Raw genomic sequence first — 115,343 nt, 5'->3', positions numbered from 1 at the left:
CAGCAGCTTGCCGTGACAATGTTTAAAAGCCTCCGTCATACCCAAGCTTGATGCCAATCTATCACAAGACATTTTTTTCCAGTCATTAAAATCGCCCGCCAAAATCAGTGGCTGGTTAGGGGCAATCTCATCTCGGACATAGTTAGAAATCGCTTCATATTGCTTGATACGATCGCGCTCAAATAGGTTTAAATGGGCGCATAGAACCACCACTGGCACCTCCCAACCCACTGGCTGCACTTCACAGTGCAAAACTCCGCGCTGCTCAAGCTTATTGACCGTAATATTAACGTTGTGCTTGGGATCAAGTGGAAATCGGCTCAACACCGCATTGCCATGATGGCCGTTATCGTACTCTGAATTTTTGCCATAACTGTTTTCTAGTTGCAGATATTCACCAAACCATTCGTGCTGAGACTGGTCAGGGTACTCGTTATATTGAATATTACGCTTAAGGTTTTGCCCTTGTACTTCTTGTAGGCAGAGTATGTCCGAACCAATAATATCAAGTGCTTGGGCGATACCCTGAACTTTGACCTGGCGATTCATAGGCGACATGCCTTTATGAATGTTATAACTTGTGAGTACAAAAGAGGTGGTATTAGTCATAATGGTAGTAGTCATAAACTCAGTATTTATAGAGTAGGTATTGGGTATTGAATATGGTCAGCTCAAAATAAAAAATAATCGTTTGAAATAGAATCGAGGCGCTAGAAAACCATAAATATAAAAAGAGCATTGGCTCATACTGAACCAATGCTCTCATACTATACCTATGTGCTATCAATGACCAATGGCTAATTCGTTACTGAGCCTATGTCATCTATTAATAGCGGGTGACAAGAGCAATCGGTTGATCTGCATTCATAATATCTTGTGGCATAAAGACCGCTTTACCGCCATTATGAATGACATGCTCAATGATTTCACCAATAGCATCATCAGTGATACCTTCTGCACTTGAGTCGTCCGCAAGACTTAGCGTTTGCGCTTTTTCATCAATTTTGGCTGGTTGAATATAGCCACGGCGGACATACAAGGTATCGCCTATACCCTGAAAAGCACTGCGATAGACTTCTTGCAAATCAGTCTGTAGTTTGTTTGCCCCGCGCGCTTTATCAATCTCGCCCAGTGCCGCTTGGTGTAAGGAGGTACGATAACCTTCTACTGCTTCTTGTACACTGTTGATAACATGCTGTGCCCCACCCTCATCTAGATTGGTGGCGTTCGATACCGTAGCGATGATATTATCCGGACGGTCACAAACATCTTTATAGTAGCCAATATTTTTGCTATCACCAACTACGACTAGCGGCATTTTATGCTCGCCCCACAGCTCTTGAACACTCTTATCTACTTGGTTAAAGAACTCTTTTAACGCACTACTCTCATTATTCGCTGAGCGATCTGATCCACCATCGCTTGTCGTATGAAGTCCATTATTGTCGATAGGAAATGGAATGTTTTCCATATTATTTTGGGCAGTATCGTCTAGATCGAACTCTCGTATCACGCGATCATTAGAGGCTTCAATTAAACGTGCCTTATCACGAGTCAATACCAAAGTATAATAATGCACAGCGCTTGCCATATCACGCACTAAATCACGGGTCGCAAAACGATGTGAGATAACCACGCGCTCAGTGGTATCAATAGGCATACGGATCACTTGCACATCGTCAGTACTAGCAAAAATAGCTAAGGTATCTAGATTAAGATTATGATTCAGCTCTTTGGTCTTAGCATGGATATTGTCTAAGATAGTGGTTGCCGTACGCTTGTCATACTCATTGGTTAGACGTTCTTCGACGACTTTTAATTGGTTTTTTAGGGCAATAGGGTCTTTGTCATTAGCAGGGTGTTCGCGGTGCGTTTTGACAAAAATACTGACTGCTGGATTCGCCTTTGTCTCACGTAAGCTTTTAAGAGTTGCTTTCATTTAATACTCCTTGTTTTATGACTATAAATTTCCAATACTACTTTTGGTACGCCTTGCCTGTTACTTATTCTAGATTTTTGCGGTCAGGCGACTGCATACTCTTAATAACATAGCATGCTTAACAGGCTATTCATACTACAGCACTATTAACGCCTGTTATCCTATTACACTACCAACTTGACCACACAAGCTATAGGGTTAATTTGCAAGCAAATGATGATGCTTTGTAAATAATATCAACGCTTGCCACAATAACCTTAATAAAAGTAGCCTTAATAAAGGTCACTTGATTAACAGCCTAGCAGAGCTCAAGCTTTCAGCTTGCATTTTCACCGATGAAGACCCATCATTTAAATATGGAAATGCTGATTATTAACAATGGTTATCAATACCCCATAACGATTAGCCTTACATCAAGCTATTTAACTTTGAGAAACCTTGATATTAATATATCTTTAAAATATAAACAGTAACGCCTGTTAATCATTTGAACGATTTGAATAATTACGCCAAATTAAACCCTTTTATCTGTCAAACTCATTATTTATAACGGAACCTTTTATGACTTCTATTTCTTCAAAGTTACATCTTGTCGATTTTGCCGATACTGCACCAAGCACTTTACAACAGCAAGTAATCAGCGCCATTGACACGGCTAATGCGTTTTTAGATGAGTTGAAGGTGTGTACAGATAGCAAGGATACTTCTACCTCGATAGACGCTGAGCAAGCGCTAATTGATATAAAAAACTTTGACCACATCAATTTGGCATTGGATCGAAGTTGGGGCATTTTGTCGCATCTGAATAGTGTGATGAGCAATGATGAGATTCGTCATATCCATCATGAGCTGTTACCAAAGCTATCAGCTTATGGTACGCGCGTTGGGCAGCATCAGCCGCTATTTAGTCGTTATCAAGCGATTGTCAATGATAAGGCTTTCTTCGCAGCTCTTGAGCCGGCACGAGCACGAGCTATTGAGCTTGCGCTACGTAGCTTTGAGTTATCAGGGGTCGCCTTACCAAAAGCTGAGCAAGATAAATTTGCGGCTACTCAAAGTAAGCTATCTACGTTATCAGCCACTTTCTCAGACCATGTTTTAGACGCCACTCAAGCTTATGCGTTGCCGCTTAAAACAGAGCAGTTAGCAGGTTTGACTGAAAGTGGTTTGGCATTAATAGCCGATGCTGGTGAGCAGTACAAAACAAGCCAGCTTGCAAATGGTTCGCTCACGCAAACAGAGATTGATACCTTACCGATGCCTTATTATGTGGCAAGCTTAAATATTCCTGTGTATCTTGCCATTATGACCCATGCCGATGATCGCAACTTACGCGAGACGTTATATCGTGCCTATGTCACTCGCGCCTCTGAGTTTGATGAGCATACTAATGCTAAAGGTAAGTCTCTAAATAACGCAAATATCATGAGTGAGATTTTGCAGTTACGTGAACAAAAAGCCAGACTATTGGGTTTTCATAACTATGCAGAGGTATCGCTATCGACCAAAATGGCAGACAGCGTAGCAGAAGTAGAAACCTTTTTACGTGATTTAGCAGTGCAAGCAACGCCAACTGCTGCGCAAGATTTGGCGCAATTGCAAAAATATGCGCAAGATTACAGTATTGAAGATTTGCAGCCGTGGGACAGTGCTTATATCGCCGAAAAGGTCAAACAAAGCGAGTTCAGCTTATCACAAGAAGAGATTCGCCCGTATTTCCCATTACCAAAAGTGATTAGCGGGTTATTCGCTATCGTTGAGCGTTTATACGGTATCAAAGTACAAGAGCAAAATGAATCCGTATCACGCTGGCATGATGAGGTGCGTTTTTATCAGTTATTTGATGCTGATGATAACTTGCTTGGCGGTTTTTATTTTGATTTATTTGCCCGTAGTGGTAAACGCGGCGGTGCCTGGATGAGTGGCTTTCAGTCACGTTATAGTTCTGAAGAGCAAAACCACCAACAGTTACCAGTGTGCTTTATGGTCGGTAACTTCACCCCAGCACTCGATGGTAAGCCAAGCTTATTGACTCATGATGAAGTTGTCACCTTGTTTCATGAGTTTGGTCACGGTTTACATCATCTGTTGACTCAAGTAACGGTAGGTGATGTTGCTGGCGTCAATGGCGTAGAATGGGACGCCGTCGAGCTGCCAAGCCAGTTTATGGAGAACTGGGCGTGGGACGCGGAAGGTATTGCTCTTATTAGCAGTCATGTCGAAACTGGCGCGCCATTACCAAAAGAGAAACTCGATGCGCTATTGGCAGTCAAAAACTTCCAAAGTGGTTTGCAAACACTCCGTCAGATCGAATTTGCTTTGTTTGATTTGTTGATCCATGCGCACACGCCGGCGCTCGATTATGAAGGTATTTTGACTACGCTTAACAGCGTACGTAATGATATTGCCATTTTACAGACGCCTGATTACAACCGCTTTGCCAATGGCTTTAGTCACATTTTTGCTGGTGGTTATGCCGCTGGTTATTATTCTTATAAATGGGCAGAGCTGTTGTCTGCTGATGCTTTTAGTAAATTTGAAGAAGACGGCATTTTTAATCCCATCACAGGTAAAGCCTTCCGTGAGACTATTTTATCAGTGGGCGGTAGTTTTCCAGCTAAGGTGAATTTTGAAAACTTCCGTGGTCGTAGCGCCAGTATTGATGCTTTGCTACGTCATAGCGGTTTTTCTGATACTAAAGACCAGACTAAAAGTAGTACGGCTGCCAATGCCTCAATAACACGCGAGGTGATTTAAATGCGCTATCAATCAACGCGTCCAAAGCGGCAGTTTTTAGCGGGCGTTCGCTGCCCGAAATGTCAAGTCATGGATGCGGTAGTACAAGTCAATATCGTTGTGCCAGCGCCTGATGAATATATTGAATGTACGCTATGCGGGCATACTGAACATCGCCCTGATCCTGATGAGATCAGCGCAAAGAACCATCTTGAAGACCAATTAACTCGTGACGCTATGATTACCGGAACCAGTGGGACGGTCAAATTCAAAGAATAACTCTTTATATTTGACGATCAGACAGTCATATCTCATGATTGCTATGAACAATGCTGTATTTAATCGCCCTTCTATCAATAGATAGGCTTTTTTATTTCGAGTTTGCTATAGTATGGCAGGATATCTTTAACCTAAATTGAACGTAGTATGAAAAGCAAAAAAATGCGTCCTTTCTCCCATAAAGTCTCAAAAAAATCTACCCATTCTGCTAAGCCACGCCAAAAATGGTGGTTTGGTATTTTATTAATTGTGCTGTTAATCGGTTATTTCGTTTGGAAAGGCACGGTACCTCAATCTAATCAGAGCTCTGCTGAAAATTTGCCGGTGACTTCCGAACAAGATAAGCCTACACAGATTGCTTCCGTACCATTAGAAGATGACATTAATAATATTATTGATGATGAAAATCAAGGTAGCGCTAACATAACGGATTCTGATATCTCAGATCCCAAAGCCATCTTAGAAGCCCCATTACCAAAAACGAACAGCTTAGCCAAAGAAGAGATTGATCGTTTAGAAGATGAACTTAAGCGCTTAGCCGAACAAGAAAAGCTCGCTGCTGAACAGATTGCCATGACCAAACAATTAACTGAACTTAAGGCTCAAGAAATCGCATTACTTGAGCAACAAATTGCCCAATTAGAGGCTGATACTGCGGTTAAAACCAACACTAATTAGCAGTTATCGCCAAATAATGTATGCTTTTATTCAGGGGTTGATGATGGCATCTTTGCAACTCACTCATAATCCTATTTTAAATAGCAGCGCTCAGCTGCTCATACTTCCTGTTAATAGCGCTGGTCTCCTTTTAGATCCTATTTTGACTCGCGCAAAAACCCTATATCCTGATAATTATCAACGTTACTATCGTGCGTGCCGTGATGGCAGCTTAATGGTTGGTAGCTGTTTGCTGCATAAACGCATACGTGAGCAAACTGGGCTTAGTGTCAGTAGTAATGGCAACCAACCCAATTATATTGCTAACCTTGTTATATCAGATCACCCTTATCATCCAGTAAGAGTACGCTGGTTGACGGGAGCTTTAGTAGATTTACGACAACAACTGACAACGCTGATACGCTATCAAGGTATCCGTCACATTGCTCTTCTCGCAAGTTCAATTATTTACAACCATTCACGCAATGAAGCCAATCCTTCGACCAATGAGTCTCTTATAACAAACGCGCTTCCATTAGATTGGCATATTGATATATTGCCTCTCATAACCCATTATTTAGTAAATTTTCCTAAGCTTCGCATTGATATCCATGTACCTAGAGACGTTGCCATATAGCATATTTTCTAATTTTAGTTATATTTTACGTTCATAAAAAAACCGCCTTGAGCACTCATAATAAGTGATTCAAGGCGGTTCTTTAAATATTAACGCTATCAAATATCAAGCATTAGCTCTGCTCAATACCTTTCATAGTCAACTTAATACGACCACGATTATCAACATCTTGAACCAATACTTTAACGATTTGACCTTCTTTTAGATAGTCAGATACGTTTTCTACGCGCTCATCAGCGATTTGCGAGATATGCACGAGACCATCAGTATTTGGCAATACGTTAATAAAGGCTCCGAAGTCAACAATACGAGCAACCGTACCTTCGTAAGTTTTACCTACTTCAACTTCTGCCGTGATTGCTTCAATTTTAGCAATTGCAGCTTTAGTTGCTGCTTTGTTTTCACCAAAGATACGGATGGTACCAGCATCATCAATGTCGATAACCGCGCCAGTTTCTTCCGTTAGCTGACGAATCGTTGCGCCACCTTTACCGATAACATCACGGATTTTGTCCGGATTGATCTCAATTACGGCATAGTTAGGTGCATGAGCATTAATTTCAGTACGACTTTCAGGCAATACTTTGTTCATCGCGTCTAAGATATGGATACGACCAGCATGAGCTTGCTTTAACGCTTGCTCCATAATGTCTGGGGTAATACCTTCGATTTTAATGTCCATTTGCAGTGCAGTAATCCCATCTTTAGAACCAGCGACTTTAAAATCCATATCGCCAAGATGATCTTCATCACCTAAGATGTCAGACAATACCGCGAAACGCTCGCCTTCTTTAACCAGACCCATGGCAATACCAGCAACCGGTGCTTTAATTGGCACACCAGCGTCCATCAATGCCAAACTTGCACCACAAACAGAGGCCATAGACGATGAACCATTTGATTCAGTGATCTCAGAAACCACACGGATAACATATGGGAAGCGATCGCTATCAGGCAGCATCGCTTGTACACCACGGCGTGCTAAACGACCATGACCGATTTCACGACGTTTAGGAATGCCTTCACGACCTGTTTCGCCTACTGAGAAATGTGGGAAGTTATAATGCAACATGAAATGGTCACGAATGGTACCCGCTAGCGAGTCAATCATATTGACGTCACGAGTATTACCAAGGGTAGTCGTTACCAATGCTTGGGTTTCACCACGTGTAAACAATGCTGAACCATGAGTAAATGGTAATACGCCCACTTGTACATCAAGGGCACGAACAGTCTCTAAATCACGACCATCAATACGTGGCTTACCAGACAAAATGTTGTCACGAACGGTACGATACTTTAGATCGTTATAGATTTCTTTAAGCTCAGCAACATTATTGCTATACGCTTCTGACTCAGCATCGCCAGCAAGCGCAGCAAGAGCAGCGTCTTTGATTTCGTCAAGTTTCGCATAACGAGCTTGCTTATCAGTAACGGTATAAGCGTCAGATACTTGCGTACCGAACTGCTCTTTCATGCTGGTCTCTAATGCTTGATCACGTACAGGAGCAGTATATTGTTGCTTAGCAGTACCAATTTCTTCTGCCATTGAGGCAATGTTATCGATAACGATTTGCTGCTGCTGATGACCGTATAAGACCGCACCTAGCATTTGATCTTCTGATAGCTCTGCAGCTTCAGACTCAACCATCAATACCGCAGACTTGGTACCAGCGACGACCAAGTCAAGATCACTTCCTTTAAGCTCTTCAAGGGTCGGGTTCAGTACGTATTCGCCATTGATAAAACCAACACGCGCCGCAGCAACAGGACCATTGAACGGGGCATCAGAGATAGCTAACGCTGCTGAAGCACCGATTAGTGCTGCGATATCCGCTGATTGAGTTTTGTCAGATGACACAACCGTCGCTGTGATTTGAATCTCGTTTACATAGCCTTCAGGGAATAGTGGACGGATTGGGCGGTCAATCAGACGCGAGGTTAAGGTTTCAGACTCGCTCGCGCGACCTTCACGCTTGCCGTAAGCACCTGGAATTTTACCTGCTGCATACATTTTTTCTTGATAGTTTACGGTCAATGGAAAGAAGTTTTGACCTTCTTTAGCATCAGATTTTACAACCGCTGCTACCAATACAGTAACGCCGCCCATGTGGACTAAAATCGAGTTGGCTTGACGCGCAATACGTCCTGTTTCGATAACAACTTGCTGGTTACCGTATTGGAATTCACGCTTAATGGTATTAAACATTGTCATATAATTTTCCTAATATTGACTGACGAAATAATATCAGCACAAAAAACACTGATATCTGTCATTGAAATTCTTTGTATATAGCTTCTAATCGACTGTCTTTACAGTTATAAATCCTGTCTATGAAACTATTATTATCAAATATTTATCTTATGCTACTGGCTTGTCTAGCTCGCTTATTGGTTGCTGCTAAAATTCGGTTTGCTATAACGATCATTTGGATTTTTATAGCATCAAAACCACTCCATCTATGGAGGCTTTTAACTACTTTACCTATGCATGTTTATCTATCATAAACAGTGCAAAAACCGACTAAGGCATTATTTTACAGAGATTTATGGTCATTGACCAACCTAATGCACTACTATCTATTTCTTAATAATTAGTTAAATATAAGCTTTTGTTTCTGTACTTAAACTCATACCATACTGATAAGCATAAAAAAACGGCGTGAAACTATTCCACACCGTTTTTAGAAAAATCTATTTTATCGATATCAACAAGCAAGTTCCAAATAGCTGCGCAAAAAATCTAAAATATTTCCCAATTAAGGCATATCTCGTTTTAGCAACCATTTGTACTACTGTCGTCAAATTAACGACGTAGACCTAACTGGCTAATAAGGGTGGTATAGCGACCAAGATCTTTACCTTTTAGGTAATCAAGCAATTTACGACGGGTATTAACCATACGGATAAGACCACGGCGGCTATGGTGATCCGCTTTGTGTGCTTTAAAATGGTTTTGTAGATCGTTGATGCGAGCACTTAACAAAGCTACTTGAACTTCTGGTGAACCAGTGTCACTTTCACCACGTTGGTATTGAGCAATGATTTGTTCGCGATCGGCATTAGTTAGCATAAATCTCTCCGGCAATGCTAAGAGCACCAAGATAACCTTAAAAGTTTAAGTATCGAGGAGCAATAGAATAGTCAATAAAATAGCCTGTACGTCATTCAGGACAACCCTGCATTACTAGAGTTGACCTAGTGTACGACAAGCTCAATGAGTCATAACTGTCATTTAAAACCATTTAGAATAATCTAAACCGTATTTAAATATGACGCCAATTATAACAAAAAACTGCTGGGCTAACAGCAGTTTTTTGTTATGGTTTTAAGAATATCTGATTATTGGTAAGTAAGTTGACTAAATTGTTAGTACCCATCAAAAGTAAACATGAAATGTAGATACCAGCCTTATAATCTAAGACTTATTTATTTTTTTGGATATCTTCTTCGCTAGCCGTACCGCCTAGCTCATCGTCTGCTAAAGGCACAGTCGTAGCTTCTGCTAAACTATCAGGAGAGTTATCAGTACGAGGATTGATATCTTCTACAAGTTGATTAATCTCTTGTTCTTGCTCATCCATATCTTTTACTGAATTGCTCATAGTAACTCCTATTTACATTTAACTCATATATTCATACTTAAGAAGCTATTTATCTTCTTTCGTTTCCAAGTTATCAGCAATACGCTCTGCGGCAGCTTCAGTGTCTTCTGTATGATTATCTTCCGTCTGGCTTTTAAGCGCTGCTTTGGCAGAATCAGAACGTTGTTGCTCAAATTTGGTATCGTTTGGGTTAGGCTGTGTCATCGTGTTATATCCTTATAGATAATGAATAAAAATTACTCTAAGTTAAAACGATTGGAACTCATGTTAAAGCTTTATCAATCGCTGCGACAAAATTATTAATATCATCTGGGTTGCGTGAAGTAATCAGATTGCCGTCTATCTGCACACTTTCGTCTACGAATTTTGCCCCAGCATTTTCTAAATCAAGTTGTAAAGTATGATAAGCCGTTAATGTTTTACTCTTAGCTATACCAGTATTGATTAATATCCAAGGCGCATGGCAGATAACAGCAAGCGGTTTACCAGCCTCATTTATAGCAGTAATAATACTATGTGCATCTTCGTTACCACGCATGGTATCAGCATTAACCGTACCACCCGGCAAAACCAAAGCATCATACTCAGCAGGTTTTGCGTCTTTTGCAAAAATATCAGCGGTAAAGGTATCGCCTTTGTTGATGTCTTGCTGCATACCTTGAACTTCTTTTTCTTTATTGGTCGTTATTAGAAGTGTGCTGTAACCTTTGGCTTTTAGTTGGCTGTTAACCTCTTCATATTCTGCTTGTTCAAAGTTGTTATGAAGTAAAAAAGCAATCGTTTTCATAGTACTTCCTATTATTTATAAATTATATTTATGACTGAATGATTTTCTTATAATTGTAAAAATTAATTTATATGAATTAATATCTTATTATTTTTATTTAGTTTTACTGCTCAAATTTATCATTATTATTATTTTATTCAACAAAATCTATAGTAAATCCGTTTTGTATTATTATCACCCTTTCATATTTAATATTGTACTTTCTTATTATTCTTTTCATCCAGGTCATGCTTTCCATAGCTGACTTAATCAAGATACAAAAAAAGCAGGTTTCACTATAGGTGAAACCTGCAATAAAATGTGACGATATGTGATTTGTGTGAACTCTTAGTAAGTTTTGCAGCTTTTAAGTTATAAATCTAGCCAGATTTACATGTTGAAATTACAACTGAATCAACTTTTTAGGTTGTAATCGACCATTTAAACTCACTGCACCTAAACCAATAAACGCACCCTGCTCATCGATAAGACGAATATCTATCGGTATTTCATGTACCAATTGCTGCTCGTTATCATCTTTAGTATCTTCAATATTTTGACTATCAGCAGCGCTTTTATTGTTAACAGCTAAATGCTGATCGATAGCTGTTGTGATATAACTTTGCACATCATCAGTCAATTGATCGATAACATTCAAGCGTTGACCCATTTGTACACGCTCGCACTGCTCTGACGATAGTGACAGCTCGGCACTAATATCAATGCAGGCATCTACTGGCAATAGATATGTCTGACGTTGTTCTAATGCCAATGCTTCTAAATCTGCAAGCGCAATTGCCTCATCGATTTTAAAATCACCCACTTGTAGACGACGTAGTGCCGTCAAATGGCCAAGTGTAGCCATAGTTTTAGCAATATCTTCTGCCAATACACGCACATAAGTGCCTTTTGAACAAGTTACTGTTAACTGGATTTGCTGCTTATCGATTGCTTTCAACTCAATGGCTTTAAGGACAATGTCTCTTGGCGGGCGGTCTACTTCTATACCAGCACGAGCATATTCATAGAGTTTTTTGCCATCTTTTTTTAAGGCAGAATACATCGGTGGGATTTGCTGCTGGGCACCTAAAAACTGCTGGGCAACTTTGTCTAACAGTGCATCATCAAACGCTGGAATCGGTGCCTCAGCAGTGACTTGCCCATCGGCATCACCGGTATCAGTTTGACTACCAAGTAGAATGGTTGCTTGATAAGATTTATCCGCATCAAGCTGATAGTGACTGAACTTGGTCGCTTCACCCAAACAGATAGGCAATAATCCTGTTGCCATTGGATCAAGTGTGCCGGTATGACCTGCTTTCTTGCTGTCATGGTTAGGCGATTTAAATAAATATTTTACCTTTGAAACCACTTGCTGAGAAGTCATACCTTGAGGCTTATCGACTAAAATAACACCGGAAACTTTAATCTTGTTAGGGTGATTACTAGACTTTTTATCCGCTTGCGTAGATGCGATAGACATAATGACTTTTACCCTTCTACTCTTCGTTTTCTTGCTCGTCAGACTCATTTTCTTCAGTTTTAATAACCGCTTTACTGATTAAATCCATCATGTAATTACCACGAGCAGTCACTTCATCATAATGAAAGCGCAAACGCGGTGTTGTGCGAGTCTTCAAACTATGACTCAGCTCCGTACGCAAAAATCCTGCCGCTTTGTTTAGCACCTTGATGCTTTCTTCATGATTTGACATGGTCATGGCATCATTGAGCTCAGGCTCCATAATGGTCACATACACATCAGCATAGCCCAAATCTGGGCTGACTTTAACGCTAGAGATAGTGACAAAACCTGTCAGACGCGGATCATTGACCGCGTCACGGATAAGGACAGCAAGCTCACGCTGAATCTGATCAGCTAAACGTTGTAAACGTTGGTTCATGTTATTACCTTGTTTTTATTGATCAATATAATCATTTATTAATAAGTTTAACGACTAATATTTGTTAAAAAAGGCCTAGCAGGATGTACCTGTTAGGCCTAAGTACAGCTTAATATTTATAAGATAGCTAATCCATCATGCCATGCGCAGTTAATAAAGCGGATTGCATAATGCACCATCTTAATTTTACCAGTGACTTTAGATAGTACGTGCGAACTCTTGAATCTCAAAGACTTCGATTTTATCACCAGCTTCTACATCATAACCGCGGACGGCTAGACCACATTCCATGCCCGTACGTACTTCATTAACGTCTTCTTTGTAGCGACGTAATGACTGTAATTGACCAGTAAAGATAACTTGGTCATTACGTAATACACGGATAGGTTTGTTGCGATAAATCGTACCTTCAACCACCATACAACCAGCAGCTGCACCAAACTTACTAGAGCGGAATACTTCACGAACGTCTGCAACACCTAAGATTTTCTCGCGATGTTCTGGCGCAAGCATACCGCTCATTGCCGCTTTCACATCATCAATCAAGCCATAAATAACACTGTAATAGCGAATATCCATGTTGGCAGAATCTGATTTACGACGTGCGGTAGCATCTGCACGAACGTTGAAGCCTAACAATACCGCTTCACTAGATTCTGCTAGCGTCACATCTGACTCAGAGATAGGACCAACGCCTGAGCTGATCACACGAACTTTAACTTCATCCGTCGATAACTCATTCAATGCGGCAAGTAGTGCTTCAAGCGAACCACGAACATCAGTTTTTAGAACGATATTTAAGTATGAAACATTACCCTGTTCCATCTGATCAAACATGCTCTCTAAACGCATCGCGTTTTGACGCTCAAGCTGACGCTCGCGCTCACGGTTGGTTCTAAAGTCCGCGACTTCACGGGCTTTTTTCTCGTCCGTTAAGACTAAGAATTCACTACCAGCTGCTGGCGTTTCAGGTAAGCCTAATATCTCTACAGGGATAGAAGGTCCAGCTGATTGAATACGTTTGCCATGTTCATCAGTCATCGCACGAACTTTACCGTAATATTCACCAGCTAAGACTAAATCGCCTTGTTTTAATGTACCTTTTTTGACAAGAACACTAACAACAGGACCACGACCTTTTTCGAGTCTTGACTCAATAACCACACCTTGAGCAGGACCATCTAATGGTGCTTCTAATTCCATTAGCTCAGCTTGTAAGCTAATAAGCTCTAGCAGCTCATCAATACCATCACCTGTCTTGGCTGAGATACGAGCCATAGGAGTATCGCCACCCCAATCTTCCGATACCACTTCTTTTGCAGTCAATTCGTTAAGAACGCGATCAGGATCAGCACTTGGCTTATCCATTTTGTTGATAGCAACAATCAGCGGCGTACCAGCAGCACGAGCATGATCAATCGCTTCTTCAGTTTGCGGCATCATGCCGTCATCTGCAGCAACGACCAATACAACGATATCTGTCGCTTGAGCACCACGTGAGCGCATTGCACTAAAGGCGGCGTGCCCTGGAGTATCAAGGAAAGTAATAACACCACGTGCTGTTTTCACATGATAAGCACCGATATGCTGAGTAATACCACCTGCTTCGCCCGTAGCCACTTTCGTTTCACGGATTTTATCTAGTAATGAGGTCTTACCATGATCAACGTGACCCATGATAGTGACTACTGGTGGACGCGTTTGTACGTTACTGCTGCGCTCATCAACAGCATCTTGTAGATCGTCTTCAACTTTAGTATCACTGACGGGTACTGGATTGTGACCCATCTCTTCTACGATTAGACTAGCGGTTGCTTGATCAATCATGTCTGATTCGCGAGCAATTTCACCCATTTTCATGAGTAACTTAGTCACTTCACGAGCTTTCACTGCCATGCGCTGGGCAAGATCAGAAACCGTGATTTGCTCACTAATTTCTACATCATAAACAATTTTTTCGACAGGCTTTTCAAATTTATGCTGTGAAGACTGGCTTGAACGTAGACCGTTTTTGCGGTTCTTAATTTCACGCTCGTCTTGATTTTTACGACGACCACGGCCACGGGCACTAGTGGTACTGGTGCCACGCTTGATTTCACGACGTTCTTTCTCAAACGATTCTTCTAATGCGTCACCGACCAAACCTTCTGCCAATGGCTCATCTTTACGAACTTCAGTTGCGGGCTGATCAGTATATTGACCGGCCATTTTACGCATTTGCTCAAGCGTACGCTTTTGCGCTTCTTCAGCTTGGGTACGGCGTGTTTCAGTTTCGATCTCGCGTAAACGAGCTTCTTCCTTTTCACGCACCTCACGAGCTTTACGCTCAACTGCCGTCTCAACTTTTGGTTTCGTCGCTGTAACTTTCTTCTTAGGTTGTTCTTTCGGCTTAACTTCAACAGTAGTCTTGCCGCCTTTTTTCACAACCACTGACGTTGAAATATCGTCATTCTTGTCGTCTGACTTTTTGCTAGTGCCAAGGCTTGCACGCATCGCAGCTAAAGTAGCAGCTTGACGCTCCTCAGATTTTTTCTTAGTAGCAGCACGGTCTTCGGCATCTTTAGCAGCACGTGCTTGCGACTCAATCATCGCTTGCTCACGTGCAGCCAATTCTTCAGCCATCTTTTCTGGGTCAGGCTTCTCGAACACTTTCTTTTTACGCACTTCAACATTGACGCTCTTAGATTTGCCCGAAGAGCCAGTCACACGCGCAGTACTAGTCGTTTTAGACTTCAGACTAATGCGACGCTTTTCTTCCTGACCATGACTTTGCTTTAAATACGTCACCAACTTTTCCTGCTCAAGCTCGGTGACTAAGTCACCTTCTGCACGCGCAGGCAGTCCAGCATCTACCAATTGCTGTTGTACAGCACTTGCGGTTTTGCTTACCATATCTGCCAGTTCTTTGACGGTCTTATCTGCCATGTATTATCACCTACTGTCTATTATTTGCTATATGTTCAATTCAGTTGTTGGCTACAAATGATTGGGGTAAGGCTGATATAAATTTTGCTCATACCAGCACTTTATTATCGATAGCATATCACCAAAAGACAGCGATATGCAGTTACCGCTTATTCATTGAACCAAGATTCCCGAGCTTTCATGATGAGTTTTCCTGCGGTTTCAGTATCTAAGTCTTCGATATCTTCTAAGTCGAAAACGGCTTGTTCTGCTAAGTCATCAACCGTAATGATGTCCTTTTGAGCCATTTTATAAGCCCAGCTGACCGTCATTCCTTCAAGATCTTGTAGTTCCTGACTTGGCTCTTTCATGTTCTGTTGTTTGACCAATTCGTCTGCGATAACGACTTCTTTCGCACGCTCTTGGATCATATCAATCGCTTCATCATCTAATCCTTCAATATCGTAGAAGGTTTCGACAGGTACATAAGCCACTTCTTCAATACTGGTAAAACCAATATCGACAAGCGCTTGTGCTAAGTCTTTATCCACTTCTAGGCGTTCATAGAATAGTTCGATGAATGCTTTAGATTCGTTTGCTTGACGCTGCTGATACTCTTCTTCTAGCATCATATTTAGCTTATAGCCGGTCAGCTCAGAAGCTAAGCGTACGTTTTGACCTTGTGAGCCAATCGCACGTGCTAGCTGATCATTGGTACTAAAGATAATATCAGCCGTTTGCGTATCTTCATCTAGGATGATACTGCTTACGTCTGCAGGCTCTAGAGCGCTGATGATAAATTGGGCAGGATCATCTGACCAAACCACTACATCAATACGCTCGCCATCAAGCTCTTGCTGTACTGCTTGGATACGTGTACCACGCATACCAATACAAGCACCAACCGGATCGATACGATGATCGTTGGTCTTAACCGCTATTTTAGCACGAGTACCCGGTAAGCGCGCGACGTTACGGATTTCGATAATTTGTTCTGCAATCTCAGGCACTTCTTTTTGCATCAATGCCGAGAGCATTTCAGGATGAGTACGTGATAGAAGCAACTGAGCGCCGCGATTTTCACGGTTCACATGATATAAGATGGCATTGATACGCGATTTTGCGCGCAATTGCTCACGTGGTAGCATCTGATCACGTGATAGATAACCCTCAGCATTATCACCTAAGTCAATGATGTAACCATCACGGGTTTGTTTTTTGACTTCGCCATACATCATCTCGCCAACACGTGGCTCAAAAGCATCTGCTACTAAATTACGCTCAGCTTCACGAATCTTTTGGATGATAACTTGTTTGGCTTGAGTGGCAGCAATACGACCAAACTCGATTGACTCAATTTGCTCTTCTTTAATATCACCGATTGACCATTCTTCCTGATCAAGGTCAGTAATCGCAAGCTGACAAGCAGGCATTTCATGGTCTTCATCTGCAACCACTGTCCAATAACGATAAGTATCATAATCGCCTGTTGTACGGTCAATTGAGACTCGCACTTCTACTTCCGGCTGATCGGTATATACTTTTTTCTTAGTCGAGACGACCAAAGCATCTTCGATTGCTTCAAAGATATCTTCAGGATTTAAGCCCTTCTCGTTACTGACAGTTTCTACTACCGTTAAGATTTCACGACTCATACTATGCCTGTCCTATCATTTTTTAATTGACTTAAATTTTATAATTTTTGACTTACTCTATATTTTCACCATCAGTCATCTAAGCTATTAGACTAACTGCGTTTATACACTAAAAGGTCTAATAGCGAATAGATTAAGCATCTTCATAAATTAAATTGGCTTTATCAATATTGCTTAATGCAATCTCAAACTGCTCACCATCAGTGGCAGTCAGCTTTAAAGAGGTGGCATCAATACTATTTAAAGTACCAGTTGCTTTACGGCGTTTTTTATCACCTTCACCAATCGCTTGTATCAAACGCAAGCTCACTGTCTGACCGACATAAGCATGCATTTGCTCATCTGAAAAGAACGCACGGTCAAAACCAGGTGAAGAGACTTCTAAAATAAACTCACCGGAAATCGGGTCATGAACTTCAAGAATACCGCTCACTTGGTGATTCACTGCTGCACAGTTTTCAATCGTTACTTGTTTATTTTGAGCTTGCTCTTCTGGTAATGCCTCAATATAAATACGTAACAAAGAGCGATTGCCTTGTGGTGCAAACTCTATACCCCATAGTGCCACATCGCAAGCCGCGACGGCAGGAGCAATGATATTAGTCAATTCTGTAACTTTGGTCGAAAGCTTCATAATCTATTTATATTTTCCTATTCACTTATCTATCTTACTTAATAAATCCTGCTGAAGTTTTTCTTCATCATTATTTAATAAGAACCTATCGTTATTTAAACCACAGTGATTGTCTTATGCTTAAAGTATAAACACAAATGATATCTACCGGGTATTTATATCAGGGTAAGCTTGACAAATATCAAGCTCAGCCGCGCTATGCTTTTATTACTTATAAAGCAGTACTATCGATAAAAGAGTGAGGAATAAAAGATAGTGTGCTTAAGTATCATCGCGCCATGAATGACATGTGATGACAAGCTTCTATAATGGTATCGCACTCTATAGACATAGAGCTTAGCATAAGTAGGATAGATATCGCGATTACACAGACCACCAGATACAAAAAAACCCACAAGCATAATGGTGGGCTAATTGTTACTGACAAATTTAGTGTGCAAAACATCAGTATAAAAAGTGGTAGCGGGGGCTGGATTTGAACCAACGACCTTCGGGTTATGAGCCCGACGAGCTACCAGACTGCTCCACCCCGCATCAATCTAGAACGCGTATTATAGGGAGGTTTTATAGTAGTGTCAATCTTTATTTAAAAATAATTTAAATTAAAAATCTTAGCTATTTATGAACGACTCACTTAATACGATACAACTTTAAAACTTGGTGCGATTGGGGGGACTTGAACCCCCACAGCTTGCGCCACCACCCCCTCAAGATGGCGTGTCTACCAATTCCACCACAATCGCATTACTCTAACTGTTCTCTCTATATTCTCAATACCCATTATAGTTGACGCGTAAGGTAAGCATCAAAGGTCTAAGACTTGTAAAAACAGAAAAAGCATTGTAAATGTAACGCTTTCAAATAGCAAGGGCTGCCTACTTAAAAAACTAGAGTAACAGCAGCTACTGAGGATTTTGTGTCAAAGGCCGCGGTGTTTGTGGTGCTGAAACTGGTGCATCTAGACGAAACTGATCTTCTGCCTGCTTACGAGCATGGACCGCAAGGGTCATACTCGTGATAAAAAATATGGCGGTCAACACTGCTGTCGCGCGTGTTAAGAAGTTGGCAGTGCCCGCCGCACCAAATACTGTACCTGATGAGCCGGCACCAAAAGAAGCCCCTGCATCTGCCCCTTTACCATGCTGTATCAAAATCAAGCCAATCATGGCAATCGCCACGATAATATGCAGGGCTAATATAAACGTAAACATGGTGGCCTCTTTTGCCGCGTAATGACGACTGATAACGAAAAACAAATCGTATGGTGTAATAGTGATAAAGATTGGCGGTAAATGTTGCCATATCGATGATATAAATAGGGCGTATTGTACACGATTGCAAGGGCACTGTTAAACCCACTTTTGCCAACTGATAAAGACATTTTGTGAATAACAATTACAATAAAGACTCACGTTTTTATTATATCTATCAAGAATCTACTAGATACTGGCTTGGCTAAAAGCAGTGGCAATCGTCAGAAAGCTGTCAGCTTTCAATGAAGCACCGCCAACTAAAGCGCCATCAATCATAGGATCAGCAGCAAAGCTATTAGCATTATCAGCATTGACACTACCGCCATACAAAACTGTCATATTAGACAATGAGTCGGCAAATCCTGCCAACGTTCGCTTGATATGCTTATGAGTGGCGCTGACTTCTGCTACCGTTGGCACTTTACCTGTACCTATTGCCCATACTGGCTCATAAGCAATAATGAGATGAGTCGGTAATGCCTCAATAAGTTCTGGCTGCTGTGCAATGAATTCTTTGATAACCGCTAGCTGATGATCAATGACTGTAAGAGTTTGCTTAGTATCATATTGCGCTTGGCTTTCACCAATGCAAAATACCACGCCTAAATCTTGTGACAAAGCATGAATCATTTTTTGCAATAAAGCATCGTTAGATTCTTGATGATACTGACGGCGCTCTGAGTGACCAAGGATTGTCCAAGTCGCTCCAGCATCGACTATCTGCTGCGCTGAACATTCACCTGTATAAGCACCAACACTGGCACTATGTCCACTAACGTCTTGAGCTGCACACAGTATTGAGGTGTCTTTTAGGCGACCATTCACTGCTGCTAAATGTATCAAGCTTGGTGCTACCATTATTTGACAACGCGCGGAGTTATCGTGGCTCATTTGCTTGGTTGTACTAATAGCAGCGCATAAGTCGTCCAGTAGTGCGTTTACGTCATGGCTCGTTGCTGGATTCTGCTTCCAATTTCCAATTACCCAAGCTTGCATTCTTCTCTACCTTGTCTTATATATGGCTGCCAATATGGCTAATATGCGCGCAAGTATAACAAATATTTCACAAGTGCTATAGTATAGTGCGCCTCAAATCAAAACTGACCTTTCAACCATTGCTTTAGTAACTATTGCTGAATAATTATTTTTGATTAGCCAATCGAGCCCTAGACTCTATAAAACCTTTGCGCTCACGTAAATCCCTATATGATTTTCTCAATATAGGATAAAGTGCAGACAATCGATTTTTTTATCTCAAACCCGTATTTAAAATAACTATTTTAATAATTAGCTCAACTATCAACGATAAAATGGCAATAAGTAAAACATGGTGAATAGCCTGCTATTTAGGTAAATATATCGCCTACCAGATATCGAGCAAGGAGAAGTCTTAATGTCTATCACAACCAGTAAATACGGTGGCTTAGCACAGCAGCTGATTAGCGAAGGTATCGTAAGCGAAGCGCATATGAAAGCGGCGCAGACTGATTCGCAGCAGCAGCAAGTAGGACTGGTCTCTTATCTGGTAGAGCATAAGCTCGCCAATGCCTATCAATTGGCTCAAATGCTATCGCAAGCATTCGGCGATCCTTTATTTGATCTTGATGCGCTAAGCTCAGAGGTCATCCCAAAAGACTTGGTCGACGAAAAAATCGTCCGTAAGTTTAATGCTTTGCCAATGTTTAAGCGTGGGCAACGCTTATTTGTGGCACTGAGCGATCCGACCCGTATTGATGCGATTGATGCGATTGCCTTTAACTCTCGCTTGTCAATTGAAACCGTTGTAGTCGAAGAAGATAAGCTTAAAAGGCGTATTGAAAGCTTCTATGCTGATAGCATGCAAAATTTTGATAGCTTTTCTAATAGTGATTTGCATATTGGCTTTGATGAGAATCAAGAAGAAGATGACGGTGAGACCAAAATCTCTGATAGCGTCGAGGAAGCACCGGTCGTCAAGTTTGTTAATAAAATGCTAGTAGATGCCATTCGTATGGGTGCGTCCGACTTACATTTTGAGCCCTATGAAAAAAGCTATCGAGTGCGCTTTCGAGTTGATGGGGTCATGCAAAAAATGGCCAACCCGCCCGTACAACTTGCGGGGAAAATTGCTGCGCGTTTAAAAGTAATGTCACAAATGGATATCTCAGAGCGCCGTGTCCCTCAAGATGGACGTATTAAGCTAAAGATATCTAAAAATAAGGCCATCGATTTTCGGGTAAGTTGCCTACCTACCTTGTTTGGCGAAAAACTGGTTTTGCGTATTCTAGATCCCTCATCAGCCATGCTTGGTATTGAAGCGTTGGGCTATGAGCCTGACCAACAAGATATGTTTTTGGAGGCGTTACATAAACCGCAAGGCATGCTCCTAATTACTGGTCCCACTGGTTCTGGTAAAACCGTCTCACTCTATACTGGTATTAACCTCCTGAATACTGGTTCGACCAATATCTCGACTGCCGAAGATCCTGTCGAAATTAACCTTGAAGGTATTAATCAGGTCAACGTCAACCCAAAAGTGGGGCTGACTTTCTCCACCGCCCTTAAGTCTTTCTTACGCCAAGATCCTGATATTGTGATGGTTGGTGAGATTCGTGATCTTGAAACTGCTGAGATTGCGATTAAAGCAGCACAGACAGGGCACATGGTACTTTCAACCTTACATACCAATTCAGCGCCTGAAACGTTAACGCGATTACGCAATATGGGTGTCGCTTCTTTTAATATTGCCACTTCCGTGAACTTGGTCATTGCCCAACGATTGGCACGGCGCTTATGTAAAAACTGTAAAAAACCTATCAATATTCCGCGTCAAAGTCTGCTTGAGCTTGGTTTTACAGATGCAGATTTGGACAATACAGACAATGTCATCTACGAGCCAGTCGGTTGTAATGAGTGCCGTGAAGGCTACAAAGGACGTGTGGGCATTTATGAGGTGATGAAAGTCACTCCAGATATTTCACGTATTATCATGGAAGATGGTAACGCGATAGACATCAAAGATGCGGCGCTAAAAAACGGTTTTAGAGACTTACGTCGCTCTGGTGTTTTAAAGGTTTTACAAGGTGTCACCAGTATTCAAGAAATGATGCGCGTGACTTCTGAATAGCATATTTGGTTGAAAAGTTTGGTACAGATATTCCTCTGAGTAAATTTCATTATGTCCGTAAAACTTATTGTTTAATTACTATTAAACAATAATAGCCAGTAGGAAAAATAAAACAGATAAACACTGGTTTTTTGCGCTAAAATAAAGTATATCCGCTTAAAACAATGGGTTAACTACGTTTTATAGCAGGCATTATCTATATTGGACTATATCAGACCATTTTTTGAAGGAACGGACATGGCAAAAGCTAAGACCGACATGCTGTTAGACTTTGTATATGATGGCGTCAACCGTCGCGGGCAAAAGGTAAAAGGTGAGACGACCAGTCGTAGCTTAGAGCTTGCCAAAGCCACGTTGCGCAAACAAGGTATTACGGTTAAAGGTATCAAGAAAAAGCCAAAACCCTTATACACCTTTAAAAAGTCTATCAAGCCTATCGATATTGCTATTTTTGCACGTCAATTGGCAACCATGATGAAAGCTGGGGTGCCATTGACTCAATCCTTTGAGATTGTCGCGGACTCTCTAGATAATCCGAGTATGAAAGACTTGGTGTTACAAATTAAAGCCGATATCGAAGCTGGTGGCACTTTTGCATCGGCATTACGTCGCCATCCCCGCTATTTTGACGATCTTTTTTGCTCGCTTGTTGATTCTGGCGAGCAGTCAGGTGCGTTAGAAACTATGCTGGAGCGAGTTGCGACTTATAAAGAGAAAAGCGAGCTGTTAAAAGCTAAAATTAAAAAAGCCATGAAATATCCTATCGCGGTCGTTGTAGTTGCCATTATTGTCACTATGATTCTATTGATAAAAGTAGTTCCTGTATTTTCAGATTTATTTGAGTCTTTTGGTGCAGAACTACCAGCCTTTACCCAAATGGTTGTAGGTATGTCTGAGTGGATGCAAGTATGGTGGTTCATCTTAATTGTATTTATTGGTGGCGCAATTATTGGCTTTTCAGAAGCTAAGAAGCGTTCAAAGAAATTTCGTGATGTCCTAGACCGTGCGGTATTAAAAGCCCCAATATTTGGCAATATCGCTTACCAAGCGGTGATTGCGCGTTTTGCTCGTACTCTGTCTACGACTTTTGCTGCTGGTGTACCACTGATTGATGCACTAGACTCTACTGCTGGTGCAGCCAATAATGTCGTTTTCTATAACGCTATTCAACAAGTAAAAAATGATGTGTCTACAGGTCAACAACTACAATTTTCAATGCGCTCAACCAACGTATTTCCTAGTATGGCTATTCAAATGGTCGGTATCGGTGAAGAGTCTGGTAGCTTAGAAGAAATGTTAGACAAAGTGGCAGTCTACTATGAAAACGAAGTTGATAACGCGGTTGATGGTTTGACCAGTTTGATGGAGCCACTTATTATGGCCGTCTTGGGCGTATTGGTTGGTGGCTTAGTCATTGCGATGTACTTGCCAATCTTCCAGATGGGTGCAGTGGTATAGGCTAAAGACCAATTAAAGGACAGCTCGTTCATGCAATTTATACAGTTATTACAAGAAAATATGACAATCGCTTTAGTCGTATTTGGTCTACTAGGACTGTGCATCGGTAGCTTCTTAAACGTGGTAATTCATCGCACTCCGCTGATGATGGTATCGGCTTGGCGACAAGAGTGTAGCCAGTTTATATATGATCAAGCAGATATACCGCGTGAGCATACGAGACCGTTGGTCAATATTGTTAGTAATGATACGCCTATTACCTTAAGCCGCCCTGCTTCACGCTGCCCGCACTGTACCCATAAAATTAAGTGGTATGAAAACATCCCTTTAATTAGCTGGATATTACTACGCGGACGTTGCTCAGATTGCAAAGCGGCTATCGGACTACGCTATCCTATCGTTGAGCTGGTCACTGCTCTGCTATCTGCACTAGTCATTTATCATTTTGGCGTCAGCATGGCTGGACTATCAGCATTGGTTTTGGTCTGGACACTGATCGCCTTAACTGGTATCGATTTTGATACACAGTTATTGCCTGATCGCTTAACTTTTCCATTAGCAGGGCTAGGATTGGCGGTCAATTCACAAGGTTGGTTTGTGCCTCCTACTCAGTCGATATGGGGCTTGTTATTGGGATTTTTATCGTTATGGATAGTGGTCAAGATATTTTATTTAATCACCAAAAAGCAGGGCATGGGACAAGGCGACTTTAAATTATTGGCAGTACTGGGTGCGTGGCTTGGACCTATGATGTTACCCTTGATTATTTTATTGTCATCATTGCTCGGCTCTATCGTTGGGATTATCTTGATGAAAAAACAAGGTGAGAGCAAGCCTTTTGCCTTTGGTCCTTATATTGCTATTGCCGGTATTGTGGCGTTGTTATACGGCTCAGATATCGTTAATTGGTATTTAGGCATGTATACTTAAGCAGTAGTCACTTCTCAATCAGTTATCTTAACCTTCCATTGATTACAGTCATTATCCTTCTATCAGTCAGATAAGTCATCATTATGTCAAAATACGCAGCAGCACCTTCACCTTATTCGCATCAGCCGCAAACGCCTGAGCATAAAAGTAAAACATTGGTAGTGGGTTTAACGGGTGGTATCGGCAGTGGCAAATCAGCCGCCAGCGACTGGTTCGCACAGCAGGGAATCGATATTATTGATGCAGATGTCATTGCACATGAAGTGGTGGTCAAAGGCAGCTCAACATTGCGCAAGATCCAGAGGAAATTTGGTGATTGGGTGCTAAACGCCAATGGTGATATGGACCGCGCCGCTGTACGAACTCATGTGTTTACTTACCCTGATGCTCTAATTGAGCTTGAAGCGATTACCCATCCCGCGATACGCGAAGCTGCAAAAAAGCAATTGGCAGAGAGTACCTCGCCGTATGTGGTGTTGTCAGCGCCGTTATTGATTGAAGCGGCAGAAGCTGGGCTTGCCAATTTATGTCAACGTATTTTGGTGATGGATGCCACAGAAAATACCCAACTTGCACGAGCCAGTCAACGTGATGCGCTAAGTGTGCAAAAAATTGAAGCCATTATGGTCAATCAGCTTAGCCGTGAAGAGCGCAATCGTCATGCGGATGATGTGGTATTAAATGAGAGTGATCTTGCGGCCCTATATGTACAATTAGAGCCGCTCCATCAAGACTATCTTAAGCTTGCCCAGCAGCTAAAGTTCGCTGCCGATTAATCTCATACAAAGCCATACCTGTCGCCACACTGACATTCAAGCTTTGCAAGTTGCCATGCTCGTTGCCTGACATCGGAATATAAACCAGCTCATCGCAGCTTTCTGTTGTCAGGCGACGCATCCCCTCACCTTCTGAACCCATGATAATAGCCGTTTTACCAGTCAGATCTGCAGCATGGATTGGTTTGGCATCGGCATTAAGAGCGGTACCAAACACAAAAACGCCGGCATTTTTAATTTTTGTCAGCGTGCGTGCCAGATTGGTCACGCTAACAATAGGCATCATTTCAGCCGCGCCGACTGATACCTTGGCAACCGTTGGCGTCAAGCTAGCTGCATGATGTTTCGGACAAATGACTGCATCGACACCCATGGCTACTGCTGTACGCAAACAAGCGCCAAAATTATGGGCGTCCGTAATTTGGTCTAGTACCAGTAACAAACAATCATCTCGACCAGCAAGCGTATCTAGCAAACCTTCATCAGCGAAGCCTAATGGACGGGCGTTCAGCACTACGCCTTGATGTTGCGGGCTACCACACAGCTGAGTAAGTTTGTCTTTTTGCGTTGGTTGAATACTGATGCCATTATCACGTGCTTGCGCCATAATAGACTGTACATGACTGTCAGTCTCGCGCCCTTGCTGTACAAATAAGCTCAGTCCATCAAGAGGACGGTATTCGAGCAAGGCATCAATGGCATGAATGCCATAAAAATAGGTAGGTTTTGCCATAATAGGCCTATTGATTATAAAGTGGGTATTGCACAGTGTTATAAAAAACATGCAATAAAAATAGAGATGTGTAATTGTAGCAATTAATGACCAGCTTCATCTAAATAATGTCAGCAAAAAAAAGAAATAAACCTGATAAGATTTATTTCTTTGGAATCATTGGCTTTTGGCTTCATCAATTATCTAACGACACTTTAAGGCGCATTAGCCTTCTAAGTGACAGATATACTGGACGATCTGTTCTGTGCGTAAATTGAAACCACTATTACCTTCAACCACGAATGACTGTCCTGCGCGGTAGTAGCTGAACTCCTCTTCCCCATTTATTTTGACTTCGCACTCACCGCTAGTGATTTCAATACGTTCAGATGTATTGGTACTAAAGTGATAATGCTCGACCAAATTATCACAAGGTAAGATAACACCTAATGTTTTATGACGACCGTCCTCGAACATAATGGTATGGCTTGAGCAACGACCATCATAGGATATCGTGGCTTGAGCATTGACTGTTACATTAGTAAATTGCGCCGCTGTCATAGTGGCTTCCTTATCAAATAATTATTGCCAACTAAAAAACCAAATGGAATGTGTAGATAAGCGTTGTTGTATCTACCTTTTACCATTGACTCTAAATCATTTTCACTTCGCTGTGCGCTGATTATAGAATTGATTTATCTTATAGGTTTAAAAATAACCATTTATTACTGATACTTACTGACACACAGGTTTGTATCATGTTCTACAAGCTAACTGCTCTGTCGTAGAATGCACGAAAATCTGGTGGTAAGAGTTTATCATTATGTGAGATTATGCTACCACATTATATCTATAAAGTTTGTTACAGCGGCAGGAAAGTTCCGCTTATTATGATGGTTTTAAGTGATGTTATTGATTACCTTTAATATTTGTATTTAAGATTATTTGCCACCATACTATTTGCCAATTGCATTTATCTATGTTGCAGTATGAACTGAACCGATTCATTCCTTTATTTAACCTATTGTAGAGATAACCTCCTTGTACGACATTACATCGTATTTGAGGTTTGTTGTCTGTCATGAGAGGCGTTGATGCTAGTATCATTAACTTTAAATCAGTTTGCGTTAATTGCTCAGCATGAGCTGAGTGTGGCTGAAGGCTTCAATGTCATCACTGGTGAAACAGGCGCTGGCAAATCGCTATTACTCGATGCGCTGTCTTTATGTATCGGCGAGCGCGCAGACAGTGCAATGGTCCGGCATGGCGCGGCGCACGCGGATATCTACGCGCAATTTGATGTAGAAAACAATAGTATCATTGCTGAATGGTTTGCCAAAAATGAGCGGGCGTTAGAAGAGCCAGATGTATTGATTCGCCGACAACTCAGTAATACAGGGCGCTCAAAAGCATGGTTAAATGGCACACCTGTCAGTTTGGCTGAGCTTAAGAGTTTGGGTGCATTGCTGGTCAATATTCATAGTCAACATGCTCAGCAGGCGCTACTCAAGCCACAATTTGTAGTGCAATGGCTAGATGAAATGGCACAGATAACTTCTCTTGCTACGCAGACCTCAAGTAGCTATCAAACTTATCAGCAACTTAAACGCCGCGCTGACGATCTCGCTAGCCGTGAAGCTCAGCGCCAAGATCGTATTCAACTGTTGCAAAGCCAGTTAGCAGATATCGCACCGTTATTGGTCGTTGATTATGCAGAAGTAGAAGCAGAACACGAAGAATTATCTAATATTGAAGCACTAATGATCGAGGCCAGTCATGGTTTGCATTTACTCGATAATGATACCGATGAGCCCGATGTAATGACCTTGCTCGGGCAAGCAATTAAACTATGCGACAATCAAATGAGCGTGAGCCAAACCTTTGAGCAAGCCTCAGAACAGCTGCATTTGGCGCAGCAGCAAATCACTGAAGTGACTGGCTTATTGTCAGATTATGCTGAGCAGCAATTGCCTGACCCTGAGCGTTTGCAGTCATTAGACAGTTTAATCAGTTTAGGTCATCGCCTATCACGTAAGCATAACTTGCCAGCTAGCGACTTGATTAATGAAGCAAAAGGCTGGGAAGCGCAATTAGAACAATTAGAAAACGAGCCAAGCAGTGATGCAATGGCGGCACAAATTGAGCAAGCATGGCAAGAGTATGTAGCACTAGCAACTGAGCTAAATAAAAAACGAGCAAAAGCTGCACCGATTGTCAGCAAACAGCTGATTAAGCAACTACAGCCGCTTGCCCTACCTAATGCACGTTGTGAATTCGTTTTTACCAAAAAGACCGATGTCAGCCAATATAATGGACAAGGCTGTTATGATATCGATTTGTTATTCAGCGCCAACGTCGGTATGCCGATGCAGCCGCTACACAAAATCGCTTCAGGCGGTGAGTTATCGCGTATGGCACTAGTGATGCAGGTATTGCAAGCGACCAATGCAGATAATAATGCGGCAAAACCTATGCTAGTCTTTGACGAAGTTGATGTTGGTATCAGTGGCGGTACGGCGCAAGTGGTGGGCGAGCTGTTGCGCGCCCTTGGGCAAACGCAGCAATTACTAGCCATTACCCACCAAGCCCAAGTCGCCGCGCAAGCGCATCAGCATATCTTGGTACAAAAACACCATGACGAGCAAACTGAAAGTGAGCTTGTCATCTTAACCGAGAGTGCGCAAGTAGATGAACTGGCACGTATGTCTGGTGGTGTTATTATCACCGATGTCACTCGTGACCATGCGCGCAGTCTATTGAGCGATGTTAAATGATCATTGATTGACCACCATAAACACCTTTTTATTGCTAAATCCTTGCTTTAGTTGATTTTTTATTCATTATCGCCATATAGTGGTGTCAGCTCTGTTATTTTACCTTTATTAGTAGGTTGCGTTTGTCTCTATGTCCAAAGCCAATTTGACCCATCATTTTTTAATCGCGGCGCCTGAACTGTCAGACCCACGGTTTGAGCAGGCGCTGATTTATATCTGTCGTCATGATAAACACGGCGCCCTCGGTCTGATGGTCAATCGTCCATTAGAGCAGGCACGCGTGGGAAAACTGCTAGAAGATCTGGATATTGAGGTTACAGACGCACAGGTGATGGAAGATCTGGCATTAGAAGGTGGACCTATGTACCCTGAGGTTGGCTTTGTACTGCATACAGGGCAGCCAGAATGGGCATCGTCTTTTGCGATTTCAGAAAATGTCTGCATCACTACCAGCCAAGATATCCTCAAACGTATTGCAGCCGGTCAAGGCGTTGGTCATTATCAGCTCTGTTTAGGTCATGCCAGCTGGGGTAAAAAACAGCTCGATCGTGAGCTTGCTAACGGCGACTGGCTGGTATGCCCTGCTGATTTAAACTTATTGTTTGATACGCCTTTTGAGGAACGTTGGCAAATAGCCGCCGATAAGATTGGGGTTAATTTTGATTATTTAAGCAGTGACATCGGTCATGCTTAATCTCATATGCTGAACGAATACAGAACTAAAACTAGGAAACATCCCTTATTATGGTAGATAGCACTCTTATAAAAGATAGTACTGATACTAGCGTTGCTGAGCCAGCGATTAAGCCACACCTTATCTTAGCCTTAGATTATGGGGTTAAAAAAATGGGCATGGCACTCGGTAATAGCTTGACAGAAACGGCGCGTGCCTTTGATATTTTAGCGATGAATAATGGGCAACCTGATTGGGATAATCTACTCGGTATTATCAAGGTTTGGGGCGTGGCAAAGGTAGTAGTCGGACTGCCGTTAAATATGAACGGTAGCAGCTCTATGCTGTCAAAACGCGCACATAAATTTGCCCGTCGTCTAGCACATAGAATCATGGAGCAGCATTTACCTGTCATCGTATCTCTATGCGATGAGCGCCTAACATCGGTCGCCGCGCGTGAGATAGCATGGGAAAATGGCTGGATTAAACATGAGCGCGCTCCGATTGATGATATCTCTGCCTGTATTTTAATGTCGACCTACTTTGCTGATCCTCATAGCAGTATCGCCATCGACGCCATCAAAGCAGATTAATTGAGCGTTAGCTTTCTTTTTAATGTCCCATCAATACCTGATATAGTCGGTTCTACATAAAAGAAATACAAATGTTATCAATCACTACTGGGGTTAATTTTTCTTGCTTGCTGTGCCTACGCAGACAGAGGCTGCGAATAATTAGCCCCAGTAGTTCTGTACCCTTTTAAAAGTGAATTAACTGTACCTCCTCAATCCAAACGAATAAATGACTGATTATTATGACCTCTGTCTCAGACCACTCTTTGCACAATAGCTCGCGACATGGTTTTGCACCGCTTGCTATTGCGCGTATCAAAGGCGCCCAACGTGTCAACCAAATAGCCGTCTATCTCATTTATGCCGCTATTATCGCTTTTATGGTTTTTGGCACCATTGCTAGTATCAAAGCCTTTCATGACAATCAGCTCCTGTATCAACTATTCTACAACTTACCTTATGCTTTGGTGGCGCTGACCATTCCACTGACGCTATATAATGCCTTTATCATCTATCGCTATCGTCTTAATCAAACCTCGATGGTGATTATGACCATTGGTGTCTCAAGTATTATCCTGATCGGCGGACTGTTATTTGCCGATACGGCTTGGTTAGGATTGGCATCGTGGCTCGGTGTGGCTTTTTTATTTAAGGTGAGCTTTAAGCGCTTCTTTAATTTCTTAGCCCTAGCCGACTTACCTGAGAATAATAACAGCACTGAAAATACTCCTTTATAAAATCAGTAACAAACAAGTATCCAGCTACCAAACTTATCTATTAGGTTTATAAAACAAAATATGACGACTTCAATACTAGACACGACTATTCACCATCATTTAGATACCCAAGGGCTGATTTGTCCTGAGCCAGTCATGATGCTACATAAGACGATTCGTAAAGCGGATGGCGGCGATGTGATTGAGATATTAGCCACTGATCCTGCCACTACGCGTGACATTCCTAATTTCTGCCGGCACTTGGGACATACCCTTGTCCATCAAGAAACGCTAAACGATGCGCCAACCTATCGTTATTTAGTCAAGAAAAAGAGCGCTTAGCGCAATATATAATGCAGAAATATCTTTGTGTTATAAAAATACATCATTCACATCTGAAAGGTAGGTCGCGTGTTAGCAACAGAAATACAGTACGTGCAATGGCACGAAAATGAAACCTTACGTCAAGCCCGCTGGTTGTCTCAAAGCAATCATGTGCCGCCTGCACGTATTGTTGTGGTCGACGACAAAACAACAGCCGATGAGGCTTATCGCTTGGCTTGTGCTGGAATGTCAATGCTGTGGCGCGGTGACTTTAATAATGCAAGGCAACTGCTGCAAGCCATCACTCGACGCATTGACCGTGCGAATGAGCGTTCTGAGCAGCGTAAAATTAATAAAGCAGCTAATAAACCTGCTAAGTCCACTAAATCTACAGATGAGACTTCGGCATCCTCTAAAGACATCCCTAATTTGTTTCATCAGCAACGCCAAGTCCAATCTCAGCGTTCGCGCTTATTAAGCCGCTTGCTATTAGAGCTTGATGCCGGTTATGTCAGCCAGTTACGCCGCGCCCCTAATGTCAGTGCTGCTTGTACCGCTGCTTTTGGCGAGTTGAATGAGTCATGTCTAATATCATTTCGTGACCTGCAAGGTGCCTTAGGTGCGGCAGGGTGGCGTGTAAAAGGCGTAGCAATTGAAAATTTGGGTCTATCAATTTTCCCACATTATGGCGTCTTTGCACCGACTCGTCATGAGTATGTGCAGCTGTTGCTTGATGCACCGTTGCCAGCCGTTTATGATGTCGCCTTTGATATCGGTACCGGAACCGGTTTGCTTGCTATTATTCTGGCGCAGCGCGGTGTGAAGCAAGTGATTGGGACGGACTTAAATCCGCGTGCATTAGCCTGCGCTAGTGACAACCTTACACGTTTAGATTTACCTGCAGTGCAATTGCAGCAAGCGGACTTGTATCCGACTGATGCGCCACTGGCTAATCTGCTGGTCTGTAATCCACCTTGGTTGCCTGCCAAGCCAACCTCGCCCTTAGAATTCGCCGTCTATGATGCCAATAGCACGATGTTGCGTGGGTTTTTGCAAGGCGCAAAGCAACATTTAGCTAAGCAAGGAGAGGTCTGGTTGATTCTGTCAGATTTGGCAGAACATTTGCAGTTGCGCAGTCGCGATGAATTATTGGGCTGGTTTGCTAATGCTGGTTTAGAAGTAAAATACCGTCTCGATACCCAACCTAAACACGGTCGAAGCCAAGACGATACTGATCCACTATTTGCAGCGCGTAATGCGGAAGTCACCTCGCTATGGTGTTTGGTAGCTGTTAATACTTAAAGGGTAAAAATGACTTTGCCAAATTTTATTAACTGATAGTCAACTTAAATATAAAAAATATTATTTATATCCACTTGTAATTTCTTATACCACTGCCGAGTATGTTTTATGAGCCGCGACCGTGCCGTACAGCAGCGCCAACCAAAAGCGCTGGCCGTAGATGATGAACCGGCTTATATAACCGAATTTCGTCAAGCAATGCTGGCTCGTGGTTTGGCCACGCGTACCCGTAACGCCTATGTGCGTGATTTGCGCTCCTGCGAATTGACCAATCATACGGCATTAACGCGTTGGCAGCCCGAAGATGTGCTGCACTGCCTGTCTATTCTTACTCAAGATGGCAAAACGCCGCGTACGCAAGCGCGCATGCTTTCAAGTTTGCGTCAGTTTTATCTGTGGATGATTGCCAGCAACCTACGTGAAGACAATCCTTGTGGGCGTATTAAAAGCCCAAAACTTGGTCGTCCACTGCCAAAAGATTTGGCAGAAGCTGACGTCGACAATCTCCTTGCCGCGCCCGATAGCAGTACTGCGCTAGGGCTACGTGATAAAGCCATGTTAGAGGTACTTTACGCTTGCGGTTTGCGCGTTAGTGAGTTGGTTAACTTGTCTCTTGAACAAGTGAATCTAAACTCAGGCTGGCTACAAATCACGGGGAAAGGCAATAAAACCCGCTTAGTGCCTTTAGGGGAATATGCAGCAGATGCGCTTGAAGATTATTTGACGCATGGACGTGGTGATTTGATAGCCCATTTAAAAGCAGGAAATTGCCAAGCAGTGTTTTTAACTGCGCAAGGTGGCTATATGACCCGGCAAAACTTTTGGTATCTGCTAAAGAAATACGCCAAAGTTGCCAGTATTGATAAAGACCTATCACCGCATACCTTACGTCATGCTTTTGCTACCCATTTACTCAATCACGGTGCCGATTTACGGAGTGTGCAGTTATTGCTTGGACATAGTGATTTATCGACGACGCAGATATATACCCATGTGGCGACGGCTAGATTGCAAAAACTCCATGCTGAACATCATCCAAGGGGTTAGATTGCTGATTTACGAGATATTATTACCAATATAAAAACCTATATATTGAAGCAAAAAAACGGCAATATTATAATAATACTGCCGTTTTTTCATACTTAATAGAAACGTAAGCTTGCTTATATGCTATAGCGATAATGAGGACAAGCCTGCATATTCTGTGCCTTTTGATAGTACATAACGCTTACTGGTTTCCCCATCCGTTAAGAAGCCACCAAACGTCTGTGATACAGCGCTAAATAAAATAATATTGACAGCAGATAATGCTTCTTCAGCCAACTCTGTGGTGTTTAATAGCTCTTTGGCTTTGGCCACACTAATCACAGCACAGCTTTCATTTTCACTAAGACGAGGCTTGATCTCTTCATTATAGTTTTTATAACAAAAAGCGATAGACACATATTCATCACAACCAGATAGCTCAGCCAAATAAGCTTTGTCGATAGTTTTTACTGCTTCCACACATTTGACACCCGGCTGTTTTTTGAGAGGCTTAATACGCTTACTATGTACAATATGAATAAATGTTTCTTGCGCTGGATTTATTTTCGTTTTGATTTTAGACTTCATATTTAAGCATCCTTTCTAATTAAGTAAAGCTTGGTGAGTTTAATCTTAGTAAGCTGGTACAACTCCTAGTATGACCGTAATTCTTCATATCAAGAAGACCCTAGAATAAATAGTTGACCAATTAGTTAGCTTTATTAGTATTCCATAGCTTCAATAAGGATGCTATAGCATTTACGATATAAATGCGTAAACAGGTAACTTCAACCTGACATAAATCTGACAATGGTTCCTGTCAAATACTCCTCCTTTAGTGCCCATCACAATTTCCACTAATACGTAGCTGCAAATCTTACCTTTTATCGTTACAATACTCATCATAATGTGCACCCTGTTCATTTGAGCAATGTACCACCTTTTACTTATCCATAATCCGAGAATTCCATGAGCCATAGACCATCTAGCGATCTATTAGAAAAAGCCAAATACTGGCGCGAAGATATTAATTTTCGCGAAGACGTACTCGGCAAGCCGTTTGATTTTGCGACCACGTGGGGTATTTTTTCACCACAAAAGCTCGATGACGGTAGCTTGATGTTACTTGATTATGTGGATTTTCAGGCGGATGATGACTCGATAGATTTGGGCTGTGGCTACGGTGTATTGGGTATGGCAGCAGCGCGCGAATGTCCTAATGGTCAGCATACTTTGATTGATAAAGACTTTATGGCAGTAGAATATGCGCGCCTTAATTGTGAAAAGAATGGTCTAAAAAATGTCGATGTGCATTTATCAAATGGGTTTAATCACGTGGCAAAAGACAAAGACTTTAGTCTTGTGATGTCAAACTTGCCAGCCAAAGTAGGTAAAGAGCAGCATTACCTTTATTTCCTAGATGCTCATGCGCGTATGCGTAAAGGTGGACGCTTTTACGTGGTGACGATTAATGGCTTACGTCAATTTATGAAACGCTCATTTACCGAAGTCTTTGGTAATAGCGAAAAGGTAAAGCAGGGCAAGACTTATACGATTACCATGGCAACCAAAGATTAAACGCTAGAATCAGACAAATAAAAAGCACGCTAAATCATAAGGATCTAGCGTGCTTTTCTATGGCTAAACTTTTAGATTTACCTCATTTTGAGAGTTACATCTGCCGTTTCAGTAAATATCCACCCAACAATGCACTGGCAATAATTGGCAGTATCACCATCAGTAGCGGCGAAAATCCCGTTGCTAGTGACACAAAACCGACCAAATCCTGCACATAACTAAATAGCAGCCCAAATAATAATGCCACGACAATTCGCAAGCCGAGACTGTGCGTACGCAATGAGCCAAAGACAAACGAGCAGGCGACAATCACTAGTGACAGAATTGATAAAGGTGATAATAGCTTTTGCCAAAACGCCAGCTCATGACTTAAAGAGCGAGTGCCTTGTTGACGCATAAACAGACGATGCTCATAAAGTTGCGTAAGAGATAAATCCTCAGCTTGACGCGTGAGCAAATACACAGACTCAGGGGCAAACGGTAAACTCAATGTGTCTGTGGGCGATATGGCTTGGCTACTTTCAAAGCCTTGATTAATCATCAGCTTGGTCATATTGTTCAGCTGCCACTCATAACGATATTGCTCGCTCGGCTTGCTGCTAGCGGTAGCAAGCGCCTCGCGCCCGATATATTTACCACCTTCAGCATGAATGGCGGTTTGCAAGTTGCCGTTATTATCTAAGTGCCAACGCTTTACCTGACCGATATTCCCTTTGACATCAGCATAATCGATATACAAGATATCACTACCATCCGGCTTGGCACTGCCGTCTTTTGTATTCTCAAAGCGTGGTTGCACTGTCCAGTAACCGCGTACTGAAGTCACTAGCGAGCTGTTATCCTCACTATTAATCTCATTTGCCAATTGATTGGAATACGGCAACACAAACTGGTTAATGAATAATGCTAATACTACAAAAATCATAGCTGGCTGCAATACCCAACTGACGATTCGATAAACGCTAATACCCGCAGCTCGCATGACGACCAGTTCACTGTTATTGGCCAGCAAGCCCAAACCAACGACCGCACCCAATAATGCCCCTGTTGGGATAAATTGCTCTAAAAAATAAGGCGAGCGATAAAAGATATATCTGATTGCCTCTCCCATCGTATAGCTATCATCTAGCGAATCAAGCTCAGATAAATAAGAGAATACCAGCTGTAATGCCCACAATCCTATGACCGCAGCGATAATCGCCAGCAAGGCATTTAGTTTCACATAGCGGCTAAGCACTTTGAGGTTAGTCGGTTTTGGGCTAAGTAGAGATTTAGCATTTGGCGAATTCGGCTTCGATGATTTAGAGAATAGAGCACTCATTAGGATTGCCCTCCTTGTGAGCTACTATTTTGATTGTCGGTAACCGTCAAAAGCTCATTTTCTGGCTTGCGAAAGCGCAATCGGTGCTGCACGCGGCTACCCCAATTCATATACAGTGCCAATGCCATAAATCCTAAGATGAGCCATGCATAAGCCCACACGCTTACACTGCCTTTACCGACAGCATTTTTGAGTGAGATGATACCGAGTGCGCAGCTGACAAACAGTAAAATAGAGGGAAATAGGCGTAACCAACGACCTTGACGTGGACGAACTTGCGCCAGTGGTACGGCGAGCATCGGCGCAATAATCATCAGCCATGGTAACGATAAACGATAACCAAGCTCGCCTTGGGCCGCACGCATGGCATTATTACTGCCCACTTGCGCATTGCCTGTTGCCGCTTGCCATAACGGTCCAATCGCTTGCGTCTCGATATTGTCTTCAGTGATGACTTCTTTCGACGACTCCGTCAAGGTAATACGATAGCGATCAAAACCTACTTGATTGTATTTCAAGCTACCAGCCCCGACTTCATAACGGCGACCTTGGAACAAATCCAATTGGGTTACGCCACTATTGCCCGTATCTACTTGTTCAGCACGTTTGGCAAGCGTAATCGTGTCTTTGCTAATATTATTATTGGCAAGCGCTGTGGGCAATTCTGGAATATTGAGCTGTTCGGTAGTTTCGACATCGATGTTATTTTCAAGATTCATGGCACTATTTTTAGCAGTATTGTTGTTAGCCCCACTGCCTTTTTTTTCAGGCTCAGACTGAATCAATATCACATCTTGTAATTGTTTTTTATCATCACTCAAACTGCCCACATACAGATGATAATTGCCACTGCTGATAAACTGATTGGGGCGAATTAAGTCAAAGGCACTGGTCAACGCTTGCTGTTGCCAGACATTCTCAGATGAACGCACGCCCCATGGCTTACCAACGATGGATAATGCTGCCTCACCAACGAACAATGCCAAAATCAATGGCGTCATCAAGCGCCCAAGCCGACCGCGCGACACGCCACTGGCATTAATCACCGCCATTTCTTGGTCAACATACAGGCGCCCAAATACCAGCATTAACGCAATAAAAAACGCTAATGGTAGGATAAGCTCTAAGAAATACGGTAGGTTATAACCAATGATGGTAAACAGCAAACCGATGTCTAAATTACCTTCAGCTGCGATACCAAAATAGCGTATCAAACGTCCGCCAAGCATCATCACCACTAAAAACCCCAAGACCAATGCGGTCGTTGAGGCAACTTGTTGGGTCATATAGCGGCGTAATATCACAGTAGGCACTCTTAGCGGTTGTAGAAGTTGGCGTTCGTGCGGTTCATCGCGTCTGTATTGATAAGCACAGTTAAGCTTGACCAGAGACGATAGGCATAACCGCTAATGCTAGCATATTTCTAGAAAAAATAGCGTGGAAATGTGTTTGAAAACATTACCTAGCCGTTACCAATAACGCATTTATTACTCACTCATCAACAGGGTTAAATTGGGACGTAACTGCGCTATTTAAAACCTAATCGCACTATATAAGATATAAGCGCTTTAACTCAGACATCACGATTAAGTCTCTCATGCATGCTTTCTAACTGAATTTGTGTACTGTACGTATCACGTACTGAATACTATCAGCATTAGTTGTTAGTATTTAACGTCAGTTAACATTCAAAATTATTTAAGATTTAGCATCTATACTTATATCGTTTACTAATTAACGGAGCATAAAATGTCTATTCCCTCTACTTTACTTGGATTAGCTGGTGGTCAATTTAATGAGATTGATTGGTCAAATTGCGCTATCGTCATGATTGATTTTCAGAATGAATATGTTGACGGCGCGATGCCGTTAGGTGATGCCGGTAGTAAAGCCACTGCGAACGCGCACCTGCTACTCGATAAAGCTAGGAACGAAGCTATTCCGATATTTCATGTTACTCATCACGGGCAGGATAATGATAAAATTTTCAATCCATTATCATCAAAAGTAGATATTATTAATAGCCTGCAGCCCATTAATGACGAAAAAACCATTGTTAAAATGCACCCTAATGCATTTTATGATACCGAGCTGCAAGCGCTAATAAAATCGGCTGGTAAGCAACAAATTATTTTTGCAGGCTTTATGAGCCATATGTGCGTCAGCTCAAGCGTCAGAGCAGCCTTTGATTTGGGTTTTGAAAATTTCGTGTGTCATGATGCTTGTGCCACGCGCGATCTGCCTAGTGTTGCAGGACAAGTCATAATGGCTAGTACTGTGCATGATAGTGCGATGGCTGCACTTCAAGATAGGTTTGCCGCTCTAGTAGCGACTGATAAATTGACTAACAGCTAACGACAGACGCTAAAACAATGCAAGAAATAACTCTAGAAACATTACCTAACCCTTGCTAACTGCGTACTGTGTGCCGATATGCTACACTACTATGCTTGCTTGATAGGCGTGTTATTTAAGATAAGTAGCAGTTAGAATACACTACCGATTCAAATGCGTTAGCAGTTAAAATTTGATATCTTTTTAAATTTGACACCTTACTGTATTCACGCTTTTAAAAAAATGCATTCATCTAATAAGGATAACAATATATGAATATTAAATTAACGCAAAGTTTACCGAAAACCCATACACAAAAAATTCTTAAAAAAGAAGCTAAAAGTAAAGATGCCGCTTGCCTCGTCGTCTTAATCGATGATAAGAAAAACATCTTAGCAGAGTCGGTATTGAGCGATTATCAAACCCGTATTGAGCAATTGATTGAAGTATCGCACTTTAACGGCAAAGCTTGTGAGACAGTTGCTGACTATGCGCTGGCTGGTGATAAGAAAACCACCAAAGAAAATCCAGTACAGCTTTTATTGGTCGGTGTGGGTAATGTTGATAAATTGCGTCATAGCGTTCTAGAAAAAATTGCCAATACCATTTATAAGAGCACGCAAAAGCGTGTTGACTCTATCACTGTTGCGCTGGGCGATAGCTTAGAAGAAAACCATTTTAGTCAATTCGCGCTGAGCCTACTGGCAGCAAGCTATCGTTTTGACAAGTACAAATCTGAGCAGCAAACGCCTGTTTTAACGGACATCTACTTATTGGCAGAGCCATCTTTAGAGGAATCGTTAAACTTTGCACAAGCGGTCTTTACTGGTCAAAGCTTAACCCGTGACGTCGCCAATGAGCCGGGTAATATCTGTTTCCCAGCGTATATGGCTGAGCAAGCACAGGAACTGGCAGCCACTTATCCTGACCTCTTAAAAGTCACCGTATTAGGTGAAAAAGAGATGTCAGCATTAGGTATGAACTGCTTCTTATCGGTCGCGCAAGGCTCGACCAAAGAGGGCAAGCTGGTGTTAATGGAATATCGTGGCAAGTCTAATTTTAGCGTCAATGCTGATGGCGATACTAGTAAAGCCATTACCAACAGCGCAAAAGTAGCGGGTGGTCTAAAAGCATTGGCTGATAAGTTACCAACCAAAGCTGCTAGCAAAAAAGCCGCGAAACAAGATAGTAATGACGATGTGCAAGTTGCAAATGACGACTCGCCTATCGTACTGGTTGGTAAAGGCGTCACCTTCGATTCAGGTGGTATCTCAATCAAACCGGGTGCGGCGATGGATGAGATGAAATTTGATATGGGCGGTTCTGCTGCGGTACTCGGTACCCTAAAAGCATTATGTGAAGCGCGTCTACCTATCAACGTCGTCGGTGCGCTAGCTTGTGCTGAAAATATGCCATCAGGAGAGGCGACGCGTCCTGGCGATATCATCATAGCAATGAACGGTAAGTCAGTTGAGATATTAAATACCGATGCTGAAGGTCGTTTAGTACTGTGCGATACCTTGTGCTATGTACAGAAGTATTATCAGCCAAAAGCCATCATCGATGTCGCAACCTTGACTGGTGCTTGTGTGGTTGCGCTAGGTCACGTCCGCTCAGCGGTCTTTAGTAATGACGAAGATGTGTTGTTCGACTTAGAAAACGCGAGTCATTTATCGGGTGATCTTATCTGGCACATGCCAATGGATGACGAGTATCAAGCGCAGATTGACTCGCCTATCGCTGATATTCAAAATATCGGTGGTAAAGGTGCTGGCGCTGTTACTGCTGCATGTTTCTTATCGCGCTTTATAGAAGAAGGCCAAGCATGGGCGCATTTAGACATCGCTGGTACGGCATGGATTTCAGGTCAAGACAAAGCTGCGACTGGTCGTCCTGTACCGTTGTTTATGCAATATTTGAGAAATAGTGCAAACATGGCATAACTTATTAATGAAAACCAATTAATGAAAATCAGTTTATGAACGTTAGCTTCTATGTATTAACTGAGAATAAAGCCCAAGATTTCTTGGGCTTTATTTGTCAGCTGACCCAAACCGCGCTTAATAAAAGTAATCAATCATTGTTAATTCTTATCGACGATGATGAATTGCTATCGACGCTTGATAAGGCATTATGGGCGCAAGAGGCTACTAGCTTTATCCCTCATCAACGCCTTTTGAATGCTGATACTGATATCAATCATAAAGCGTTAGCGCCTGTACTTCTTAGCAATTATATGCCTGCTAACTTTAAAGGTATGGTTCTTAATACCACTATACATCCAGTAAGCACTTTTATGACAGCTACTATCAATGCGAAACCTACTCGCGTCCTTGAGCTGATAAAACCTGATGCAGCTAGTGTGCAAGAAGGTCGTCATAAATATAAAAGCTACCAACAACTCGGCTATGAGCTGACCCACTTTACAGTTTAATTCTTCAAACCGCTTTATTTGTTACGGTAAAATCATTCTTTTTGTCACATATAACGCCTTTTCTTTAGCTCTATCAGCCCAGTCAGATGCGGGTTAAAGGTAGGCGCTTATCCCAAAAAATGCTACCATCCTCCGATTATTTTTCTGTTTTCGCTATAAATATCTTATTTATTGACAAGGTTGAGGGTGTATAGATGCGTTCATTGATTGCGATGTACCAGCGTATAGGGCTGGTACCGCTTATTATTATCGGTTTAGTATTAGGGGTATTAATAGGTTGGTTGGCACCAAATGTTGGTATTGCATTAGGATTATTGGGTACTTTATTTGTGGGGGCACTAAAAGCCGTCGCGCCGATACTGGTATTCGTTTTGGTCATGGCAGCCATTAGCCAACATCGTAGTGGCAACGAGGTCTATGTTAAACCCGTGCTAATCATGTATATGTTTGGCACTTTTTTAGCAGCGCTGACTGCTGTAGGGGCAAGCTTCTTATTTCCAACCGAGCTGGTTTTAGTCAATGCGGTCATTGAGCAAGTACCGCCAGCAAATTTAAAAGAAGTGTTGACCAACTTGCTGATGAATTTGGTCGCCAACCCCGTTCAGGCTATCGCTGAAGCCAATTATATTGGTATTTTGGCATGGGCAATTATTATTGGTTTTGCTTTACGCCAGGCGAGTGATACTGCTCGTACCGTGGTCGGTGATTTTTCTGATGCCATCTCACAAGTGGTCAAATGGGTTATTGCCTTAGCGCCTTTTGGTATTTTGGGTTTGGTTGCCAATACGGTTGCTGAGACAGGCTTTGAAGCTTTAGCTGGCTATGCACGCATCTTGATGGTATTGGTCGGTTGTATGCTATTTATCGCGCTAGTCGTCAATCCACTCATTATCTTAATTAAGACAGGAAAGAACCCGTATCCGCTCGTGTTTATCTGCTTACGTGAGTCTGGTATCACTGCATTCTTTACACGCTCATCAGCAGCAAATATCCCTGTCAATATGAACCTTGCGCGTAAATTGGGTCTACATGAAGACACGTATTCAGTGACTATTCCACTGGGTGCTACCATCAATATGGCGGGCGCTGCAATCACCATTAACGTTTTAACGCTTGCTGCTGCTCATACGCTCGGTATCGAAGTGACGTTTGCTTCAGCACTGCTATTAAGCTTGGTCGCAACGATTAGTGCCTGCGGCGCATCTGGTGTTGCTGGTGGTTCATTGCTACTGATTCCATTAGCGGCAAGCCTATTTAGTATTCCAAATGACATTGCTATGCAAGTGGTCGCTATTGGCTTCATCATCGGCGTCATACAAGATTCTGCAGAAACTGCTTTGAACTCATCAACAGATGTCTTATTTACCGCTGCTGCTGATCCAAAATATGCTCGTTAATTTGCTATAAAATCGTATGTTTAAATACTAAAGAGTCCAATCAATGATTGGGTTCTTTTTTATGATCGGCTTTTACTGTTCATTTAACTATTTTAATTGATCAATCGTGACTTCAATAACAGGTGCTTGCATATCCAATTGGCGTTTTAGTTGGCGCAGTTGCTCGATTTCATCTAGCAGCTCAAGTATCAGACCAATTGCTGGCACGCTGGCTTCAAAGTCGCGACTTAGGCGGGACGCACGGCGCACAGTCGTCAGCTGATAGCCAGTAAACTGCTCGCGCTCTGGTACATCATATTCGATGATGTTCTCTTCAATCAGCTCGATCACCCACTGGCGCTCTTGACCACAGGCAGATATCAGCTCATCTAAGCTCATGATAATGTCATTAAATTCAGGCGAGTGTTTCATAGCGATTATCCTCGTTTTTCTTTATTTTATCGTTATCGTCTACATCTCTATTAGGGTATTAAACGGCTTTTATAAATCTATTTGTTTATCGCTCAATAGTTGTGTCAGCGAAGGCTTTTTTTAGTGCTTCATAAGCGTTGGTTTCCGCTTCACTATTTATATCCGGATTGACAATATTTAGGGTTAAGTACAAATCGCCTGCTTCTTTAGCAGGAATACCTTTGCCTTTTAGACGTAAATTGCTGCCTGACTTGCTGTTTTTAGGGATACTCACACCCAGCGTGCCCGCTGGCGTACTAACATTAATTTTTTCACCCAGTGCTGCCTCCCATGGGGCGATGTTTACAGTTTGATAAATATCTGCGCCTTCGATACGGATATTTGAAGCATGACTGATTTTAACCTTTAAAAATAAATCACCATTTTTACCATTACCACTGCCAGCCGCTCCTTGTCCAGCCAATCGAATTTGCTTGCCATCCGTAATGCCTTTAGGAATTTTAATTTTAAGGGTCTTATTATCGTAGCCCACACTGCCATTTGGCTGACGCACCGGAACATTTAACTTAATACTATAGTCATCACCGTTATAGACTGAAGCCAAATCAACCGTAATCTCGGCATGTTGATCTTGACCTTTGCTATCTTGGTTGCTAAAGCCGCCATACTGTGACTGACCACCCACCTGTCCATTAGCTTGTCCGCGTGCGCCGCGTCCAAATGCCGAAAAAATATCATCGAAGCGGAAGCCTCCATCGCCGTAAGCCTCACCTTCCCCAAACTGATCTTTGATATCTTCCCAACGGAAGCCGCCCTGACCAGCACCTGCTTGCCCGCCAAAACCGCCACCTTGACCAGCAAAAGGATTGTTTAGCATCGCATCATATTCAGCACGCTTGTCCTTATCTCTGATGGTTTCATAAGCATTATTAATCTCAGCAATCTTATTATCGGCATCTGGCGCATCGCTGACATCTGGATGATATTGACGGACGAGCTTACGATATCTTTTTTTAATATCGGCGTCTGAGGCGTCTTTGTTGACCCCTAAAATGTCATAGTAGTTTTTTTCTGCCATGTTATGTTCCTCAAAATAAGATCTATTAATAATAATGAAATGCCAATTGTAAACGCTAGTAATCGAAATTAGGTTGGCGATATAACAGATTGTGACCCTAGTCTACTTATAATGATAGCGCTAAAAAAACCAAATACCATTGTAGAAATATTACCAATATAGGGGATTCAACTTAAAAGCGATACAGTGCGCTCGCTATAAATTATTATCGTCTCTGCTAGGCAGGTAGTGGTATGCAAAGGATCTTTTTCTCTGAAACATACTATTTAATACGAAAAATTTTTACTTTTAACTGATTTTATAATGAGAGAATCGACCAATAAATTGTTTATATTGACAGCAATCTAAATATAGCAAAATAGGTATATATATCATAACTTACTGTTAAAACAGCGTTTTTGACCTAAAGAGTTTTTTTACAGAGCTGTAAGAATGTGAAAAGTTATTTCTTGTATGATGTTTTATATTATTTGTACTCATAGGGAGTATGCATAACATAGGCAAGAGTATCTGTCTATTTCTTCAATAGCAAAAAGGTTTTAAATGTCTTATTTAATCAAGTCTTTAGTCATCACTTTATCAATACTATTGAGCGCCACTGCTTTCGCCGGCAATACCAGCTACTACGGTAGCAAGTTCCACGGTAAGCGTACGGCAAGTGGTAGTATCTTCAATATGAACTCCCTGACAGCTGCACATAGAACGCTGCCGTTTGGTACGAAGGTACAAGTGACCAACAAAAAGACAAAGCAGAGTGTGATTGTGAAAATTACAGATAGAGGGCCTTTTATACGAGGTCGCATCCTTGATTTATCTAAAGCTGCTGCTGGTCAAATAAACTGTCAGCTTTGTACTACTACGATGGAAATCCTATCTTATGGTGATGGTCGATATCGTAGAGAGTAAGGCAATAAAGTAAAAAAAAGGGAAGGCGTAAGCCTTCCCTTTTTTAATAACTGAGTTTTATCGCTTGGTTTCGATTAAAAACCAATTGATAAAAACTTCACTATATTAGTCGATATTGGCTTCCATTTCTTCTAAGGTTGTCATTGCCAGTAGCAATTTTTCTTCATGTTGACTATGTTGTTGCTGTAGCACGGTTTGCTCATTCAGCAATACCATCAAATCAGCCTTACGACTTTCTTCATAAAGATCCGTATTCGCCAGCTTTTCTTCTAACACCAGCAGCTTTCCATCAATTGTTGCCAAGGTCTTTTCTGTATTTTCAATATCACGGCGAATAGGCGCGGTTAATTTGCGTTGTTCAGCGGCCAGCTTGCGCTGCGCATCTTTACCCACTTGCTTGCTTGCTTGGCTACCTACTGAATTGGCATCTGTTTCACGTGAAACAAACTTCTTACTCTCTTTTTTGCTTTTCTTCTTACTGGTATTTTTGTCTTGCGAATTTTCTTGTTTACGTTTTTCAGCAAGCCATTTACCATAATCACTGATGTCACCATCGAACTCATCGATTTGACCATCATGTACCAAAAATAGCTCATCACAGACATTGGCAATCAACTCGCGGTCATGCGAGACTAGTACCACTGCCCCTTCAAAACCTTGCAAAGCAATCGTCAACGCCTGACGCATTTGTAGGTCTAAATGGTTGGTTGGTTCATCGAGTACCAGCACGTTCGGACGTTGCCAAACAATCAAAGCCAATGTTAAGCGCGCACGCTCACCACCTGAAAATAACTCGCTTATGGTATCGATACGGTCGCCACGGAAATCAAAGCTACCCAAAAACGAGCGTAACATCGCATCAGACGTTTTGCCTGCCAAACGACGCAACATCTCTATCGGCGTTGCCTTCGGATCAAGGATGTCCATTTGATGCTGGTTAAAGTAGCCAAGCTTTAGCGTATCAGAAACGTTATAGCTGCCCTTTAATACGCCAAGCTCACCGACCAAGGCTTTAATCAAGGTCGATTTACCAGCGCCATTCATTCCAAGCAGCCCGATACGAGTATCAGGAGTGACTTGCACATTGGCATTATAAAGCAGCGGCGTGTCGCTATAGCCAATATCTGCATCGGTCAGCTCAATCAATGGCGAGCTCATATTAGCTGGCTCATAAAAACGGAACGAAAACGGGTTGTCTGCCATCATTGGTGACAGCTCAGCCATACGCTCAAGCTGCTTGATACGGCTCTGCGCTTGCTTTGCTTTACTGGCTTTAGCACGGAAACGACGAATAAAGTCATCCAAATGTGCTTTGGTCGCTTCTTGCTTCTCAAACGCTTGCTGCTGCTGCGCCATACGCTCATGACGGGTTCGAATAAACTGCTGATAGTTACCAGTATAAAGAGTGATTTTTTGCTGCTCAACGTGCAAGATATGACCGACAGTATTATCCAAGAACGTTTGATCATGCGAGATGACGATGACCAAACCAGTAAAGGCATTAATCCACGTCTCAAGCCACAAGATAGCATCCAAATCCAAATGGTTGGTTGGTTCATCGAGTAGCATCAAGTCAGCGCGGCTCATCAAGGTCTTAGCAAGGTTTAAGCGCATACGCCAACCACCCGAAAAACCTTCTACCGGTAGCTCATGCTGGTTAGTATTAAAACCAAGACCCGCCATAATTTGCGCGGCTTTGGTTGGCGTACGATAGCCATCAATCTCATCAAACTGCTGATGCAGCACACCAATCTGCTCATCACTGACGCTGCTGAGATCATTCAAAGTAGCATTAATCTCGTACCACTGCTCATCACCGCTTAGCACATAATCAATCGCCGTCTGTGTGGTCGCGCCAACTTCCTGCGCCATGTGCGCTACGTGCCAGCTATCAGGGATACTCACTTCACCCCTATCAAGGGTCACTTCGGTATCGCCGGTACCCATTCGTGTCAATAACAAGGCAAATAAGGTCGATTTTCCGGTCCCGTTATTGCCCGTTAAGCCAACTTTGTGGCCCGGATGTAGCTGGAAGCTTGCCCCTGCAAACAACTCACGACCATCACGGCGAACACCAACGTCTTTAAATTCGATCATATAATTTCTTCATCTCAGCGGTAATATAAAACATAAGGCAATAGGAAAAACACTTATCTGGCGTGTTTACTGGCGGCTATTATTTCAAACGCCTAACCGATAGGCAAACAATTAAATAAGTATTTTAAATTCAAACCTTTATACTGCTACTAATTCCCTTGTATTAACAAACAACAAAGGGCATATATAAGTACGTTATAATAGCAAACGCTACTGTTACCCTTGACAAATTAATCATTAGCCCAACTATGTTATACTAGCAAAACACTATTGACATCAGGCAGTTAAGTGCTGATATTCTCAATTAAAGCCTAGTTACTATGCTGTCTATATCGCAGTGGTTGTCCAAAAATAGCGATACCTTGCATAAAGAATAGTGCAGTTGCCGGTAGGTCATGAATAGCAGCTATGAAAAGCTACTGGCAAGTCATCTTAGCCTGTATCAATAGACGACCTCGCATACGTGAAAATAATAACATCTGATTTTAGCAATTGAGGTAGATATGAACCAACCAGCCAACCAATTTAATCCAAGCTCAAGCCAACCTGTCGATCCAACTGTATTGAACCTGACTGACAGTGCGGCGCAAAAAGTACGTCGCCTGCGTGAAGAAGAAGGCGATAACAACTTGATGCTACGCGTCTATGTGACGGGCGGCGGCTGTTCAGGCTTTTCTTATGGCTTTAACTTCGCCAATGAGCTCAATGAAGATGATGCCAACTTCGATAATAACGATGTGACCTTGGTCGTTGACTCATTAAGCTATCAATACCTACAAGGCTCTACCGTTGATTATACCGAAGGCTTGGAAGGCGCACGCTTTATCGTGACCAATCCTAATGCCACGACCACTTGTGGCTGCGGCTCGTCATTCTCGATCTAAATACTCGCTTCGGTATATTTTAATATCCAATGACTATATAAAGAATTGTTTTGCTATGGCACTTATCCGATTGGTAGGTGCTTTTTATTTCAGATATTTTTCCTGTAAAAATTTGGGTGCATTGGCTATTGATAAAAATAGAGTTGCCCTCCATAAAAGCTTTCAAGAAAATAAGCACAAACGATCAATTAAAGTCACAACTTTCTTAGGGCTTTACTGCTATTTTATGGCTAGATTTTCTGCCAAACAATGTGGAATTCACCTTCAGTAAAACTGACCGTATTTGTAATCGTGCGTGGTTTTTAGCCTGTCTTTGGGCTAAACTGAAGTCACTATTCTCTATTTTCCGATTAGCCATTGATGGTTTTTTAATCAATAATAACCAATAACAACAGATGATCCTTATGAGTAATTTTGCGAGTAGCTTTGTCGATTTTGATATTCCAAACTGGTTTGCCAGCGAGCATTTAGCAGGCATGTTACGTGGTATCGAAAAAGAAGGATTGCGCGTGACGCCTGATGGTTATTTGGCCCAAACGCCGCATCCTGCCAAACTCGGCTCCAAGCTGACTCATCCTTTTATTACGACGGATTACTCTGAAAGCTTACTTGAGCTGATTACCGACCCCAAGTCATCACCAAAAGAGACGCTAAATATGCTGCGTCAGCTGCATCTATTGGTCTATAAAGGTATGCCTGAAGATGAGCTGATGTGGCCGCTGTCTATGCCTTGTATGCTGTCATCAAATGATGAAGATATTCCGCTCGCGGACTATGGTAGCTCTAACACGGGTAAATTGAAAACTTTGTACCGTAGTGGACTTGGTGTTCGTTATGGTCGCCGGATGCAGACCATTGCAGGTTTACATTATAATTTATCATTTGGTGACGATTTATTCACTGCATGGCAAACACAAACGCCTACTGCACAATCTCTGACATTAACAGAATTTAAAAACGATAAATATCTGGGTCTGATTCGTAATTTTAAGCGCCTGACCAGTTTGGTACTGTATTTATTGGGCGCAAGTCCGAGTGTTTGCCCTTGTTTTGTTTCAGGGATTGAGCACGACCTTGAGATGTTCAATAATTCAACCTATTATAAACCAACTGCTACCAGCCTGCGTATGGGTAAACTTGGTTACACCAATAGCGTGCAAGAGCACCTTGATATCCGCTACAACAATTTGCCCGAATATGTCAAAGGTCTGCGCCGTGCAATTCAAACCCCGCACGAAAGCTTTGAGAAACTCGGCTTAGATGACGAGAATGGCAATCCTATTCAAATCAACAATCATATTCTACAAATAGAAAATGAATACTACAGCCCTATTCGTCCTAAACAAATAGCCATGAGTGGCGAAAGCCCAACTGAAGCACTTGAGCGTCGTGGTATCGCTTATGTTGAGTTTCGTGCGATTGATTTGGACCCTTATAGCGATATCGGTATCCGCTTATCTAGTGCCTGCTTTTTAGAAGTGATGGCGCTTTATTGCTTGCTTAGTGATTCCCCTGAATTAATGCCTGAGGAAGAAGATGCGCTCGCTATCAATCTTGAGCGCGTCGTTAATGAAGGTCGCCGTGACAATTTACAAATCCTTAATAATGGTGCCGAGCAATCATTAGAGAGCTGGATGCTGATGCATCTAAATCGTATGCAGTCGTTAGCGGCACTACTAGATGCACACTATGGCGGCAATGATTATCGTGCAGCAGTTGCCTTGATGCAAGGCAAAGCTGGTCACTCTGAGTCAACTATTTCAGCGCAAGTGAACTCTGATAGCAAGCGCTTGGGCAGTTTATGGCAGTTGGGCTTTACCTTAGCGCAGCAGCATCGCGACTCGTTATTGCAGCAGACCCTCAGTCCAAATACCCAAGCAAAATATGAAGTGCTCGCCGAAAAATCCATCTTACAACAAGCGGAGATAGAAGCAGCTGAAACAGAAGATTTTATGGATTTCTTGCAGCAATATCGTTAATCTTTCATATCTTTCTGTCCTTTATTAACAAGCACTTTATAAGAGTATCTGCCCCATGCTACAGCTAACCACTTACCGTAATCTGCAAGTGTTTTTAGTCATAATGACCGCGATAGGCATGAGCTTTGCACTATTTTTCTTACAGCGTTATATGGGGTTTTCACCTTGCCCACTTTGTATTTTTCAGCGGATTGGTCTGATGATCATGGGCGGGTTTGCTTTAATCGCCGCTTTGTTTCATCCAAAATCGATGGTTATCAGACTACTACTTTGGCTTGGTAGTTTAGCGGGTATCGGCTGGGCGGCGATAGTCGCAGGACGTCATGTCTGGCTACAGCATTTACCAGCAGATCAAGTCCCGTCATGTGGTCCGGGTTTGGATTATTGGCTTGATACCTTGCCTATGCAGCAGGTATTAAAAGAAGTATTTGCGGGCTCTGGTGAATGCGCCTCTATTGACTGGACGTTTCTGGGCTTAAGCATCCCTGAACAATCCTTGATTTTATTTAGTATTCTGATACTGACCCATTTGCTTATCTTATGGCGTATCGTACGTCCTGCTACTCCTAAGCCTCTCGCTCGATAAATAACGCACGGCGCGCTATTCATAGTTTCTCCATTTTTATCACATAATTTAACGAAATCAAGCTCGCAACGCGGGCTTATTGTCGTTACTCTAGTCGTTTTCGTTCTATGTGGTTTTTACGCTGATTTTAGAGTCAAAATGACATCAGTTGTAATTAGCAATATTGTTTAAAAATCTGCTCTGTGGTAATACTATGATAAATTTTTCGCCTGTATTTTCTGCTTCCTCGCTTAACAACCGCTGTCTACGCCTATTATTAGCCGTACCGGTCTGTATCGCCCTGGTGAGTTGTGACAGTGCCTCTTCTTCTACAAATAAAAATACCCAAGGTGCGCCGATTAACAGCGACCAAAGTAACGTTTTGAATAATGATGAACCTGCCTTAGAAGACAATAGTGCTAAAGCATCAGCTAATGAAGACAGTGATCAAGAAGGACAGGCACTTATTGCAACAGCAAACTCGAATGATAACTCAGCACGTTCACCGATGATTTCAGCAGCAAATAGCGACAGTATGCTTCAAGCGACCTTGATGGGCGATTATGGTGGCGTTGTCCCTTGCCCATCTTGTGGCAGTATCGACCTCACGCTAAACTTATTCGCTGACGGTTCAGTATTGAAAACCAGTGTTTTTAATCAGGCTAAAACGCCGCAACCGCCTTTGATAGAATCCGGTGTCTATCGTCAAGATAATGATGTAATTACTATCGTTTATGAGAAAAAAAATATCGAAACCTATCAAATTCAAGACAATCACTTGATCATGATGGATGAGTATAAAAATCCTGATGAAAACTATGCTTTAGCACGTCAATAAATGCGTGAATGGCAACGCCATACAGCATCTTTGAGATAACACTAAATCCGACTACTTTATAATTTTGATAACGCCTATTTACTAGGCGTTTTTTATTGGTCAAAGAACCATGATTACTTTACAATGAGCGCTTGCCTGCTGTACTACGGTCGTTGGCTCAACATAAAAGAGTACTGGCTTAAATAGTAATTTGCTAAAATAAATATTAGCTCAGCCAAAATATAGCAATCTCTTTTATTGGCTTACGTTAGATTTTCATTCCTCTTATTCAAGCTCGTACGGAACGTCTATGCATATTCATATTCTTGGTATTTGTGGTACTTTTATGGGCTCACTGGCATTGCTAGCGCGCGAGCTTGGGCATACGGTCACGGGCTCAGATGCCAACGTTTATCCACCGATGTCCACCCAACTTGAAAACGCGGGCGTGACCATTGAGCAAGGCTATCTGGTGGCGCATTTGCAACCAGCACCAGATTTGGTCGTGGTTGGTAATGCCATGAAGCGCGGTATGGATGTCATCGAATATATGCTGGACACAGGTCTACGCTATACCTCTGGACCCCAGTTTTTATCTGAGCAAGTATTGCAATCTCGCCATGTCATTGCAGTGGCAGGTACTCACGGTAAGACCACGACGACGACCATGCTCGCGTGGATACTGCATTATGCCGGTATCGACACGGGGTTTTTAATCGGTGGTGTGCCACTTGTTGATACTGCTGATGCACACTTGCAGCAAGTCTTTGCTCACAGCAGTTATTTGGGTGCTGACAAAATTGATAATGACGATTCAGCAAATACTGGCTATTTCGTTATCGAAGCAGATGAATACGATTCTGCATTTTTTGATAAGCGTTCAAAGTTCGTACATTATCGTCCGCGTACGGCTATTTTAAATAACCTTGAATTTGATCATGCGGATATTTTTGCGGATCTTGATGCTATTCAGACCCAATTTCATCATATGGTGCGCATGATTCCAAGCACTGGCAAAATCATTATGCCCACAGCGACTGCCAGCTTAGAGGCAACGTTAGCGAAAGGTGTTTGGACACCCGTTTGGCGGACAGCAGTATTGGACTCAGCGGCACATAATACCTATGCAACAGATAATACCGACGCAAAAGATAAGCATGTGAAAGATAGTAGCGATTGGCAAGCTGAACTTATCAGCGCAGATGGTGGTCAATTTGCTGTTAGTTTTGCGGCTGATATTGCTGATAAAGAAGCCACGGGAGTCGTCGATTGGTCGATGAGTGGCATTCACAATGTGAATAACTCCTTGGTTGCTGTCGCAGCGGCTTATAACATCGGCGTCAGTGTTAAAACTGCCTGTGCCGCTTTATCAGCATTTGCGGGTATTAAACGCCGAATGGAGCTGATTGGCGATGTCAATGATATCTTAGTCTTTGATGATTTTGCTCATCATCCAACGGCAATTACCACTACTTTGGATGGTGCTAAGAAAAAGCTAGCTGATAGACGGCTTTGGGCAATTATTGAGCCACGTAGCAATACCATGAAAATGGGTATCCATCAAGACAGCTTGGCGCAGTCCGCTGCTCTCGCCGATCATACCTTATGGTATGAGCCTATCGGACTGGAGTGGGGTCTAAAAAAAGTCATTAATAATGCCACTATCGCAAATCCAGATATTGGCAGCCAACAGGTACTCTCTAGTGTAGAAGATATCATTACTCATATTTGCACATATGCCAAGGCTGGTGATGCGATTGTGATTATGTCTAATGGCGGCTTTGAAGGTATTCATCAGCGTTTAGTAACTGCTTTAGCTAATAGTTAGTCTGGCTCTATAACCCTGTAGAGTAATAGGCGTAGTTCATTAATAATGAGCTACGCCTTTTCATTTCTTTTTATACTTATAAAAAACTATTTTTACTTTGATAGAGACATATAGTCATTTCATTATCGACTTTACTACCTTTGTAACACCCCATTTACCTATTTCCCCTGCTAAATAGCAAATATCGCTTTTTCCTCACAGAGCCCATACACAGGTAACATTTTTTGCTTATTTCTCGATCTCGATAATGTTTACAATGGATTCAACAAAATAAGTAAACCATTATAAATGATAGACACTTTAGGAGAATTGATATGAGCTTTATTTGGATGATTATTGTTGGTCTGGTTGCAGGTTTATTGGCACGTGCGATTAAGCCAGGTAGCGATCCTATGGGTTGGATTATGACGATTGTATTGGGTATCGTTGGTGCGATGCTTGGTGGTTTCGTTGCTGGCCTAATTGGTATTAATGCTGATGGCGGTTTCACTGGTCTAATCTTCTCAGTAATTGGTGCGATTATCTTACTGTTCATCTATGAGATGATTATGAGTAAACGTCGCGTATAATTGGACACAGCTAAATAGCTGCTATATTTCAATAACGAATACATAAAATAAAGGTCTTGTGCAATCAAGGCCTTTTTTATTGTTTCAAATTCCTCTATCAATACATTATTACTATATTTTTCTTATATTTATCAGTCAGGATATCTCTCTTTAGCTATTGATAAGCATTACTTTTGTCCCCATTTATCTTATAATATCAAACCTATTTTTTATCTTTATCATTGAGGTGAGCCTTATGGCGTTACTCCCTATTTTAAGCTATCCCGACCCGCGTCTGCGTACGATTGCAACGCCTGTCAAGGAAGTCACTGCTGAAATCAAAACCTTAATCACCGATATGATTGAGACCATGTACGAGGCGCAAGGTATCGGTCTGGCTGCAAGCCAAGTGGATCAACATATTCAGCTTATCGTGATGGATTTATCAGAAGATAAAGACAGCCCAAGAGTGTTTATCAATCCAACAGTGACGCCATTGGTTGAAGAAAAGCAGCCGTATGAAGAAGGTTGTCTGTCCGTGCCAGACGTCTATGACAAAGTTGAGCGCCCAAATAAAGTGCGTATCGAAGCCCTAGATGAGAATGGCAATAAGATTGATGAAGAAGTAGAAGGCTTACTTGCCGTTTGCATCCAACACGAAATGGATCATCTGAATGGGGTGATTTTCGTCGATTATTTGTCGCGTTTGAAACAGACACGTGCGCGTGATAAGGTGCGCAAAGTCCTTAAAATACGTGAAAAACAGGGCGAGCAAGTAGCGGAAAAAGAGCCACAGCCAGCAAACTCTTAATCTATTTCTCTGATAATCTGATTTCACATACGTTTATCGTCAAGTGGTTTTGTTATGGCTTATGCTACGTTTTAAACGCTGTCTGTTTTAGATACTGCACATAGCGCAGCGATAAGGCGACGATTGAACGCTTAGATTTTAGCGTAAAGAATTTGGGTTTTATTATTAGTTCTGGTTAGCATCACTCCTTGTTAGCTTCATTCCTTGTTCTCATTAAATACTGTTTTTATTAAAGGTCTTACTATGATTAAAATCGACCAATATTTTGACCCTGCCGGCTGGCAGAAATTTACTAAAGCGGCTGAAGGTCGTGAAACGCCATTTTTGGTGGTTGATCTTAATCGCATTAAAATAAAATATCATGAAATGGTTGGTTTTTTTCCTCATGCTAAAATCCATTATGCGATGAAAGCAAGCCCTGCTGTTGAAGTCATCAATCTGCTTGCTGAGCTTGGTTCAAACTTTGACTGTGCATCGATTTATGAGCTTGATCGCGTGCTTGACTGCGGCGTTGAGCCCTCACGTATCTCTTATGGTAATACCATCAAAAAGCCTGAACATGTCAAATACGCCTTTGAAAAAGGGGTTGATTTGTATGCGACCGACTCAGAAGCAGATTTAAAAAACATCGCAAAACATGCACCTGGCTCAAAAATATTTGTACGTATCTTGGTACAAGGGTCAGATACCGCTGAATGGCCATTGTCACGCAAATTTGGTTGTCACCCCAATATGGCGATTGAACTGTTGATTCAAGCGCAAGAATTGGGCTTGGTACCTTATGGCATCTCATTCCATGTGGGCAGTCAGCAAAAAGACGTTGCCGCTTGGGATGATGCTTTAGCCAAAGTTAAATATATGTTTGATTGGATGAAGAACGAAGAAGGCATAAAGCTTCAAATGATTAATTTGGGTGGCGGCTTTCCGGCAAACTATCTGAGCGAAGTCAATCCTATCAAAGTCTATGCTGAAGAGATTCAAAGCTACTTAAGCGATGACTATAGTGCTGAAGATATGCCAGAGATTATTTTAGAGCCCGGTCGTTCATTGGTTGGCGGTTCAGGCGTACTGGTTAGTGACGTGGTATTGATTTCTCGTAAATCGCATACTGATCTGACACGTTGGGTCTATACCGATGTGGGTTTATTTCAAGGTTTAATTGAAACCTTAGGTGAAGCTATCAAGTATCCCGTTTATACACCTAAAATGGAAACCTCAACCAGCGCGGGTACGGTGGTATTAGCAGGTCCTACTTGTGACTCAACTGATATTATGTATGAAGAGGCAGGTTATCAGCTACCAGAAGAGCTGGAGATTGGTGACAAGATATTTTGGTTAACTACGGGTGCTTATACCAACTCGTACTCATCTATTGAGTTCAATGGTTTTCCACCGTTAGAAGTAGTCTATGTTGACTAATTTGTGATAAATAATCGTTACTATAAAAAGCGCGGCATTGTGAATAACAGTGCCGCGCTTTTTTATGTTTATTTCGCTATAGTATTTATCATTAGCTACTGTAATAGTAGCGATATTGGCACATCATTGCTACGGCTATTGTTTTGGTTGCCACCATAACCTGCGGTCTGATTTTGGCTGTTTTGAGAGATTTGCCCGATAGTCACCCATTGTCCACGTGGCACAATAATGGTGCTATTCAATCTTTGCCCTTGCACACTACTATTGTAACCATAGCGATTGTAAGAAGGATTGGCACGCACGAGCTTTTCTTCAATTTGGGTCAATTGTACTTCGACTTGTCCATTAGCAAGCAGCCTTGGCGTGACCGCAATACCTTGGCTCGTTGGCAATAAGAGCTGCTGGATAATAATCCTTCCTACTGGACGGTTGTAAGATGGATAGGTTGGATAACTATTGGCAGTATAGTTTTGATCTAGTGCGTAGAGTGTACCAGTGCTGATGCTTGCCGCGCTACCTGACAAGGTTTGTACTTGATATAAATTATTTGTTTGTTGTTGGCTATTACTCTGGTTGATAATCCCTACGCCTTGGATACCGCTATTACTAATAGTGACCTGCCCTTGCTGAATATTACCCTGAGCACTGCTATTATTGCCGACACGCACAGCGACCGTCAATGCCTGTGGCTGACGGTCAATCTGTGCCAATAGCTTTTGTACTACCTGATAGTTGCTGGCAGTGGTACGAAGCACTAGCTTATCTTGATAAATCGACACCGTACCGCCGTCGCGACTAGCATTTAACTGCTGACGAACGGAAGGTAGCAATGCATCACCGCCATACGTATGAATGACATAGGTTTGATAAGCAGCTGCTTGTACGACTATTGGCACTACAGTTAAACTTAGGATAAATGCTATCTGGCGTCCATAACTTATGGTTTTGGCAGTTTTTATAATCGCCAGCTTTCGACCAAAACTCGCTATTAGATTTTCACTAAACTTATTCATAATTGACCTCTAGCAATAGTTAAACGCTATCAAAAGCCATACTCAGCAGCTACCAAACCATGAGAAAAAAACCTTAATAATTCAAATTTTGCTCGTTAAAGTCTAGTCATTTAAACCTAAGACATCCTGCATATTATATTGTCCAGCTGATTGTTGAACAATCCACGTAGCGGCACGCACAGCGCCAGCAGCAAACGTCATTCTTGCGCGCGCGCGATGGGTAATTTCAACCACTTCGCCATCTGCAATAAACATCACCGTATGATCGCCGATGATTTCACCGCCACGTATCGCATGAATACCAATCGACCCTGCTTCTCGCTCGCCAGTTTGTCCTTCACGACCATAGACAGCGACGTCTTTTAGGTTCTGTCCACGTGCTTCTGCCACAGCTTCTGCCATCATGTAAGCAGTACCTGATGGCGCATCAATTTTATGCTTATGATGCGCTTCAATCACCTCTACATCAGCATCAGTGCCAAAAGCTTTAGCAGCCATACCTAATAGCTTTAATGAAAGATTAACGCCTGTTGAATAGTTACCCGCATAAACGATAGCAACTTGCTCACTCGCTTTTGCCAATACTTGCTCTTGCTGCTCATTAAATCCTGTCGTGCCGATAACCATGGCGACGTTGTGTTCAGCACAGACTTGCATGTTTTGTTCAGTAGCAGCAGGCAAGCTAAAGTCAATCAATACATCAATCTTATTAATCACTGACTGTAAATCATCAACTATTTGCACATCCAATCGACCGACCGCAGCAACTTCACCCGCATCGGCGCCAACCAAACTTGAACCTTGACGCTCAATCGCTGCAGTTAATATCGTTTGTGGATTGTCTTGTATCGCTTCGATAAGCATACGTCCCATCCGACCCCCTGCACCGATGACACCGACATTAATCATTTTTTTATTCTCTGGCTGACTCATATAATTATCCTAAGTACTTTATTTTTAATACGCTGGTTTTTAAATTTATTAGGCTAAGTTTAGCAAATATCAGCTTATGAATGGTTTTTTATAGCACCAATAAAAAGCTCGATAGTTTCACGTGAAACTATCGAGCTTTTATCAGTTATTCATTCAAATACCAAATACTGTTAGTCGAACAAATCGCCAATCTTTTTAAAGAAAGATTTTTTATGTGGTGACTGCTGATGCTTACTATCACCATCCAGTGTATCTTGGAATTGACGTAGCAAATCTTTTTGCTCACGAGTCAGATTCACTGGTGTTTCGATGACCACACGGCAGATCAAATCACCTTTCATGGTCGTCCGTACTGGTGTCACACCTCTACCACGGACACGTAATAATTTACCGCTTTGTGTGCCTTCTGCAACCTTGATTTTGACTTTGCCATCTAAGGTTGGGATTTCAACTTCTTTACCGAGTGCTGCATCAGTGATACTAACTGGCACATCCATATACAAATCGGCACCTTGACGGGTAAAGACGTTGTGCTGTTTGACACGTACTTCGACGTATAAGTCGCCGTTTTGTACGCCAGCGCTGCCCGCTTCGCCTTCGCCTGCTAAACGGACGCGATCACCATCATCAACGCCTGCTGGAATAGAAACTTCTAGCGTGCGTGACTTGTCTTTGACGCCATTACCATGACAGTCAGAACAAGGGTTTTTAATTTGTTTACCAGTACCGCCACAATGTGGGCAGGCCTGTTGAACGGCAAAAAAGCCTTGTTGCATACGAACTTGACCTTGACCATGACAGGTTTGGCAAGTCACGATATCAGAGGCATTTTTTGCGCCTTTACCGTCACAGGTATCGCAAGGCGCAGGAGCGGTAAAGCTGATTTCTTTTTTGCAGCCGCGCACCGCTTCTTCTAAAGTCAGCTCAATCACATAACGTAAGTCTGAGCCGCGACGCGAACGCCCACCGCCGCCGCCACGTGACTGACCAAAGATATCACCAAAGTTGCCAAAGATATCACCAAAGATATCTTGGAAGTTCCCACCACCGCCACCGCCGAAACCACCACCGCCCATACCGTTTTCAAAAGCAGCATGACCCATACGGTCATAGGCTGAGCGTTTTTCTTCGCTACTTAATACTTCATAAGCCATCGATGCTTCTTTAAATTTTTCTTCAGCATCTGGGTCTTCAGAGTTACGGTCTGGATGGTATTTCATGGCAAGCTTGCGGTAGGCTCGCTTGATCTCTTTGTTATCAGCGGTCTTACTGACACCTAGTATTTCATAAAAATCGCGCTTACTCATGGGCTCTCCTATCGTCTTCACAGTCCACCGCTTGGTTGCTTTATCGTTTAATACTGCTCATCATCGCAAAAAATGTTTCACATGAAACATAGCGGAAGACAGAGAACAGTGATGATAAACGTATAAATCTTACCAGCGAATACAGTGGGGTGCTGCTTAGTCAAATCAATTATTAAAAGTTTGCGCTATTTATGGAGATGGCAGCACCATTTATCAAGTTGGCAGAAGTACAAAGTGTTAATTAGACTCTTTAGTTAATATTAAAAAGAATTCATTAAGGAATGAACAAAGGTTTTTATACCTACATAATGCTCAGCCATGCTAGTATTTATCGCCATATAGATAGCGGTAGTCGAGTCCGTTTAAAACATGAATGCTACTAAAGGTGATGCTCTTTTATTTTAAGCCAACTGTACTCGAACATTACTCTTTAAAGTCCTATTTATACTCATCGCCATTACGCTGGTATCAAGGTATCGATTTTATGAAAAAGCTGATTATTTTATTAATTGTCATTGCCGTTACTATCTATGCAGGCTCGCCTTATTACAGCGCTTATCAGCTTAAAAAGGCTTATGATGCCAAAGATGGTGCGACTATCGCGGCAGCTATCGACTATGAGCAAGTACGCCCAAGTATGCAAAACCAGCTCACTGAGCAATTTGCCGTGACCATGACAAAATACCCATTGGTCGCTGAGCTTGGCGGCGAACCACTAAAAGAGGCAGCTAATGGTTTTATTATGCAAGCAGTCGCTGGTGCCATCACACCGCAAAATATCGAAAAAGTCATCAATACCCAAGGTCAAGCCAACACTGCCACTAAAGAGCTGGCAGCAGCGTGGGCAATCGCTAGCAATCAAGTCGATTTAAAAAATCTCATTCAAAATCTGATTATTCATCGCGGTGATGTTAATGCTGTGGTCAAAAATCAGATGCAGCAAATCATGGAAAAGCAAGCTGATGAGCTTGAACAGCAGGCAGCCCAAGGGACTGACAGTGACAAACCCCAATTGAGCTACTGCGGCATCAACTGCTTTACCATTAGCGGTCAAGTAAAAGGCTATCCTTTGACGATAGAGATGCAGCGTGAGGGTTTAATTAACTGGAAAATCGTCGATATCGTCTTGCCGCAATAGACTTGCTACCATCAACTGTTATATGAATAAAAATCCGCCCTATGAGCTATATTCATAGGGCGGGTTTTTATTTCTTATTCAATATGATATCCATCATAACTATTATAGAAATATCACACTATAGAAATATCAACGACTTATTTTACTCCCAAGAATTCTAAAAACTCAGGACTCTCAAAACTCGCTTGAAACAATACGCCATCTTCACGATAAATAGCAGGAGTTGCCATAACAGCTAGACCTGCCGCTTTTTCACGATTGCCTGCCACATCATCATTTTTGCAAGATGCAGGCGCTGGTGTCATCTTGCCATGTAGCATCGCCTGATCAAGCGCTTTACGACGACTATCCTCATTACCTTGGCACCAGATACCGCGCATTTGCTCAGGCGACGCTTCATAAATCGGATAACCAATGGTTTTTATCGTCACGCCTTTGGCATTAAGCATCGGCATCTGCTTATGTAATCTGCGGCAATAAGGGCAATTGACATCCGTTGCTACGTAAATTACCGCTTTTTCAGCACTGGTGGCAGGATAGGTAATTAGCTGCTTAGTATCCAATGTAGTTAGGACAGATTGATTTTTAAGCTTTTCAAAGCGGTTATCAAGCCCAGTAAACTGACCATTTTCGATGACTGATATCTCACCATCGGTGATGTACTGGGCGTCATCTGATAACAAGAACGGTACGCCCTCTAAAGTCGCACCCCAAATCACACCCGGTACTGCAGTGTAAAAGAACGGTGTTTTGTTACTCATGTTCTTAAGCGCGCCCATATTTGCCAATATGTCAGATTTGATACTGGCACTGACAGGCTTACCTATTTGCGCGCTGTTGCTACGCGCTGGCGTTTTGGTTACTACTCGCTTGCTTGGATTCTTTTGCAGCTCGCCTTGAATGACATATTTACCATCTTCAGTGATATGCAGTGGCAATTGCTCAGCTAAATTGACTTGGTACATATTGGGTAATTTAGAGGGTGCAATCGAGGTTATCTGCGTTTTAATACCTGCTTGAGTCAGCAATTGGCGCAAACGGCTATCAACAGATTTACTGACTGTACCAATAGCTTTCATATTCTGACCAGCTTGGGCGCTGTTGTTAACCTTTTGGCTGACTGTTTTATTGGTCATATCGGCAGTGTTCGGCTGCGCGCAAGCAGTGGTTGCTAACAACATAACACCAATCAAACTTGCGGATTTTAATACAGGGAGTTTCACAGAGACCGTCCTATCTGGTTTTTAATAATGATCGTTATTCACTCATGCCTATTTAATAAAAGAGCAGTAAATAACATTATGTAAAAATATAGATTAAAAAAGTTAGGCTGACTGTAGCACAAGGAGGGGGTTTTCAAAGTATTAAAGACTTAATTTTGCAAAACTGCTACTGAGCTTTAAGAGATAGGCAACACAGGCAGCCACTAATGCTAATTTACAGAAATAGCTGAGTAGCAGAATGCAAAAAGCAGCATACTATTGAGTGGCTGCTGATTTTGAAGTAATTTTTCTAAAGCATGGTTGTATAACCTAATAGGCTATAACTCTAAAATTTTGCTACTTCTTCTGGTGTTAAGAAGCGACTGTCGCCTTTTTCTAACCCGTCTAAAGTAATATGACCGACACTAGCACGATGTAGCTCAACCACTCTATTACCGAAATAGCCCATCATACGTTTTACTTGATGGTATTTACCTTGCTCTAAGGTTAAACGCGCATGAGTTTCATCGATGAACTCGAGGGTCGCAGGCTTGGTTTCTTCGTGATCACCTTCTAAAAGGATGCCTTTAGCAACTTCTTTAATAGCATTGGCTTGAGCGTCACTATCCATAGCATCTGCTAACGTCAACTCGTAGACTTTGGCATGTTCATGCTTTGGGCTAGTTACGCGATGTAGCCAGCCGCCATCATCACTGATGAGCAATGCACCAGTCGTATCAACATCAAGACGCCCAGCAATACGTAAACTGCCAAGTTCTGGCACCGCAATAAGGTCAGTGACGATTGGGTATTCTTTAGCCTTTAGGGTACATTCAAAGCCCTCAGGCTTATGAAGTAAGATATAGCGATTGCCAGTGGCGACCGACAATGGCTCGCCTGCCCACTGTACATCGTCATTAACGATATCGACATGTACACCGGGATCTTTAATGACTTGCTCGTTTACTGTGACTTCACCAGCGTGCAGAATTTTTTTAGATTCTTTACGCGACAGCTCAGTGGCTTTACTCAGAAATTTATCTAGACGCATACGATTTGCCTACCATCCGTTTTGGGATACTCACTCTCAATCAAAGACCAACGATGCATACACGTGCACGTCTGTTGTTGGCTATCTTCAATGGTCAGAAGTGGTACTATAATGAAAAATGAAATTTACACTGCGCCAAATACGGACAACAGTGAAAGTTAGACAAGTTTACCATATCCAACCTAAGCCTGATGAAATATGAGCTATCAAACGCTAAAACGTGCCGTCACTGCACGCTTAGAAATCAAAAAATCTGCCTTTATTACCTATGCTTATCCAGTGACCTCGCGTGAGCAGGCAATGTTTCATGTGGAACAACTACGTGAGCAATATGCTGATGCCCGTCATCACTGTTGGGCGTATATTATTGGCGATCCCAATAACACCACCAGTGCAGGGTTTGACGATGATGGCGAGCCCAATGGCACCGCAGGACGACCGATATTAAACGTCTTGCAACATAAATCTATCGGCAATGTCATTATTATCGTTGTCCGTTATTTTGGTGGTATCAAGCTCGGTGCTGGCGGTTTGACCCGTGCTTATGCAGGCTCAGCGCAAGCAGCAGTGGATGAGATGATACTAAGTTCCTATGTTCCTATGATCACAGTACAAATACTGGCAAAATTCGCCACTGAAGCCCAGTGCCGCTATGTCATTGAGAGCTTAAATGGCAGCATCGAAAATGTCGCCTATAGTAAGCAGGTTACCTTGACTGTGACGCTCGCTGAGGCAAATATCGAGCATTTAAAAGAACGTCTTGCGATGGATGGACGCGTATTAGATAAGTTATAAGAATTAAATGAGTAATCATGCGTTCACTGAAAACCATTGGTTTTGACGACGACCTTGGATATGATAAAGCACTGATTTTCAAAGACGATTTTTTAACGAACATAAAATAAGACTGAAATATGCCAACCTCAAAGTCGACGAAACCATTCGCACCTGCCCCTTTTAAACCGCCGTTTTGGCTCACCAATCCGCACTTGCAAAGTATTTTACCAAAGTTTTTTGCGCCAAAAACACCAAATTACCGACGCGTGATTAAACAAGATTCACTTTGCGAAACAGATATCGCTTATGACTTTTATGACGCCCATCCTGTCCAAGATTCAGAAAATGGCAAACTTGAACAAACACCATTAATCGTGCTATTTCATGGAATGGAAGGCAGCAGTGACAGTCATTACGCGCGTGCGTTAGCGTATCAAATGCACGCGCAAGGCTGGCATTTTGTCGTCGCTCACTTTCGCAGTTGTGGTGGTATTCCCGCTAATGGCAAAGTGTTTTATAACGCTGGTGACACGGGCGAGGTGCATCATATGTTAGAGAACTTGCATGAGAATTACGCCCATATTTATGGGGTTGGCGTGTCACTTGGCGGTAATGCCTTGGCAAAGTATATGGGTGAATATGGTAATGAGGCGCTATGCGACGGCGCAGCGGTAATATCTGCGCCAGTTGATATGTCGTCGGCTGCTATTACGATGCATAGCTTTTTGAGTCATCGTATCTATACCCCTTATTTACTCAATCCGATTATCAAAAAAGCCTTGGCAAATGAAATTACTGCAGACGAGATTGCTTCTATCAAAGCGGTAAAACGCATTAGCGATTTTGATAATATCTTCACTGCGCCTAGGCATGGTTACCGCTCTAATAATGATTACTACCACTCATCCTCTGCCCTACCTCACTTAAGGAATGTCACACGCCCGCTGTTGCTTATTAGCGCCAAAGACGATCCTTTTATTGGCTTTACTGCCACGCCCAATGATGTCTCAGACAGTGTCACTATTTTGGATACGGCACATGGTGGTCATATCGGCTATTTGCGTTATCGTACAAGCAATAGCAATGTAAAAACTCCAAGTAAAAACTCCAAGTTTGACATTAACTGGATACCTGAAACCGTGAGTGCCTACTTTAATCATATTGGCGTGCCATCTAATAAAACTAGATAAATTATAAAATAAAAAACACCATTTTTATCTTTAAATATTTTGAGACTGCTTTATGTATCCATTTATCCGTTACGCCAGCACCATCGCCCATGCCGCGCTGCAAGTGAAAAAAGGCAATACTTTAACGTTCAAAGAAACCAGTGAGATTACTTTTCGCTGCCGTCTGACAGATATTGATAATTTCTTGGAAATGAATAATGGTCGCGTGCTGACCCTTTATGATATGGGGCGTACCGACTTTGCAGTACGGAGCGGGCTTGGCACGCAACTGCTTAAGCAGCGTTGGGGCTTGGTCGTCGCTGGTAGTACCATCCAATATCGCAAACGCATCCGTGCTTTTGAAAAAGTCACCATGAAGACCAAAATCGTCGGCTTCGATGAGCGCTGGATATATATTGAGCAATCGATGTGGGTAAAAGGCAAGCCTTGCTCGTCGGCACTACTACGTACAGGCGTCACCAAAGGCGGTAAGGTCATCGAGACGGCACAAGTACTGGCAGCCTTAGACCAATCGGATTGGCAGCTACCGCCGAGCGGCTATGTGGCAGAATGGATTGTCAGTGATGCCGACCGTCCATGGCCGCCACAATCTTAGGTTTTTGCTAGGCTTACCTCAAAATAAGGACTGGTTATTTAACCATTTGCATCGCAGCGCTTCGTCAAAATCCGCTTGTCATGAGCAATTTCTTCATAGACAGCTATTCACAATCAGTTAACCTTATAACTACTATTTGCTAACAATACATTATATAAATAAATATAATCAATGTTAGGATAGTAGTGAGTTTTATACTCAACTGAATACTATCTAATTAGAAACAGTCTAATAAAGGAAAATAATATGGTTAATAATACGGATTATGTCGGTACGCTGTTTGATAATAGTGAGTCGAACCCAAGCAAGATCACCTTAGCTTTTACTATGGCGGGTGTGGCACTTAAAAAAGGTCACTCTGCATCAGTCATATTGATGGTGGACGCGGTGCATTTGGCATTGCCAAACGCTTTAGATAATGTCGATATTGGTGATCCCTTTGAACCTGCTGGCGAATTACTAGAAGCCTTTATCGAAAAAGGCGGTCAAGTATTGGTTTGCGGCGCGTGTATGAAACATGGTGGCGTAGAAGAATCAGCCATTGATAAGCGCTTCACGGTCATTAGTGGCGATGATGTGGTTGAGCTGCTGATGAATGCAAAAGGTTCTTTGCAGTTGAATTAATAGTAACATTTAAAAAGCAAAGCTATAAGAATAGGTTGGCTTTCTTTAGCATCTTTTGATGGCTTTGAGGGCCAGCCTCTTTTTTGTATAGTAAGTCAGTTTACAAAATATTTAAAACGAACTATTAGGCAGCATAGAATAAACTTATAAATCCTAATAATTATCAGAACAACTCTAACAAAAGCTCCACATTTGAAGGGATATCAATATTTTGATTATACTACTTCTGAATTTCATAATTAGAAGATGTATAATTTAGAAGTATTAACACAGAATCACCTCGTTTGATACTATTACTTGCCAGTGGAAAAATAGATTTAATACTTTCCCTAAGCAGTCTTTCATTTTTCAAATAAGCTTCTTCCAATTGCTTTATGTTTTTAATACCTAAGTCTTTAATTCTATTTATTAATCGGTAGTGATCAAAGCTATCAACATCTGGCTCCGTGATAACCAAACCATACTCATGCAAAAATACATTATCTTCAAAATTAATCACATTATCATTTGTTGTCATGAATGAAGTTAATGAAGCTTTATTTATTTCAATTTGACTAGGATTATTTTTGATACTCTGACTCAAACCACTCTCATACTCGGCTATGGTTGATTTTAATTTTACAAATTCAATATCTGCTTGTTCTAGAAGGGCTGCAACTCTATAAAAAGTACGTTTAGCAGTAGAGGGGATCTCAAACTCACCTTTGTAGCCTAGACCATGCTCAATTTCTGCCCAAGAATGCTGTAAGATTGTCCTAATTTGGAATTCAAACTTACGCTCTCCACAGCTAGAATATTCTGGTAAGTTTATCCTATCTCTTTTTAAATTAGCCACATAGTGAAGGCTTCTATACCCAAATTTATCATTATCTATTTTCCGCTTGTCTACGGAGTTGTCCTGATCTATAACAAACTCTTCTTCAATCATAGCCGCAATTTGATCTACTTCATCATCAAAATAAGTAATAATACGTACACCAACTATATCTGTAATATCACTTAAAGATCCGTACTTATCATTTTTTCTTATAATTTTATTTTCCAAGCTATCTCTATCTTTAACTCTAGTCTGTACTTGATGGACTCTAATACTTTTTTGTTCGAGTAGAGAATTTATTAAATTTAGAAGAGTCCTATCTAAATTGTCCAATAAAATTTTTGAATTGTCATATTCTTTTAGTATTGCATTCATTTTATAGCTCATTGGATAGATTGTCACGAGAAGTCGATAATTGTATCTTACATTATAAATAATTAAAAAAATTAATTTATAATTACAGATTTTGATGCATGAGTTGACTACAACTTTATAGTCAAACCTCACCTCTTATATTCAGCAACTAAATAAACATTATCTAACACATACGCCATCCAGCTTTGCTAAAGTAAGTCATGTAAACCTCCTCATAAAATAACAAGGAAGCCTGTCATGACCTTACTGAATACCCTTGATTTGACATATCCTATTGTTCAAGCGCCAATGGCAGGAGCAACCACCCCTGAGCTGGCGGCGACGGTGAGTAAGTTTGGTGGACTGGGTTCATTGGGATCGGGCATGACGACGCCAGACGTTTTAAATAGTGAAATCAACACCATTAAATCGCTCACCGATCGTCCTTTTATGATCAATCTGATGGTGTTATCAGAGCATGAATCTAGTGCTTTAGATAGCGAAATCCCTGCTTGGCTAAGTAATTACTATCAAGAGAAAAATATCGAATTTACTCTACCGAAGCACCCAGCGCTAAGCTTTGCAGAGCAGCTACAAGTGCTCTATGACAATCCCGTTCCTGTCGCCAGTTTTACCTTTGGCATTATCAGCGCTGAGCAGGTGCAGCGTTTGCAGAGTCTAGGCACACGGGTCGTCGGTACTGCCAATCATCCATTGGAAGCAAAAGCATGGGCAGATATTGGCGCAGATGCGGTATGCGTGCAAGGGGTCGAAGCGGGTGGGCATCGCGGTGGTTGGTTGCCGCAAAGTGAAAACGATCCATTGGGATTATTGACGCTAATAAGTCAAACGCGTGCCTGCACCGATATTCCTTTAATCGCGGCTGGTGGCATTATGAACGGACAGGACATCAAAGCGGTTCAAACGGCTGGTGCCGAGCTGGCGCAAATCGGAACAGCATTTTTGACCACAGATAAATGCGCTATCAATGACACTTATAAGCAAGCGCTGCTCGATGCCAGTCAAGGTAAGCGCAGCTCTGAGACGCGTTTAACCAGATTATTCTCAGGGAAACAGGCTCGTGGTTTATTAAATGATTATTTGCATGATTTTGTTCAATTTGAGAGCGCGCATGAGCTACCGCCTTACCCGCAATTAAATGCGATGACCAAATTTTTGCGTGCCCATGCAACCAAAAACCGCGATGCCGAACATCAGTCTTTATGGGCAGGACAAGGCGTCGCTTTGGTCAGACAAGAGCACACGGTTGAACTGCTAGAGCGACTACTGGTAAGAGAGAGTTAGTTTGATCGACGTAGGCTGATTTTTAACTCAGCCTACAATAGAGTAGATACAGTTTTAAAAGAATACAGTGCTACTGGGATTAATTATTCGCAGCCTCTGTCTGCGTAAGCACAGTAAGCAACAAAATTTGATACCAGTAGCACCTTATAATTTTTGTATTTCTTTTATTTAGAACTGACTACAGCTCATATCTAATCAAACGTTGGATCATTTACGACTTAAAACATCATATGTAAATGACTAGTTCTTTAACCCTTCACGAAACGCTTTATAATCATTCGCCGTATCTTTCACCGCTTCTATCATCGGTACATGACCGATTTTTGGCATCGTAATCACTTGTGATTGTGGGATGATTTCTTTTATTAGCGTCACTGTTTCAGGCTTGATGACCTTATCCTCCTCACCCCAAACCACTAGTGTTGGAATATTATATTCAGCGATAACCTTGGCACGCTGCTCAACATTGTCTTCAACTATTTGCGCGAGTATTTTGGATTCTAATGCTTTATTAGCGATACGCTCTTGCGCGAATACGGCTTTTACAGACTTAGGAATATAAGGCGGCTTAGACATAACAAAGTCATACATAGCATAAAAGTCTTCCTTCTTATCGACCAATAGCGGATTGTTCTCAAGAGTTGCACTTTCTAAGGATTTCGGCACACCCACTGACCAAAAGCCTGCACTATCTATCAGCCACAGACTTTTGACTTCTTTAGGATACTTCGCAGCATAAGCAACACTGATAGCGCCGCCCATTGAGTTGCCACCGACATGAATGTTAGATGCCAAGCCTTTAGCTTGCAGTAGCTCGCGTAAGCGCGTCGCTTGCGCCTCTGAGCGATAGTCAGCCGCCATCGGTTTACTAGAGTCACCAAAGCCGAGCAAATCAGGAATGATCAGATTATAGCTCTCTAACTGCCGAGCGATACGGGTAAAGTTGTCTTTATTACCGCCAAAGCCATGAATCAATAATAAAGGCTCGCCCGCGACATTACCGTTTTCTGCATAGACCATTTTATCGCCAGAGCTTAACATAAATGACTGAGTCGTAAGGTCTGATTTTGAGCGTTCATATTGAATAATCTTTTGAGTGGTATTTATCGCCAAGGTATTGGGCGCGGTGGTACAGCCAACTATTGAAAGACTTAGTAGAGCAACAAAACCTAGGCGTTTTAATAGCATCGAAATATCCTTTTTGAAAACTATAAAAATGAAGTAAGAGGTAAAAATAATCATCCTAGCACAAGAGTATTTTAAGTTTAAGCCCTCATAATAACTACCCACCCCCTATAAATTGCTCGACAATCGCCTAAAAAAATGACAGGCAAATAATCATAGCGTTTGCCGAGGGGTTACAGCTCTAATAAAGACCGTAGACGCTTTCTGGTTTATGATAAGCGCTTTTGTTTAGTCAGCCTGCATATTGCAAAAGGATAAACATTGAGTAAAACAGATACCTCCATTGGTCAACGGCGTGACCTCACCCAAGGCTCGATCCCTAAAACCATGCTCTTATTTGCATTACCAACCCTTGGGTCATCTGCATTACAGTCATTAAACGGATCGATCAATGCTGTCTGGGTAGGTCGATTTTTGGGTGAGGAAGCGTTAGCAGCCACAGCCAACGGCAATATCTTGATGTTTATACTGATCTCCTTCGTGTTTGGTTTCGGTATGGCATCTACTATTTTAATTGGTCAGGCAATGGGCAGCCGTGATAACGCTATGGTTAAGAAAACCATGGGCACTGCGCTGGGCAGCATTATTCCGATAAGCATAATAGTGTCGGCAGTAGGGTGGATATTTGCGCCGATACTACTTGAGCTGCTTGGCACGCCGGCAAGTGCTGTCGATCTTGCTCTAACCTATCTGCGCATGATTTTTATTGCGATGCCTGTCACACTTACGTTTACGCTGATAATGATGGCACTGCGCGGGACAGGTGATTCGACGACGCCGCTTTGGTTTATCATTATATCGGTCGTGATTGATCTGATTTTGACGCCGACGCTGATTTTGGGTCTAGGACCATTTCCCGAGTGGGGCATATTTGGCTCGGCTTTCGCAACAGCCGTCGCAAATACGCTAGCGCTCATTGGCATGTTAGTCACTATGTATCTGCGTGGCTCTGTGCTGACGCTTAAGTTGCCGGAGCTTCGCTTTTTGCGCGCAGACCGAGACATCATGAAGTCGATGTTTTCTAAGGGGTTACCGATGGGTCTGCAGATGATTGTTATCTCTTCGGCAGCATTGACAATGTTATCGCTGATTAATCGCGAAGGTGTACAGACCACAGCCGCTTATAGCGCAACCCAGCAGCTTTGGACCTACGTGCAGATGCCAGCAATGGCGCTAAGTGCTGCGGCCAGTGCGATGGTTGCACAGAACATCGGTGCCAATCAATGGCATCGAATCGCAGGGATCACACGCTGGGGACTGATTTTTAATCTGGCATTGACCGGTTTTATTATTGTGCTGCTGACCATTTTTGATGAGACTATCTTAGGACTTTTCCTCGGCAGTGACAGTGAAGCGGTGCCGATTGGGCGTCATATTCAGCTAATGGCGACATGGGGTTTTATCTTTTTTGGGATAGCACAGGTTTTGTTTGGGACCATGCGTGCAAACGGCTATGTGATTTGGCCGCTGATTGTCATGGTCATTTCGATGTATCCAGTGCGTCTTGGATTTGCTTTCGGGCTTTATCCTCTACTTGGAACCGATGCACTTTGGCTATCCTTTCCAGCAGGCATGGTGGCAACCGCCGTGATGGGAGCAGGACTATATTTGTACGGCGGATGGCGCAAAGGCAAACACTTGCCCGCAGAGGAAGCTGCGCAAAGGTCTGAGGAGTTTCGCGCGCATACAGGCACCAGTGCGTCGTTTCGAGATCTTGTACCGACGACTGTATGGAAGCTGTCACCTTTGCGCCGTATCACAAGGTTGCATCGACGACTTCATAGAAGACTTCATCTTCATAGACTCCGTGTGATGAAAAAGAATAAACGATAATAACGTGGCTTATATATACACGCATAACGCCTAGTCGGGCGGCTTTTGCTCATTAGCATGGGCGAGTAAACTCTTCATCATACTTGCCTACCACTGCAAATACCGAAACTGGTTTTACCTTTAACTAAAATTTTCATTACCTAATAAAAACTGCACCGCTGCGGCTGCATGAATAGCGGTGGTATCAAACACGGGGATTGGACTGTCTGCTTGGCTAATTAACAGTCCAATCTCGGTACAGCCTAATATCACGCCCTCAGCGCCTTGTGCTGCTAACTCATTAATCACTTGCGTATAATATTGCCGTGAGCTGGAAAGCAATTGTCCTTGGCACAGCTCATCATAGATGATGCGATGGACTTCAGCACGCGCATCGGTATCTGGTATCAGCACCTGCAAGCCCGCATCAATCAGACGCTGCTTGTAAAAGTCCTCAGTCATGGTGAATTGTGTACCGAGTAAGGCAATCTTGGTTAAACCTTGCTGCTTAATCGCATCTGCGGTCGTATCTGCAATATGTATCAGTGGCAAATTCGTCGCCGCTTGTACCTGCTCTGCTACTTTATGCATGGTATTGGTCGCAATTAATAAACCTTGGGTACCAGCCGCTTGTAAGCGCTTACCACTGTTTACCATGATATTACCCAACTCTTCCCACTTGCCTTGGGCTTGTAACTCACTAATTGGCGCAAAGTCGACACTATGAATCAATAAGTCTGCTGAATGTAAGTTGCCAAGCTTAGCCTTGATACCTTCATTAATCAGCCGATAATAGCTTTGGGTACTTTCCCAACTCATTCCGCCGATGATACCTAAGGTTCGCTGCTTTTGAACGGTCATATTATTACTCTTTATATGTATTTCAATCTTACTTATCGTAGCAAAAGTTCAGCTTCAATTTGCCAGTATTTAGAATATTCTTATTATTACAAAAGAAATAACGATCATTAAAATGTAACGAACGTCACTATTAATAACAACGATTTTATCCACTCACCAGCATACGCTATGATAGTCAATAACGACGCCTCATAATGCTATTCATCATCGTTCATTGAGCCTCACTATTATCATGTAGGAAAATTCAACATTATGGCAAACTTCCCTATTATCAGAATACGCGCACGGCGTAAGTACTACCGTCTTATCTTTACCGGTCTGATGGCGCTGATGATGTCACTTATTATCTCATCCGCTCTATTACTGGTTAAAGTAGGGTTCGTCGATGGCTTCTTTATGGAATTAATGCACTCGTGGGTGCTGGCCTTTGTCTTTGCGTGGCCGAGCGCCTATATCTGTGCTTATCTGGTACAAGAGCACGTGCTTAGTCGGATTGAGTTTTACTAAGTCATACGATAATAAGTACATAACAATGTTCCTTAACCAAACAAGTACTGATAACTGGTAAGCAGAGTTGTTACTGTTGATGGTTGCAAATCAACTCACTTCTTAGACAAATATCTAAAAACTAAAAAAAGGATTTATCATGCGTAGCGCAACTTATGACCATTTTGGCAAACCAACTGAAGTACTCAGCATCGGCGACCGCCCTACTCCAGAGCCTAAAGCCAATGAAGTCCGAGTCAAAACGATACTCGCCTCTATCCACAACCATGACCTACTAACCATTCGTGGCAAATATGGCTTTAAACCTGAAATGCCAGCTATCGGTGGTAGTGAAGCAGTTGGTATCATCGATGCTGTCGGTAGTGAGGTTACAGATTTAAAAGTCGGTCAACGCGTAGCTGCTGCCAGTGTACAAGCAACATGGGCAGAGTATTTCGTTGCGTCTGAGGATATGGTATTCCCGATGCCCGACAGCTTGGACGATGAAATGGCAGCACAATTGATTGCAATGCCGCTTAGCGCCTTAATGCTACTTGAGTTCTTAGAACTAAAAAGCGGTCAGTGGATTATCCATAATGCCGCCAATGGCGCAGTCGGCAAATCGCTCGCCATGCTAGCTGCCGCGCGTGGTATTAACACCATTAATGTCGTGAGAAGTAGCGATGCTATCAAGGAATTAGAAGCACTGGGTATCAAGCGTAATATCAACACCTCAGATGACGACTGGAAAAATCAAGTAAAAGCCATTCTTGGTGATGAGAAAATCAGTGCTGCGGTTGATTCTATCGGTGGTGAGTCTAGTAATGATCTGCTGGCATTACTGGGTCATGGTGGCATATTGGCATCGTTTGGCATCATGTCAGGCAAACCCATGGTGCTAGATCCAACCCACATTATTTTTAAACAAGCGACGATTAAAGGCTTTTGGGGCAGTAAAATCAGTCAAGAAATGAGCGTTGAGAATAAGCAACGCTTGGTTGATGAGCTGATCGAACGTGCTAACAATGGCAATTTAAAACTGCCCGTTGAAGCGACCTTTGATTTGGCTGATATCTTAAAAGCAGTTGACGGGAAAATGCAGTCAGAAAAAAACGGTAAGGTACTGTTAAAACCTTAAGATTCTTTTTATATCTTAAGGTTTCGAGCATTTTTCTCTACTCGCGAATGGATATCTACATAAAAAATCCAATTAGGAATAGCCTTATGTCTAAACAAACAACGTTTAAAGCTTTGGTCGTCGAAGAACATGCTGATGGCACTTTTAGTAAAAGTATTCAAGAACGCAGCGTCAGTGACTTACCTGAAAACGATTTATTAATCGAAGTGCATTACTCATCACTAAACTTTAAAGATGCCATGTCGGCATCAGGCAATAAAAGAATCACCAAAAACTATCCACATACGCCTGGTATTGATGCAGCAGGCATAGTGATCAGCGACAAGTCTGGCACCTTTACAGAAGGGCAAGAGGTTGTGGTATTTGGTTATGACTTGGGCATGGATACCGATGGCGGCTTAAGTCAAATGATCTCTATACCAGCCGATTGGGCGGTCGAATGTCCGTCTTCTTTGACATTAAAAGAAGCGATGATATATGGTACTGGCGGCTTAACGGCTGCATTAAGTATCCAAAAGTTAGAAAAAATGGGCGCAAAACCTGAAGATGGTCCAGTCGCGGTCACGGGCGCAACAGGCGGCGTTGGCAGCATCAGTATCGCCATCTTAAAGCAGCTAGGCTATGACATCATCGCCTTCTCTGGCAAGCCTGAGCAGAGCGAGTATCTAAAAGAGCTTGGTGCAAGTGAAGTCCGTCATCGCGATACCATTAACGAGGTCGGAGATAAACCTGCCGGTCGTGAACTGTGGGCAAATGCTATTGATACGATTGGCGGTGATTATTTGGCGAACCTACTTAAGCAAACCAAAGCGGGCGGCGCGGTCACCTCTTGTGGTTTGGCGAGCGGTGCTGAGTTTTCGATGTCAGTGATACCTTTTATCACCCGTGCGGTGTCATTATTGGGTATCGATTCGGTCTATATTCCACTAGCAGATAAAAAAGCGATTTGGCAGCGCGTTGCTACTGATATGAAGTTGCCCAATCTTGAAAGCTATGGTGAAGAAATCACTTTAGAACAAACGCCAGAATACTTGGATCGCTTTATGGCGAGTCAAACGGTTGGGCGTTATGTGGTGAATGTGCGGGGTTAGGTTTTTTGTTTATAAAATTTAGTTTTTAGATAATGGCAGTGCTTCTTTTGGGGTGCTGCTTTTTTTTGACATTAATCTCAGCTATTATATTGAACCCGATATCTTAAACTTTGTATAGTGCACACTTGTTTATCAAATAAAAATCTATTACTGTTATTAGTTTATACTAAATAACAATTTCTCCTGATCCTTTATGATCAAAATAATATTAATTATAATAAGGATTTAGTAAATGAATGATATTCTAAACAACCTGAGCTCTGTATCTTGGTGGTTTGGAGTTATTTTTGTTGGAATTTCAGTTAGCTTAGGAGCAAGTTATTTAAAACCACACATAGACGTTTGGTTATCAAATTACTCAAAATCAAGAAAGGATAAGAATGAAAAAGTGAAACAAGAATGGGCATACGAGGTTTCAATTCTAAAAACTGACAAAACATACAGAGAACTACATATTTCTAGAATTTCACATGCGAGAGGCAGATCCATTTTTTTCGTTTTATTGGGTTTCTTGCTTCCACTGCTATGTGGCCTTACTACCGCTATTGGTCAATATACCCTCATCACAAACCCTGGAAATTTAGACCAAGCTTCCATTTTTTATAATGCTTCAAGCGAAACACTTAGTTTTTTTATTCTTTTTACATTATTTGCAATATTATCTGGTTTGCTAACAGTTATCCTAGGATTACTATATTTTAAAAATACTGAAAAATTACAACAACAGTTAGAAGACTCATTCACAGAAGCATTTAATGACGCAAATAGGGATAGTAATTTAATTAAGAAGAGTGAATATCGGGAGTCATAAATAAGAATATGAATAACTTAAAAGTAAATAACCATCATGATTGGGAAGAAATATGTAAACATCTTGCCAAAGACCTAGTATATAAAAAAACTGGTGAATATGTAGAGTTTGTTAGCTATGGTAGAAATGGTCAGAAACAATATGGAGTTGATTTAATTCCTTCACAAGATACTTTAATTCCCATTGTAGTACAATGTAAGGAACTAAATTCTAATTTAAGTTTTCAAATTATTTTGTCAGAACTTAAGAAAACAGACAGCTTTAGGGGTAAAATCGAACATTATATAATTTTTACTACTGCTCCTAAAGATACTACCCTTCAGGATTATTTTTATAACGGTGAAAACAGTCATACTCGACCAAATGGTGAGAAATTTCAAGTACATGTTTATTATTGGGATGATATAAATCCTTATGAAGAGCCACACCGTCGAGCTTTAATCAATTTTTTTCCTCAACTTTTACAAACTGTAGAAGAACTCAGCCCAAACAAACAATATATAGAATCTGTAAATAGTTTAAAAAGTATAATTCCTAACATTATTAATAACAAAAACTTAGAATGGTTAGAAAGCTGGAACTTCTCATGTGAATACGTTCTAGAAAAAGATTTTGATCCTTTTTTGCAATTGTACATTGAGCATGATCGTATGCTTCATGCACTAAACGGGGTTAGAAGCTTTTTGGCACAAGGTAATGTTAGTACTTTAGCTAAAACTTTGCCAGCAGGAGAAAGACTATTTTTTAGTTTATCTGAATTATGTGAATCTATTAGTGGACAAATAACAACTTCTTATCTCTCTGATGGTAGCCGTATATTGTCAATTCTCGACATTCCTAACAATAATAGTATTATTAATCAGTGGTACTCTAATGCTTTAAGTTTAGCAAAAGCCTATCGAGAAGACGTTTTGGGTGAATATATTGATTGAAGATACGTCTGAAAAAACAACTCACAAGTTGAGTGTTTTTCAATACTAGCTAAAGACTAAGTAATCTCCTACTTCCACTTAATAGTAGCTAGTAGCTTACTCAACACATCGTCAGTCACTTGCGACAAATTTTTTATCCTATTCATAATACGATTACGCCACGGTTTTGATCAGTTCTATAGTGACATGATAAAAGTAGATAACTTTTAGAAAATTTTAATGATTATTTTAGCTTCGATACACTTGCCTTTTAAACCTTAATCTTCTACTTGTAGAGCGTTTTAGCCTTGATTGTAGCGGTTATTCTTGTTTGACTACTAGATTGCAGCTCTATTGGGCAGACAAGATAATAGCGGAAAGCGAGATTAGCTCCAGAGATTTTTAACCAAAAAAAGCACCCAACCAAGTTGAGTGTTTTTTTATTTCAGCTAAAGACTAAGTAGAGGTTTATTCCCACTCAATCGTCGCTGGTGGCTTGCTCGATACATCATAAGTCACACGTGAGACTTCAGCGATTTCATTCATAATGCGATTTGATACCGTTTCAATCAAATCATACGGCAGATGGGCAAAGCGCGCGGTCATAAAGTCAACAGTCTCAACCGCACGTAGCGCAATCACCCACGCATAGCGGCGACCATCACCGACCACGCCAACCGATTTGATGGGTTGGAATACAGCAAATGCTTGCGCAGTCTTTTCATACCAGCCTGAACGCTCTAACTCTTCCATAAAGATAGCATCAGCAGAACGCAGGATATCAGCAAACTCTTTGGTCACTTCGCCCAAGATACGTACGCCCAAACCCGGTCCTGGGAACGGATGACGATTAATCATTTTTGCAGGTAAACCAAGGGTAATACCCAATTTACGCACTTCATCTTTGAACAAATCACGTAGCGGCTCAACCAATTCAAACGCCAAATCATCTGGCAAGCCACCCACATTATGATGACTCTTAATGACGTGCGCTTTACCTTGATGCGACTTAGCAGATTCAATCACGTCTGGATAAATCGTACCTTGCGCCAAGAACTCAATCACTTTGCCATCGCTTTGCTCACTGATTTCACGAGCACTATTAGCGAATACATCGATAAAGGTTTTACCAATGATTTTACGCTTGGCTTCAGGATCAGACTCGCCAGCCAATGCGGTTAAGAATAATTCTTCAGCATCGACACGAATGACTTTTACGCCCATGTTTTCTGCGAAGATTTGCATCACTTGGTCGCCTTCATGTAGACGCAAGAGACCAGTATCGACAAATACACACGTTAATTGATCGCCAATGGCTTTATGCAACAATGCTGCGACGACTGAGCTATCTACGCCACCTGAAAGACCGAGCAATACTTGCTTATCACCGATTTGCTTTTTGAGTTGCTCGATACGCATATCGATGATGTTGTCAGGCGTCCAGCTACCGGCACAGCCACAGATTTCATGGACAAAACGACCAAGTAATGCAGACCCTTGTGCGGTATGCGTCACTTCAGGATGGAACTGCAAACCATAATAATGGCGCGAATCATCTGCCATGATCGCAATCGGGCAGCTTGGCGTACTGGCGACGATATCGAAACCTTGTGGGGCATCGACCACTTTATCGCCATGACTCATCCAGACATTTAGCTTCGCTGCTGCGTCTTCGATACCATCAGTCAGCGTTGATTTGCCATCGATATTGATGGTTGCTGCGCCAAATTCATGGATATCACTGGCATGAACTTTACCACCGAAGCGATCTGCCATCGCTTGCATACCATAGCAGATACCCAATACTGGTACGCCTAGATCAAATACGGCATCATTGATGCGTGGGCTGTCATCTGCGTGGACGCTCTCAGGACCGCCAGATAAGATAACGCCTTTTGCGCCAAAATCGATGATGCGCTGAGTGTCGATATCATAAGGAAACATCTCACAGAATACGCCTGAATCACGGACACGGCGGGCGATAAGCTGGCTGTACTGTGAGCCAAAATCGAGAATTAAGATGCGATCTTCTTTAATAGTAGGAACGTTGGCAGCAGTTGTCATAACGTAGTGTCCATCAATAAATAAATTGGTGCGCTATTTTAACAAGTTTCACGAATGTAGTGGCGGTTAGATATACGTTTATTATTGTCTATTTTTTAATGATTCCACTAATGTTTAGTATATATCAAATAATCAGATCATTTGTGATATGCTAATTCGATAAAGAAAAATATCCTCATTGCCTGATCATAGACAATGAGATAGCCACAGTAGCGACACTCAAACCGTGATTACAAATCGATAGGTTAAATTTACTATGAGCAAAATTAAATCCTTTATGCGTAAAACGTCTAAAACTGCCTCTATCTCAACGACTTCTCCTATTGATAATACCAGTTTAGATACGCTCTCCAAAATAGATACGTCCGTCACTACGCCTGCCAACACACCTATAGAACAGACGCGCTGGAATGGTTGGGGCAATGTCAGTATCAATAAAAAAGTCTCGCCACATGGGGCAAAACTGATCAAATCCCATATCGGCAAAACCAAAAAACTGTCTTCTATCAGCTTACAAAAGGTGCTCAAAACCGTTCCAAAATCACGCTTACCTGCTGCTATGATTGAGCTTGATACTGTATCTGTCGATAACGAAGTAAGACTCAGACACGCCCGTGGTCAGAGCTTTCCGGATTGGATAGCCATGCACGGCGGCGACTTTGAGGTTTTTCCTGATGGCGTGGCGCATCCGCAATCAACCGCTGATGTCGAAACCTTATTAAAACTAGCAAGCGAGTATGACCTGATCGTCATTCCTTTTGGTGGCGGTACCTCAGTCGCTGGTCATATCAATCCGCAAAAGGGTTCATGCCCTGTATTGACTATCGCTATGAGTAGGATGGATCAGCTGATTGACTTGGATATAGAGAGCCAAATTGCTACTTTTGGCGCAGGTACACAAGGTCCAGCAGTCGAGGCGCAATTAAATGCTCACGGTTACTGTTTGGGACATTATCCGCAGTCGTGGGAGCTATCGACGCTTGGCGGCTGGATTGCAGCACGCTCTAGCGGTCAGCAGTCTTTAGGTTACGGACGTATCGAGCAGATGTTTGCTGGTGGTACGTTGGTCACGCCGCAAGGTGTACTCAATATCGCTGATATTCCAGCGTCAGCAGCAGGGCCTGATCTGCGTGAAATGATGATGGGTACTGAAGGCCGCGCCGGTATTTTTACCGAAGTCAAAATGCGCGTGCAGTCACAACCGGAAGAAGAGCTATTCAAAGTGGTATTTTTGCCAAATTGGGAGGCGGGTAAAGAAGTGCTCAGACAAGCAGTACAAAAAAACATCCGCCTATCGATGCTACGCCTGAGCAATGCGGTCGAGACTGATGCTCATCTACATCTAGGCACGACGCCCAGTCAATTTTTGGCAATCAACACCTATCTAAAAGCGCGCGGATTAGGTTCACAGAAAGTCATGCTGACTTATGGGGTAACAGGCGATAAAGCACAGAATGCGCTGGCACTGACGCAGTTTAAAAATCTGTTAAAGCAGCATGGTGGCATCAGTGGCAAGCTTGCCAATCTGATGGGCAAGATATGGTCACATGGGCGTTTTAAATTTCCATATTTGCGCGGTACTTTGTGGGAGAAAGGCATCATGGTGGATACCTTTGAGACCGCAACCAACTGGAATCATATCGACGAGCAAATGCAGCAGATGCAAGAAGCGGTGCAAACTGCACTGGCAGACGAAGGCGAAGCCGTGATGGCATTTACGCATATCTCGCATGTGTATAAGCAAGGTGCTAGCCTTTATACCACCTACTTCTTTAGAGCGGCACAAGATCACGCCAGTACCTTAAGTCGCTGGCAAAAAATCAAGCATGCTGCCAGCTCAAGTCTGGCAAATGGCAAAGCGACAATATCGCACCAGCATGGTGTCGGTCGCGATCATGCCCCTTACTTAGCAGCTGAAAAGGGTGAGCTTGGTATTCAGGTGACTAGTGATATGCTGAAAAGCTTAGATCCTGAGCAGCGTATGAATCCGGGTGTTTTGATTGAATAATAACTTTACTCAAAAACCTTGTTTATAGTTAGTTTGGTTTAAGAGCGTTACAGCGCGGCTGGCATTGATTTTTCGCAGCCTCTGTCGGCGTAGGCACAGCACGCAAGGAAAATTAATACCAGTCGCGCATTATAATATAGTGTATTTATTTTATTTAGTAACGACTATGAATTAGATTATTTGGATAACATACATAGTTGAAATTAAATAACAATTAAAATGAGTCGTCTATGAACCGAGCTAATCAATATCAACAACGCCAGCAAGCATTAGCACCACTGTCTCGTTCTGAACCATGGGATATGCTCATTATCGGTGGCGGGATCACTGGTGCTGGTATTGCTCGCGAAGCAGCAAGGCGCGGCTTAGCAGTCCTATTAATTGAGCAAAAAGACTTCGCTTGGGGCACCTCCAGCCGCTCAAGCAAAATGGTACATGGCGGGCTACGTTACATTGCCTCAGGCGATTTCAAGACGACACTGCACAGCGTACGCGAGCGTGAACGCATGCTGAATGAAGCAAGTGGGCTCGTTAATGAGATGCACTATGTCATGCCCCATTACAAAGGCAAGTTTCCACCGCCATGGATATTTAATAATCTACTTAGGGTATATGATAAGCTCGCGGGTAAGCACTATTTTAAGTACTTTAAAAAAGACGCCTTTCTTAGCCTTAACCCTCATATTAGACAAGATAAGTTTTTGGGTGCCAGTCAATTTAGTGATGCTGTGACCGATGACTCACGGCTCGTGATGCGGGTATTGGACGAAGCTATTCATGATGGCGCGCACGCGATTAACTATCTTAAAGCAGAATCACTCATAACCACTGAACAAGGCTTAGTGGTGGGGGCTACTCTAAAAGACACCTCTCCTCAACATAGCACCCATACTTACGATGTTCAGGCCAAAGTCGTGGTCAGTGCCACGGGCGCTTGGGCAGATACGTTACGGATGCAAGCCAGTCAGCAAACGGAACAAACCTTTCATAAGCAAATTCGTCCATCGCGTGGCAGTCATTTGGTGGTCAGTCAAGAGCGCCTACCGCTCAATCAAGCCTATACCTTTTTGCATCCTGTCGATAAAAGAGCAATCTTTGTCTTTCCGTGGGAGAACCGAACCGTTCTTGGTACTACTGATTTGGACCATCCACCCTTAGATGATACAGAAGTCGGCATTACCAATGCCGAGGTGGACTATCTGTTGACCGCGACCAATGATCTTTTTGATGATGTAGATATTAGCCGCAAGGATATCATCAGCTCATGGGCAGGCGTGCGACCACTGATTTCTGATGGCAATGATGGTAAGCGCGTCAGTCCTAGTAAGGAAAAACGCGATCATAGCGTCTGGTTGGATAATAATCTGGTCACTGTAAGCGGTGGCAAATTAACCACCTTTCGCCTAATCGCCCTTGATGTACTAAAAGTCTGTCAAAAGGTACTCGAACTCGATGAATCAGCTACTCAAGATAATATGTCATATAGCAGCCAAGTTTTTAGCAAGCAAACCTCAACCAACCCTAAATTTACTGCCCTGCCGCTACCATTACAACAGCGCTTAAAAGGTTTTTATGGCCTACAGCTCGATACTTTGCTAGAGCTGGCTCATGACGATGACTTGGCTTATGTGACCGATAGCAACACTATTTGGGCGGAGATTCGCTTTGCTGCTCGCTATGAGCAGGTTATTCATTTGGATGATTTATTACTACGACGCACGCGCTTGGGTCTTATATTGCCCAATGGTGCGATGACCCCGCTAATCAGTCAGCGAGTCAAGCAAATATGTCAGCAGGAGCTAGGCTGGGATGAGCAAAAATGGCAGCAAGAGGCTGACCGTTATCAAGTCTTATGGCAACGCTACTATTATCTGCCTGCGGCTTAGCGCTTTTTTATATCCTAATTTATCTATACTAAACACATTGTTGAAAAGATATGACGGAACTGGGATAAATTTTTTTAGCCTCTATCGGCGTAGGTACAGCAAGCTAGAAAAATTAATACCCGTTCCGCTTGATACTCTAAGTTAGCTTCAACCTATATTCCCACATAGTTAAGGATGACTATGACCGACAACTTTGATGCGCCTATTTATTTCTTAGCGATCGACAATGGCACCCAAAGCGTGAGAGCGCTTATCTTTGATCAATTCGGCACCGAGATAGCCAAAGCACGCGTCCCTATCGAGCCGTATTTTTCTGAGCAGCCTAGTTTTGCCGAGCAACATGCCGATTACTATTGGCAAAAATTAAGCGAGGCCTGTCAGCAGTTGTGGCAAAATTGCGATATCACGCCAGCGCAAATTGCAGGTGTTAGCCTCGCTACCCAGCGCTATACCATGATATGTTTGGACAAGGATAAACAACCGCTACGCCCAGCCATTGTGTGGATGGATTTACGCCGCGGCGAGAACAATGACATAGGCTTTCTAGGTCCACTCACTAAAGTCATCGGTATGGGCGAGCTGGTACAAGAGGCTCAGCAAAAAGCACGCTGTAATTGGCTTGCGCATCATGAACCAGAAATGTGGGCAAAGACCGCTTATTACGTCAATTTATCCGCGTACCTCACCTATCAGCTCACAGGCGAGATTGCTGACTCTACTGGTCATGCCTTAGGCTACCTGCCTTACGATTACAAAGCGCAAGCATGGTTTAAGCCAAACAACATCAAATGGCGACTGTTCAGTTGCCGACTAGAGCAAATGCCCAAACTTATGCCACCTGGGCAGCTACTTGGTCATATTACCGCTCACGCTGCCGCCGCTACTGGTATTCTTGAAGGCACGCCAATGATTGCTGCCGCCAGTGATAAAGCTTGCGAAGCGTTGGGCTCTGCGGGTCTCGCCGCCGATACCGCCTGCTTAAGCTTTGGCACTACTGCGACTATCAATACCACGTCGAGCCGTTATATTGAGATACTCAAGCACATGCCCGCTTATACCGCCGCCGCGCCAAATTACTACAATCATGAGTATATGATTTATCGCGGCTTTTGGATGGTCAGCTGGTTTAAAGAGCAGTTTGCCCAGTATGAAGAGCAATTAGCAAAAACGCAGGGTGTTGATACTGAAAAACTCCTCGATAAGGCAGTCAAAGACATTCCAGCAGGCTGTATGGGTTTGATGATGCAGCCGTACTGGTCGCCAGGTGTTCGTCATCCGGGTCTTGAAGGCAAAGGTGCGCTTATTGGTTTTGGTGATGTACATACGCGAGCGCATGTCTACCGCGCTATTTTAGAAGGGCTGGCTTATGAGCTAAAGCTTGGTTTTGATACCATTGAGAAGCGTACAGGCAAAGCCATTAAACATCTGCGTGTGTCTGGTGGCGGCTCCCAAAGCGACTCCGCCATGCAGCTTACGGCCGATATCTTCGGTATGCCTGCATACCGCCCACATACTTATGAAGCCTCAGGCTTAGGCGCTGCTATCAATTGTGCGGTGGGACTTGGCGTTTATCCCGACCATTTAACCGCAACTCAGGCCATGACCCATTTGGGTGATGGATTCTTACCTATCGAAGCCAATGTCCAGCTTTATAAACGCCTTTATAATGAGGTTTATCTCAAAATGTATGAGCGCTTAAAACCTTTATATCAAAGCATTCAAGATATTACGGGTTATCCAGCTAAGTAATATGGTCAGTTCGATATAAAAGAGGCATGTTAAAAATAGCGTTATGCTGGGATAAACTTTCCTCGCTTGCTGTGCACTTCGCACTCCAGAAGCTTCGCAAAATTTATCCCAGCAGCACCGTATTCTTTTTAAATTGAATCGACTATATTAAAAACATCGCTATTTAATGCTGTTTGCATACGGTTTAGCCCTTCTATCAGCAGCGCTTTAGGACACGCCACATTGAGGCGCATTTTAAGATGGCCTTCACCACCATATTTAATCCCTGCACTCAGCTCAACCTTGGCCGCTCTCAATTTGTCATAAAGCATTTGATCGTCTTGCGCATATGCCGAACAATCTAGCCAAATCAAATACGAAGCTTCTGGACGCATCACCTTGATTTTAGGTAAATGCTCTTCTAAAAATTGCAGGGTTAAGTCAATATTGGCTTCAATATAAGTCAGCGCCTGCGCCAACCACTCGTCACCTTGCTCATAAGCACTACGCATCGCTGTATAAGCAAATAAGTTTAGCTCATGCTCGTCACTTAAACGCTGCTGCTGGTTAATTTTACTCAGTAATGCGCTGTCTTTAGCAAATATCATCGAGCCTTTGATACCGGCAATATTAAAGGTTTTGGTCATCGAAGTTAGGCTGACGACTTTGTGCTCATAGCCTGTTGCTAGGGTTAAAAAAGGCGTGAATGTATGCCCACTCAAAGTTAAATCTTGATGAATCTCATCACTCACAATTGCCACATCGTGCTTTTTGCAGATGAAAAGCAGCGCTTCAAGTTCATCTGCTGTCCATACCCGCCCGCCCGGATTATGCGGATTGCAGAACAAATACAGCTTAACTTTATGCTCGATAATTTTGGCTTCGATATCTTCCAAATCCAGAGTATATTTCCCTTCAGCCTCCTGTAATGCAGAGGTCACCAGCTTACGATCGTTGTCCAAAACCTTGGTCATAAAGGGCGTATAGATAGGGTCATTAATGAGTACCGCATCCCCTGCCTCGGTAAATACTTTCATCATCAGCACCAAACTTGGCACGACACCCGGAGAGAAAAGAATATGCTGCTTATCCAGCCCCAAGTCATAACGACTGCCATGCCAGTCGATAATCGCTTGATACAACGGCTCGGTCGGCACGGTGTAACCCAATATGCCATGCTGCGTTACTTGTTCAATCGCCTTTAAAATAGGCTGGGCGGTCTTAAAGTCCATATCCGCGACCCACAGCGGAATTGTCTCATCGGTATAATGCCATTTAAACGACCCCGTATCACGTCTGTCTATTATTTTATCAAAGTTGTACAACACCAGCATTCCCCTTTACGATTGCTTTATATTATAACTGTTCATTCGTCGGCTTAAATGATATTTAAAAATATAACATCATCATTATTTGAATAATGGCTAAAAATTAGTGTTACATTAATATTGCGGACTCTACATATGATCAAGTTATTTATGCCAGAATACGCTGATATTGCAAGGATTGTGATCTATCAGCTTTTACCCAAACCCCCTACTAAGCCAAGATGGCTTGTCTAAAAGGATTTAGCATGATGAAAATGGACTTTTTACCAAACTTAGCACTCAAAACGTGTGCCCTTACTTTAGCCATCGCTGCTACCGCTTCATGCACGACTATGGCAACAGGCTCTGACTATCAAACGTCAAATGCACAAACCACCGCAAGCACTACTGCCCTCGCTCTTGGCAATACAGCGACTGCTGGTGGCACTAATGATACCGTTGCAATCGGTAATATGGCCAATGCAGGACTTAATTCGGCAACCGCTGTTGGTGGTCAAGCCAACGCCGCAGGTCTAGGCTCAACCTCTATCGGTTGGCAATCAAAAGCCACCGCTGAACGCGCGCAAGCCTTTGGCCATCTCGCCAATGCTAGTGGTGTTCGCTCTACCGCTGTCGGTGAAGCAGCCATGGCTGGTGGCACTAACGATACCGTCGCTGTCGGCAATAAAGCCAATGCGGGTCTGAACTCAGCAACGGCTGTCGGCGGCGAAGCCAATGCCGCAGGTCTAGGCTCGACGTCTATCGGTTGGCAGTCAAAAGCCACTGCCGAACGCGCGCAAGCATTTGGTCATATAGCCAATGCTAGTGGCGTACGCTCTACCGCAGTTGGTGAAGCGGCTGCCGCACAAGGTGCAAACTCGGTCGCGTTAGGCAATAAATCTATGGCTGGCGGCATGAATAGCATCGCTATCGGTAACGGAGCAATGGCGACGAAAAACAATCAAGTCGTCTTAGGTAATGCTGGACAAGTGCAGTCCAGTACTGCGTCTCAGTCAGGTACGGTCAGAATCGTCACTATCGATGACAATGGCACATTAGGTACAATGCTCGTTGACTACTACAAGTCGGCTAAATAATTATAATTGAGTTGTTAATACTGACGCTGGTGTAGTTATAGTCAGTCATACTAGATAAAACAAAAACCTCGCAATTGCGAGGTTTTTTTGGTTGGTATATTTGGTTTGCTTGATGATATTTTGAAGTGCTGCTTTAGATTTCGTGGTTATCAAAGTTGTTATGAAGCTGGAGCCAATCCTGCCATACGCTATTATCGTTTAATTTATAGATTGTCTAGCGTATGGTGTAAATTAAAGAGGCGTTATTAATCTAACAGTCATAACCTCTATCATTGATAACAACATTAATTCCAAAAAAAGCAGAAAAATCGTCTACGTGTTTATCTAATTGATTAACATCTAGTACTTGATAAATACGAATGCTATTTTTAAAACCAGCTATCCTAATCTCCATCCAACAACCACCCCAACCTTTCGCAGGACGTAGATTGTCAATCTGTATACTTTCGATTTTATTAGGTAGTACCAAGCAAGACTTATCACCTTTGAAACCTATTACCTTATTTATATTATCAATCCATAAGATATTATCTTCATCATACTTAAGTAATGCAGTGATGAAGCTTGGTACAGGTTTTATACAGTAATCATAATAGTGATGATATTGCTCAATTTTAAGCCCATAGCTCATATAGTGAATTCTGCTAACAGTGCCTTGATGCTGATAATTACTATCTAGTAAAATAGGATAAGCATAATCTCTCTTATTATAAATATCTAAGCGAGTACATCTATCAGGTATAGAATAATTAAGGACGTAGAAGATATCTTTTATGCACAAATTAAAAGAGTCTTCATCCATAACCATATTATCGGTAATTTTTTGCGCGTATGTCTCATATTTAGAGAGCATTCCTGCTAGCTTTGAGTAAGTGTCTATATACCTTACTCCTTCTCTAATGTCGACTATATAATGCTGGATTGATGACTCTAATGAAGTAGAGTTCCATAAAATCTTTGCATGATTAAATTTGATATGACCCACTATAATAGGTATATCAAAATAATAAAATTGTACATCATTTATATCTGTTTCTAGATGTCCTAAATTAAGAGCTAATAACTCAGAATACGTTGTATTCCATGATATACAGTATGAAGAGTCTTTATCTACAGTGAAGAAGTATAGAATATCTGGAGAGATACAAGGTGAAAGCTCTTCAAAGTCTGGTTGCCAATTTTTCAAAAAATACTTAGACCATATCGCTATTATTTTTTGCTTCCACATAAATGAGACCTTATGTTTCACTTACCCTTAAACTCAGCTTCCCTTCTCTCAACCATCGCCATCGCACCCTCTTTGGCATCTTCTGAATGAAACAAATGCGGCAGATAGCCATGAATATTGGCTAAGGCCACTTTTGCACCATTGCGACTGGCATCTTGTGCTGAGGATAGTAATCCTTGTACGCCAAGCGGTGCAGCGTTGCAAATCTCTTTAGCGATAGTTAGCGCGCGCTCATACTCTTCGCCATTTGGCACCACTTCGCTGACCAAATTCAGACTGTCAGCCGTTTGCGCATCAAATGCTTTGCCCGTAAGCAGATACGGCATGGCTTTTTGCCAACCAGCTGCCGCGACGAAGCGAACCGTTGCGCCACCAAACGGCATGATTCCGCGTTGGACTTCCATTTGCGCAAAGTTGCAGTTATCACTAGCGATGACCACATCGCTATTTAACATCAGCTCAATCCCAGCGGTAAAGCACGTGCCTTGTACCGCGACGACGACGGGCTTACTGCGCAATTTTCCACCGATTCCCCACGGGTCGATTTCGTCGGCAGCAAACTCAAACGCGCCTTTATCCCATTTATCTTGTAGCTCCATCAAATCGAGCCCTGCGGTAAAATGCTCACCGTGAGCGAATATCAGCGCACAGCGAAGATTGGCATCATTTTCGTATTGAGTGAGTGCCTCAGATAATTGCTTAATCATATGACTGTCAAAGGCATTACGTTTATCAGCGCGATTGAGCCCGATCAAGCAGATGTAATCTTGAGTTTCATAAGTAATGCGAGTGTCTTGGTTGTTATTACTTTCCGTAGTCATAGTCTTATCCTTGTTAAATTATAGTTATCGTATAGTTAGTCGTCATAAGCTTACTTTTAATATAGACATACGCTACGTGCAACGCAAGCATCGTTTTAGCATGAGCATCGTTTTAGCATGAGCATCGTTTTAGCATGAGCATCGATAGCTGATATCAATATCAGTTGACCTCATTTACAGTAATGTGCAACTATTATCCAAATCAAAATATGACTTAGAGCACTTTATGGAATTTTGGCACGGTTTTTTGCTTATCACCAGCGTCCATCTACTCGCTGCCGCCTCTCCTGGTCCTGATTTTGTATTGGTCTCACAGCAAACCTTAGCAAAAGGTTGACGCACAGGTTTGATTTGTAGCCTTGGTATTACCTTGGGTCTTGCCGTACACATTATTTATTCGGTGCTAGGACTGGCAACGCTGATTGCCCATTCGCAGCCATTATTGACCGCTATCAAATGGTTAGGCGGTAGTTATCTTATTTATCTAGGATGGCAAGGCATTCAAGCCAAAGCTAAAAAGCCAGCTGATTTAGCCCTTTCCGCAGAACCAACAACTTCAGGCGCTCACGTTTCACAAGATATGCTTATTAAGCAAATGACTTCTACCAATGATGCCGAGCTTTCTGATAAAGCCATTTCTAATAAAAAACTGCCTACTGATATTGAATCGACCACTGCCATTTTACGCCGTGGCTTTTTTTGTAATGTGTTTAATCCAAAAGCACCAGTATATTTCGTCGCGATATTTACCCTCGTACTCTCACCCGATATACCGCTATGGCAACTGGCTATTTATGGCGTATGGATGATGGTCTTGCAGATGGCATGGTTTAGTACCGTGGTGATGTTACTGTCTATTCCTGCCATTCATCGTCGCTTTCAACGTTTTGAACATTGGATAGACCGCGTCTTGGGTACAGCGATGATAATATTGGGATTAAATCTTATTTTACGTAGTCGATAAGACGCTAGTGACTCGTGAAATCTGCTAAAATGGTGCATTATATTCAAACATCAAAGCCCGATACTATGACCAGTAAGCCTATAAACCGTCGCCCGACCGCCAATAATCACAGAAACCGCTCGCCTGAGACTGCCAAAAAACTCGGTCAGCTGCATCCGCGCAATCCGCACCAAGGTCGCTATGACTTTGTGGCACTGACTCGTGCCTTACCAGAGCTTGCCAAGCACACCATTACCAATCCTAAAGGTGAGTCGACGATTAACTTCTCCGATCATCAAGCGGTACGAGTGCTCAATCAGGCGCTACTAGCAAATTATTATGGCGTGAAATTTTGGGATATTCCTGAAGGCTATCTCTGCCCACCAATCCCTGGTCGTGCCGACTACATCCATTATATCGCTGACCTGCTCGCGCAAACCACGCATGTGAATAAAGACAATACACCGCCAACTGGCAAAGAAATTCACGCCCTAGATATTGGCACGGGTGCCAGCGCGATTTATCCGATTGTTGGTAGTCAAAGCTACGGTTGGCGATTTACCGCCTCAGACATTGACCCTATTTCGGTCAATACCGCTGCGCTGATTTGTGAAACCAACCCAAAGCTAAAAAGTGCCGTTAAAGTCAAACTGCAGACCGAACCTAAATTTATTTTTAAAAATATCATCGGTCGCCAAGATTACTTTGATGTGGTGGTATGTAATCCCCCGTTCCATGCCTCATTAGAAGAAGCGATGGAAGCCAATAGCCGTAAGCAGCATAATTTACAACGACATCGCGGTAAGAATGAAAATGAACAAATCAGCCGTAGCTCAACAAAGTCTGGCAATGCCGCACAAAACCTAAACTTTGGTGGTCAGCATAAAGAGCTGTGGTCTGAGGGCGGCGAGATTGCCTTTTTAACCAAGATGGCAAAAGAGAGTCAAGATTTCGCTGAGCATGTTGGCTGGTTTACGACACTGGTATCTAAGTCAGAAAACGTAAAACCTCTGCAATTACTGTTGAAACAACTTGGTGTCGCCCAAATGCGTATCATCGAGATGAGTCAAGGTCAAAAAAGCACTCGTATACTTGCATGGCGTTTTAATACTGATGAAGAGTAAATAATAGTTAAGATTATAATAATCACAGTTTCACGTGAAACAAAAAAGCACCCCTTTGATCATCAAGGGGGTGCTTTTTATTGTAGAGAATTAATCCAAATAATGATGCTTATTAACGGATAAACATAACCTTTATACCAATGGCTATCAATACCAATCCACCAAGTATCTCAGCTTTATCCTCAAGCCACGTTCCAGAAGACTTACCTAAATAGATACCAAAAAAGCCAAATCCAGCGGTGACAATAGCGATAATGAAGCACGCTAACCACGCATTAAGTGCCAGTAAATTTAAAGTAAATCCTGCTGCCATGGCATCAATACTGGTGGCAATAGCCAGTGTAAACATCATGCGATGATTGATTTTTTCTTGTATATTTCTATCAAAACTGTCTTCTAATACTGCTTCAACTTCACCATTAAATGCTTCATATAACATCTTAGCGCCAAGCAGAATAAGGATACCACCGCCAATCCACGGTGCAGCAGTCGCTAACCAGCCTAGCAATACTGCGCCCAATAAATAACCTATCAGCGGCATAGCGCCTTGTGCGATACCAAAATACAGTGCTGCATAAACCGCTAAACGTAAAACATAAGCGGACGATTGTTTTTGGGACTTAGCACCTAAACCAATTGATACCGCAAACGCATCCATTGCCAATGCTATAGCAAGTAAAATAACTTCGATCATTTCTATATCCATTATTTAAAGCATTTATTCAATTAAGTTTCACGTGAAACAGGCTTGATATTAAAAAACCACCGCATTGGTTGCCAAAGCGGTGGTTTTTCATTGATTCACAATATTATGCCATTTAGATATCTAAATTAGAAACCGTTAACGCGTTCTCTTCAATGAAAATACGACGCGGTTCAACATGATCACCCATCAAGCAGGTGAACATATGATCCGCTGCGATAGCATCTTCAATATTGACGCGCAGCATACGGCGGTTTTCAGGATCCATGGTAGTATCCCACAGCTGATCGGCATTCATCTCGCCCAATCCTTTATAGCGCTGGATCGCTAGACCACGACGCGCGTCCAGCATCATTTGCTGCCACAAATAATCGAAGTCACGTATTGGGATGTCTTTGGTTGTACCCGCTGTTGCGTCACGGCGAATAAAAGCATCTTCATCAAGCAAGGTATTCCATTCAGCTGATAAACGCAGCAGCTTAGTATACTCACCCGAATTGATAAAGCTGGCATCGAGCAAATAATGATGGGCCAACTGATGCACATAGACCGTAATACGTGGCAGCCATTGTGCTTTGGAAGCTACTGCTTCGACGTCAGAGCTATCACTTTCTTCAACGGCAACGACAGGTTTCATACCCAGCAAATCAGCGGCAGCGGCATCCATATTTTTAGGCTGCGGTGCATGGATATTCACCAGCTCAATCTCAGGACTTAAGTCACTACCAAAGTGCTCAAGCTGGGTCTGTAGCGTGTCTTTCCATGCTTGCATTGCATCTTTATCATACGTCATATCAGTACTAAGCTTTGGCGTATGAGTCAACGCATCCAACAAAACGGCTGGATAACGAATCTGCAAGCGCGCTTTAATAAGCTGCGTTTGATTATAGTCGTTTAATAAAGTCTCTAACGCTTGACCAGTAATCGCAGGAGCATCAGCACTGATATGCAGCCTAGTATTATCAATCGTTGAAGATAATAAATACGCTTTAAGTGCCTCATCGTCTTTTAGATACAGCTCTTGACGACCTTTTTTAACTTTATATAGCGGTGGCTGAGCAATATAAATATAACCACGTTCAATCAATTCAGGCGTTTGACGGAAGAAAAAAGTCAATAGCAAAGTACGAATATGCGACCCATCAACGTCCGCATCGGTCATGATAATGATTTTATGATAGCGAACTTTATCAGGATTATATTCGTCAGGACCAATACCGCAACCAAGCGCAGTAATTAGATTACCGACTTCTTGTGACGATAACATTTTATCAAAACGCGCACGTTCAACGTTTAGGATTTTACCTTTTAAAGGCAAAATTGCTTGCGTTTTACGGCTACGACCTTGCTTGGCTGAACCGCCAGCAGAATCCCCTTCCACGATATATAGCTCTGATAATGCGGGATCTTTTTCTTGGCAATCCGCCAATTTACCCGGCAGACCTGCGATATCTAATGTGGTCTTACGACGCGTCATTTCACGCGCTTTACGAGCGGCGTCACGAGCACGAGCAGCATCGATAATTTTACCAGCAATCAATTTACCAGCGCTTGGATTCTCTTGCAGATAATCATTAAACTTATCATGCATTGCTGATTCGACCGCAGATTTTACTTCGCTTGATACCAGCTTATCTTTGGTCTGACTGGAGAACTTAGGATCTGGAACTTTAACGGATACGATAGCCGTTAGACCTTCACGCGCATCATCACCAGTTGCAACCACTTTTTCCTTTTTGAAAAGATTTTCACGATCCATATAAGTGTTTAAGCAACGCGTGAGTGCTGAGCGGAAGCCAGATAAATGCGTGCCGCCATCGCGCTGTGGAATGTTATTGGTAAAACAAAATACCTTTTCGTTATAAGTATCTGTCCACTGCAATGCCACTTCGACACTGATACCATCATCTTGATTACTGATGAAATGGAACACATCATTGACGCCATCTTTACCCGCATTGATATAGCTGACAAACTCTGATAAGCCACCTTTATGTTCGAACTCATGACGCTTATCAATACGCTCATCAGTCAAAACAATACGTACGCCTGAGTTTAAAAATGACAACTCACGTAAACGCTTGGCTAAAATATCATATTCAAAAATAGTACCGGTAAATACGTCATTGCTAGGGTAAAAACGGATTTGTGTGCCAGTTTGATCTGTCGCTTCCATTTGCTGAATATCGCCATCAGGCACACCATCAGTATAAGTCTGATGATAATGATAACCTTCACGCCAGATATTCATCTCAAGCTTTTTGGATAATGCATTAACGACTGAAACGCCAACGCCATGCAGACCGCCAGATACCTTGTAGCTGTTATCATCAAACTTACCACCAGCATGCAGTACCGTCATAATAACCTGTGCGGCAGACACACCTTCTTCTGGATGAATGTCGACAGGGACACCGCGACCATTATCCATCACGCTGACAGATTCATCTTCGTGGATAATGATATCAATTTGATCACAATGACCAGCAAGCGCTTCATCGATAGAGTTATCCACCACCTCAAAGACCATATGATGCAAGCCGGTACCATCATCGGTATCACCAATATACATACCAGGACGCACGCGCACCGCTTCTAGTCCGCGCAGTACTCGAATGTCTTTTGAGCTGTAATCAGAGGGTAATACCTCAGGAGCGACAGCGGCGGCAATAGTCTCAACTGCGCTGTCTGACGTTAATTGCTGGTGGTCGGTAGGTAATGAGTCACTCATGTGCATTCCTTGATCTAGCCATTATCAGCTGTTTATCATCAGCTCACCACAGTGGTGATACTTAATGATGCTATCTATAATATCGTTTTGTAGTCATATTCTGTCTTTATTAAGGTTGGCCTAAGCTTTTTAGAAAATGATATAGAGGCAAAAAACCAGATTGAAAAATATGTCAGGCCTGCATACTCTATTTGATCCATACTGCGATTATTCTTAAAACTATGAAGTTTAAAAATATTGAATCAAATTCATTATTATCAATAACTTAAGTCCTTACAACCAATAATAAAGATTCATATAAAACGGTAAGATAACTTGCTAAGAATAGGACAAAAATAAAGCTCTATTTTAGCATTTTTTTGCCTGTAAGTCACTGTTTAGGGAACGATTTCTAAGTATCAGAATGCGGTATAGAATGAGGGTAAAATATGCAAGAGGACGGGCGCTTAAGGACGTGAAATAAGGATTAATAACGCAGATATCAACACCCTAGTAAAAGCTACTGAGCTGGCAAAATATCACCTTGTTTCATGTGAAACACTTGAGATTTTTCCCAATACTTATGTACTAGAGGTAAAATACTGTCTGTCAAACTGGTCATAAATACCTGACAGGGCAGCTGTGCTAGCGTTGATAATAAAATCTCAATCGCCCTATCATCCAGCTCTGCGGTGATATCGTCTAGTAATACCACTGGTGTAGCACTTAATTTAGCGTCACTGTGATATAGCTCGCTATTAGTTTTAGCATTAAGAAACAATGGTAATTGTGATAAACGCAATGCCGTAATCAACAGTTTTTTCTCTCCACGAGATAAAATATTAGCTGCCTGCTCTTTTAAAATAGGCAGTTTAACAGTCGGATCCGCTGATAAAGGTGGGTTTAGATTTTCATCAGCTATCTGTCTTGAGCCTATCGAGCGCCAATGCACGTGAATATCAGCACGATGGTTACCAATACGGGTATAACCCAACTGCAAATCTTGCTCTAGGCGTTCATTAAGCTGTATGTCGAGCGCTATACCAGTATCGTAGCCCGCATTGTAACTTAAGCTTAACTGCTCAGCATAAGCAGGCAATAACTGTGCAATGCTCTTAGAAAAATAAGGCTGCCAAGCTTCAAATATAGCTTGACGGTAGTGATGAATCAGCGCTGCATGACTGGAAAGCCCCTTATCCCAAGCCTTAAGCTCAGCGAGCTGAACCTGAGTCAAATGACGCCGTTGCTTTAGTAAACTATTGCGCTGTTTTAAAAGACGTTGATAAGCAACCCACTGGGGGTGAAAGCCTTGTTTCATGTGAAACACTAACCAATCCAATAGTTGGCGACGACTGGCACTACCCTGCTCTAGCATGTCCATCGTTGATGGGTCTATAAGCAATGTTGGTAGCTGCTCGGTCAAGATGCTTTGGTTGTAAACGGTGGTTTGATTTAAACGCAGAATAGTCGTTGCATCTCCTTTCTTTTGGATAGCTAAGGTACGGCTGTCATTGAGATTAGCATGTATAGTGGCAGACTCTTGATAATGTTGGATATAGCGTTTAGGCTGATGATGACGGAAACTTTTGCCTCTTGATAACAAGAATATAGCTTCAAGTAACGAGGTTTTACCACTGCCATTAGCGCCGATAATAACATTACAAGCTGCAGGAGATAAATTGATGTGCGTTAAATTGCGCAAGTGAGAGATTTGTAGACGTTCAATCATAATACCGACAACCGCCTATAAATCCTGCTTGTATTTTAGCAGGCAAAAGTTTAATTAGAATATAGAATTTTAAGCTTAGGAAGCTTAAATTCATCAATATGATTAGGGTTAAAATCCATAACAATTATAACTTTCAACCCTCACTATCTATCATTTAAAGAATAGATTATATGCGCATTGGCATAATAACGTACTGATGAAACTCATCATTTAACTGATTAACCAATACCGATGCATTTGACTGGCTCATATGCATTTGCAAGTCGCCTTGGATGACACCTAGCACGTCTTGTAGATAAGCAGCATTAAAGGACAACTCCATCGGCTCACCTTGATACTTAGCTTGAATCATCTCCACCGCTTCATCTTGCTCTGCATTATTGGCGCGTACTTCTACCATACCATCACTGGCAAAATTAAAGACTACTCCGCGAGACTTCTCATTACTCAAAATCGCGACACGGCGCAGCACATCCATCATTTTTTCTTGATTAAATAGAGCAAGTTTGTCCGTATTGCTAGGCATAACACGGCGATAATCAGGGAATTTACCATCAATCAGACGCGCGGTAAAAGTCACCATCAAATCCTGACTAACCTGCCCTGCACTATCAACGTCACCAAATGGTAAGCTCACTTGCAAAAACTCACGACCGAAACTCAACGTGACGGCATTGTCTTTATCACCAAGCATTTTGCCCAGCTCGGTAGCCAAACGCTCAAGCTCAATTACAGCCTTACGTGGCAAGATAGCCTGCATACTTAAATCAGCACTGACTTCAATAACACTACGTGCTAATGCCAGTCTATGACCATCGGTTGCAACCGTCGTTAACTGCTGCTGTGACACATCAAATAGCATACCCGTTAGATAATAACGGACATCTTGAATCGCCATCGCAAATTGGGTCTTATGAATCAAATCAATAAGACGACTACGGCTAATCGTTAATGGTGTAATATTTTCAGGATTGCCCAAACTTGGATAGTCTTCGCTAGGCAATGTACCTAAGGTAAAACGGCTTTTGCCACTGGTCAATAAGCAGCGTTGGTTTTCTTGAGTTATCAGAGTGACTTGTGCTTGAGCGGGTAAAGATTTACAAATATCTCTTAATTTAGTGGCAGGCAATGTCGTCGTACCTGCTTCAACACAAGCTCCAGCAGGCAATTTCAACGTCGATGTCAGCTCTACTTCTAAATCAGAAGCGGTCAAAATAAGCTCTGATTCAAATAGCTGTAGCTTGATATTACCCAAGATAACCATATTGTGGCGTTTATCAGCAGCCTTGGCGATCAAGTTAATGGCTTTTAGTAACGACTCTCGATTAATCGATAATTGCATGCTTAGTTACTCTTATTTAATTGATTCTTTTTGTAAAAATAAAGAATATTGACTTAATATACCCTGTCTACTGACGATAATCTATTAGGGGTCTGTGTACGCCCGTTTTCAACATTATAAACCATATCTATCTACTAAAATATAGTGATAGTAGAGCCGTCTAACCAGCTTGCAGCATCAAAGCTAGGGTCTTGTAATCCTTATCAAACGCTGGATCGGCGGCACGTAGCTCATTCACTTTATCACAAGCATGCATCACTGTTGTGTGGTCGCGTCCTCCAAAAGACTGCCCAATCTCAGGAAAACTCTCGCTAGTCAACTCTCGTGATAGTGCCATCGCTATTTGGCGAGGTCTAGCAATACTACGCGTACGCTTGCGACCGAGCATATCCTTAATCGTCACATCATAATATTCAGCGACCACTTTACGAATATTATCCATATTGACGGCTTGTACGCGCATGGCAACGATATCTTTTAACGCATATTGCACCATTTCAAGGGTAATAGGGGCGCCGGTTAAGTTAGCATTGGCAAATACCTGGTTTAAAGCACCTTCTAAACGTCTCACATTAGAAACAACATTTTGAGCGATGAATAACGCACATTCTTTAGGAAGGCTCATTCCATAAGAGGCGGCTTTCCTTTGTAAGATTTGTACGCGCGTATCAATTTCAGGCGGATCAACTGCGACCGTTAAGCCCCAAGAAAAACGAGATCTAAAGCGCTCGTCAAATTCAGTCATCTGTGATGGATGCCGATCAGATGCCAAAATTAGCTGTTTATCACCACTGGTGAAATCTGCAAACAATGTTAAAAACTCATTACTACTTTTAGTCTTTCCAGCTAATACATGAATATCATCTACTATTAACAAATCTACTTTTTTTATTTTCTTTTTAAAGTCTTCTATTTTATTATTTCTTAATGAATAAACCAATTGATTAATAAATTTTTCAGAAGTGAAATAATAAAAAGTTTGATTATTTTTTAAATAGCGATGTGCTACAGAATGCATTAAATGGGTTTTCCCCAAACCAGAAGGTCCATATATAAACAAAGGATTGTGACGATTTTTTGATTGACGTTTACCAAGCTCGTAGCATGCCTTATAAGCAAGATTGTTAGACTTACCTGTGACAAAGGTTTCAAAGGTAAAATCAGGATTTAAATAATTTAAGGATTTCGCATCAGCAGAGTCAACGGCTTCCGCATGACGCATATTGGCATCGATATCTGCTTTGGCATTATTATGATGAATGGTTTCAAAATCATGATTTGCAAGGGTAGGGGAGACGATATCTTCTGAGAATAAAGACCCTGATTGTAGCGAGCTAGTATCATCAGCAGTACGACCAGCATTATCAACACGTACAATAACTTCTTCGATACTTCCTTGGCTATGCTTAGTAACCAGCTGTTGAATATCCTCTAAGTGGTTCTTTTTGATGTAAGTTACAAAGTAATCATTAGGTGCAAGAATGATTAAAGTGTTGTTTTCTTGATGAGCTGACAATGGTCTTAACCACATGGTAAACACGTTATCTTTGACATGATAACGTAAGTCGTTTAGGCATTTATCCCAAATATTTGCTGTATCTATCATGAATATCAGTAGCCCTATAGTTCAAAGTATTAGCATTTTTTATTGTAAGAATAGATCGAATTAGGTCTAAAAAGGTGTTGAGGCTTACGTTAAACAACCTATTACAAAGTACACTAACATCTTATATCTTATAGGGGAGTAATCTACCACAAATAAACTGTGGATAAAACCTTGTTTTCTGGGGATAAGCCTGTGGATATTTTTGTGTATAAGTAATAATATTAAGTTATCCATATTTCACCCACAGGTTATACACAGGGTTACCCATAGCTTAAATTTCTGATTATAAAGGAAAATCAATACTTAACCACAGAAAAACAGTACTCCAATAACAACAATATCTATATATATTAATCAATTAATTATTATAAGAATCAATAAAAACTGTGGATAACTTTAAAAATCATCGCCAATAATACAAATTGTTTTCAAACTAGATAATAAGATTTACAGTAGTAAATTTATCAAGTACGCAGAGGATGACTAACTTCTTAGATGAGTTTTTAAAATCCATCAGCTTTCTACAAAAAGTAAAAAATCGAAGAGCAATATCACGCTGCTTTAAAACGTAGTGAATAGTTTATTGACCCACATCCTATGCAATGATATAATCCTCCGTTATTACGAATTTAGTCCATTATTTTGATAGGTGAGTTATGAAACGTACATTCCAACCAAGCGTGATCAAGCGTAAACGTACTCACGGTTTCCGTGCTCGTATGGCAACTAAAAAAGGCCGTCAGGTCTTAGCTCGTCGCCGCGCTAAAGGACGTCATCGCCTTACTGTATAATCAGTAGATTGCGATAAGCATGGCTCATAGTGCTTGTTGTGTTTCTATTATTTATAGATTGCGATCGTCAATAATCACAACTGACACTTAGCCATATATTAAAAGCGCCCACATCGGCGCTTTTTTTGTCTCTATACTTTATGATTATTTCTACGCTACTATTTCTGCTATTGTTATCAGCTCTTATACTAGGTTGTACTATGTCTAATATTGTTTCAGCGCCACCTAATGCTCGCTTCACCAAAGCGCAGCGCTTACTCACGCCAGCGGCCTTTCGTGAGGTGTTTGATGCACCTGAGCGTAAGCTTCATCAGAGCCATCTGATGGCGTTTGTGCGTACTAACACTCATGAGCAGCCACGAGTCGGTATGGCGATCACCAAGCGCAAAGTCCCTACGGCAGTTGCGCGAAATTTAATCAAACGTCAAATACGTGAGCAGTTTCGAATAAAAGCTTCTAGTTTGGAAAATAAAGATATTGTTTTTATTGTTAAAAGTTCCGTTAAAGGCTTAAGTAATAAAGAAATAAAAACGGAAGTAATTAATATTTTTAAAAAAATAGAAAAAAAATAACATGAATTTATTTATAAAAATAATAAATAAATACTTATATATATTAATATATAATTTTATGGATTTTTATCAAAAAATAATAAGTCCTATATTACCTGCTCGTTGTCGATATTATCCAACCTGTTCAAATTATGGTAAGCAAGCTCTAGCTTGGCATGGTGTTTGGAATGGGAGTTTACTGTTATTAAAACGCATTAGTCGCTGTCATCCATTAGGCGGACATGGAGTTGATTTTGTGCCTCTACCTTTGGCTTCTTATCGCTATCAATACTTGTCCCGTAATCTAGTAGCTCATGGACAGTTTCATGGTTTTTATGTTTATCGAGATAATCATGGCTATGTTACTCGCCTAAATCATATGATGAAATTGACCTAAGACCTAAGCTTTACTAGGCGTTTCAGTATATCTACCTAGTTACCCACAAGTTATCCACACTGTTGGTATCATTTAGAATCGTTTTTTAGTAAAATGATGAACATTTTATGTGATTGACTGCTGACATTACCGTTCACTATCTGGGCCAATGCTGTGTGGTGGTCATAACACATGCCCTAGTTTTTTTATTCCCTAATTTTTTAATCTAGGAAAGGTTTATGCAAAAGATATTTCGGGTGATGATCATCATTGCGATGTTAATCACCGCTTATCTGCTGATTTTGGCATGGCGTGATGATTATGCAGATGCCCCAGCTGTAGACACGGTGCCAGAAACTGCAGCTTCAGTAGGAGCCGATATTCCTTCTACTAGCGGTGCAGCAGGTGATATTCCAGTACAGACGCTACCTGTCGACAACGGTACAGTTGATAGCGCTGTGACTGCTACACCTGCTACTGATGCAGGACTAATCACAGTCACTACTGATCGTTATGACATCAAAATCAATCCAGAAGGCGGTGACATCGTTTATGCTGCGCTAAAGCAGTATGATGCGACCCTTGATAGCGATAAGCCTTTTGTATTGCTAGAAAACAACAGTAACCGCGTTTACGTGGCTCAGTCTGGTCTGATTGGTCAAAATGGTATCGATACTGCAGAAGGTCGTGCCAAATACAGCCATACTGCCAACAATTACGTGATGGAAAAAGGCCAGCAAACGTTATCAGTGCCGCTTACGTATAAAAAAGATGGCGTGACAGTCACTAAGACTTTTACCTTTACACACGATAAATATCCTATCGATATCAGCTATAAGATTCAAAATGCTTCTACAGCGGCGTGGCAAGGTCAGATGTTTGCGCAGCTAAAGCGTGATGATAGTAAGGATCCCGGTATGTCTGATAAAGGTGCGCTTAGTATGGCAACCTATTTGGGCGGCGCTTGGGGTACACCCGATGATCCCTATAATAAGCTGAAGTTTGGTAAGTTTAATGATGGTGAATTGACCACAACCAGTGATAAAGGTTGGGTTGGCATCGTACAGCATTACTTTGTGTCAGCATGGACGCCTGAAAACTTTACTGGTAAATTCTTTAGCCGCGAAACAGGTGATGATTACTTTATCGGTTTTAACAGTCAGCCTGTCAATGTTGCACCAAACAAGCAAGTAACCTTAAATGCCACGCTATACGCAGGTCCAAAGGTACAATCTGAGCTTAAGGATGTAGCAGTAGGGTTAAATCAGACGGTCGATTATGGTCTGTTATGGCCAATATCAAAGATATTGTTTGGTATTTTGGATGGTATTCATAAAGTCATCGGTAACTGGGGCTGGTCAATTATTCTATTGACTATCTTAGTGAAGCTGGCATTGATGTGGTTCTCAAACAAGAGCTACTACTCAATGGCGAAGATGCGTGCGATTGCACCGCGCCTTGCTGCATTAAAAGAAGAGCATGGCGACGATCGCATGAAAATGTCGCAAGAAATGATGGCAATGTACAAAGAAGAAAAAGTCAATCCAATGGCGGGTTGTTTGCCGATTCTGATGCAGATGCCGATTTTCTTAGCCTTGTATTGGGTACTGGTTGAGAGTGTTGAGCTACGTCATGCACCGTGGATTTTGTGGATTCAAGATCTATCAGCGATGGATCCGTGGTTTATTTTGCCACTATTAATGGGTGCATCGATGTTTATTCAGCAGCAGCTTAATCCACAGCCAGCTGATCCGATGCAGGCGAAAGTCATGAAATTCTTGCCGATTATTTTCACCGCGTTCATGCTGTTCTTCCCAGCAGGTCTGGTACTATATTGGACTGTTAATAACTTATTTAGTATGACGCATCAATATATCGTCAATAAAAAAGTAGAAGAAGAGCAAAAGCTTCGTACGGTTAAGGTACTGGATTAATCATTTAATAGTTTAGAAGTTCAAAAAACCATCGCTACGGCGGTGGTTTTTTTATGGCCTTAATGTCATATCTGGTATGAATACCTACTTAAGACTACGCCATAGTCGCTGCAGTCAAGCTAGATGATATTGGAAAAGACTTACAATGAGGAGATTGCGCTCTTTAAAGATTGTTTTGTCAGTGTGCGTTAAGCCGTCTATAATGGAGTTTTTAGTTATTGAGAGTGCTTGTGGATTCCCAAGAGTTGGCGTTAGCCGCCCCTGAGTCATCAAAAAATCTCGGTTTTTCGAGTCTGCCTACCATTGCCGCTATTGCTACACCGCTTGGACGGGGCGGGGTCGGGGTTATTCGTCTGTCTGGCACACATGCGTGTAGCATTGCTTGTACGCTGACAGGTAAGTCAGCATTTAAACCGCGCATGGCGAGCTTCTGCCGATTTTATCAAGCAGATGGTACTGTTATCGATGAAGGGTTGGTGCTGTATTTTAAGGGTCCGCACTCGTTTACTGGCGAAGATGTTATTGAACTGCAAGGTCATGGCGGCATGATTTTGCAAAATCAGTTGTTGGCACGTGTGTTTGAGTTAGGGGCAAAACAAGCCAGCGCTGGAGAGTTCTCTTATCGTGCCTTTGATAATGATAAGTTAGATTTGGTACAGGCAGAAGCCATTGCAGATGCGATTGATGCTACCAGCGCCGCCGCTGCTAGCAGTGCTATTCGGTCACTCAGCGGCGAGTTTTCACAAAAGATTAATCAGCTACTTGAGCAGTTAATTCATCTGCGTCTGCATGTTGAAGCAGCCATCGATTTTCCTGATGAAGAAGACGTTGATTTTTTATCAGATGGGGTCATACAAGGTAAGCTTGAACAAACACAAGAAAAAATCCAGCAGGTCTTGGCGACTGCTAAGCAAGGACAATTATTACGTGATGGTATTCATGTGGTATTGGCAGGTAGACCTAATGCTGGTAAATCAAGCTTGTTGAATCGCTTGGCAGGGCAAGAGCGTGCTATCGTCACTGATGTGGCGGGTACAACGCGTGATACACTACAAGAAACCGTTGTCCTCAATGGTTTGACGCTACACTTGACTGATACGGCAGGCCTGCGCGAGACAGAAGATACGGTCGAGCGTATCGGTATTGAGCGCGCGCGGACAGCGATTGCTCAGGCAGATATGCTGTTAATGGTTTATGATGTAACCCGTGATCTTGAAGAAGAAAGTACCCCATTACAGCTCGCTGAGCAGTTATTTGGTGAGCTACCAGAAGCCAAGCGCTTGTTAATTATCGCTAATAAAAGTGATTTATTAAATAATAATAGCAGCAAAGAAATAACCTCTATTTCGCAACAACAGATTCATAATCGCGATTACGAGCAAGTTAATGTTTCATGTGAAACAGGCGCAGGTATTGATGATTTAGTCGAAACTCTGTGTGCCAAAGTAGGGTTTCATCCACCCGAAAATAGCTTGATAGCTCGTACGCGTCATTTAGATGCATTAAGAAGAACGGCCGAATATTTAGCAGAAGCTCATGAGCAACTAACCGTTTTTAAAGCGGGTGAGTTAGTCGCTGAAAGTTTGCGTCAAGCTCAGCATAGTCTGGGCGAGATTACCGGGGAGTTTAGTGCAGATGATTTGTTGGGCAAGATTTTTGGCAGTTTTTGCATTGGTAAGTAATCTTATTTACGGTTATAAATTTGAATGATGTAGCTGTAAAGATGGGATTATGACTCGTTTAATAGTGCTTCATATAAAGACAAGGAAAGCCGTATGCATTGCCCTTATTGTAATGCGTCAGAGACAAAGGTAATTGACTCGCGTCTTGCTGCTGAAGGTGCGCAAGTGCGCCGCCGTCGTTCATGTAATAGCTGTCAAGAACGCTTTACCACCTTTGAAGTGGTCGAAGTGGTGATGCCTCGTATTATCAAGTCCAGCGGTAAGATTGAACCTTATGATAATGATAAACTACGACGCTCAATTTTATTACCACTACAAAAACGTCCTATCACTATCGATGAGCAAGAAGGGATGATTAGCCGGATTGAAAAGCGTGTACGGCAAATGGGTGAACGTGAGGTCAGCAGTAAAGTGCTTGGCGAAATCATTATGAGTGAGCTTAAAACGCTTGATGATGTTGCGTATGTGCGCTTTGCTAGTGTTTATCGTGACTTTCAGGATATTGATGCTTTTCATCAAGAGATTGCCAATATACGCCCTAATGATAAATAACATTGAGTTAAGGTTTTGATGCTTTCTTAAGCCTATAATTTTATGTGACTTCATGAAACCATTGATAATAATATCTCATCATTTATTAAGCCCTTTTTTATGTCAAATTTAGACCATTCTCAAGATGCGAAAGACCGCTATTTTATGATGCTTGCTATCGAGCAAGCAAAGCTTGGCTTGTATACCGCTCGACCCAATCCTGCTGTAGGGTGTGTCATTGTTCAAGCAGAGGAAGTTGTCGGTCAAGGCTTCCATCCTAAAGCCGGTCAGCCGCATGCTGAGGTATTTGCTCTAAAAGATGCTGATATAAGAACAGTTGGTGCTACCGCTTATGTCACTTTAGAGCCTTGTAGTCATACGGGTCGTACGCCGCCTTGTGCAAAAGCACTGATAGAATCTGGCGTCATACGGGTTGTCGTTGCTGGACTAGATCCAAACCCACAGGTCGGAGGTCGCGGTGTGAAATTGTTAGAACAAGCGGGTATAGCTGTGAGCGTTGGTGTATTAAAAACGCAAGCAGAAGCGTTAAATAAAGGCTTTCTAAAGGCCATGCGTACCCAAAGGCCTTATGTCAGGCTTAAGATTGCGACCAGTCTTGATGGTCGTACGGCGATGGCGACAGGTGAATCAAAGTGGATTACTGGTCCTGCTGCGCGCGAAGACGTGCAAAAACTGCGTGCGCAAAGTGGCGCTATCATTACTGGTAGCGAAACGGTTATTGTCGATAACCCTCAGTTAAATGTACGCTCTAACCAACTAGGTATAGCAATTGAAGAGGTTCCACATCCTAAAGTGGTGATACTTGATAGGCGAGGTCGTTTAAAGCATGATCTACAGTCTGATTACCAGTTGTGCCACCGTACTGACATACTGTATTGGCGTGAAGATAATTTAAGAGAGTTATTAAAGGTGTTAGTCACTGAGTATCAGTGTTATGACGTATTGATAGAAGCAGGTGCCAGTGTTGCTGGTAGCTTCTTACAACAGCAATTGGTAGATGAGTTGATTGTGTATCAAGCGCCATGTCTGTTAGGGCAAAAAGCGCGAGCGATGGTTGATATTAATCCCTTATCGCTAGCTCAGCAATTGCGTTTTGATATTCAATGTCATGAACAGCTTGGTTCTGATCTGAAATTGACCTTATTACCCATTTAATTGTTAATTATCTATCCACACTCTTAATGCAAGATATGATGGTTAGGCATAAATAATGACTGCTCATATTAGTTTCACATGAAACTGTGTATAACTTTGTTCCACATGAAACTTTTTATTTTGGTTGAACGTTATTTTTATAAATAAATTATAGTAAAATCAACTACTTGCATTGTAGGGATTAGGTATGCAAATATTGAGTGAAAACAATATGAATTGTGGATAACTTGTTAATAACTAAGGTTTTTAAGCTTACAGGCAAGTGTTATCCATTACTTATCCACAGTTTATCCCAAAATATATGTGATATAGCACGTTTATTGCTGAGAAAAGCTATCCATAACGACAATAAAACAATGAGAAGAGGTTGATATGTTTACCGGAATTATAGAAAGTGTGGGAAAGGTTAAGTCGATGCAATCTACAGGCGGCGACATTCGCTTGACTATAGAGTCTGATGGCTTAGATTTTAGCGATGTGAAGCTTGGAGACTCTATAGCTTCTAACGGTATCTGTCTGACGGTTGTAGATTTCGGTAGTAATCATTACTCCGTTGATGTTTCACGTGAAACTATAGCGCGAACAGCGCTAGAAGATTTGAAACCGGGGCATATTGTCAACTTAGAGAAGGCAATGCTACCGACTACACGTTTTGGCGGGCATATTGTCGCAGGTCATGTCGATGGAGTAGGGGTCGTTAGTAAGTTGCAAAAGGATGCACGTTCTATATATATCGAAATTGAGATACCAAAAGAGCTGGCGCATTATACAGCGACGAAAGGATCTATTACTCTTGATGGTATTAGCCTCACGACTAACTTAGTGCGTGATAATATTGTTTCACTCAATATCATTCCCCATACAGCTCAAGTGACCAATATTGCACAGCATTGGTTGGTAGGAGACAAGGTCAATGTGGAGGTAGATATTGTGGCTAGGTATTTGGAGCGTTTATTAAATAAGTCGCAGGAAGACACTGCAAATATTAGCCCGCAAAGCAATATTACTGAAGCTTTTTTAGCAGATAATGGCTTTATGAAGTAAGTCATATTTGATACAACAGTCTTATCTTGCTGCAAATTTTATATTAGCAGTAAGTGAAAAGTATAGAAGCTATCTTGTTTTAGCATGGTTTTGTATAAGTGATCACTAACATTCTTTATGAGTTTTAGTAGTATTTTTTAGGGTTTAATTAGTGCTGTTAAGACGTCTTGTAGTTTATCCTTATTAATAGGTTTGGCTAAAAACTCATCCATACCTACCTTTAAGCACGCTGAGCGGTCTTCTTCAGTATTGTTCGCTGTAAGTGCAACGATAGGAATATCATCGCCTTGCGCTCTAATTGCCTGAGTTGCTTGCAATCCATCCATCACTGGCATCCGGCAATCCATCAGAATAAGATCAATCTCTTGACGCTGCGCTTGCAGTATATCTAATGCTTGCTGACCGTCTTCTGCCACCACGCTCCGATAACCAAGTTTGGCGAGCATTTTGCAGGCAATTTTTTGATTGGTAGGACTGTCTTCTACCACTAAAATCAGAGGTGAGATGATTTCATCAGACCTATTATCTGCTGACACTACAACGCTGTCGTTATACTTAATATCTGCTGCTTGTATGAGTATCTGTCTGGTAGGAAGTGTTAAGCGCAGTAGCTCAGAGAGCAGTAAATTCACATCTAGCGGCTTGGTTAAAAATCCATCACATCTATCTAGTAGTATAGAAGCGATACGGCGCTCAGACTTCATACTGAGTAATATCTTTGGTAGCGATACATTAGCCAATAAGTGATTTAATGTATGCTGTTTGTCAATATTGCTAGATAGCGTATTTGCTAAATCTTCTTCTTTTATTTGTTCCTCTACCATATTGGCATGGATGCTTTTTTCATCTTTCATCTTTGATTGATTAGATAAAGCAAGCGTAATGCTTTCATAATAATCGTAGTCGAGGAGCAATATTGGAGCGAGTGTACGCTGGTTTTGCATCAGTTCGTCGTTGAGCTGCTGTAGGGTCACGCTATCAGTAGACGTAAAAATAGTGACTGTTATAGATAAATGGGTACATAGGCGTTTTAGATGTTCAGCGGCAAGTGGCTGATTGATGATGGCAATAAGATGCAATCGCGTTAACTGTTGATTGAGATGGTAGATGGGTTGATAGTTTGGATTTTGGCAAGGCAGATAAAGATCAAAGGTACTTCCAACATCAGGTGTGCTGTGTAATTCTATAAAACCACCCAATAATTTAGCAAAACTATGAGCAGTTGTCAGTCCTACATCTGCTTGACTGACTTGAGTATGAATTTGGCTGGCTTTTTGCGAGTAACTCGACTGGTCTAATTGCGTATTTTCTAGTTGAGCTGTTTGATTAAAATAACTATGAAGTTTATCTCTCTGGGTTGTCTCTAAGCCAATGCCACTATCTTGGATACTAAAGCGAACCCAGTCATGCGCTGGGTTTGTTTTTCTGTTGGTATTATCAGGCACTAATTTATTAGTTGTACCGTTCACTAAATCATTAACCAGAATGGTATTTTTGGCTGATAGTTGTTCTGTATTCACAGCTTCAATCGTCAGTACAACGTAACCTGAACTGGTATATCTAATAGCGTTATCCAGTAAGTTACGTAAGATTGTCTGCAGACGTTTATGGTCGGTATCGATGAGGCGAGGGCAATCAGGAGTGAAAAAGTATAGTAATTCAAGCCCATGTTGTCTCGCATCTTTTGTGACTAAATGACTGACATGTTGCCCTATTTTATAAATGTCGACAGTTTCAATATTCAAACGAGTTTTTCGAACTTCTATCTCCCCTATATCCAGCATCTCGTTGAGCATAATAAGCATAGCATGACTGGTTTCAATCAGAGTATTGACAATCTGGTGCTCTTTGACAGTCAAAACGCTAGTATCAATCGGTTCTAAAGTATCAATCATAGCCTCTAATGGCAGCCGTAAGTCATGACCCATCGTTGATTTGAGTGCATTAAATTCATCAAGTTGTCGCTGTATTTCTATATTTTGTTGCTGCAGCTGTTCGTTTTGGCTTGTTAAATCATTTACATTATTCAGTAATACGGTAAAACCGTGAACCTGACCATGCTCACCAAACCACGGGGTAATATGTAGCTGATAAGCTTTTTTATTAGCCAGCCCATATACCATAAACGTACGCGTAACACGAAGACTTTCTAGTTGTTGCAGCAGTAACTGGGTGGATTCATCTTCAGTAAAAACAAAATCTGTTAATTTATAATTGCTGTCATTTTGAAAGGCTGTCGAAAATACTTGCTCAAAACGTTGATTAAAGAAGCTAATTTGACCTTGTCTCATAATCATCAGCATCGGTAGTGGGGCGTGATCAACCAAACGCTCTAGGCGATGCTTTAGAGTAGTAATATGACGATGATTGTTATGCAATTGATAGTTAATCCGACTAAGTGCATGACCCAATTGCAAAAATTCAGGCGTAGATTCTTTGCTGACAAACGGTGGTGGTGTATATGCCTCTTTTGCATGACTGCTTAAGTTGTCGGTATAAAGCAGTAACTGCACCCAATTGGCGCGGCGTTTTAAGGTATATAGTAGTGCCAAAGTAAAAAACATGATGGCGGTCATTAAAGGCAACCAATAGCGATAAGATACCCAGTTAATATTGAGCGGCTTATGACGCAAAATGGTATAAAATTTATGACCGCTTTTAAGCTCGATGGTTCCGACTAGTTTATCATTGGATAACGTATAGGTGCTATGAGTATTCTTATTTGATAATAGCGAAGTCTCAATGCTTGGAAACATAATCCCCGTAAATTCAGGTTCATCAGCTTCAGTTTGATGGTAAATGAAAGTTTGGCCGGAGGGCATCATAAAAATCAGCTGATAACTGATTCCTGCCAAAAAAGGCTTCTCTACTATCTTTTTAACGGCAGGGTTTATAGGATTATTAAGCTCGGAAATCTGATACTGCAAGGTATGAAACGTCTCTACACTGTGCTGCTTACTCTCATTCTTCATCTCATGAAACATGATGAAATAATACAATGACAACATGGCGAGTAATGTCAAAGTATAGAAAGCCAACAGGCGTTGCAGAGACTGAAATTGTGGCATAAAGGCATGACCCTAAGTCGGCATAATAATACACAGTAAATTTAAAATGGTTTCGTTAGATTTTACTGCTATATTCTTTATTATTAGCCTACAACAAAGCAATAAACAATATTGATAGCTAGCTAGTATATGACAATGTGAAAAATGAGACTGAATCTTATTGCTATTATAAAGATAATCAGACGCATTAGTAGCGCTTGATTGTGGCTATTACAATCATGGCACAACGCCACAAACTCACCTATAATAGCTTTATTACTTATTAATATTGCCTAAACTATGACCACACTTGCTTGTACTCCTGATGTATCTCTTAATAATGATAACTTTAAACCGACGTGTACAGAGCCGTTAAGAGTGGTATTTGCTGGCACGCCTGAGTTTGCCGCTGTGAGTCTTGAGGCATTAATCAAGCAGCAACAGGCATTGAATATCAGTATTGTGGCGGTCTATAGTCAGCCTGATCGTAAAGCTGGCCGCGGACAAAAGCTGGCGGCATCTGCGGTCAAGCAAGTAGCATTGGCACATGATATCGCTGTTGAGCAGCCAGAGACCTTTAAAAAATCAAGTGTAGAAGGGGTGACAGCAAGGCAAACTTTGCAAGACTATCAACCTGATGTAATGATTGTTGCTGCTTATGGGTTGATTCTTCCTATTGGTGTCTTGAATACGCCGACTTATGGTTGCTTAAACATCCACGCCTCATTATTACCACGCTGGCGTGGTGCAGCGCCTATTCACCGCGCATTATTGGCTGGTGATAGCGAGACTGGCATTACTATTATGCAGATGGATAAAGGGCTTGATACTGGAGACATGCTTTATAAAGTCAGTGCTAGTATTGAGTCTGATGATACGGCTGCCAGCCTACATGATAAAATGGCTGATCTTGGTGCGACTGCCATTATTACTGTGCTACAAGATTTACCACACTATCAAGCTCAGGCTATAGTACAAGATGACAGTCAAGCCAATTATGCTGAAAAGTTAGTCAAAACTGAAGGCGAAATTGATTGGACGCAGTCTGCCACTGTGATTGAACGACAAATTCGTGGCTTAAATCCTTGGCCTGGTGCTTATACTTTTTTGGCAGGTCAGCGTGTCAAAATTTTAGCCAGCTTGCCTGTGAATGCATCGCAACCAACCGATAAACAAGCAGGTACAGTTATTAGCGTTGGGCGCAAGGCGATTTTAATCGCTTGTGGTCATAACGATAATATTGATATTAATATAGACGCTAATACGCTGCAAGCCAGTACTTTAGCTGTTACTCAGCTACAGTTTGCAGGCAGCAAACCTGTGAGCGCCGAACAAATCTGCCATGGCAATCAGCTCAATGATGGCGACCAGTTTAGTAAAGAGACAAAATAATTTCATTTAGCCGTACACAATCCAAATCGCACAAGACGCTAATTATTAGATGTCAAGGAAATTCAATTTAATGAGACAAAACAGCACTGCGCCAAGAAACAACAAGCTTAAACCGTCAAGCAACCTTATCATGAATGGTAGCGTCCGCGTCCGTGTCATTCGTACTTTACTAGCGATTCAAAATGGTCAGTCGCTTGCAAGCGTCCTTGACCCGTTACTAAACAGTTTGCATGACGGTGATAAGGGTTTTGCTCATGCGTTATTGCTAACCACGTTGCGCCAGTGGTATGCCCTTGAGCGTCTACTCGATAGTCTGGCTGATAACTCGATTGATGAAAAAGAAGTACGTACGACTATTCAAGTGGGTTTGACGCAGCTGCTCTATTTGCAAGTGGCTGACCATGCGGCAATTCATGAAACGGTTGAAGCAGCAAAAGAAATCGAATTTGCGCATGCGACGGGTTTAATCAATGCCATCTTGCGTAAAGTTGCTAAAAACCCAAGTAAGTTCCGCAAGAAGTGCGATAAAAAACACAGCTTACCGAATTGGCTTGCCTATCAGCTTAAGCAAGATTGGAGTGAGCAGTATGACGATTTGATGCAGGGTCTACGTCAACCTGCGCCAATGTTTTTGCGAGTGAATACAGCGGTTACCTCGGTAGAAGATTACCAGCAAGCATTAGTAGAATTTGAAGTTGAAGCAGATTTGGTTGAGCTAACGAGTGGTTTACAACTTGAGAAATCGTCGGATACAGCGACATCTAATAGCATATTAACCAAAGGGTTAAGATTGCATCAAAGTACCGCAGTCAATGCTTTGCCTCAATTCGCTGAAGGCGCTGCTAGTGTACAAGATATGCATGCTCAGCTTGCAGCGCCGCTTATCCATAATGCTCTACTTAATAAACTGAGTATTAAAAACAATGATACAGACGGCGATGTAGATACAAGCAACGACGAAGTCCGTATTTTAGATGCTTGTGCAGCACCGGGTGGTAAGCTTGCTCATTGGTTAGAATTAATTAGCTCAAAAGAGTCTTCGCTGTTTCACGTGAAACAAAACGATGAGTCAATTAATGTAGTTTCAAAAGTAAAAATTACTGCGATAGATAGTGAAGCGCCACGTATCGAGCGTATTCATACCAATTTACAACGCTTGAACTTAAGTCAGCACGACTTACAGCAAGCTGAGAAAAATATCGAGCTAAATATCGTCTGTGCTGACGCAACGACATGGCAAGGCGCTGGTAAGAAAAAGAGCAAGCTCGTATTTGACGCTATATTGCTAGACTCACCTTGTACGGCGACTGGCGTGATTCGTCGCCATCCTGATATCAGTATCTTGCGCACCGAAGAAGACGTCGAGCAAACGGCATTGCTACAAGCCGATATCTTGCATAATCTATGGCCACAACTTAAGGTTGGCGGTTATTTGTTATACGTCACTTGCTCTATTCTAAAGCAAGAAAACGTTGAGCAGATGCAGGATTTTATGACTCACTATAACAATGTAGTAGCCATTGAATTTAGCGACGATTGTAATTGGGGTATCGAACAAGCGATTGGTCGTCAATGCTTGCCAATTGATAGCGAAAGTGGTGATGGTTTTTATTATGCCTTGCTGCACAAAACTGCTGAATAAACTGTTTTAATTAATCATCTCATTGTAGACAGGACAATCTAATGAAATATATCAGTACCCGTGGTCAGACAGCGCCGATGGATTTTAGTGATGTGTTATTAATGGGTCTTGCACCAGACGGTGGTTTGATGTTGCCTGAGCATTATCCGAATATTGATAGTGCGACGCTTGCTGAGTGGCGCGCGCTGAGCTACCCACAGCTTGCGATGGCGATTATGCAGCGCTTTGCGACCGATATTCCTGCGGCTGATCTGCAGGATATTATTGAGCGCACTTATACCGCTGATATATTTGGCTCTGATGAGATTGTTCCTGTCCGCAAGCTTGAAGATGATTTATACATTTTAGGCTTGTCGAACGGTCCGACATTGGCATTTAAAGATGTTGCCATGCAGTTTTTAGGTAATGCCTTTGAATATGTGCTCAAAAGAAAAGACGCGCGTATTACTATTATTGGTGCAACCAGTGGCGATACGGGCAGTGCGGCAGAATATGCACTACGCGGTAAAGAAAATATCGAAGTCTTTATGCTGTCACCGCACGGCAAAATGAGCGAATTTCAGCGCGCGCAGATGTATAGCTTGACTGATAAAAATATTCATAATATCGCCATCGAAGGTATGTTTGATGATTGCCAGGATATTGTTAAAGCGCTACAACAAGATGCTGATTTCAAAGCGGCTTATAATTTAGGTACGGTTAACTCTATTAACTGGGGTCGTATCCTAGCGCAAATCGTTTATTATTTTAAAGCTTACTTTGCCGTGACTTCAAGTAACGACGAAAGGGTTAGTTTTAGCGTGCCATCAGGCAACTTTGGTAATATTTGTGCTGGTCATATTGCACGTGAAATGGGGCTGCCAGTTGATCGTCTAATCGTCGCAACCAACGAAAACGATGTACTGAACGACTTTTTTAATCAAGGTGCGTATCAGCCACGTCCGACTGCCAAAACCTATATTACTTCAAGTCCTTCAATGGATATCTCTAAAGCTTCTAACTTTGAGCGTTTTGTTTATTTGTTACTAGATAAAGATAGCGCCCGCGTCCATGAATTATTTGAAGGTGTGAAATCTGGTCAAGGTTTTGATTTGCCTGATTTGATGGAGGCGGTCAACACTCGCTACGGTTTTGCAGCAGGTAAGTCGACCCACAATGACCGTTTACAAACCATTAAAGCGCTTTATGAGCAGTATGGTGAACTAGTCGATCCACATACAGCTGATGGTATTAAGGTCGCTAAAGAGTTGCAGCGCGAAGGTGAAGTGATTGTTTGTGCTGAAACAGCGTTACCGGTTAAGTTTGCCGATACGATCGTTGAAGCAATAGGTCAAATAGATATTGCTCGTCCAGCCCATACTGAAGGTTTAGAGAGCTTACCGCAACATGTGGTGGTGCTTGATAATGAGGCTGAGTTGGTTGCTGAGCAAATTCGTCAACAAGTCACGCCAAATCCTGCCTAGTCGATTTTATTTTTAGCTAATTGTTAAAATGAATATCCAGTCTAAGGTTACGCTATTGTAAAAAAGTGTTTATGATTGTGTTATGGTGGATATAATTGTAATATTAGAAATCGCGTCGGTAGGTCATCGGTTTACCAGACGCTTTTTTAGCAATCATACCTGTCACTCATATCAGTCACTAACACTGAATAGCTGCTCTATAGACGTTATGATAAAGTGCTATAAGTCTTTATTTTTCCTTAATTCTTTGTTGTTATTTTTAAATAAAGGTAAAATAAGCCAACTTAAGTAGCCTTGATTATGGCGCTAACAGCGTTACATATTGTGGATATAACCATGAAGATGAGCTTAAAAAATATCGTAAAAGCGCTATTGGTGACAACCTTTAGTGGTGCAATGCTGATGAGCACCGCCCACGCTAATAATCCGCCGCCGACCATTAAAGCGGATGCGCCCAATCGCTATATTGTCAAAAAAGGCGATACTTTGTGGGATATCTCAGGACGTTATCTGGATAGTCCATGGCGCTGGAAAGAGATTTGGGCGACCAATAAGCAAATCAAAAACCCTCATCTTATTTATCCTAATGACGTTTTGATTTTATGCGTCATACAAGGTAAAACTCTGATCGGCGTTGATACGGGCGAGGGTTGTGCAGGGATTGAAAAACAGTTAACAGGCAATGTGGTGACTACGACAGTCGCTGTTACCTCTGCTGTCAATAGCATTCCACCGATTCCTTGGTCTGCCATTCAGCATTGGCTTGATAAGACACTGATTGTCAATCCGCAAGATTTTAATACCACGCCTTATATTCTAGCCTCTAAAAAAGGCAATTTAATTACGGCTAGTGGTGACAAGGTTTATGCCAAAGGCGTGCCACTGCTTGTAGGTCAACGTTATGGTATCTACCGTGAAGGCGAGATGTATATCGAGCCAAAAACGCAAAAAGTCATTGGTTTAGAAGTCACACAAGTGGCAACGGGATTGGTTACGTCTACGGCAACCAATGGCGTGACGAGCTTGCAGCTTATCGACAGTTACGGTAAAGAAGTTCGTGAAGGCGATCGAG

At 42.1% G+C, this 115,343-nt stretch carries 99 protein-coding genes and 2 tRNA genes (2 of these 101 cut by a window edge); 59 read left to right on the top strand and 42 right to left on the bottom strand.

Features of this window, described 5'->3' with window-relative positions; all coding sequences use genetic code 11:
• Together FQ082_RS05560 and FQ082_RS05555 are read right to left on the bottom strand one after the other, a co-directional pair.
• On the bottom strand, nt 1–609 hold the 5' portion of the coding sequence (locus FQ082_RS05560; RefSeq protein WP_133103967.1) for an endonuclease/exonuclease/phosphatase family protein. It extends 150 nt beyond the left edge of the window; 609 of the gene's 759 nt are visible here — the first part of the coding sequence; the start codon lies at nt 607–609; its stop codon lies beyond the left edge, outside the window.
• Between the two features lie 217 nt (nt 610–826).
• Complete coding sequence (locus tag FQ082_RS05555; RefSeq protein ID WP_011512460.1) at nt 827–1,939, bottom strand: hypothetical protein; 1,113 nt, start codon at nt 1,937–1,939, stop codon at nt 827–829.
• Between the two features lie 561 nt (nt 1,940–2,500).
• Here FQ082_RS05555 and FQ082_RS05550 point away from each other — a divergent pair.
• From FQ082_RS05550 to FQ082_RS05535, 4 genes are all read left to right on the top strand, one after another.
• Nucleotides 2,501–4,696, top strand: coding sequence for a M3 family metallopeptidase (locus FQ082_RS05550; protein WP_149492353.1), 2,196 nt, complete (start codon nt 2,501–2,503; stop codon nt 4,694–4,696).
• Nucleotides 4,697–4,954, top strand: coding sequence for a YheV family putative metal-binding protein (locus tag FQ082_RS05545; RefSeq protein ID WP_133103969.1), 258 nt, complete (start codon nt 4,697–4,699; stop codon nt 4,952–4,954).
• A 147-nt stretch (nt 4,955–5,101) separates the two neighbouring features.
• On the top strand, nt 5,102–5,632 hold the full coding sequence (locus FQ082_RS05540; protein ID WP_149492352.1) for a hypothetical protein: 531 nt from the start codon (nt 5,102–5,104) through the stop codon (nt 5,630–5,632).
• 43 nt (nt 5,633–5,675) lie between these two features.
• Nucleotides 5,676–6,248 (top strand): hypothetical protein, encoded by a 573-nt coding sequence (locus tag FQ082_RS05535; protein ID WP_149492351.1) that lies wholly within the window; start codon nt 5,676–5,678, stop codon nt 6,246–6,248.
• A gap of 112 nt (nt 6,249–6,360) precedes the next feature.
• Here FQ082_RS05535 and pnp read toward each other — a convergent pair whose 3' ends face one another.
• The 14 genes from pnp to tpiA all read right to left on the bottom strand — a co-directional run bounded on the left by pnp (nt 6,361) and on the right by tpiA (nt 19,965).
• Nucleotides 6,361–8,463, bottom strand: a complete 2,103-nt coding sequence (pnp, locus tag FQ082_RS05530; protein WP_149492350.1) for a polyribonucleotide nucleotidyltransferase — start codon at nt 8,461–8,463, stop codon at nt 6,361–6,363.
• Between the two features lie 591 nt (nt 8,464–9,054).
• Nucleotides 9,055–9,321: a 30S ribosomal protein S15 gene (rpsO, locus tag FQ082_RS05525; protein ID WP_011512454.1), complete on the bottom strand. Its 267-nt coding sequence runs from the start codon at nt 9,319–9,321 to the stop codon at nt 9,055–9,057.
• Nucleotides 9,322–9,673: 352 nt separating this feature from the next.
• A complete protein-coding gene (locus FQ082_RS05520) occupies nt 9,674–9,853 on the bottom strand; it encodes a hypothetical protein (RefSeq protein ID WP_149492349.1) in 180 nt (59 codons plus the stop codon).
• Between the two features lie 45 nt (nt 9,854–9,898).
• Nucleotides 9,899–10,057, bottom strand: coding sequence for a hypothetical protein (locus FQ082_RS13000; RefSeq protein ID WP_188004066.1), 159 nt, complete (start codon nt 10,055–10,057; stop codon nt 9,899–9,901).
• A gap of 58 nt (nt 10,058–10,115) precedes the next feature.
• Complete coding sequence (locus tag FQ082_RS05515; RefSeq protein WP_149492348.1) at nt 10,116–10,640, bottom strand: type 1 glutamine amidotransferase domain-containing protein; 525 nt, start codon at nt 10,638–10,640, stop codon at nt 10,116–10,118.
• Nucleotides 10,641–11,022: 382 nt separating this feature from the next.
• Nucleotides 11,023–12,102, bottom strand: coding sequence for a tRNA pseudouridine(55) synthase TruB (gene truB, locus FQ082_RS05510; RefSeq protein ID WP_149492347.1), 1,080 nt, complete (start codon nt 12,100–12,102; stop codon nt 11,023–11,025).
• A gap of 16 nt (nt 12,103–12,118) precedes the next feature.
• Entirely contained in the window at nt 12,119–12,523 is a 405-nt protein-coding gene (locus FQ082_RS05505; RefSeq protein WP_011279383.1) for a ribosome-binding factor A, read from the bottom strand.
• Between the two features lie 198 nt (nt 12,524–12,721).
• Nucleotides 12,722–15,448 carry a translation initiation factor IF-2 gene (gene infB, locus FQ082_RS05500; RefSeq protein ID WP_149492346.1) on the bottom strand — a complete coding sequence of 909 codons (2,727 nt, stop codon included), beginning with the start codon at nt 15,446–15,448 and terminating at the stop codon, nt 12,722–12,724.
• Nucleotides 15,449–15,597: 149 nt separating this feature from the next.
• Entirely contained in the window at nt 15,598–17,082 is a 1,485-nt protein-coding gene (nusA, locus tag FQ082_RS05495) for a transcription termination factor NusA (RefSeq protein WP_011512448.1), read from the bottom strand.
• 133 nt (nt 17,083–17,215) lie between these two features.
• Entirely contained in the window at nt 17,216–17,716 is a 501-nt protein-coding gene (gene rimP / locus FQ082_RS05490; protein WP_011512447.1) for a ribosome maturation factor RimP, read from the bottom strand.
• A 457-nt stretch (nt 17,717–18,173) separates the two neighbouring features.
• Nucleotides 18,174–18,250: transfer RNA gene (locus FQ082_RS05485), tRNA-Met, on the bottom strand.
• Between the two features lie 124 nt (nt 18,251–18,374).
• Nucleotides 18,375–18,459, bottom strand: a tRNA-Leu gene (locus FQ082_RS05480).
• A 159-nt stretch (nt 18,460–18,618) separates the two neighbouring features.
• Nucleotides 18,619–18,927: a preprotein translocase subunit SecG gene (gene secG / locus FQ082_RS05475; protein ID WP_011512446.1), complete on the bottom strand. Its 309-nt coding sequence runs from the start codon at nt 18,925–18,927 to the stop codon at nt 18,619–18,621.
• Between the two features lie 228 nt (nt 18,928–19,155).
• The gene (gene tpiA / locus FQ082_RS05470) at nt 19,156–19,965 is read right to left on the bottom strand and encodes a triose-phosphate isomerase (RefSeq protein WP_149492345.1); all 810 of its coding nucleotides are present in this window, start codon (nt 19,963–19,965) and stop codon (nt 19,156–19,158) included.
• 397 nt (nt 19,966–20,362) lie between these two features.
• Here tpiA and pilB point away from each other — a divergent pair, with 397 nt between their 5' ends.
• The 4 genes from pilB to coaE all read left to right on the top strand — a co-directional run bounded on the left by pilB (nt 20,363) and on the right by coaE (nt 25,239).
• Nucleotides 20,363–22,075, top strand: a complete 1,713-nt coding sequence (gene pilB, locus FQ082_RS05465; protein WP_149492344.1) for a type IV-A pilus assembly ATPase PilB — start codon at nt 20,363–20,365, stop codon at nt 22,073–22,075.
• Between the two features lie 237 nt (nt 22,076–22,312).
• Nucleotides 22,313–23,533, top strand: a complete 1,221-nt coding sequence (locus FQ082_RS05460; RefSeq protein ID WP_149492343.1) for a type II secretion system F family protein — start codon at nt 22,313–22,315, stop codon at nt 23,531–23,533.
• A gap of 30 nt (nt 23,534–23,563) precedes the next feature.
• Entirely contained in the window at nt 23,564–24,463 is a 900-nt protein-coding gene (locus FQ082_RS05455; protein ID WP_149492342.1) for a prepilin peptidase, read from the top strand.
• Nucleotides 24,464–24,546: 83 nt separating this feature from the next.
• Complete coding sequence (gene coaE / locus FQ082_RS05450; protein ID WP_011512441.1) at nt 24,547–25,239, top strand: dephospho-CoA kinase; 693 nt, start codon at nt 24,547–24,549, stop codon at nt 25,237–25,239.
• On the opposite strand, the gene rlmB is transcribed toward coaE, so the two are convergent.
• Nucleotides 25,202–25,972 carry a 23S rRNA (guanosine(2251)-2'-O)-methyltransferase RlmB gene (gene rlmB / locus FQ082_RS05445; RefSeq protein WP_133103981.1) on the bottom strand — a complete coding sequence of 257 codons (771 nt, stop codon included), beginning with the start codon at nt 25,970–25,972 and terminating at the stop codon, nt 25,202–25,204. The two genes, coaE and rlmB, sit on opposite strands and share 38 nt — an antisense overlap.
• 204 nt (nt 25,973–26,176) lie before the next feature.
• Nucleotides 26,177–26,512, bottom strand: a complete 336-nt coding sequence (locus FQ082_RS05440; protein ID WP_011512439.1) for a pyrimidine/purine nucleoside phosphorylase — start codon at nt 26,510–26,512, stop codon at nt 26,177–26,179.
• A gap of 533 nt (nt 26,513–27,045) precedes the next feature.
• On the opposite strand from FQ082_RS05440, the gene recN reads away from it, so the two are divergent.
• The 7 genes from recN (at nt 27,046) to xerD (ending at nt 33,359) form a co-directional block, all read left to right on the top strand.
• Nucleotides 27,046–28,725: a DNA repair protein RecN gene (gene recN, locus FQ082_RS05435; protein ID WP_149492341.1), complete on the top strand. Its 1,680-nt coding sequence runs from the start codon at nt 27,046–27,048 to the stop codon at nt 28,723–28,725.
• Between the two features lie 130 nt (nt 28,726–28,855).
• Nucleotides 28,856–29,419 (top strand): YqgE/AlgH family protein, encoded by a 564-nt coding sequence (locus tag FQ082_RS05430; protein WP_149409061.1) that lies wholly within the window; start codon nt 28,856–28,858, stop codon nt 29,417–29,419.
• Between the two features lie 50 nt (nt 29,420–29,469).
• Entirely contained in the window at nt 29,470–29,991 is a 522-nt protein-coding gene (gene ruvX / locus FQ082_RS05425; RefSeq protein WP_149492340.1) for a Holliday junction resolvase RuvX, read from the top strand.
• 221 nt (nt 29,992–30,212) lie between these two features.
• Nucleotides 30,213–30,707, top strand: a complete 495-nt coding sequence (locus FQ082_RS05420; RefSeq protein ID WP_149492339.1) for a hypothetical protein — start codon at nt 30,213–30,215, stop codon at nt 30,705–30,707.
• Nucleotides 30,708–30,767: 60 nt separating this feature from the next.
• Nucleotides 30,768–31,028 (top strand): sulfurtransferase TusA, encoded by a 261-nt coding sequence (gene tusA, locus FQ082_RS05415; RefSeq protein ID WP_020442453.1) that lies wholly within the window; start codon nt 30,768–30,770, stop codon nt 31,026–31,028.
• A 69-nt stretch (nt 31,029–31,097) separates the two neighbouring features.
• Nucleotides 31,098–32,312, top strand: a complete 1,215-nt coding sequence (locus FQ082_RS05410) for a methyltransferase (protein WP_149492338.1) — start codon at nt 31,098–31,100, stop codon at nt 32,310–32,312.
• 108 nt (nt 32,313–32,420) lie between these two features.
• Entirely contained in the window at nt 32,421–33,359 is a 939-nt protein-coding gene (gene xerD, locus FQ082_RS05405) for a site-specific tyrosine recombinase XerD (protein WP_149492337.1), read from the top strand.
• A gap of 123 nt (nt 33,360–33,482) precedes the next feature.
• Here xerD and FQ082_RS05400 read toward each other — a convergent pair whose 3' ends face one another.
• Nucleotides 33,483–33,926 (bottom strand): hypothetical protein, encoded by a 444-nt coding sequence (locus tag FQ082_RS05400; RefSeq protein ID WP_149492336.1) that lies wholly within the window; start codon nt 33,924–33,926, stop codon nt 33,483–33,485.
• 381 nt (nt 33,927–34,307) lie between these two features.
• On the opposite strand from FQ082_RS05400, the gene FQ082_RS05395 reads away from it, so the two are divergent.
• Nucleotides 34,308–34,916 (top strand): class I SAM-dependent methyltransferase, encoded by a 609-nt coding sequence (locus tag FQ082_RS05395; RefSeq protein ID WP_011512430.1) that lies wholly within the window; start codon nt 34,308–34,310, stop codon nt 34,914–34,916.
• Nucleotides 34,917–35,010: 94 nt separating this feature from the next.
• Here the strand turns inward: FQ082_RS05395 and lptG are convergent, their stop codons facing one another.
• Together lptG and FQ082_RS05385 are read right to left on the bottom strand one after the other, a co-directional pair.
• Complete coding sequence (gene lptG, locus FQ082_RS05390; protein ID WP_149492335.1) at nt 35,011–36,237, bottom strand: LPS export ABC transporter permease LptG; 1,227 nt, start codon at nt 36,235–36,237, stop codon at nt 35,011–35,013.
• Nucleotides 36,237–37,523 carry an LPS export ABC transporter permease LptF gene (locus tag FQ082_RS05385; protein WP_149492334.1) on the bottom strand — a complete coding sequence of 429 codons (1,287 nt, stop codon included), beginning with the start codon at nt 37,521–37,523 and terminating at the stop codon, nt 36,237–36,239. The genes lptG and FQ082_RS05385 overlap by 1 nt, the downstream gene beginning before the upstream one ends.
• A 463-nt stretch (nt 37,524–37,986) precedes the next feature.
• Between FQ082_RS05385 and FQ082_RS05380 the strand changes: the two genes are divergently transcribed.
• The 4 genes from FQ082_RS05380 to sstT all read left to right on the top strand — a co-directional run bounded on the left by FQ082_RS05380 (nt 37,987) and on the right by sstT (nt 42,402).
• Nucleotides 37,987–38,592: a cysteine hydrolase family protein gene (locus FQ082_RS05380; RefSeq protein WP_149492333.1), complete on the top strand. Its 606-nt coding sequence runs from the start codon at nt 37,987–37,989 to the stop codon at nt 38,590–38,592.
• A gap of 251 nt (nt 38,593–38,843) precedes the next feature.
• Nucleotides 38,844–40,514 carry a leucyl aminopeptidase gene (locus FQ082_RS05375; RefSeq protein ID WP_149492332.1) on the top strand — a complete coding sequence of 557 codons (1,671 nt, stop codon included), beginning with the start codon at nt 38,844–38,846 and terminating at the stop codon, nt 40,512–40,514.
• A gap of 35 nt (nt 40,515–40,549) precedes the next feature.
• A complete protein-coding gene (locus tag FQ082_RS05370; RefSeq protein ID WP_149492331.1) occupies nt 40,550–41,005 on the top strand; it encodes a DNA polymerase III subunit chi in 456 nt (151 codons plus the stop codon).
• Nucleotides 41,006–41,199: 194 nt separating this feature from the next.
• Nucleotides 41,200–42,402 carry a serine/threonine transporter SstT gene (gene sstT / locus FQ082_RS05365; RefSeq protein ID WP_149492330.1) on the top strand — a complete coding sequence of 401 codons (1,203 nt, stop codon included), beginning with the start codon at nt 41,200–41,202 and terminating at the stop codon, nt 42,400–42,402.
• An 87-nt stretch (nt 42,403–42,489) separates the two neighbouring features.
• Here sstT and FQ082_RS05360 read toward each other — a convergent pair whose 3' ends face one another.
• Both FQ082_RS05360 and FQ082_RS05355 read right to left on the bottom strand, forming a co-directional pair.
• The gene (locus tag FQ082_RS05360) at nt 42,490–42,813 is read right to left on the bottom strand and encodes a chaperone modulator CbpM (protein WP_011512423.1); all 324 of its coding nucleotides are present in this window, start codon (nt 42,811–42,813) and stop codon (nt 42,490–42,492) included.
• 85 nt (nt 42,814–42,898) lie between these two features.
• Nucleotides 42,899–43,891, bottom strand: a complete 993-nt coding sequence (locus FQ082_RS05355; RefSeq protein ID WP_149492329.1) for a DnaJ C-terminal domain-containing protein — start codon at nt 43,889–43,891, stop codon at nt 42,899–42,901.
• A 543-nt stretch (nt 43,892–44,434) separates the two neighbouring features.
• Between FQ082_RS05355 and FQ082_RS05350 the strand changes: the two genes are divergently transcribed.
• Nucleotides 44,435–44,797, top strand: coding sequence for a septal ring lytic transglycosylase RlpA family protein (locus FQ082_RS05350; protein ID WP_011512421.1), 363 nt, complete (start codon nt 44,435–44,437; stop codon nt 44,795–44,797).
• Between the two features lie 105 nt (nt 44,798–44,902).
• Here FQ082_RS05350 and FQ082_RS05345 read toward each other — a convergent pair whose 3' ends face one another.
• Nucleotides 44,903–46,894, bottom strand: coding sequence for an ATP-binding cassette domain-containing protein (locus tag FQ082_RS05345; RefSeq protein ID WP_149492328.1), 1,992 nt, complete (start codon nt 46,892–46,894; stop codon nt 44,903–44,905).
• 503 nt (nt 46,895–47,397) lie between these two features.
• On the opposite strand from FQ082_RS05345, the gene erpA reads away from it, so the two are divergent.
• From erpA to FQ082_RS05305, 8 genes are all read left to right on the top strand, one after another.
• A complete protein-coding gene (gene erpA / locus FQ082_RS05340) occupies nt 47,398–47,778 on the top strand; it encodes an iron-sulfur cluster insertion protein ErpA (RefSeq protein WP_020442442.1) in 381 nt (126 codons plus the stop codon).
• Between the two features lie 395 nt (nt 47,779–48,173).
• Nucleotides 48,174–49,757, top strand: a complete 1,584-nt coding sequence (gene gshA / locus FQ082_RS05335) for a glutamate--cysteine ligase (protein ID WP_410477378.1) — start codon at nt 48,174–48,176, stop codon at nt 49,755–49,757.
• A 55-nt stretch (nt 49,758–49,812) separates the two neighbouring features.
• On the top strand, nt 49,813–50,343 hold the full coding sequence (locus FQ082_RS05330; RefSeq protein WP_011512418.1) for a disulfide bond formation protein B: 531 nt from the start codon (nt 49,813–49,815) through the stop codon (nt 50,341–50,343).
• A gap of 193 nt (nt 50,344–50,536) precedes the next feature.
• The gene (locus FQ082_RS05325) at nt 50,537–51,160 is read left to right on the top strand and encodes a copper resistance protein NlpE N-terminal domain-containing protein (protein WP_149492326.1); all 624 of its coding nucleotides are present in this window, start codon (nt 50,537–50,539) and stop codon (nt 51,158–51,160) included.
• Nucleotides 51,161–51,449: 289 nt separating this feature from the next.
• Nucleotides 51,450–52,967, top strand: a complete 1,518-nt coding sequence (mpl, locus tag FQ082_RS05320; RefSeq protein WP_149492325.1) for a UDP-N-acetylmuramate:L-alanyl-gamma-D-glutamyl-meso-diaminopimelate ligase — start codon at nt 51,450–51,452, stop codon at nt 52,965–52,967.
• A gap of 314 nt (nt 52,968–53,281) precedes the next feature.
• On the top strand, nt 53,282–53,536 hold the full coding sequence (locus FQ082_RS05315) for a GlsB/YeaQ/YmgE family stress response membrane protein (protein ID WP_011512415.1): 255 nt from the start codon (nt 53,282–53,284) through the stop codon (nt 53,534–53,536).
• A gap of 235 nt (nt 53,537–53,771) precedes the next feature.
• The gene (def, locus tag FQ082_RS05310; RefSeq protein WP_149492324.1) at nt 53,772–54,326 is read left to right on the top strand and encodes a peptide deformylase; all 555 of its coding nucleotides are present in this window, start codon (nt 53,772–53,774) and stop codon (nt 54,324–54,326) included.
• 243 nt (nt 54,327–54,569) lie between these two features.
• Nucleotides 54,570–55,745, top strand: coding sequence for a type III PLP-dependent enzyme (locus tag FQ082_RS05305; protein WP_011512413.1), 1,176 nt, complete (start codon nt 54,570–54,572; stop codon nt 55,743–55,745).
• Between the two features lie 95 nt (nt 55,746–55,840).
• Here FQ082_RS05305 and FQ082_RS05300 read toward each other — a convergent pair whose 3' ends face one another.
• From FQ082_RS05300 to dnaJ, 3 genes are all read right to left on the bottom strand, one after another.
• Nucleotides 55,841–56,758 (bottom strand): hypothetical protein, encoded by a 918-nt coding sequence (locus FQ082_RS05300; RefSeq protein WP_149492323.1) that lies wholly within the window; start codon nt 56,756–56,758, stop codon nt 55,841–55,843.
• A 102-nt stretch (nt 56,759–56,860) separates the two neighbouring features.
• Nucleotides 56,861–57,691, bottom strand: a complete 831-nt coding sequence (gene dapB / locus FQ082_RS05295; RefSeq protein WP_149492322.1) for a 4-hydroxy-tetrahydrodipicolinate reductase — start codon at nt 57,689–57,691, stop codon at nt 56,861–56,863.
• A 170-nt stretch (nt 57,692–57,861) separates the two neighbouring features.
• Nucleotides 57,862–58,998 carry a molecular chaperone DnaJ gene (gene dnaJ, locus FQ082_RS05290; RefSeq protein WP_149492321.1) on the bottom strand — a complete coding sequence of 379 codons (1,137 nt, stop codon included), beginning with the start codon at nt 58,996–58,998 and terminating at the stop codon, nt 57,862–57,864.
• A 484-nt stretch (nt 58,999–59,482) separates the two neighbouring features.
• Here dnaJ and FQ082_RS05285 point away from each other — a divergent pair, with 484 nt between their 5' ends.
• Complete coding sequence (locus FQ082_RS05285) at nt 59,483–60,136, top strand: DUF2939 domain-containing protein (RefSeq protein WP_041772353.1); 654 nt, start codon at nt 59,483–59,485, stop codon at nt 60,134–60,136.
• A gap of 137 nt (nt 60,137–60,273) precedes the next feature.
• Here the strand turns inward: FQ082_RS05285 and FQ082_RS05280 are convergent, their stop codons facing one another.
• Together FQ082_RS05280 and FQ082_RS05275 are read right to left on the bottom strand one after the other, a co-directional pair.
• The gene (locus FQ082_RS05280) at nt 60,274–61,359 is read right to left on the bottom strand and encodes a disulfide isomerase DsbC N-terminal domain-containing protein (protein WP_149492319.1); all 1,086 of its coding nucleotides are present in this window, start codon (nt 61,357–61,359) and stop codon (nt 60,274–60,276) included.
• 325 nt (nt 61,360–61,684) lie between these two features.
• Nucleotides 61,685–62,389, bottom strand: coding sequence for a pseudouridine synthase (locus tag FQ082_RS05275; protein WP_020442431.1), 705 nt, complete (start codon nt 62,387–62,389; stop codon nt 61,685–61,687).
• Nucleotides 62,390–62,587: 198 nt separating this feature from the next.
• Here FQ082_RS05275 and FQ082_RS05270 point away from each other — a divergent pair, with 198 nt between their 5' ends.
• The 4 genes from FQ082_RS05270 to FQ082_RS05255 all read left to right on the top strand — a co-directional run bounded on the left by FQ082_RS05270 (nt 62,588) and on the right by FQ082_RS05255 (nt 65,575).
• Nucleotides 62,588–63,184 (top strand): YigZ family protein, encoded by a 597-nt coding sequence (locus FQ082_RS05270; RefSeq protein WP_149492318.1) that lies wholly within the window; start codon nt 62,588–62,590, stop codon nt 63,182–63,184.
• 119 nt (nt 63,185–63,303) lie between these two features.
• Nucleotides 63,304–64,356, top strand: coding sequence for a YheT family hydrolase (locus FQ082_RS05265; protein WP_149492317.1), 1,053 nt, complete (start codon nt 63,304–63,306; stop codon nt 64,354–64,356).
• Nucleotides 64,357–64,408: 52 nt separating this feature from the next.
• The gene (locus tag FQ082_RS05260; protein ID WP_149492316.1) at nt 64,409–64,951 is read left to right on the top strand and encodes an acyl-CoA thioesterase; all 543 of its coding nucleotides are present in this window, start codon (nt 64,409–64,411) and stop codon (nt 64,949–64,951) included.
• A gap of 246 nt (nt 64,952–65,197) precedes the next feature.
• On the top strand, nt 65,198–65,575 hold the full coding sequence (locus FQ082_RS05255; protein WP_011512403.1) for a DsrE family protein: 378 nt from the start codon (nt 65,198–65,200) through the stop codon (nt 65,573–65,575).
• A 220-nt stretch (nt 65,576–65,795) separates the two neighbouring features.
• Here the strand turns inward: FQ082_RS05255 and FQ082_RS05250 are convergent, their stop codons facing one another.
• Nucleotides 65,796–66,767, bottom strand: coding sequence for a GTP pyrophosphokinase family protein (locus FQ082_RS05250; protein WP_020442426.1), 972 nt, complete (start codon nt 66,765–66,767; stop codon nt 65,796–65,798).
• A gap of 237 nt (nt 66,768–67,004) precedes the next feature.
• Between FQ082_RS05250 and FQ082_RS05245 the strand changes: the two genes are divergently transcribed.
• Nucleotides 67,005–68,051, top strand: a complete 1,047-nt coding sequence (locus FQ082_RS05245) for an NAD(P)H-dependent flavin oxidoreductase (protein ID WP_149492315.1) — start codon at nt 67,005–67,007, stop codon at nt 68,049–68,051.
• A 240-nt stretch (nt 68,052–68,291) separates the two neighbouring features.
• Here the strand turns inward: FQ082_RS05245 and FQ082_RS05240 are convergent, their stop codons facing one another.
• Nucleotides 68,292–69,239: an alpha/beta fold hydrolase gene (locus FQ082_RS05240; RefSeq protein ID WP_149492314.1), complete on the bottom strand. Its 948-nt coding sequence runs from the start codon at nt 69,237–69,239 to the stop codon at nt 68,292–68,294.
• 258 nt (nt 69,240–69,497) lie between these two features.
• Here FQ082_RS05240 and FQ082_RS05235 point away from each other — a divergent pair, with 258 nt between their 5' ends.
• Nucleotides 69,498–71,069 carry an MATE family efflux transporter gene (locus FQ082_RS05235; RefSeq protein WP_149492313.1) on the top strand — a complete coding sequence of 524 codons (1,572 nt, stop codon included), beginning with the start codon at nt 69,498–69,500 and terminating at the stop codon, nt 71,067–71,069.
• A 120-nt stretch (nt 71,070–71,189) separates the two neighbouring features.
• Here FQ082_RS05235 and FQ082_RS05230 read toward each other — a convergent pair whose 3' ends face one another.
• Entirely contained in the window at nt 71,190–71,909 is a 720-nt protein-coding gene (locus FQ082_RS05230) for an aspartate/glutamate racemase family protein (RefSeq protein WP_149492312.1), read from the bottom strand.
• Nucleotides 71,910–72,161: 252 nt separating this feature from the next.
• Here FQ082_RS05230 and FQ082_RS05225 point away from each other — a divergent pair, with 252 nt between their 5' ends.
• From FQ082_RS05225 to FQ082_RS05205, 5 genes are all read left to right on the top strand, one after another.
• Nucleotides 72,162–72,416, top strand: coding sequence for a DUF2798 domain-containing protein (locus FQ082_RS05225; protein WP_011512396.1), 255 nt, complete (start codon nt 72,162–72,164; stop codon nt 72,414–72,416).
• 139 nt (nt 72,417–72,555) lie between these two features.
• Nucleotides 72,556–73,533, top strand: coding sequence for a zinc-binding dehydrogenase (locus tag FQ082_RS05220; RefSeq protein ID WP_149492311.1), 978 nt, complete (start codon nt 72,556–72,558; stop codon nt 73,531–73,533).
• 86 nt (nt 73,534–73,619) lie between these two features.
• The gene (locus FQ082_RS05215; protein ID WP_149492310.1) at nt 73,620–74,624 is read left to right on the top strand and encodes a YhdH/YhfP family quinone oxidoreductase; all 1,005 of its coding nucleotides are present in this window, start codon (nt 73,620–73,622) and stop codon (nt 74,622–74,624) included.
• A gap of 232 nt (nt 74,625–74,856) precedes the next feature.
• A complete protein-coding gene (locus FQ082_RS05210; protein WP_020442419.1) occupies nt 74,857–75,435 on the top strand; it encodes a hypothetical protein in 579 nt (192 codons plus the stop codon).
• Between the two features lie 8 nt (nt 75,436–75,443).
• Nucleotides 75,444–76,367, top strand: coding sequence for a hypothetical protein (locus tag FQ082_RS05205; protein ID WP_149492309.1), 924 nt, complete (start codon nt 75,444–75,446; stop codon nt 76,365–76,367).
• A gap of 447 nt (nt 76,368–76,814) precedes the next feature.
• Here the strand turns inward: FQ082_RS05205 and guaA are convergent, their stop codons facing one another.
• Nucleotides 76,815–78,410 carry a glutamine-hydrolyzing GMP synthase gene (gene guaA, locus FQ082_RS05200; protein ID WP_149492308.1) on the bottom strand — a complete coding sequence of 532 codons (1,596 nt, stop codon included), beginning with the start codon at nt 78,408–78,410 and terminating at the stop codon, nt 76,815–76,817.
• A gap of 256 nt (nt 78,411–78,666) precedes the next feature.
• Between guaA and FQ082_RS05195 the strand changes: the two genes are divergently transcribed.
• From FQ082_RS05195 to FQ082_RS05185, 3 genes are all read left to right on the top strand, one after another.
• Nucleotides 78,667–80,418, top strand: a complete 1,752-nt coding sequence (locus FQ082_RS05195) for an FAD-binding oxidoreductase (protein ID WP_149492307.1) — start codon at nt 78,667–78,669, stop codon at nt 80,416–80,418.
• A 230-nt stretch (nt 80,419–80,648) separates the two neighbouring features.
• Complete coding sequence (locus FQ082_RS05190; RefSeq protein ID WP_149492306.1) at nt 80,649–82,304, top strand: glycerol-3-phosphate dehydrogenase/oxidase; 1,656 nt, start codon at nt 80,649–80,651, stop codon at nt 82,302–82,304.
• 180 nt (nt 82,305–82,484) lie between these two features.
• Complete coding sequence (locus tag FQ082_RS05185) at nt 82,485–84,053, top strand: FGGY-family carbohydrate kinase (RefSeq protein ID WP_149492305.1); 1,569 nt, start codon at nt 82,485–82,487, stop codon at nt 84,051–84,053.
• 128 nt (nt 84,054–84,181) lie between these two features.
• Here the strand turns inward: FQ082_RS05185 and FQ082_RS05180 are convergent, their stop codons facing one another.
• Complete coding sequence (locus FQ082_RS05180; protein WP_149492304.1) at nt 84,182–85,366, bottom strand: MalY/PatB family protein; 1,185 nt, start codon at nt 85,364–85,366, stop codon at nt 84,182–84,184.
• A 239-nt stretch (nt 85,367–85,605) separates the two neighbouring features.
• Between FQ082_RS05180 and FQ082_RS05175 the strand changes: the two genes are divergently transcribed.
• Nucleotides 85,606–86,436, top strand: coding sequence for a hypothetical protein (locus tag FQ082_RS05175; RefSeq protein WP_149492303.1), 831 nt, complete (start codon nt 85,606–85,608; stop codon nt 86,434–86,436).
• 250 nt (nt 86,437–86,686) lie between these two features.
• Here the strand turns inward: FQ082_RS05175 and FQ082_RS05170 are convergent, their stop codons facing one another.
• Nucleotides 86,687–87,664 (bottom strand): hypothetical protein, encoded by a 978-nt coding sequence (locus FQ082_RS05170; protein WP_149492302.1) that lies wholly within the window; start codon nt 87,662–87,664, stop codon nt 86,687–86,689.
• 17 nt (nt 87,665–87,681) lie between these two features.
• Nucleotides 87,682–88,485, bottom strand: coding sequence for a crotonase/enoyl-CoA hydratase family protein (locus FQ082_RS05165; RefSeq protein WP_149492301.1), 804 nt, complete (start codon nt 88,483–88,485; stop codon nt 87,682–87,684).
• A 346-nt stretch (nt 88,486–88,831) separates the two neighbouring features.
• Here FQ082_RS05165 and FQ082_RS05160 point away from each other — a divergent pair, with 346 nt between their 5' ends.
• Nucleotides 88,832–89,449, top strand: a complete 618-nt coding sequence (locus tag FQ082_RS05160; RefSeq protein WP_262498161.1) for a LysE family transporter — start codon at nt 88,832–88,834, stop codon at nt 89,447–89,449.
• A gap of 65 nt (nt 89,450–89,514) precedes the next feature.
• Complete coding sequence (rlmF, locus tag FQ082_RS05155; protein WP_149492300.1) at nt 89,515–90,552, top strand: 23S rRNA (adenine(1618)-N(6))-methyltransferase RlmF; 1,038 nt, start codon at nt 89,515–89,517, stop codon at nt 90,550–90,552.
• A 112-nt stretch (nt 90,553–90,664) separates the two neighbouring features.
• On the opposite strand, the gene FQ082_RS05150 is transcribed toward rlmF, so the two are convergent.
• The 5 genes from FQ082_RS05150 to dnaA form a co-directional block, all read right to left on the bottom strand.
• On the bottom strand, nt 90,665–91,246 hold the full coding sequence (locus tag FQ082_RS05150; RefSeq protein WP_223145345.1) for a manganese efflux pump MntP family protein: 582 nt from the start codon (nt 91,244–91,246) through the stop codon (nt 90,665–90,667).
• 124 nt (nt 91,247–91,370) lie between these two features.
• Nucleotides 91,371–93,986, bottom strand: coding sequence for a DNA topoisomerase (ATP-hydrolyzing) subunit B (gene gyrB / locus FQ082_RS05145; RefSeq protein ID WP_149492298.1), 2,616 nt, complete (start codon nt 93,984–93,986; stop codon nt 91,371–91,373).
• A gap of 499 nt (nt 93,987–94,485) precedes the next feature.
• Nucleotides 94,486–95,694 (bottom strand): DNA replication/repair protein RecF, encoded by a 1,209-nt coding sequence (gene recF / locus FQ082_RS05140; RefSeq protein ID WP_149492297.1) that lies wholly within the window; start codon nt 95,692–95,694, stop codon nt 94,486–94,488.
• A 166-nt stretch (nt 95,695–95,860) separates the two neighbouring features.
• Nucleotides 95,861–97,036 carry a DNA polymerase III subunit beta gene (dnaN, locus tag FQ082_RS05135; RefSeq protein WP_149492296.1) on the bottom strand — a complete coding sequence of 392 codons (1,176 nt, stop codon included), beginning with the start codon at nt 97,034–97,036 and terminating at the stop codon, nt 95,861–95,863.
• 160 nt (nt 97,037–97,196) lie between these two features.
• The gene (dnaA, locus tag FQ082_RS05130) at nt 97,197–98,642 is read right to left on the bottom strand and encodes a chromosomal replication initiator protein DnaA (RefSeq protein WP_149492295.1); all 1,446 of its coding nucleotides are present in this window, start codon (nt 98,640–98,642) and stop codon (nt 97,197–97,199) included.
• Between the two features lie 656 nt (nt 98,643–99,298).
• On the opposite strand from dnaA, the gene rpmH reads away from it, so the two are divergent.
• The 8 genes from rpmH (at nt 99,299) to FQ082_RS05090 (ending at nt 106,727) form a co-directional block, all read left to right on the top strand.
• Complete coding sequence (rpmH, locus tag FQ082_RS05125; RefSeq protein WP_007394757.1) at nt 99,299–99,433, top strand: 50S ribosomal protein L34; 135 nt, start codon at nt 99,299–99,301, stop codon at nt 99,431–99,433.
• A 200-nt stretch (nt 99,434–99,633) separates the two neighbouring features.
• On the top strand, nt 99,634–100,005 hold the full coding sequence (rnpA, locus tag FQ082_RS05120) for a ribonuclease P protein component (RefSeq protein ID WP_149492294.1): 372 nt from the start codon (nt 99,634–99,636) through the stop codon (nt 100,003–100,005).
• A gap of 1 nt (nt 100,006) precedes the next feature.
• Nucleotides 100,007–100,381 (top strand): membrane protein insertion efficiency factor YidD, encoded by a 375-nt coding sequence (yidD, locus tag FQ082_RS05115; protein WP_149492293.1) that lies wholly within the window; start codon nt 100,007–100,009, stop codon nt 100,379–100,381.
• A 218-nt stretch (nt 100,382–100,599) separates the two neighbouring features.
• Entirely contained in the window at nt 100,600–102,294 is a 1,695-nt protein-coding gene (yidC, locus tag FQ082_RS05110; protein WP_011514771.1) for a membrane protein insertase YidC, read from the top strand.
• 245 nt (nt 102,295–102,539) lie between these two features.
• Nucleotides 102,540–103,976, top strand: coding sequence for a tRNA uridine-5-carboxymethylaminomethyl(34) synthesis GTPase MnmE (gene mnmE, locus FQ082_RS05105; protein ID WP_149492514.1), 1,437 nt, complete (start codon nt 102,540–102,542; stop codon nt 103,974–103,976).
• Nucleotides 103,977–104,069: 93 nt separating this feature from the next.
• Nucleotides 104,070–104,528: a transcriptional regulator NrdR gene (gene nrdR, locus FQ082_RS05100; RefSeq protein ID WP_020444555.1), complete on the top strand. Its 459-nt coding sequence runs from the start codon at nt 104,070–104,072 to the stop codon at nt 104,526–104,528.
• Between the two features lie 99 nt (nt 104,529–104,627).
• A complete protein-coding gene (gene ribD, locus FQ082_RS05095; protein WP_149492292.1) occupies nt 104,628–105,683 on the top strand; it encodes a bifunctional diaminohydroxyphosphoribosylaminopyrimidine deaminase/5-amino-6-(5-phosphoribosylamino)uracil reductase RibD in 1,056 nt (351 codons plus the stop codon).
• Between the two features lie 372 nt (nt 105,684–106,055).
• On the top strand, nt 106,056–106,727 hold the full coding sequence (locus FQ082_RS05090; protein WP_149492291.1) for a riboflavin synthase: 672 nt from the start codon (nt 106,056–106,058) through the stop codon (nt 106,725–106,727).
• A gap of 137 nt (nt 106,728–106,864) precedes the next feature.
• Here the strand turns inward: FQ082_RS05090 and FQ082_RS05085 are convergent, their stop codons facing one another.
• Complete coding sequence (locus tag FQ082_RS05085; RefSeq protein WP_149492290.1) at nt 106,865–109,795, bottom strand: response regulator; 2,931 nt, start codon at nt 109,793–109,795, stop codon at nt 106,865–106,867.
• A gap of 279 nt (nt 109,796–110,074) precedes the next feature.
• On the opposite strand from FQ082_RS05085, the gene fmt reads away from it, so the two are divergent.
• The 4 genes from fmt to FQ082_RS05065 all read left to right on the top strand — a co-directional run.
• Complete coding sequence (gene fmt / locus FQ082_RS05080) at nt 110,075–111,166, top strand: methionyl-tRNA formyltransferase (RefSeq protein WP_149492289.1); 1,092 nt, start codon at nt 110,075–110,077, stop codon at nt 111,164–111,166.
• A 70-nt stretch (nt 111,167–111,236) separates the two neighbouring features.
• Nucleotides 111,237–112,808 carry a transcription antitermination factor NusB gene (locus tag FQ082_RS05075; RefSeq protein ID WP_133104030.1) on the top strand — a complete coding sequence of 524 codons (1,572 nt, stop codon included), beginning with the start codon at nt 111,237–111,239 and terminating at the stop codon, nt 112,806–112,808.
• 41 nt (nt 112,809–112,849) lie between these two features.
• Nucleotides 112,850–114,271, top strand: coding sequence for a threonine synthase (thrC, locus tag FQ082_RS05070; RefSeq protein ID WP_149492288.1), 1,422 nt, complete (start codon nt 112,850–112,852; stop codon nt 114,269–114,271).
• Nucleotides 114,272–114,607: 336 nt separating this feature from the next.
• On the top strand, nt 114,608–115,343 hold the 5' portion of the coding sequence (locus FQ082_RS05065) for a LysM peptidoglycan-binding domain-containing protein (protein ID WP_226939318.1). It continues 362 nt past the right edge of the window; only the first 736 of its 1,098 coding nucleotides appear in the window; the start codon lies at nt 114,608–114,610; its stop codon lies off the right edge, out of view.

This window comes from Psychrobacter sp. ANT_H56B (genome assembly GCF_008369245.1).
Taxonomy (GTDB): domain Bacteria; phylum Pseudomonadota; class Gammaproteobacteria; order Pseudomonadales; family Moraxellaceae; genus Psychrobacter; species Psychrobacter cryohalolentis.
The sequence above is the reverse complement of the archived record's forward strand: the minus strand, read 5'-3'. Positions and strand labels throughout refer to the sequence as shown.

Excerpts from the sequence above, each read along its gene's own strand:
- FQ082_RS05555 (WP_011512460.1), bottom strand. The coding sequence starts at position 1,939 with ATGAAAGCAACTCTTAAAAGCTTACGTGAGACAAAGGCGAATCCAGCA.
- FQ082_RS05550 (WP_149492353.1), top strand. The coding sequence starts at position 2,501 with ATGACTTCTATTTCTTCAAAGTTACATCTTGTCGATTTTGCCGATACT.
- FQ082_RS05545 (WP_133103969.1), top strand. The coding sequence starts at position 4,697 with ATGCGCTATCAATCAACGCGTCCAAAGCGGCAGTTTTTAGCGGGCGTT.
- FQ082_RS05540 (WP_149492352.1), top strand. The coding sequence starts at position 5,102 with ATGAAAAGCAAAAAAATGCGTCCTTTCTCCCATAAAGTCTCAAAAAAA.
- FQ082_RS05535 (WP_149492351.1), top strand. The coding sequence starts at position 5,676 with ATGGCATCTTTGCAACTCACTCATAATCCTATTTTAAATAGCAGCGCT.
- pnp (WP_149492350.1), bottom strand. The coding sequence starts at position 8,463 with ATGACAATGTTTAATACCATTAAGCGTGAATTCCAATACGGTAACCAG.
- rpsO (WP_011512454.1), bottom strand. The coding sequence starts at position 9,321 with ATGCTAACTAATGCCGATCGCGAACAAATCATTGCTCAATACCAACGT.
- FQ082_RS05520 (WP_149492349.1), bottom strand. The coding sequence starts at position 9,853 with ATGAGCAATTCAGTAAAAGATATGGATGAGCAAGAACAAGAGATTAAT.
- FQ082_RS13000 (WP_188004066.1), bottom strand. The coding sequence starts at position 10,057 with ATGACACAGCCTAACCCAAACGATACCAAATTTGAGCAACAACGTTCT.
- FQ082_RS05515 (WP_149492348.1), bottom strand. The coding sequence starts at position 10,640 with ATGAAAACGATTGCTTTTTTACTTCATAACAACTTTGAACAAGCAGAA.
- truB (WP_149492347.1), bottom strand. The coding sequence starts at position 12,102 with ATGTCTATCGCATCTACGCAAGCGGATAAAAAGTCTAGTAATCACCCT.
- FQ082_RS05505 (WP_011279383.1), bottom strand. The coding sequence starts at position 12,523 with ATGAACCAACGTTTACAACGTTTAGCTGATCAGATTCAGCGTGAGCTT.
- infB (WP_149492346.1), bottom strand. The coding sequence starts at position 15,448 with ATGGCAGATAAGACCGTCAAAGAACTGGCAGATATGGTAAGCAAAACC.
- nusA (WP_011512448.1), bottom strand. The coding sequence starts at position 17,082 with ATGAGTCGTGAAATCTTAACGGTAGTAGAAACTGTCAGTAACGAGAAG.
- rimP (WP_011512447.1), bottom strand. The coding sequence starts at position 17,716 with ATGAAGCTTTCGACCAAAGTTACAGAATTGACTAATATCATTGCTCCT.
- secG (WP_011512446.1), bottom strand. The coding sequence starts at position 18,927 with ATGTTTACGTTTATATTAGCCCTGCATATTATCGTGGCGATTGCCATG.
- tpiA (WP_149492345.1), bottom strand. The coding sequence starts at position 19,965 with ATGCAAGCTTGGGTAATTGGAAATTGGAAGCAGAATCCAGCAACGAGC.
- pilB (WP_149492344.1), top strand. The coding sequence starts at position 20,363 with ATGTCTATCACAACCAGTAAATACGGTGGCTTAGCACAGCAGCTGATT.
- FQ082_RS05460 (WP_149492343.1), top strand. The coding sequence starts at position 22,313 with ATGGCAAAAGCTAAGACCGACATGCTGTTAGACTTTGTATATGATGGC.
- FQ082_RS05455 (WP_149492342.1), top strand. The coding sequence starts at position 23,564 with ATGCAATTTATACAGTTATTACAAGAAAATATGACAATCGCTTTAGTC.
- coaE (WP_011512441.1), top strand. The coding sequence starts at position 24,547 with ATGTCAAAATACGCAGCAGCACCTTCACCTTATTCGCATCAGCCGCAA.
- rlmB (WP_133103981.1), bottom strand. The coding sequence starts at position 25,972 with ATGGCAAAACCTACCTATTTTTATGGCATTCATGCCATTGATGCCTTG.
- FQ082_RS05440 (WP_011512439.1), bottom strand. The coding sequence starts at position 26,512 with ATGACAGCGGCGCAATTTACTAATGTAACAGTCAATGCTCAAGCCACG.
- recN (WP_149492341.1), top strand. The coding sequence starts at position 27,046 with ATGCTAGTATCATTAACTTTAAATCAGTTTGCGTTAATTGCTCAGCAT.
- FQ082_RS05430 (WP_149409061.1), top strand. The coding sequence starts at position 28,856 with ATGTCCAAAGCCAATTTGACCCATCATTTTTTAATCGCGGCGCCTGAA.
- ruvX (WP_149492340.1), top strand. The coding sequence starts at position 29,470 with ATGGTAGATAGCACTCTTATAAAAGATAGTACTGATACTAGCGTTGCT.
- FQ082_RS05420 (WP_149492339.1), top strand. The coding sequence starts at position 30,213 with ATGACCTCTGTCTCAGACCACTCTTTGCACAATAGCTCGCGACATGGT.
- tusA (WP_020442453.1), top strand. The coding sequence starts at position 30,768 with ATGACGACTTCAATACTAGACACGACTATTCACCATCATTTAGATACC.
- xerD (WP_149492337.1), top strand. The coding sequence starts at position 32,421 with ATGAGCCGCGACCGTGCCGTACAGCAGCGCCAACCAAAAGCGCTGGCC.
- FQ082_RS05400 (WP_149492336.1), bottom strand. The coding sequence starts at position 33,926 with ATGAAGTCTAAAATCAAAACGAAAATAAATCCAGCGCAAGAAACATTT.
- FQ082_RS05395 (WP_011512430.1), top strand. The coding sequence starts at position 34,308 with ATGAGCCATAGACCATCTAGCGATCTATTAGAAAAAGCCAAATACTGG.
- lptG (WP_149492335.1), bottom strand. The coding sequence starts at position 36,237 with ATGAGTGCTCTATTCTCTAAATCATCGAAGCCGAATTCGCCAAATGCT.
- FQ082_RS05385 (WP_149492334.1), bottom strand. The coding sequence starts at position 37,523 with ATGACCCAACAAGTTGCCTCAACGACCGCATTGGTCTTGGGGTTTTTA.
- FQ082_RS05380 (WP_149492333.1), top strand. The coding sequence starts at position 37,987 with ATGTCTATTCCCTCTACTTTACTTGGATTAGCTGGTGGTCAATTTAAT.
- FQ082_RS05375 (WP_149492332.1), top strand. The coding sequence starts at position 38,844 with ATGAATATTAAATTAACGCAAAGTTTACCGAAAACCCATACACAAAAA.
- FQ082_RS05370 (WP_149492331.1), top strand. The coding sequence starts at position 40,550 with ATGAACGTTAGCTTCTATGTATTAACTGAGAATAAAGCCCAAGATTTC.
- sstT (WP_149492330.1), top strand. The coding sequence starts at position 41,200 with ATGCGTTCATTGATTGCGATGTACCAGCGTATAGGGCTGGTACCGCTT.
- FQ082_RS05360 (WP_011512423.1), bottom strand. The coding sequence starts at position 42,813 with ATGAAACACTCGCCTGAATTTAATGACATTATCATGAGCTTAGATGAG.
- FQ082_RS05355 (WP_149492329.1), bottom strand. The coding sequence starts at position 43,891 with ATGGCAGAAAAAAACTACTATGACATTTTAGGGGTCAACAAAGACGCC.
- FQ082_RS05350 (WP_011512421.1), top strand. The coding sequence starts at position 44,435 with ATGTCTTATTTAATCAAGTCTTTAGTCATCACTTTATCAATACTATTG.
- FQ082_RS05345 (WP_149492328.1), bottom strand. The coding sequence starts at position 46,894 with ATGATCGAATTTAAAGACGTTGGTGTTCGCCGTGATGGTCGTGAGTTG.
- erpA (WP_020442442.1), top strand. The coding sequence starts at position 47,398 with ATGAACCAACCAGCCAACCAATTTAATCCAAGCTCAAGCCAACCTGTC.
- gshA (WP_410477378.1), top strand. The coding sequence starts at position 48,174 with ATGATCCTTATGAGTAATTTTGCGAGTAGCTTTGTCGATTTTGATATT.
- FQ082_RS05330 (WP_011512418.1), top strand. The coding sequence starts at position 49,813 with ATGCTACAGCTAACCACTTACCGTAATCTGCAAGTGTTTTTAGTCATA.
- FQ082_RS05325 (WP_149492326.1), top strand. The coding sequence starts at position 50,537 with ATGATAAATTTTTCGCCTGTATTTTCTGCTTCCTCGCTTAACAACCGC.
- mpl (WP_149492325.1), top strand. The coding sequence starts at position 51,450 with ATGCATATTCATATTCTTGGTATTTGTGGTACTTTTATGGGCTCACTG.
- FQ082_RS05315 (WP_011512415.1), top strand. The coding sequence starts at position 53,282 with ATGAGCTTTATTTGGATGATTATTGTTGGTCTGGTTGCAGGTTTATTG.
- def (WP_149492324.1), top strand. The coding sequence starts at position 53,772 with ATGGCGTTACTCCCTATTTTAAGCTATCCCGACCCGCGTCTGCGTACG.
- FQ082_RS05305 (WP_011512413.1), top strand. The coding sequence starts at position 54,570 with ATGATTAAAATCGACCAATATTTTGACCCTGCCGGCTGGCAGAAATTT.
- FQ082_RS05300 (WP_149492323.1), bottom strand. The coding sequence starts at position 56,758 with ATGAATAAGTTTAGTGAAAATCTAATAGCGAGTTTTGGTCGAAAGCTG.
- dapB (WP_149492322.1), bottom strand. The coding sequence starts at position 57,691 with ATGAGTCAGCCAGAGAATAAAAAAATGATTAATGTCGGTGTCATCGGT.
- dnaJ (WP_149492321.1), bottom strand. The coding sequence starts at position 58,998 with ATGAGTAAGCGCGATTTTTATGAAATACTAGGTGTCAGTAAGACCGCT.
- FQ082_RS05285 (WP_041772353.1), top strand. The coding sequence starts at position 59,483 with ATGAAAAAGCTGATTATTTTATTAATTGTCATTGCCGTTACTATCTAT.
- FQ082_RS05275 (WP_020442431.1), bottom strand. The coding sequence starts at position 62,389 with ATGCGTCTAGATAAATTTCTGAGTAAAGCCACTGAGCTGTCGCGTAAA.
- FQ082_RS05270 (WP_149492318.1), top strand. The coding sequence starts at position 62,588 with ATGAGCTATCAAACGCTAAAACGTGCCGTCACTGCACGCTTAGAAATC.
- FQ082_RS05265 (WP_149492317.1), top strand. The coding sequence starts at position 63,304 with ATGCCAACCTCAAAGTCGACGAAACCATTCGCACCTGCCCCTTTTAAA.
- FQ082_RS05260 (WP_149492316.1), top strand. The coding sequence starts at position 64,409 with ATGTATCCATTTATCCGTTACGCCAGCACCATCGCCCATGCCGCGCTG.
- FQ082_RS05255 (WP_011512403.1), top strand. The coding sequence starts at position 65,198 with ATGGTTAATAATACGGATTATGTCGGTACGCTGTTTGATAATAGTGAG.
- FQ082_RS05250 (WP_020442426.1), bottom strand. The coding sequence starts at position 66,767 with ATGAATGCAATACTAAAAGAATATGACAATTCAAAAATTTTATTGGAC.
- FQ082_RS05245 (WP_149492315.1), top strand. The coding sequence starts at position 67,005 with ATGACCTTACTGAATACCCTTGATTTGACATATCCTATTGTTCAAGCG.
- FQ082_RS05240 (WP_149492314.1), bottom strand. The coding sequence starts at position 69,239 with ATGCTATTAAAACGCCTAGGTTTTGTTGCTCTACTAAGTCTTTCAATA.
- FQ082_RS05230 (WP_149492312.1), bottom strand. The coding sequence starts at position 71,909 with ATGACCGTTCAAAAGCAGCGAACCTTAGGTATCATCGGCGGAATGAGT.
- FQ082_RS05225 (WP_011512396.1), top strand. The coding sequence starts at position 72,162 with ATGGCAAACTTCCCTATTATCAGAATACGCGCACGGCGTAAGTACTAC.
- FQ082_RS05220 (WP_149492311.1), top strand. The coding sequence starts at position 72,556 with ATGCGTAGCGCAACTTATGACCATTTTGGCAAACCAACTGAAGTACTC.
- FQ082_RS05215 (WP_149492310.1), top strand. The coding sequence starts at position 73,620 with ATGTCTAAACAAACAACGTTTAAAGCTTTGGTCGTCGAAGAACATGCT.
- FQ082_RS05210 (WP_020442419.1), top strand. The coding sequence starts at position 74,857 with ATGAATGATATTCTAAACAACCTGAGCTCTGTATCTTGGTGGTTTGGA.
- FQ082_RS05205 (WP_149492309.1), top strand. The coding sequence starts at position 75,444 with ATGAATAACTTAAAAGTAAATAACCATCATGATTGGGAAGAAATATGT.
- guaA (WP_149492308.1), bottom strand. The coding sequence starts at position 78,410 with ATGACAACTGCTGCCAACGTTCCTACTATTAAAGAAGATCGCATCTTA.
- FQ082_RS05195 (WP_149492307.1), top strand. The coding sequence starts at position 78,667 with ATGAGCAAAATTAAATCCTTTATGCGTAAAACGTCTAAAACTGCCTCT.
- FQ082_RS05190 (WP_149492306.1), top strand. The coding sequence starts at position 80,649 with ATGAACCGAGCTAATCAATATCAACAACGCCAGCAAGCATTAGCACCA.
- FQ082_RS05185 (WP_149492305.1), top strand. The coding sequence starts at position 82,485 with ATGACCGACAACTTTGATGCGCCTATTTATTTCTTAGCGATCGACAAT.
- FQ082_RS05180 (WP_149492304.1), bottom strand. The coding sequence starts at position 85,366 with ATGCTGGTGTTGTACAACTTTGATAAAATAATAGACAGACGTGATACG.
- FQ082_RS05175 (WP_149492303.1), top strand. The coding sequence starts at position 85,606 with ATGATGAAAATGGACTTTTTACCAAACTTAGCACTCAAAACGTGTGCC.
- FQ082_RS05170 (WP_149492302.1), bottom strand. The coding sequence starts at position 87,664 with ATGTGGAAGCAAAAAATAATAGCGATATGGTCTAAGTATTTTTTGAAA.
- FQ082_RS05165 (WP_149492301.1), bottom strand. The coding sequence starts at position 88,485 with ATGACTACGGAAAGTAATAACAACCAAGACACTCGCATTACTTATGAA.
- rlmF (WP_149492300.1), top strand. The coding sequence starts at position 89,515 with ATGACCAGTAAGCCTATAAACCGTCGCCCGACCGCCAATAATCACAGA.
- FQ082_RS05150 (WP_223145345.1), bottom strand. The coding sequence starts at position 91,246 with ATGATCGAAGTTATTTTACTTGCTATAGCATTGGCAATGGATGCGTTT.
- gyrB (WP_149492298.1), bottom strand. The coding sequence starts at position 93,986 with ATGAGTGACTCATTACCTACCGACCACCAGCAATTAACGTCAGACAGC.
- recF (WP_149492297.1), bottom strand. The coding sequence starts at position 95,694 with ATGATTGAACGTCTACAAATCTCTCACTTGCGCAATTTAACGCACATC.
- dnaN (WP_149492296.1), bottom strand. The coding sequence starts at position 97,036 with ATGCAATTATCGATTAATCGAGAGTCGTTACTAAAAGCCATTAACTTG.
- dnaA (WP_149492295.1), bottom strand. The coding sequence starts at position 98,642 with ATGATAGATACAGCAAATATTTGGGATAAATGCCTAAACGACTTACGT.
- rpmH (WP_007394757.1), top strand. The coding sequence starts at position 99,299 with ATGAAACGTACATTCCAACCAAGCGTGATCAAGCGTAAACGTACTCAC.
- rnpA (WP_149492294.1), top strand. The coding sequence starts at position 99,634 with ATGTCTAATATTGTTTCAGCGCCACCTAATGCTCGCTTCACCAAAGCG.
- yidD (WP_149492293.1), top strand. The coding sequence starts at position 100,007 with ATGAATTTATTTATAAAAATAATAAATAAATACTTATATATATTAATA.
- yidC (WP_011514771.1), top strand. The coding sequence starts at position 100,600 with ATGCAAAAGATATTTCGGGTGATGATCATCATTGCGATGTTAATCACC.
- nrdR (WP_020444555.1), top strand. The coding sequence starts at position 104,070 with ATGCATTGCCCTTATTGTAATGCGTCAGAGACAAAGGTAATTGACTCG.
- ribD (WP_149492292.1), top strand. The coding sequence starts at position 104,628 with ATGTCAAATTTAGACCATTCTCAAGATGCGAAAGACCGCTATTTTATG.
- FQ082_RS05090 (WP_149492291.1), top strand. The coding sequence starts at position 106,056 with ATGTTTACCGGAATTATAGAAAGTGTGGGAAAGGTTAAGTCGATGCAA.
- FQ082_RS05085 (WP_149492290.1), bottom strand. The coding sequence starts at position 109,795 with ATGCCACAATTTCAGTCTCTGCAACGCCTGTTGGCTTTCTATACTTTG.
- fmt (WP_149492289.1), top strand. The coding sequence starts at position 110,075 with ATGACCACACTTGCTTGTACTCCTGATGTATCTCTTAATAATGATAAC.
- FQ082_RS05075 (WP_133104030.1), top strand. The coding sequence starts at position 111,237 with ATGAGACAAAACAGCACTGCGCCAAGAAACAACAAGCTTAAACCGTCA.
- thrC (WP_149492288.1), top strand. The coding sequence starts at position 112,850 with ATGAAATATATCAGTACCCGTGGTCAGACAGCGCCGATGGATTTTAGT.